Source organism: Gleimia coleocanis DSM 15436 (genome assembly GCF_000159015.1).
Lineage (GTDB): Bacteria > Actinomycetota > Actinomycetes > Actinomycetales > Actinomycetaceae > Gleimia > Gleimia coleocanis.
This window is the reverse complement of the sequence record NZ_DS999543.1, coordinates 460,567-543,988: the sequence shown is the minus strand read 5'-3', so window position 1 is coordinate 543,988 and position 83,422 is coordinate 460,567. Positions and strand designations below refer to the sequence as shown.

Here is an 83,422-nt window from a genome sequence, read left to right as displayed (position 1 = left end):
CGTATGATGATAAAGCACTACCTGCTGAAGTTAAGGATCTAACCCCAGCTGCAAAGAATGACAACCTACACGGTACTGACGTTCCAGCAGTTGAGGATACTTTTGAAGAATTTGAAAACGAAGACGGTGTTTGGTTCTTCACAGCTTGGAATGCTGATACTACTGCAGTAAACGGCATTACTAAGGATCACCACTTCGTAGGTACTTGGAAACTCCGCCTAAATGCTACTCACGAGTTCTATTCCAAGGTAGCTGATAAAGAGTTGCCAAAGGAACTTTCTGAGCGTCTACCAGAAGCATTCACCTTCCTCTACGGTGAAGACGTAAAGGTTGGCGATCTTCCGGAAGCTCAGCGTTCCCTAGTGACTGCGGAAGGCACCTGGTACTTCGTTGCTTGGGATCAGGACATGGTTCCTGCAGCCAAGCAGGACGTAGTATTCCCAGGTGCATGGGAGTACAAGGCTAAGCCTGTACCACCTGTACTGCAGAAACCAAAGCGTGAACTACCAAAGACTGGTACTGACGCAACCTCCCTCCTTACCTTCGCAGGTATTATGGGAGCAGCTGGTGTTCTGGCACTATCGCTGAAACGCCGTAAGGCATAGTCCTTAAACATTAGTTTGGGGCGGTTAAGCACTTGCTTAACCGCCCCAAACATTTAATAAATAAAACCTGCGTTACGCCTATCAGGCCTCTCGAATAACTTTAACGATTTGTGCAACGCGCTCTGGGTCAGTGCCCGGCCTGCCGTCCTCGTAAGGCGCACGGAAATGAATTTCAGGTGCCCCTGATTCACGTAAGATACCAGCAGCATTATGCGCACGTACCCCACCAGAAGCAATAATTTGTAAAGTTGAACCATGCTGCAAAATGTCATCAGCTAACTGGACAACATCAGCGACGCTCTCATCACCACCGGTAGTAAGCACGCCAGTAAAACCATGTGCAACTAGCTTCGCTAAGCCATCATTACGCGCCGAACTAGCATCGATACCACGATGGAATACTACTGACCAACCATCTACTGCAGTAACCATTTCGTCTAAGAACTTTTCAGGAACCGTTCCGTCAGCATCTAAAGCTCCCACCACGAAACCAATTGGGAAGGTTGTTTTCTTCTCTAAAAGTTTACGCAAGCGAGCTACTGAAATTACTAAATCCCGCTGTTGTTCACTATTATGAATGAAGCTTTCATAGTATTCACGAATTAATAAACGCAACGAAAACTCACGCTCAAACCCCGAAATCATTTCAATCGCATCAAAAATTAACTGATCTGGAGCAGTTAGCCCACCGACCTCAAGATTCACACATAGCTCTACGCGGTCCGCTCCCCCCTCGTAAGCTGCTTGAATTCCAGCTAGGTCCTCAACGCATACTTCAATTACTGTCATCATGAGCCTTTCATAAATTAAGGTGGATGCACCAATCTGATGCATCCACCTTAACTAATTATTATTTTTCGATTAGCGGGAAGTGGCACGCAACTTTATGCGCGTGACCGTTGCTTCCAACTGTGCCTTTCTCTTCCAAAACTGGAACTTGTTCCGCACAAATTTGCTGTGCAAAAGGACATCTGGTGCGGAAACGGCACCCGCTTGGCGGGTTGATTGCCGAAGGTAATTCGCCTTCGATTTTGAATCGTTCGCGTCCCAGCTCTCGCTCATCAATACGAGGAACCGCATCGATTAAACCACGAGTATATGGGTGTAAAGAACGTTCAGTGACGTCATCGGCATCGCCTGTCTCAACCAATGTCCCCAAATACATAACGCCAATACGATCCGACATGTACCGCACAACTGCAAGGTCGTGACTGATAAATAAGTAGGATAAACCGTACTGATTCTGCAGGTCTCGCATCTGGTTAAGTACCTGTGCCTGAACGGAAACGTCCAGTGCGGAAACTGGTTCATCACAGACGATTACGTCTGGACTCAACGCTAAGGAACGTGCCAGGCCAATCCGCTGGAGCTGTCCACCTGAGAATTCATGCGGATATCGTTCCAGTGCGTTTTCTGGAAGCCCAATTTTCTCAACTAGTTCTTCGGTGCGTTCTGCACGTTCACGACGGTTGCCCATCTTTTGAATCGCTAGCGGTTCTGAGATGATTTCATCAACGCGCATACGTGGATCCATAGCAGCAGCTGAGTCCTGGAACATCATTTGCACTGTGCGGTGGAACTTAATGCGGTCATTGCCGGTGAGGCTAGCAAGGTTCGTTCCGTTAATAACGATTTCGCCACCTGAAGCATCGTCTAGACCGGCGATGATTCGTCCGAGTGTAGATTTACCACAGCCAGATTCGCCTACCAGACCAAAGGTTTCACCTCGTTTAACTTCAAAGCTGACTTCTTTCACCGCGGATACGGTTCCAACGGTGCGACGGAAAATCCCGCCACCTTTAGCTTCAAAGTTCTTGGAAACGTTTTCTACTTCCAAGATAACTGGCTGGTCAGCCGTAGAAACCACATCTTGAGTGAAGTTTTCTACTTGTAGCATTTCTCCACCGGGGTGGAAGCACGCTACCTTGTGGCTTTCACCGACCAAGGTTGGTGTTTGGGTACGACATTGGTCTGTAGCGAACGCACAGCGTGGTGCGAATGGACAGCCAACTATTGGTTCTGTTAAGGATGGTGGGTTACCGGGGATGGAGTACAAACGCACGTTTGAATGGGTTGCGCGTTCTGGTAGCGCTGCTAGTAGTGCACGCGTGTACTGGTGGTCTGGAGAGGCGAAGAATTCTTTCGAGGGCGCCTGTTCCATGACTTGACCGGCGTACATAACTGCCACGGTGTCTGCACGTCCAGAAACTACCGCCAGGTCGTGGGTTACTAGGATGACAGCAGAACCGAATTCTTCCTTTAGTTCATCTAGCAAATCCAGAATCTGCATCTGAGTAGTAACGTCTAGCGCGGTGGTTGGTTCATCCGCGATTAGTAACTTTGGATGACAGACCAGTGCCATTGCGATCATGGCGCGTTGACGCATACCGCCTGATAATTGGTGTGGGTAGTCGTCAGCGATTTTTTCTGCACGTGGCATGCCGACGCGACGCATGATGTCAATGGCGGCCATTTTGGCGTCTTTTTTGGAGTAGCCTTTGTGTACGAGCAGGGATTCTCCGATTTGAGCACCAATGGTCATCGTTGGGTTTAACGAGGTCATTGGGTCTTGGAAGATCATCCCCATTTCGGTACCGCGCAGGCGACGTACATCAGCTGGCTTGGCTTTAACTAGGTTAGTCCCGTCGAAGTAGATATCGCCGGATTCTACAAAGCCATTGCCTGGTAGCAGCCCCATAACCGCAAGTGCAGTCATGGTTTTGCCTGAGCCGGATTCGCCAACGATACCCAGGGTTTGCCCTGCGTAGACGTCTAGGTTTACACCGTTGAGTGGAGTTACTTTGCCTTTACGGCGTGGGATTGAGACGTGCAGGTCTCGAATCGATAGTAGAGGTTCTGAAGTCATTATCATCACCGCTTCCGCAGACGGACTTCAAAGGCGTCGCGTAGTCCGTCGCCAACGAAGTTGAATGCCAGTACCAACAGAATAATTGCAATACCTGGAGGGAAGATTAACCACCAGTGGCCGGAGTAGATTTCACCGATACCGGTAGAGAGCATTCCGCCCCAGTTTGCTGCTGGTGGTGGTACGCCAAGCCCCAGGAATGATAGGTATGCAACGTATAGGACTGCGTCAGCTACCTGGAAGGTAGCGTTCACGATAACGGTGCCGATTGCGTTGCGTACGATGTGGGTACGTACGGCGCGGAGTGGGCGTCCGCCCATGCCTCGCATTGCAGTTACGAATTCGCGTGAGCGCAGTGCGATTGAGTCACCGCGAACCATACGCGCTGGGTTGAGCCATGCGAATGCTGAAATAACGAATACGAGGATTGGAATCGTTGGGGTTACGATAGTTGCAATCAGCATGAATAGGAAGAGTGCTGGAATGGACATGAGCGCATCAACAATACGCATCATTACGGCGTCTACCCATCCTCCTACGAAGCCTGCGGTTGCGCCCCAGATGGTTCCGAATGCAGTTGCTAGTAGACCTGCAGAGAGACCAACAATGAGGGAGGTTTGACCGCCTAACATGAGGCGTCCTAATTGGTCGTAGCCGACGCCGTCTGTTCCAAGAACATAGCCATCAACACCAGGTGCGATGTGTGCTTGGGAAAGATCGGTGTGTACCTGGTCGGTTTGGTAAATTAGCGGTCCTACGAATGAGAAGAGCACCAGGAAGATTACCAGGGCGAGCCCAAAGACAGCAAGTTTGTTTTCAAAGAATACTGCAATCCCCTGGCGTCCCATACCGGCGCGGCGAGTAGTCTTAACTGCGTTAGACATTACTTACCTCCTGAAAGACGAACGCGTGGATCGACCATTGCATAGGCGATGTCTGCTAGTAACGCACCTATTACCGTTGCGAATGAAACGATTAGTGTGGAGGCTAGCAGAACTGGATAGTCTCGGGTTTGGGTTGCTTGCCAGAACATTAAGCCCATTCCTGGGTAGTTGAAGAGGGATTCAACCACCAGTGCACCTGAGAAGAGATGTGGTACATACATACCTAACAGGGTGATTACTGGGAAGAGGGAGTTCCGGAGGGCGTGTTTTACAGAGACTCGGTAGTTAGAGAGGCCTTTCGCTTGTGCGGTTCGAATGTAGTTTTCGTTGAGGTTATCCACCATGGTGGAACGCACGTAGCGAGTAAAGGCAGCCAGAGCCACGATGGAGAGAGTGATTACTGGCAGGATTAGGCCCTGCCATTGGCTTAAGATTTCCGTTACTGTGAAACCCTGTGGCGCTTGTGGCGGCAGAATTGGCCAGATTTGTGAGAAAAGTACGATGAGTAGCATGCCTAGGAAGAACAGCGGTGTTGCGTAGGCAAGCAGTGCGATACCGGTGATGATGTAGTCTGCTGCTTTGTTACGGCGGACTGCTTGTAAAGCACCCAGAGGAACTGCGACTAAAACTGCCACGGTGGTGGACAGTAAGCTGAGGACTACTGTCTTTGGCATACGTTGTGCGATCAGATCTGAGATGTACTGATTTTGCTGGAATGAGAAGCCTAAGTCACCAGTGAAGAGGCGTCCCAGGTAGTAGCCGTATTGGACGATAAATGGTTTGTCGTATCCCATTTGGATGTTGTATGCCATGATCTGCGCTTCAGTAGCTTCTTTGCCAAGTGCAGATCGTGCTGCACCACCGGGCAGGAGGTGCAAGACTAAGAAAGTAATAAAGGTGACGAGGAACATGACGATGATCGCCTGTCCAAGTCGTTTGAGGATATAACGCCACATGAGGTATTTAGCCCTTTCATAGGTGGGGTTGCCTCGCTTTCAGGGCGAGGCAACCCCACTTAAGTTACGCGACGAACGGTTTACTTACGAGACCAATCCTGTGGGTACATACCCAGGGTTGGTTCCTGTGGATCGATGCCGTCAATATCAGCCTTGTAAGCTGATACCTGAGCAACAGGGTTTGGCATCCACAGTACTGGCAGGTCTTCTGCCAAGTAATCGTTGTATTCCTGCATTGCTGATTCGTCGGAAGATACCAGGGTCTTCTGAATCAGTTCGTCTGCCTTTGCGTCAGAGTACAGACCCAGGTTTACTGGTGCATCGGTTGCGAACAGACGCTGACCGGATGCGTAGACTGGGTAGTACCAGGATGCCTGAGAACCGAAGAAGGACAGGTCCCAGTTACATTCTGCTTCTGGCTTGCACTTCTGAGATACAGCAACTGAGTCTGGGACTTCCTGGATATCGAGGACGATACCCAGTTTGCCGAACTGGGACTTCAATTCTGCCATCATCTTAGTGGTTGCAGAGAAGCCGGACTGAGAAATCAAGGTGAAGCGCAGTTCCTTGCCTGCTTCAATGCCTTCACCACAGTTGCCTTCACCAGCACCTGGCTTTTCACAGGTGGTTACGCCGTCTGGGTTGATCTTCCAGCCGTGAGATTCCAAGAGTTCCTTAGCCTTTTCTGGTGCGAAGGTGTATGCACAGCCGTCCAAAGAACCTGCCTTACCTGGCTTCTGTGGTACTGGACCACAGGTTGGTGCCGCCATTTCCTGCCAGATGACATTGGAGATGCTTTCCTGGTCAATCAGCTGCTGCAATGCCTGGCGAATGTACTTTTGCTTGAAGATTGGACCAGTCTTTGGGTTAGCGAAGTTCATTGGCATGTAGGTGATGGACCAGCCGTACCATGGGGATACCTTGTAACCTTGGCCTTCAATGTAGCTACGCTGAGCGATGGAGCCAGCTGGGATGTAGCCGTAATCGATGCCACCGGAGCGCAGGGTGTTGAATTCGGAGTCATCTGAGGTGAATGGCTTGAAGACGATTTCGCCTACCTTAGCTTTATCTTCACCTGCGTATGCTTCGTTTGCGACCAGCTTTACTTCACCGGATGGGGTGTAGGAAGCTAGCTTCCATGGACCGGATACGGTCTGCCACAGTGGGTTTTTACCGTATGATGCTGGGTCTTCTGCTGCCTTCAGCAGGTATTCGAAGATTGCGCGTGCGCCTTCTTCAGTACGGTCATCATCGGATGCTTTGCCCTCATCAGAAGTCTTTGCCCAGGCGTGGTGTGGCAGCGGGGTCAGCGCTGCAATCTGGTTCCCCATGTAGAAACCAGGTGCATAGACTTCAGTGGTGGTGAGTTTGATGGTCTTTTCATCAACTACTTCGAAAGAAGCTACGTTGTCTGGGAAGTTACCTTCACGATAGGATGCCCACTTATCCTTGTTGGCCTTTACCAAGTTGAACCAGAATTCAACGTCACGGGTGGTAATGGCCTCACCATCGGACCACTTCAGGTCTTTCAGTTTGATGGTGTAAGTTTTGCCGTCTTCGCTTAGTTCTGGAATTTCAGCCAATGAACGAGATTCGTCGATATTGTACTTGGCGTTACCTTCCAGAGTGAAGTCAAACAAAGTTGGCCACTGCATGCTACGGAAAATACCATTTTCACCCTGGGTTTTCCCAGGAATGGAGATTGGCAGAATCCAAGTCGGCGTCTTCAGTGCAACGCTAATGGAAGCGTTTGCTGATTCACCAGCTGCTGTTGTGCCACCCTGTGGGCCGGAAGTTCCGCCACAAGCTGCCAGTCCAGTAGCTGATAGCGCGCAAGCTGCTGCTATTGCATAAAACTTACGCATACCATTTGTGTGTTTCATCTTTGAAACTCCCTTTCGTGTTCGACACATTTTAGATCGGATGCCGAATACCCGATAAAAGTAGACTAGCAGTGTTTCTTCAAATATGTGTCGAATTAAAGAAACTTTTGCCGATTTGATATAAACTTAATCCAAGATGTTGCAAAAACTATATCTTTCAGCAACAAAAAGGATACGAAGGTGAATCCAAATTCTGCTCTACCACTACCCTCTTCTAAGGACATTTCTCTTCCTTCAGAAGACCTGGAGGAAACTGTAGAATCCCGCGTTCCTCCGGTAAAACAAGAACTTTTGCACGCCGCCCTCCAGCTTTTCCAAAGTGGCTTGGCAACCTCCCGCAACGATTTACGCAACCAGTTGCAGATCTCTGCGTCCACTGCTTCCAACTTAAGCCGTCTCCTATTGCAAAAAGGGCTCATAAGTGAAGAAGGAACATACGCTTCCACAGGTGGCAGACCCGCGTCACGTTTCAAAGCCACAACATACACTTCAATAATTGCAGTCGGCGAATTAGGCACAAATCATGCACTCTTAGGCATCACAGATGAAGTCGGCAATCTGGTAATCACTTCTGAAATTAAAATTGCCATCACTGAAGGACCACAGAGCGTCATAAAAAAACTTTGCAAAGAATGGCGAACCCTACTTAATAAAACACATTTGCAGAACGAAAAATTTGCTGCCTGTGCTTTGGCTCTACCCGGCCCAGTAAGCTCAACCACCCAAAGGGTTACCAATCCAGCACGTATGCCTAACTGGCACAACGTCCCGATAACCGACTTCCTTACCGAAGAACTCGGTTGTCCTGCATATATCGATAATGACGCACGCGCAGCCGCCTACGGCGAAGTTGGTTCCTCAGAACGCAACTACCAAAATTTCATCTACGTTAAAACCGGTTCAGGTATCGGCGCATGCTGCGTGATTGACGGGCAACCGTACAGCGGAGGCGCCGGAGTCGGTGGCGACATCACCCATACGTTCTCATATCCTCCAACTGACACCCCATGTGCCTGTGGTCGCATTGGCTGCTTAGAAACCATCGCCTCCGGATACTCCATCCGACAGATTCTTGCCGGTCAAGGTCTGGTACTAGAAAATATGCGCGCTCTGGTCGAAACAGCAGACCAAGCCGATCCGCGGGTTACTTCAGCTCTGCGTATAGCAGGTCAGCGTCTAGGCGAAGCCCTAGCTCCCCTAGTAAATTTCCTCAACCCAGAAGCAGTAGTCCTCGGTGGTTCACTCTCAGAGGTAGGAATCTTTAAAGCTGCAGTTAGAGCCGCCCTTTACAATGCTTGCTTATCAATGACTTCTGAGGAGCTTGACGTAGTTCTATCTACTCATCGTCGGTTCTCCGCCCTCATCGGACTTGATAAGAAAACCCGCGTTAACTTCGCAACCGAGACCTCCCGGCTGCTAGATGATTTTTATACAAAGTGAAAGGACAAGGATGTTCACTTTTGAAAACCGCGTTGGCCCTGTTGAACTAGCTGCCAAAGCTAACTACCCTAAACGCGAAATTCCTGAATGGTTTAAAGACGCTAAACTTGGGTTCTTCATACACTACGGACTGTACTCAGTACCTGCGTGGGCCTATCAGCCAGATGGTTCTAAGTACGGGTTAGAAGAAGCCTACACATACCATCAGTATGCTGAATGGTATGGCAATACTTGGCGCATAAATGGCTCTCCTTGCCGTAAATTTCATGAAGATAGCTATGGGGTTGGCACCACCTACGAAGATTTCACTAAACTTTTCGCACCAAGCGTAGAAAACCTCCAAGCCACCGTGCAACTACTTATCGATGCTGGGGCTAAATACATTGTCCCCACTACAAAACACCACGATGGCTTCTGCCTCTGGGAGACTGATTCAACTGATTTTAACTGTGTGAAACGTGCTAACGGAGTTGATGTGGTCCAGGTGATTACTGAAACTGCTCGCGCAGGTGGTGCAGAGGTTGGCATTTACTTTTCTGGAGCATTAGACTGGCACGTTTCTGATTTCCCACCGATTGAATCGGACCGTGACATCTTCATATACCGACGCAATGACCCTGCCTACGCTAAGTATGCAGCGAACCAACTTGAAGAACTCATTGAAAAGTTCGCGCCGAAGCTACTGTGGAATGATATTGATTGGCCAGATGCTGGTAAAGGCGACGATGAGTTCAGCTTGTCTAAGCTCTTCGAACGCTACTTTGCCAGCCAACCAGAGGGAATCATCAACGACCGTTGGGGTATTCCATACCATGAGTATTTAACCCGCGAATACACAGATGTCAGTGAGACAATGTTTAAACCTTGGGAATCTACCCGCGGCATTGCTAAGTCTTTTGGTGTTAACAACAATGAATCCGGTGCAGACTTTTTAACCATAAAAGGTTTAATAAACTACTTTGTGGATGTAGTTTCTAAAGGCGGAAACCTGCTTTTAAATGTGGGTCCAAATGCTGACGGCAGCTTAGAAGAACGTCAGGCAATCATCGTTCGTGGCTTAGGAGCGTGGATGGCTCACTACGGCAAGTTTATCTATGGTTCTCGACCATGGCAGCGCTTTACAGATGAGCAGGAAGCCAACCCACGCTACTTAACATTGCCAGCTTCTCACCCGTCTCCCGGATTAGCTGTAATCATTTGTAATCCAAATGCTACCTCTTATACAGTTCCCGCTGACTTCCCCGCTACCACGGCAACATGGTATGTAGAGGGTAATCGTTTTGAGGTTGAAGTTCACCCAGGGGCACAGCTCCCACTGCCTCAGGTTGAATCTGATTTACCTTATGTCCTATATATTCCAACAATCTGATTTTCAAAGGAGTTAATCATGGTTTTACCTAAAATCTGGCGCCCTCGTGTCGCTGTGTGTGGCATTCACATCGAGTCCTCAACTTTTTCTCCACAGCTTGCATACGAACATGATTTCACTGTGACCCGTGGCGAAGCATTATTAAACCGTTTTTCTTGGCGTGAAGAAACCTGGAGCCAAGCAATTGACTGGTTGCCTGTCTTGCATGCACGCGCGCTACCTGGTGGCGTTATTCACCGTCCGGTTTTCGATGCTTGGGTAGCGGAAATTCTCGAGGGCGTTAAGGCTCTGCACGCAGAGAAACCTTTGGACGGCTTATTCTTTGATGTTCACGGCGCTATGAGTGTTGAAGGCCTGTTGGATGCTGAAGGTGATTTAATTACCGCTATTCGTGAGATTATCGGTCCTGACGTGTTGGTATCTCTTTCTACTGACTTGCATGGCAATATGTCCGAGGCTCTTTTCAACGGTTGTGATTTGCTGACAACCTACCGCATGGCTCCACATGAGGATGCTTTAGAATCTCGGCGTCGCGCCATGTATAACCTGGCTATGCGGTTGCTTTCTGGTCAAGGCAAGCCAGCTAAATCATTAGTGCATATTCCAATTTTGCTTCCAGGTGAAAAGACTTCTACTCGTATTGAACCCGCTAAACGACTGTATTCTCGGATTCCTTACTTGGAAGCACTTCCCGGCGTAGTAGATGCCGCTTTCTGGATTGGTTTCGCTTGGGCAGACCAACCTCGTTGTAAGGCTGCTGTAGTAGTTACCGCTGATTTACCTCAAGAAGAACTTGAAGCATTGACTCTTGACTGGGCACAGGAAATTTGGGATGCACGCGATGAATTCGAGTTCGTCGCCCCGGTTGATTCCATGGAGAATTGTTTACAGTGGGCAGAAACCGCACAGCGTCCGACTTTTATTTCTGATTCCGGTGATAATCCTGGTGCAGGTGGCGCTAATGACGTTACTTACGCGTTGCATCACTTGCTGAATTGGGAGCCGACTATGTCGGGCAAGTTGCACACTATCTGCGTTTCTTTACATGATGCTGAGTCTGTGGCTGTGGCGGTGGCTACCGGAGTTGGTAATATCGCTGATTTCGTAGTCGGTGGCAAAATCGATTCGCGTTGGCCAGGACCTCAGTCTTTGCGTGCGAAGGTAAGTTTCATTGGGGATGATCCATTGGGATCTACTTCTGCGGTGTTACGCGTGGTACGCACTGTTGATGGTGTTGAGGTAGAAACTGGTTTGGATGTCGTTGTTACTAAGGGGCGTAACCAGTTTGGTGCTTTGGCAACGTTCCAACGTTTAGGCTTGGATCCTCGTGAAGCCGATGTTGTGGTCGTTAAGATTGGTTACCTTGAGCCTGATCTTTATGCAATGCATAAAGATTGGAAGATGGCTTTAACTCCGGGTGGTGTGGATCAGGATTTGATTCGTTTAGATCATAAGCTGATTAACCGTCCGATGGTTCCATTTGACTGTGATCCTGAAGTTTTGGATGCTGTTGAATTGCATGCCATAACTGTTGGACGCTAGCTGTTAAGGCGGTTAGATCCGAACTGTTATCGATAATATAGTCGGCGTGTTGCGCGCGTTGCTGATCAGTTATTTGGTTGGCAATGCGCGCTTTCGCGTCTTTGAGCTCCATGCCACGCGTTTCAACAAGTCGTTTTATGCGCACTTCTGTGGGGGCGGTTACGACCACGATGATGTCAAGACATGTTGGTCGCCCGTAATCTAGTAAGATTGCTGCGTCATATACACCCACTTTTCCGGGTTCTACAGTTTTGAGGATTTCAAGGGCGGTCTGTGCAATCCTCGGGTGTGTAAGGGCGTTAAGTTTTGCTAACTGTTGTGGGTCGTTAAAGACAATGCTGGCAAGTTTTGCCCGGTTCAGGGTAGGTTTCCCAGTTGCAGTTTTAATAACAACATCTGTGCCAAATATTTGCGCTATGTCAGTTAACACTGTGGGGCGGGAAACTATTGCGCGGGCAATGAGATCTGCATCTGCGATGGTTGCTCCGTACTGCGCAAGTAGCTTTGTGACTGTGCTTTTCCCAGATCCGATTCCACCGGTAAGTCCCACCCAGAGTCCTCGGCTAAGGGTTTTACTAGGGTTGTGGTTTTCTTCGCAGTTAAGATGCATCGTTGGCTGCTTTCTGTTTACCAGTTTTGATTGTTTCCAGTCTATAGAAATGGGCGAGTGGTTTCCCACTCGCCCATTTCTTAACTAATCAGGGTTGATTAGTTGTTGGTCAGCTTTTCGCGAAGTGCTGCCAAAGCTTCGTCAGAAGCCAGGGTGCCTTCGGATTCAACTGCAGATTCGTAAGATGCTTCTTCTTCAACTGGAGCTGGAGCTTCTTCAACGTCTTCTACCAGTGCACGAGCAACCTGTGCTTTATGTGCTTCCCAGCGTTCCTGAGCTGCTGCATATTCAGCTTCCCAGGCTTCACGCTGTGCTTCATAGCCTTCCATCCATTCCTGGGTTTCTGGGTCGAAGCCTTCTGGGTATTTGTAGTTTCCGTTTTCGTCGTATTCAGCTGCCATACCGTACAGGGATGGATCGAAGTCTTCAGAAGTTGGATCTACACCTTCGTTTGCCTGCTTCAGGGACAGGGAAATGCGACGACGTTCCAGGTCGATATCGATGATCTTCACGAACGCACCATCGCCTACCTTAACAACCTGTTCAGGTGCTTCGATGTGACGCTGTGCCAGTTCAGAAATGTGAACCAGACCTTCGATGCCGTCTTCAACACGTACGAATGCGCCGAATGGAACCAGCTTAGTGACCTTACCTGGTACAACCTGACCGATAGCGTGGGTACGTGCGAATGCCTGCCATGGATCTTCCATGGTTGCCTTGAGAGACAGGGAAACGCGTTCGCGGCTCATGTCTACTTCAAGAACTTCAACGGTTACTTCGTCGCCAACCTCAACAACTTCTGCTGGGTGGTCGATGTGCTTCCAGGATAGTTCGGAAACGTGTACCAGGCCGTCTACGCCGCCCAGGTCAACGAATGCACCGAAGTTAACGATAGAGGATACAACACCGGAACGTACCTGGCCCTTCTGTAGGGTGTGCAGGAAGTTGGTGCGTACTTCGGACTGAGTCTGTTCCAGGTAGGAACGGCGAGACAGAACAACATTGTTGCGGTTCTTGTCCAGTTCGATGATCTTTGCTTCCAGTTCACGACCAATGTATGGTGCCAGGTCGCGTACTCGACGCATTTCAACGAGGGAAGCTGGAAGGAAGCCACGCAGACCGATGTCAAGGATCAGACCACCCTTAACAACTTCGATTACGGTACCGGTTACAACACCGTCTTCTTCCTTGACCTTTTCGATGGTGCCCCATGCGCGTTCGTACTGTGCGCGCTTCTTGGACAGCAACAGACGGCCTTCCTTGTCTTCCATCTGAAGAACAAGTGCTTCTACCTTGTCGCCAATCTTCACGATGTCTTCTGGAGCAATATCGTGCTTGATTGACAGTTCACGTGAAAGGATCACGCCTTCGGTCTTGTAACCGATGTCGAGCAGAACTTCGTCGTGGTCTACCTTAACTACAGTACCTTCAACGATGTCACCTTCTTTGAAGTACTTGATGGTAGCGTCGATGGCTGCGATGAGATCTTCGCGGGAGCCGATGTCGTTAACGGCAATCTGCTCTGGCTGGGTATTGGTGGTCATAAAAATATGTTCCCCAACTGTTTTAACTAGTAAATGGACAATTACAGACGGCACATATTCCACTCAAGCACATTACTACAAGCAGTACTGCACTACCTGGAATACACACCAAACATAATCGTACCAGCATTTCTGTGAAGAAATACCCTTATGTATCGCTACACCGCCACGCGATTCAGAGATTTAGCTCTCATTTTCAACCGCTAGTGTGCGGCATCCTGCCAAGAAGCTCCCACTCCAAAAGAAACATCCAACGGCAAACTCAACTCCGCTGCCCCACTCATCACATCTGTAACAATCTGAATAACTTCATTAAGTTCAGAAGCAACGACCTCGAGAACTAATTCATCATGCACCTGCAACAGAACCCGAGATGCCAAGCCACGCTCCCGCAAAACTCGCATAACCAAATGCATTGCCAACTTGATGATATCCGCAGCAGTTCCCTGAATCGGCGCATTCAAAGCTGCCCGCTCAGCCATCGCACGCAAATTAGTATTACCCGAATTCAAATCCGGCAAATAACGGCGGCGCCCCATCATCGTTGCTGTGAAACCACGCTCACGTGCCTCCTCAACAACCTCACCAAGAAAACGACCAACACCACCGAAACGCTCAAAGTACTTTTCCTTCAACTTACGCGCTTCAGGAACAGAAATACCTAATTGCTGAGACAAACCATACGACGACAACCCGTAAGCTAAACCATAAGAAGTCGCTTTAATTTGTGACCGCAAAGCTGGCGTAACTTCCTCCACCGGCACTGCAAAAACCATCGCAGCCATAGTACGGTGTAAATCCTCGCCAGATTTAAAAGCCTCAATCAGAGCCTCATCCTTAGACATATGCGCCATTAAACGCATTTCAATCTGCGAATAATCCGCAGTCAGCAAATAATCAAAACCCGTCCCCGGAACAAACGCCCCACGAATCCGCATTCCCTCAGCTGTGCGCGCCGGAATATTCTGCAAATTCGGTTCAGTCGACGACAAGCGACCAGTTGCTGCAACAGTCTGCTGAAAAGTCGTATGAATACGCCCGTCCGCACCAACCGCCGATATCAAACCTTCAACAATCTGACGCATCTTAATCTTGTCACGGTGCGCCAACAAATGCTGTAAGAAAGGATGCTGAGTCTTCTCATAAAGTTCAACCAGCGCCTCCGCATTCGTAGTGTAGCCACGCTTAGTTTTCTTAGTCTTAGGCATCTGCAACTCTTCAAACAAAACCGTCTGCAACTGCATTGGAGACGCCAAATTAACCTTGTGGCCAATCGCGTTATACGCTGCTTCTTCCGCAACTTCAACCTGTTCAGTAAGTTCTTCAAGCAGCTGATTTAACACATCCATAGACATGGCAACGCCATGCTTTTCCAACTCATACAAGTCAGCTTGAACCGGCAGTTCCAAACCGCGGTAAAGCTCAGCAAGTTGCGTTGTCTCTAACTGTTTAAACAACACCTCATGTAAGTCATAAACCACCTGCGCTTGCCCAGCTAATTCACTGAAATCACGTAACAAACTTAACTGCGCTGATTCAGCTACAGGAAGGCTACGTTGCAAATACTTTTCACTTAATGTTGGCAAACTGTACTCCCGCTGGTCAGGACCAAGCAGGTAGGCTTCAAGTTCAACGTCCTCAGCCAGTTCACCGATTTCAAACCCGCATTCACGAAATGCGTGTCGAAGTCTCTTAGCCTCATGCGTAATCACCGCATGAGATGTTAAGAGGTCTTCCAACTCTTTTTGCTCAGTATCACTTAGGAAGCGTGGCTCCAACGCATAGCAATGCCCGGTTCCTTCTGTTGCATAGTAGATTGCTAACGCGTTCAGTTCAGTCTTAACGTACTCTGATGCAACTGCTAATACTGCTTGATCGGGAACTTGGGAAATCCAATTTTGGAAGCCGTCAGACACCAGTTTAAGTTCCAGGGTTTCTATAGTCCGCGTATCATCGATTTCTTCATTAGAATCGGCGTTCGCGTCAAGGTCGAATACGCGTTTACGCAAACGATTGAACTCTAAAACGTCAAATAGTTCATTTACTGCTTGCCGGTTCACTGGCTCGCGAGTCAAATCAGCAACGTTATATGGTAATTCCAAGTTTGTGAGTAGCTCATTTAAGCGTCGGTTTCGTAACACGTCAGCTTCGTGTTCTCGCAAGGCTTCTCCGCGTTTGCCCCCAATTTTATCGGCGTTAGCTAAAACTCCTGCCAAACCTGCATATTTCATCACCCACTGAGCAGCGGTTTTCTCACCAACCCCGGGCACACCTGGTAGGTTATCTGCTTTTTCGCCGGTGAGTGCAGCAATGTGTGGGTACCACTGCGGTGGCACTCCGTAACGTTCTTCTACTGCGGCAGCATCCATGATTTTAAGATCAGCTGGGGTACGTCCTGGGTAGATTACGTTTACGTTATCGGTAATCAGCTGGAACGAGTCTCGGTCTCCTGATGCGACTAAGACTTTCATGCCTGCTTCGTCACCTTGTTTTGCAAGCGTCGCTAAAATATCGTCTGCTTCGAAACCGTCTTTCGTAATCCAGGTGATCCCCACGGTTTCGAGGACTTGTTTAATGAGTCCGATTTGGCCTTTGAATTCTTGTGGAGTTTCCGCACGGCCCGCTTTGTATTCAGGGTATTCGTCGGAGCGGAAGGACTTTACTTTCGTGTCAAAAGCCACGGCAATGTGGGTTGGCTGGTGTTCTTCTATCAGCCGTAATGCCATGGTGGTGAACCCGTAGACTGCGTTAGTTGCTTGCCCGGTGGTGGTAGTAAAGTTTTCGGGTGGCAGAGCGAAGAATGCGCGGAACGCCATAGAGTGACCGTCGATGATAAGTAGTTTTTGTTGGATCATAGTGTGTCCTTGGCTGTTCCGTTTTTTCATGTAAGCATAGTGACATGACTATTTCTTACGATTTTACTTTCCCTGCTGATTCTCTCATGTCACGGATGGGAATGCAGATTGTGGAGTTGTCGCCGCAACGCACGGTCGTTGAGATGCCGTTGGCTGGTAATCTGCAGTCTGCAGGTTTTCTGCATGGTGGGGCTTCTGCGGCGTTGGCTGAGACGGCAGCTTCGTTGGCAGCGAATGCGTATGGTGTAGATTTAAGTCTTGCTGACGGGGTTTTGCGGCGTGCAGTCGGTACAGATTTGTCTGTTTCACATTTGCGTCCGGGTTCGGGCGAGTGGGTTCGCGCGGTTGCTTCAGCAGTGCAATTAGGGCGAACGCGTTGCGTTCATTCGGTGGAAATTTTTTCCGAGGGCGGAAAATTAATCTCTACGGCGTTAGCTGGTAACCAGCTGATTACCGGGAAGTAAATAAAGTTTTCCTACTGAAAGTTTCTGTTTTCGAATTCTCTGAGTTTGTCGCTGCCTTTTTAACATTTAAAGGGAGCGTTTAGTTTTCTTTGTTTAACTAAACGCTCCCTTAAAGAAGTTTAAAAGAGTTTATTTTTCAGCTACTTGGTCGATTACTGCTTCTGCGACCTCACGCATGGATAGACGACGATCCATTGAGGTTTTCTGGATCCAACGGAATGCTTCAGATTCAGGCATCCCCATACGTTCCATTAGTAGCCCTTTAGCGCGGTCAACTATTTTACGAGTCTCGAAGCGTTCAGTGAGGTCTGCAATTTCGTTTTCCATTGCTAGAATCTCATGCTGACGGTGTAAAGCAATTTCAACAGCTGGTAGTAATTCAGCCGGAGTAAATGGCTTCACCACATAAGCCATTGCACCTGCGTCTCGCGCTCGCTCGACCAGTTCAGTTTGGGAGAAAGCGGTTAGCATCACTACTGCACAGGAAAGTTCTTTCAAAATTTTCTCAGCAGCGGTAATACCATCCATTTTCGGCATTTTAACGTCGAAAACACATAGATCTGGTTCTAGTTCTAACGCTTTTTCAACAGCTGCTTCACCGTTGTCACATTCTGCGATTACGTCAAATCCAGCGCTTTTGAGTGTCTCTACGATATCGAGGCGAATCAGGCCTTCGTCTTCGGCGACAATGACGCGACGCGACTTGATTTCGGTTTTGCCCATTAGTATTCCTACTCTAATTTTGATTTCCGATGAACTTAACTATATTCTATTACTTAGTGATTCGATTTTGGAACTTAATGAACCTAAATCATCACGTGCCCTGGTAGCCCAATTGGCAGAGGCAGTCGGCTCAAACCCGGCTCGTTGTGGGTTCGAGTCCCACCCAGGGTACTTTTTTTATGCCGGGAAACACACGGAAAAGTCGGGGTAAGAGATTCAGAAACCACCCTGCGTGCCCGATACGTGCCCGATAGAAAATTAAAAACCATACCAAAACCACTGCCATATTTAGCTTTGAAAACCACAGCCACCGCGAGCGCGTCATAAACCAAAAACACGCCTAACACGGGTACTACTAGCGTGGATGTAACGTTATTCCCCTACTAGCCACACAAAAACCACTAGACTAAAGATTTCTTACGTGCCCCATATCCCCACTACCCGAACTGCCGTCCACCCGGTAACTTAACGCTAACCCCCCTTATCAACAGGCCAGTACCAGCACCCGTATTCTAATCCCCCAGACCCGTACAAACTTTTTTCAACAGGCCACTTCGATAGCCAAACCACCCAAGGGAGGGGGTCTCCCCCGTGCAGTGTCGTAGCTTCCTAACTCTGCTAGCAGGCAACCGCAACTATGAGTGTCGATAAGTATGAACACACACCCTTTATTCCCTGCACTGCAATGGGTACGGCGTTTCACCGCCCCGTCATTTTTGCTGTTATCAGTCTTGACGGCTAGAATCTTGGTTTATCTTTTAGCAATCCAGCTAACTAAGTGAGGGCTAGTTTAATTCAACTTAACATACGCCCCGGGAGATAATGCCCCCCTGGTCGCTAATACCGCTACGCGTGATAGGTTCTCTGTCAGTGTACGGGTTTCAGAGTTTTCAGCGTGTCTCAAGTCACATATTACGGTTGGGGTCTCTGACAGAACGCCGTTAAATACTTTGGTTTCTTGATACTAGAAAACCCGCAAGTAGCTGGTTAGTTCTACTTGCGGGTTTTCCTATCATGGCTCTTCTTGTTGCTTGGCTACTTTAATTATCCGGTATGCACGCGCTCACGGGCAATACGTTTGGGAATTAATTAGCTCACATTTAGACTGTCTTTCACCCAATCTAGATAATCCCGCTTGGTAATCTCAATACTGGTGGTTGCGCGTGGCTGGCTTATCCACTGCTCCATCACCTCCCTGGCCAGACTGTTCATGTGTTCAGGCGCTTGGTAGTCAAACGGGTTCACGCTGTAATCTTGTTCTCCGTCTGCGTGGGTGAGTATGCAAGCATGGTATTTCCATTGCCTACCTGTTTCTTCATCTATTAACGGGAATGTGGTTTCGTGACTGACCATGTAACTGTTTGGCGTACCGTTGTAATCGGTAGTGAGTTCACAATCCGTGCACCACTGGTAGTGTGGTAGCGCGTCTGCGAAAACATCTTCCAGCTGATTCTTCCACTCTATATAGTTGTTGTAGGCTAGGCCAGTTAAAGTTAGCTTAGACATCGGTTTATTCTCCAATAATGTAAGTGTAGACATCAGGACACGTGCAAGAAAATTGTGTCCTGACTTTACTTTTTGCTTGATATTCCGCCTAAAAGTGTAGACAACGCTTGTAGTAGCCGTTGCCTGTTGTCCACACTTTATTCAATCCAGTAGCTGTAAGTGTTGCCGTCGCGTTCACTCTTTGCGCCAATGTCTTTTAACGCGCGCGACCAGGTTCGTTTGTTTTCGTCTATCCCTGCTTCACGTGCCCGTTTCTCAAGCTCACTGCGAGTAACCTTCTGGCCAGATACTAACTGATCACGTAGGAAACCAGATAAAGTACCTACCTTAGTAGCGTGTTCAACACTATCTGGCATACGGTTATTCAAGGCTTCTACACTTACCTGGCTTTCACCTTGTTCTTTCACACACCCCGCTGTACTAACTTCACCTTCACAATCCACATATTCAACTGAAACAAGTTGGAACGCATACGGCTTCGTATCAGCTAACCCACCATTGAGCTTATTCACCTGAAAAACCTTATTACCCGTGTCAGGATCTTCAGCAAAAACAATCACCCCGCGAGCGCTATCGCGCCATTGATGTGAGCCGGACATGATCTCATCCGATACGCCACCACCTTTCTTATTGTGGTGCACCCCGAGAATAGTGCATTCAGTTCGGGTTGCTAAGCGCACCAGTTCTGAGATCAGTTCTTGTACGTCTTGGGCTTTGTCTTGTTTACCTATCTGAGTTCGTGCGATAGGGTCGAATACAAGGGCTTTAAGGTTATGTGTCCTGATTACTTCTTCTAGCTGGTTAATGTGCGTTGGGACTTTCAGCGTTGGGAAAATATCAGGGTCTCTATCTAGCGTAAACGTACGGACGCGGGTTAGGTCTGCTCCGTTCACTTTGTAGCGTGGCACTGTCACCATCGCCATATTATCTTCGACACTGTAGATGCCAATGTTAATAGGCGTACCTTTATACGCGCCGTCTAATTCCCCCTTACTGGCTTTGCCCATTAAGTACGCTAGGTATGTGCTTTTACCGCAACCACCTTTACCAGAAAAAAGTGTGACAGTATTTAATGCGATGAAGTCTTGCCAAAAATATTCGACACGTTTCATTGGAATCTCACTTAACGGGATCATGTGAATAACGTTTTTAGCTCCAGCGTTTTCTTCTACCGTCCCACCTTCAGCACTTACACAAGCGGGCTCTGCCACCGAATATGCTAACCTTTCTTGTTCTGTTTGCTGTTTAGGCGTTCCATACCCTTTCTCTGCAAGCGCTTTGGCGCTGGCTTTACCATCCCCATTGTGGTTAAGAATGGCATACGCCCAAAACTTGCTGATACTCTGACCTATTGGGAAACACGTACTGCTAGAGAAAACCCATAGACAACCGTTACCCGCATAGTTAATAGTTGCGCTAGCACCTTCCCTAACATCCTTACCTGGCCGTGTCCAAAACTCCTGGCCATTAGCCTGGTAATTAAACTGCCACCCATAAGGTTCTATAATCTCTGACCAACTAGCCTTGTTATTGAAGTCATCACCGGGTCGAACAATCCAACGATCATCTTCAATCAACGCCTGCTGACCAACCATAAGCACGCTCGCGGGTGCTACTGTTTTTTCTGGTTCGGGCATCTGGTTGAATGACTGCATGATTTTGTGGATCATCTGGTATTCTTCCGCGTTCACAGTGGGGATATGCGCCCATGGTGTGGGTGAGGTACTGGTGAGTTCCCACCCGCTTGTAATCAGTTCAGGTTGGTTGTGGCACTCTTTTGGTGTGGGTGCGACAATACTATAGCCACCTTCCCCGCGGGTTTCGATAACTACTTCCCCTTCAGCGTTGCAAGCTAGTTTCGTGTTTTTGAGGACTGGTGTACCCTGCACGCGATAATAAAAGTGCCGTCCCCCGCTAGGTGTGTATTCGCTCCACACTTCATTACCTATGAAAACTTTGGTGAATAGTTCTCCTGCACCGCGAGCATTGAATGCAGTATAGATATCGTTTAAAGGGATAGCGGGCTTCGGTTCTGCATTAGGGTTATGCTTGCCTGCACCTTCGATTTCTAGCATTTCAAGGTTGCCACTTACCGCGCCAGTAATTACCGCTACGCCAAGGTTATTCGGGCTATTAAACCATGCTTTCACCTGGTCTGTTGTTGCGGGGATCTGCTGATATTCTTTCCAACGTACAGTGGTTTTCTTACTTGCTCCAATGGGTAAAATACTAAGTCCATTGGCTTGCATCAATTGCGCGGTTTCCCTGAGATCTAACGGGTTTTGTGCTAAAATAATAGGTGTTCTTGTCCCCGTAGCTATGGTGGTTACGGGGATGTTTTTTTCATTCACGCTTAGTTCCCCATTCCCTTTGTGACGGCAGAGGAAATATAAGCGTCTAGGTCAGTAGATAGGATTCTGACTGCACGTCCAAAACGAACGCTTTTAAGGTTGTTTGAATAGATTAGTTTCCACACCATCTGTTGCGATAGGTTAAGTAATAATGCGACCTGCTTAACGTCATAGGCCATCGGTGCAATCTCATTTTTTACCACGGGCATGGTTTTACCGGTACTATAAGTCATAGATCCCTCCTAAGGGGGTCTTGTTTTAACCAACAATAAAAATAGAGGCTAAGCTCTTTTTGGTTGGTGGTCGGAATTGCCGTTCCGGCCACCAACATTTTTTATTCCATGACTTCAGGGTTTCCTCCCCTAGTCATTTACCATTATCCACAGCGTATTACCGTTTGTCTTGCCTGATGTGGCATCAAGATTTATACACTTCAATCAAATTTCACCTGTTGTCCACTCAATTCCCATCGAAACAAGCACCACAAAACCCCTGATTTGCAACGATTAAAACACAAGCAATTGACTATACGTGTTTTCCACAGAACAATTACCCACCTAGAAAAATGATGTTTGTATTAGCAATACCGATAGTTGCGGTTCAATGTACTCCTGCAAACTTACATATTCATCTAGCATGCTTCAACTCAACAACATTCCCAGTATCCTGCACGCCCGCGAGCGCGTCATAAACCAATTGCGCTATCAGGCGTTTACGGTCTAAGTCTGAGTGGGTGTACCGTAGGGTGATGTCCCCACCTTTAGAGTGTCCGATGTAGCTTTTCACGTCTGCGCGGTTGTATCCTTGGCCGTCAAACGTTTCTACTAGAGTTACTACTGTGTGCCTTAGTTCGTGGGGTTTAATAGGGGGGATACCCAGGCGCTTGCAGGTATATAGTAGGGCTTCATATGGGCGTGTACCTGGCATGGGTTCAAGCGGATTAGTTTTCTTCGGGAAGATATAAGCGTCTGCGCTCAATGCTCCTACTGTTTCGCAATGGGCTTTAACTATGCGCATAATCTCCGGTGCTATTGGGACAATGCGAGTACCGGCTTCACTCTTAGTCGTATTACGGTAATCAGTGTTCTTACCCGTACCCGTCACGGCCTGAGTGATACTTAGGGTATTTTCGGTAAAGTCGAGACTGCCACGCTTCAACGCCCGCAACTCACTACTACGCAAACCTGTAACAGCTAACAACCACAACATAGCCTGGTGTTTAGGATACGCTTCGCCTAGTACAGTTCGGACAATATGAACAGGGTAGGCTTTGCGCGGTTGGCGCTCGCGGTCTGCTTTTACTTCTTTTGTGGCTAGTCGTTGTAGGTATTTTTTGCCGGTGATTGGGTTGAATGGGATTATGTCACGGTCTACAGCTTCGTTTAGGACGCGCCTTAAATGGTTGTAGCAGGGTTTGCGCACGCCTTTGCTTTTCCCGGCTTCAAACAGACTTTCAAGCCACTTCCCTACCATCTGGTGAGTTAGTTGCTTGATTGGGGTTGCACCTAAGTGTGGTGTGATGTGGTTGCGCCATTGGCTTTCCATAGCCCTTAAACTACTTTTCGCTAGGGGCTCTTCACTAAACCACTGGTAAGCAAACTCATCTAAGGTAAGTGCGTCTGCTAGTGCTTGCTGTGCTTCTGCTTCGGCTTCGGCCTTAATCTGGTCGGGGTGTTTCCATTCCCCGCGCTCTAAGTCTGCTTGTTGTTGTGCAAGCCATGCTTTAGCGCTTGTTTTGGTAGCGAATGTTGTTGGTGCGTTTATGCGTTCTAGCGTTCCTGGAATGAAGTAGCGGGCTTGAAAACGCCCGGATGCTAGTTTTCTAATGCTTCCGAAACTGTTGCGCGCCATTTTTCCACCTCTTTTTTTACGGTTGTTTTTTAGTTTTCGTTGCTATTACGCTATAAAGTGGCTTTTTTTCGTGCCCGATACGTGCCCGATACGTGCCCGAAACCCATCTAAAACCATACTAAACCATGCTAAATAATAAAATCTAGAGACACACACTTTCCCCCGGAATACCGCCAAAAAGTCCACTTTCCCCCGGAATGTCAACACACCCTAAAAATACCCTAAGCCTGTTCGAGTCCCACCCAGGGTACTTTTTTATGCCTAGAAACACGCGGAAAAGTCGGGGTCAGGGGTTCAGAAACCACCCTACGAGGGTCGTACGAGGGGGATAAACTCGCAGCTTCGTGCGTCATACGTGCGACAAGCGTGTATCGCACGTGTATCAGCGTGCCCGATATGTGCCCAATAAAAATCAAATTCAATAACCCTGATATCGGTCTTATCCAGCTACTCACCGGCATGCATTTCAATTTCTACGCAAAAGTTCCTCAGTCTTGGTAGATGACTGACTCCTGTGCCCATAAACAGGCATTGGAATTATTAAATTCCTCTCGGAATCAATAAACTCCCGAACAATGAGAATCGGTTTTTGGACAATTTTTAGAAAATTCTTAAAAACCGGTTGGTTTCAGGGTAAAACTGAAGCATTCACGGACAATTTTTAGAAAATTCCCCGAAAACGCGAAAGTTTTCATAGCCTGAGAATTCATTACAGCCGTGCCAAGCATAGTAACCACGTCTTTGATAATCTCAAGGGCGGGGCTTCCGCTTTCTGCCAGCTTCTACATGCCTCAGGAAATGCCCAGATTCGCATAATAGACACCTATTCGCAAAAACTGTCTTCTTTCAGCTGTTTCGTCATAATTTTCGTTAGTTTTTAGACTGTTTCTATAAGAAACTGTCTAAAAACACCCGATCACTTCTAAAATCACTAGCTGCAGACAGATTCCGCAAACAACATTTACTCAGTTCCTCGCTTCACCAGCTTCAATCTCAGCTAGGAAACGCTTTAGGTGCCCGCGCATAGTCATCGTGCCTGTCTGTACACCGCACAGTGAGATTGCCTCATTCAGAATACGCTTAGCTTCCGTTACCCTGCCCTCACGGTTGTGAACGCCAGCTAAATACATCATGGTTAGCACGCGGTCATCTAAATTCCCTGCATCTGTAAAGACCCTAACCTGTTCAGAAAGCTTTTCAACAGCCTCATCTGCTGTCCACAAATCCAAATAAGTGCGGATATTACGTAAAACATGCTGAGCTGGTACCAACACGCGATCACGCTCATGCAAAACCGCAAACGCGACTTCAAGCTCTGTAACTTCAGACAGCAAAACCCGTGCCCGTACTTTATCTACTTCACTGATATTACCCGGACGCGAAACCAGCTTCTCAGCCATTAGCGTCTTTTGTAACGCTAAAGCTTTAAAACTCTGCTCAGTTTCCAAGGTAAGCTCAGCAGGCATTTCAGCTTCAACTGCAGCTAACAACCATGATTGATAGTCAATCGCCAGTTGGAACTCACCTTCTGCAGTAGCAGTAGCCGCAATCTGCTGGGCAAACTGAATCTTCTGGGCCTCGTCCTTACACAGATGGTAGGCCAGCTGATATTCCCGCAAAGCACTTTGCAAAAACTCGGCTTCCTCATAAAGCCCACCCAAAGTCCACCTAGCCGTAACTGCTAAAGAACTCTTTGCAAACTCTGGCGCTAAATCTAAGGAAGTCTGCAGGACCTCTAAGGCCTCATCACGACGACGCAAACGATGAAGTACCACGGCAAGCTTGTAACCAACATAAGCCTGGTAGGTTGTTGCTCCTAAGGCTGCATAAAGGTTTAGCAACTGTCGGAAAGCTCCCGCTGCTTCATCGAAATAACCGGCTGCTGAACTGCAATCGCCAATCAAATCCAGGGCGAACAGGCGAATGCCCAGGGGATCTTTCAATCCTTCAAGTCGCATTGCGGCATCAGCTGCTAAGCAAGCGTCTGAATACTGCTTCGACCTCATATTCAACGATGCGTCTACCAATAAACCAGCGAGTTCTTCCTCAACTGATCCGGGTTCCGGTTCGCTAAAGAACGCAGCGGAAAAATCCCACGGCTTGTTCCGGTATTTCAACACTAAATTCCAAAACTCGGTGATTTCATTAACCTCCGCCTGATCAGCAGCGAAAATTGTGAGTTCATCAACCGAAGGTAGTTCGCCCTCAGTTTTAAAGAGCTTCTGGAATAGGAAAACATAGCCGGAACTAAAACTACCGTAGCCACTAAGGATACCTTGGAAAAGCTGGCTTACGGACTTCTGTTGCCAACTGGTATCTAAACTGATTGGAGCAAGTGGTTTCTCATCCCCTGCCAATTCCCCTGCAGATCCTTCAGTCGAACGGGTAGATTCACCTGCCACCGCGTAATCAATAGTATCTTCAGTAAACAGACCAGCAATATCAGGCACTGCTGCTGGTTCCACCGTGTGTGCTAGTGGAGTTGGTTGCAAACGACGTTCAACAGAGGCTACGTGCCGTTTCACTTGCAGTCCTGGACGAGTATCAAACATAGAGGCAATTTTTACCGCCAGGTTACGCATCCAATCGTAGGCTTCCTGCACAGTTGGGTTCACCAAAGTCGCACAGGGTGCCCAAGGCAAATCCTCACCCGGTAAAATCAGCTGCAGCTGCTGAGTTGGCTGGTCAAGTTGCGTACTTAGCAACAGAGCGCCTTCTACCGCCAGATCTTGCAAAATACGCGGAGTTTCTGCTTCCGCCCACCATGGCAGGTGGCGCAACAGGATACGCAAACCACGTTCAATTCGATGAGGGCGCCCAGCCATACCGCTCAGATACAAAAAATGTAAATGTGAGGGAATGTCCTCAAGGTAACGTGAAGAATCCTGGTAACGACGGTACGCGCGCGTATGCGCACTCCAAGCAGAAGCATCATCCCCAACACGTGACCAAGGCTCCATCATTTCGGTAAGTAAAGCCTCTGGCTGTGAGTCGCACATATCGCCCTCGAAAGCTAAAGCGGTCTCCCCAACCTGCACGGCCTTATCCCACTGCCCAGCACGCGTATAGTAGGCTACCTCGTAACCCGGGTCACAGCGAGGGCAGTCAGACAATTCAGATTCAGGCGCCGCATACCAAGCCTGGTAAGCGTCCTCCGCAGCCTCATCAGAACCATAGTCCTTCTCAAATAGGAACTTACGGATATGGTAAGCCCGCATGCCATCACCCTGCTGCAGGTAAAACTTACGCATTTCCTCAAGCAAAGACTCACACTGTTGCACGGGCACAGTCGGGACACTTCTAACCGCCCCAATCACATACTTATAATGCCAAGCATGTGAAAAAGTAAGCTCCCCGCCGAACAAATCAGGGCGTTCCTTAAACTTCTTATCACACCAAATAAACGGTGCAATCACGCGAGTTCCCTGGCCACCCACCGCATAGGTGGAAGTCAACTGCACGTAGCAAATCACGGCTTCTTGTTCATAGCCTTGTGCTTCAGCAATCTCAGCCGCTTTTGCCCACAGATCAGCAGCCGTTTTACCCGGAGGCGTATTAGCTGCCTCAGACATCAAATTATGCAATTCATCTAAAGTAGTCATAAATCCTCAAACCTCACTTAAAGCTGTTAATCGAACGATTGATTAGCTCAGAAAATACCTGGGTAGACCAATGTTTAACTTCCGGTGTCAGCGGATGGTGCCCACTTAACAATGCCTGCACGTAGAAACCGCGCACTGCCAGTTCAATCGTGCTCGTGTCCGCAAGGTTAGCCAACTGATTAACCACCGTAGACTGGGCGTTAAACACCACCTGGTCCCGAGCCACTGCAGTCACAGAACCTGACATATTTTCAAGTAGCCCAGCGAAAGCTCCGTCGGCTTGTTTAGCTGCTTTATTCTCTATTTCTTTACCTGCCCCACCCGGCTGCGGTAGATACAGCATCGGCATTGAGGCAGGCTGGAAGCTACGAATCACCACGTCAACTTTCTGTGACTCTAAAGCCTGTGAAGCGTGTTCTAGGAAAGTCAGGTAGTTGATTTCCTCCATGAAATCCAATGCCTGCAGGGAAGCAAGAATCTCAGAGACTTTAACTTCGCGCACATTTAACGCCGGATTATCCAACTTAACTTGTGCAAAAAGCTGCTCATCGAAAGCATACCCACCATTAACAATCAGTAGATCTTGAGCTTCAGCAACAGCAGCAATAGAGCGGAAATCATCCGTAGTCCGTGAATAGATAATCCCCTGTTCCAGGCTCATAATCTCATTCAAAGTACGGAAACCAAGCGTAGTTTCAAAAGGAATAGTTTCTACCACCAGTTGGCGAGTCTGCGCATCATGTACAGCCAGTGCTTTCATCCCCACCATGTGCGTGCGCATAAACTTCACAAAAAGTTCAAAATCTTCTGCCGCGAGCTTAGCCAGCCAGGCCCGCACTCCACTGCCAATCTGTTCCCGCAGATTTTCTAACAATTCGTCATCGAAAAGGCTTTCCCTCGAAGCTGTCGGTTTCAAATGCTGAGAGTCCACAATCACGCGCACGAAATACGCCCATTCGGGCACTAGATTCGTAACAGTCTTAGAAACCAGCATGTTATGCACGTAGACATGGTGTTTTAAAGTCTGCCCCGGGTGAGCACCCTCGGGAAGAATGAAAGCCATACCCCGCGTACCAGATTCCGGAAAATCCAAAGGAATCCGATCAAACGGGTGGAATCCAAAGTTCGCAGAACACCACTTATCCTGCTCCAGTTTAGAAAGCTCCCAAGGGAAAGCCTGCGCTCCTAAAGAACTGGTAGTTTCGGCATCCTTAACTGTGATAGAAACCGGCAGATGCGCACCATACTCAACAATCAAGTTCTCAATAGTTTTACGCGCAAACAGAGGTTCTTCCCCACGAGATTTCAAGACAATCATCGTACCCGGCCCCACAAAATCAGCAGGAATTTCAGAGGGCGCTAAAGTCTGAACTTCCCAAGTTCCATCTCCACTACCCCGCCAACAAACTACCTCTGCCGCAGGTGACGTAGCTGATTGAGAATAAACCACAATCGTCTGCGTAACCATAAAGCACGAAAGTAAGCCGATACCAAACTGACCAATGAACTCAGCTCGAGCCATTCCCAATTCATCACGTTTAGAAGTTGAACCAATCGAGGCAAGTAAATCTTTAGTCTGCTGAAGCGTCAAACCAATCCCGGAATCAGTCACTACCAGGCGACGCACGCCATCAGTCGCGAAACAAACCTCTGCAGGGCAGGTCGGATCAAGCTTCTGCCGGGCAGTGATAGCGTCAAAACCGTTTTGTAAAAGCTCTCTAATGAAAACCTTTGGGCCTGAATACAGGTTACGCGACAGGACTTCAACCAAGCCGGAAAGATTTACTTGAAAATGATTGGCCATGGACCTAGGAACCTCCAAAATGAATGGCAGACCAGTAAAATCGAAAAACGCAACTAGGCAGAAAGAGCAGGAATCTCAAAATCTTCCATGTACTTCTGTACTGCCTGCACACCGTGAGCAATACCAATCATCACCGCTTGCTCAAGTTGGTCATCATCCATCCCCTCAGCAGTGAGAAAAGCCGTATCCACCAGCAACTGTGGTTGCCCCTCAGCCTTATCAATCACTGCAGTCCCAAACACAGCATCAAAGTTCCATTGATTAGCCCACTTCAAAAGCGTTACGTACTCAGCTTCGGCTGGTTGCATGCCAACTGTAGAAGCGCGCACCACTAAGTTAGCGTCCTCTACCACCAGCATCGTTGGGATTCCCTCAAAATAAGCAGCAATCGCTACGCTTCCTTCCAAAGTTTGAAAATTAAACTCAAGCTTTTCAAGCAGTGCAACTACCCGATCGAAAGTTACTGCAGCTGGCTGAGATTCCTTAGAATTCTTGTACCAGGACATGATTATTCTCCTGCCTTAACGTACTGAGGGAACACTTCCTTAAGCTTAGAAACCACTTCAAAAATCCCTGAGAAACTCGAATGTAAAAACGCCTCTACCTGAGCGTCAGAAAAACCATGTTCGTTAGGAAGATTAGCTTCAAAACGAACAGTCACGTCTTCTTCAGAAACCACACAGTAGCTCTTTGGACGCATCATGCCCGCATTGATGGTATTCAACAGCTCCATCACTTCAGCCTGCGCAGCAGTCGGAATAGTCTCACAACGCCAAATTGCCAACATACGCACCAGATTGTCAGAAATTAGAGTCCACGACACCACATCGTCGAAAACAACTACGAATTCACCATCTTCATCGATTTGGTACTTCAAACCTACTGATTTCAGTGCAGCTTCGAACCGCTCAGCAGTTAGTTTTGGCAGGGACATTAGGGTTCCTTTCCACCTTTTAAAATGCTTAAAACCATTATAAGTTAGCCCCTCTGACAAAATGAATCGCAATAATATTTCAGCTCTGCGTCCCCTCAAAACCCCATGAAACTGATATAGGCAACTTACACGTAACTAAAAACAAGGTTCCAACAAAGCAGAAACACTCAATTAACCGCCCTCGAAAATATGAAAAACTCCCTAAAAGCCCGTGAAAAAACGCCATCTAGGACTTTAGCGAACCCCACTTAAAAAACCGCGCGATAACCTGGTATCAAACGAAAAATCTCAATATCTAAGGAGTAATCGTGGCAGAGTTTCTCTACGAAGATATGTTGCCAATCAAATCCGACCCAACCGAATACCGCCTCATCACCAAAGAAGGTGTCGAAGTAGTAGAAGGCCCAGACGGTCGCAAATTCCTCAAAGTCGCTCCTGAAGCACTGCGACTGCTCACCGAAACCGCAATCCACGATATCTCCCACTACCTGCGCACCCCACACTTGCAGCAACTACGCAATATCTTGGACGATGAAGAAGCATCCGCAAACGACAAGTTCGTTGCCCTGGACCTGCTAAAGAACGCTGTAATTGCTTCCGGAGGCGTACTGCCAATGTGTCAGGACACCGGTACCGCAATCGTTTCCGCAAAACGTGGCCAGCATGTTCTGTCAGAAAGCCAAGACGAAAAAGCTATCGCACGTGGCGTTTACGACGCCTACACCAGCTTGAACCTGCGTTACTCCCAGAACGCTCCAATCACCATGTGGGATGAGCGCAACACCGGTAACAACCTACCAGCTCAGATTGAAATTGCTGCAGACACTAAGCCAGGCCACGAACTGGAATACTCCTTCCTATTCATGGCAAAGGGTGGCGGTTCCGCAAACAAGTCCTACCTATACCAGGAGACTAAAGCCCTGTTGAACCCAGAACGCATGATGCAGTTCGTTGAGGAAAAGATTCGTTCCCTGGGCACTGCAGCATGTCCTCCATACCACTTGGCATTCGTTGTGGGCGGTACTTCCGCAGAATTCTGTTTGAAGGCTGCCAAGTACGCTTCCGCAAAGTACCTGGATGAGCTGCCAACCGAAGGCACCATTGCCGGCCATGGCTTCCGCGATCTGGAAATGGAAGAACAGATTCTGGAACTCACCCGTCAGATTGGCATTGGCGCGCAGTTCGGTGGCAAGTATTTCTGCCACGACGTTCGCGTTATTCGCTTGCCTCGTCACGGTGCTTCCCTGCCAGTAGCGCTTTCCGTTTCTTGCTCCGCTGACCGTCAGGCACGCGCTAAGATTACTCCCGAGGGCGTTTTCCTGGAAGCTTTGGACACCGATCCAGGTCGTTTCCTGCCAGATGTAACTGACGAAGATCTAAACCAGGATGCTTGTGGCGTTTCCTCTACCGGTAAGGGAGCTGCCATCAAGATTGACTTGAACCGTCCAATGCCTGAAGTTTTGGCTGAACTGTCCAAGCACCCAATCAAGACTCGCGTTTCCCTCTCTGGTTCCATCATCGTGGCTCGCGATATTGCCCACGCAAAGATTAAGGAACGTCTGGACGCTGGTGAAGAAATGCCACAGTACTTGAAGGACCACCCAGTTTACTATGCTGGTCCTGCTAAGACGCCTGAGGGCATGCCTTCCGGTTCCTTCGGTCCAACTACTGCTGGCCGTATGGACTCCTACGTTGACCAGTTCCAAGCTGCTGGTGGTTCCATGATTATGTTGGCGAAGGGTAACCGTTCTAAGGCTGTTACCGATGCTTGCCAGAAGCATGGTGGTTTCTACCTCGGCTCTATTGGTGGCCCAGCTGCTCGTTTGGCGCAGGACTGCATCAAGAAGGTTGAGCTGGTTGAATACCCTGAGCTGGGTATGGAAGCTATTTGGAAAATTGAAGTTGAGGACTTCCCAGCTTTCATCGTGGTAGACGATAAGGGTAATGACTTCTTCGCTGGCACTCAGCAAGTAACTTTGACCATCGGCAAGCGCCCAGGTCTATAAGCCATAGCTAAATAGTTTTGCGGGGCTACGTGGTTTTCCACGTAGCCCCGCAAACTTTTGTTTTAACTCAGGCGCAAGGAACCAGGGTTAGTCCCAGGAACTGTGCTGCTGCACAACGCTGTTCTGGAATAGATAGTGCGTTGATTGCTGCTTCTACCGCTTCATCGTTTAGGCTCATGAACCATGGTCGTACTGCTTCTGCAAGGTTTTCTTCCAGTAGGTTCAGGGCCTGTCGGCTGGTCTGAGTATCGTAAATAGAGTATTTCTTCATTTTCTTCTCTTTCTTCTTCGTCCTGACAGGTAAGCTGTGCGCGTCGATCGCGCAGGTAAACTTACGTGTCGTCATTTTGTTGAGCTGGCACCATGCTTCACTGACTGATGCTTGTCAGGGAGAGGCATTTCCTGAGGGCGCTACCTCAACTGGTTCTATCGAAACTAATCTCATGTTCTCTACACGGATTATATTTGCCGCGGTTGTTTCGATACTGCAAGTTAGTGGCAGGCACGTCCCTGCTTTTCCCTTACAGGCGAACACTCAATACTTTCATGTTTACCTTTTCTTTGCAAAAGATAAACCCTTAAAGTGGGCTAGTTAACAAAATGGGGGGTTGCTCAGTCACTGAGCAACCCCCCCATTAGAATCTTAGGATTAGCCTAAGCCAGCTTCTGGAGATCCACCGATGGAGTAATCAACTTCATCACCAATAGTGTGGATACGCAGAGAGTTGGTGGAGCCAACAGTGCCTGGTGGCATACCTGCCACGATAACCAGGTCATCGCCAAGGTCAGCAATCTGAGACAAACGACAAACCTGATCAACCTGCCAGACCATGTCGTCAGTGTGCTTCACCTCTGGAACACGGTAGGTCTGTACACCCCAGGAAAGCGCCAGCTGGTTACGGGTAGTTTCCAAAGGAGTGAATGCCAACAGTGGAATTGGGCTACGCAGTCGAGACATCTGACGAGCAGTTGAGCCGGACTGGGTAAAAGTAACCAGATACTTAGCATCCAAACGTTCACCGATAGTTGCTGCTGCCATGGTGATAACGGAGCTGCGTTCAACGTTGAAAGCACCAAGTGGTGCAATACGTTCGCCACCGTTTTCTTCAACATTTTCGATGATGCGTGCCATGGTGTGTACGGCTTCGATTGGGTACGCACCCACGGAAGTTTCACCGGAAAGCATTACTGCGTCAGCACCATCGAGGATTGCGTTTGCACAGTCGGATGCTTCTGCACGGGTAGGACGTGGGTTCTTAATCATGGAATCCATTACCTGGGTTGCCACGATTACAGGCTTGGACTGGCGACGAGCCAATTCGATAGCACGCTTCTGTACCAATGGCACGGTTTCCAGAGGCATTTCCACACCCAGGTCACCACGAGCCACCATGATGCCGTCAAAGTTTTCGACGATTTCCAGCAGGTTATCGACTGCCTGAGGCTTTTCAATCTTTGCGATAACTGGGCGTCGGATACCGACTTCGTCCATAATTTCGTGGACGTCTTCGATATCTGCAGCGTTTCGCACGAATGAAAGTGCAATGAAGTCTGCGCCAACTTTCAGACCCCAACGTAGGTCTTCCTTATCCTTTTCGGACAGTGCTGGAACGGACACTGCGACACCTGGTAGGTTGATGCCCTTGTTGTTAGAAACCATACCTGGTACTTCAACGCGGGTTACTACGTCAGTGTCGTTAACTTCAACGACACGAACCTGCACGTTACCGTCGTCAATCAGCAGACGGTCACCTGGGCGGCAGTCACCTGGCAGTCCCTTGAAGGTGGTACCTACGAGTTCCTTGGTGCCTGGGACATCGCGGGTAGTGATGGTGAAGGTATCACCAACTTCCAGCATGTGTGGACCGTTTTCAAAACGTTCCAGGCGAATCTTTGGCCCCTGCAGGTCAACGAGAATAGCAATCGCACGACCAGAGGTACGAGCTGCTGCACGCACACGTCGGATTACTTCCTCATGTGCTTCCATGGAACCGTGGGAACGGTTAATTCGGGCAACGTCCATGCCAGCGTCAACAAGAGCTTGAATCTGCTCTGGGCTTTCAGTTGCTGGACCGATAGTACATACAATCTTTGCTCTGCGCATATTTCTATTCTACGTTCTTTTCTTCTTTTTCCGAGGATTCAACGAAAGTTGAAGCTCCTCGTTTTCCTGCTAAATAAAATCCTACCGCACCAACCGCAAAGAATACTGCTGCTGCCCAAACGTTCACTCTAACGCCGAGGATATAGTTCGCTGGTTCAATTCTAATCATTTCGATCCAGAATCGTCCAAAACAATAGCCCATAATGTACAAGAACATTACCTGGCCGCCCTTGAAAGTTAGCTTCTTATCAAGGTAAAGAATCAGTGCGACGACGCTTAAATTCCACAGTACTTCATAGAGGAAAGTAGGGTGAAACAAGGTACCTGAAGCGTATCCCGCAGGTAAGTGTGCGTCGTCAATTTCCAAGCCCCAAGGCAGTGTTGTAGGTTGTCCGAAAAGCTCCTGATTAAACCAGTTTCCGAAACGTCCCATTGCCTGCGCCAGTAGAATCGTTGGCGCAACTGCGTCAGCAAACGGACCAAATTTCAGACCTTTACGGCGTAATACCAGCAGCGCGGCAGCTGAACCAGCCAATACGCCACCCATAATAGCCAAACCACCGTGCCAAATGTAAAGAATCTCAATCAGGCTACCGTCCTTACCGAAATACGGTTGCCAGTTAGTGGTCACGTGGTAAAGGCGGGCCCCCAGCACGCCAAAAATAATCGCGAATAAGGCTACGTCATAAACTACTTCCGGGTCTCCCCCGCGACGTGCGTAGCGTAAACGAGTTAGGTAAACGGCAACCAGCATGCCGGTTGCGATAATCATGCCGTAAGCGCGGAATGGAATTGGCCCTAAATACCACACGCCCTGTGAGGGAGACGGAATGGAAAGGTCAACTAGTTGTGTCCAAATAGTACTTGCGATTAAGGCATTCATATTCTAAGTTTAGCCTCTATTTTGGTATAACTCGTGCTGAGTCCTGAGAATATGCATTTTCACGCGTTCTTTGCGGTCAGTCAATAGTGCTGGATGCTGGCCAGTTACCACCAGTTCCTGCATTCGTGCAGTGATATTAGGGCTGCGAAGTAAAGCTTCTCCAACCATGATGGCGTCCGCGCCCATTTTCGCATACTCAATGATTTCTTTTGGCCCCTGTACGCCAGCAGCAGCCACTGCGGTGACTTCCGCAGGAACGATGTCAAAAATTTCTGCCATTTTGTAGCAGTCTAGTTCCTGCGTTTGGAGATTGCGTGCATTCACACCGATAACTTTAGCTCCCGCATCTAATGCGGTTAGTAGTTCTAGCCGGCTTTCAACTTCGACTAAGGCTGTCATTCCCAGGGATTCAGTTCGTTCAATAAAGCTTTCTAACTGGGCTTGATTTAAAAGACCGACGGTTAATAGAACCATGTCTGCGCCATTAACGCGGGCTTCGAGGATTTGGTATGGGGAGATTATGAAGTCGGTTTGCAGCACGGGGATATCTACGCATTTGCGTACCCGACATAAATCGGCGTTGCTGCCTCCAAAAAAGTTTTTCTCCGTTACGCAAGAGATAATGCTGGCTCCCCCATTTTCGTATTCCACGGCGACTCTGCCGGGGTCAGTGAGGGGGTGAAGATTTTTTATGGAAGGGGTGGATCGTTTGATTTCTCCGATGATTGAGACAGCTCCGGGGGTGGAACGTAAGGCTAAACAGGCATCTTTGGGCGTGGGTGCTTTATGTGCCCATTCGCGGATTTGTTCTAAGGGAACTTGGGATTCGCGAGCTGCTAAGTCAGCTTGGACGCCGGCAATAATTTGGTCAAGAATGCTCATGGTAACCTCCTTCCGTTGATAAGACTACCGCGTCTGTCTACCACATCACAAAAATGCCCAGCTTTTGGTCACCACTAAATTTATTTCTTCGTTTCCTGTTCCGGCTCAGCATTGTTGCCCGCGGGCTTGTCAGATTTTTCGTTCATTTCTTTTCCGAGGGCGGATTTTGACTCTTCTCCGTTGGAATCAGAGCTTTGTCTTTCTTTTTCCCTGGTTCGGTACCAATGATGTCGATTACCATCATCAGGTCAGTTTCACCAGTTGCTTGTTCAGCCGGAATAGTTACGGCTAGTCGACTGCCTACTCGCTGATCTAATAGTGCTACCTGTAGCCCCGGGAAGGCAGTTTCTAAATCGATTGCCTGTGGAATACCTGTTGTCCAGGTAGAGGAACGAACTACTGCGTCATCCCAGCCAACGGCAATAAACTGAGCAACGACGTTATCATTTTCAAGGACCTGTGCCCCATCACCAATAATGAGCTGTTGGATTACAACGTCCTCGGGAGCTGTAACTTTCGCGTGGGTAACTAACGGCCCCGCATCATTAAACGTGACGGAAAGCGGACCGCCGGGATTCTCATTAGTTTTGCCATGTGCAGCTGAGTAGAGAATATCCACTACGTTAATTTCCGTAGTAAGTTTTTCTCTCTGCTTCACAGGGCGCACAAAAAGTACTCGCGCCCCCTCATTTTTCCCCAATAAACCAGCTAAAAGAGTCTTATCAAAAAACTGTTCAGTAGCTGGCCCAATATGTAGGACTGAACGCCCTGTTTCGGAAAGCAGCTCTCCTGTTTCACCAGAGAACGACGTAACTGAAATCAACAAAGGGGCTTCTGGCTGAATCTCACGCCCAGTACCGGCAGCTAGTTCCACAGATTTAGGTGAAGTAACTGAGACTGGTCGTTCCAAAGCTAGCGTTGGGATACGCCCTACCTGCCCCGATACCTGCACAATGTCAGTCCATTGAATCAGCTGCTTTTCAGCATTTTCTTCCCGTTGGTTAATAACCAAAATCGCTGTGGAAACCACGGTGAAAATAACCACTAGCGCCAGGGCCTCACGCCACCAGGACAGGGCTTTACGCCACCAGACATTACGCCGTTCAACGCGGGATTGGACTCCCAGCTTCGTTGTCACTGCGGGTGGTTCGTTATTTTCATTCTCGTGGTTTTCTGCAGCGTTCATTTTCAGCTCATTCGTTGTCTGCGTCAATAGTTGCGTCAGCAGGCATAGTTTCCAACCAATGGTTAGCCTTAGTGGTTACTTCCCTTACAGAACGACGAATCTTCTTTTCAGAAATGACTGGATTTAGCTTTTCGTTAGCTTCCCAGCCTTCTTCATCATTCCACTGCCCGCTTAGCCCCTCAGCAGCTTTTGCAGGACGCCCAGTGCGTGACTGCGGCAGTGATTCCTTAGCGACTTTACGGCTAGTCAACAAAAAGCCGGTATGCGCAACCATGCGGTGATCTGGGCGAACTGCTAAACCGTCTAAGTGCCAGCCACGGATCAAGGATTCCCACGCCTGTGGCTTTGAGAACCGTTCCGACGCCACCAGATCTTCATTCAAACGGGAAAGCTGAGTTACCGTCGCCACGTAGCAAAGCAATACGCCACCCGGTACCAGTACTCGTTCAGCTGTTTCAATACACTCCCAAGGTGCCAGCATATCTAAGACAATACGGTCAATGGACTCTGGTTCAAGAGTATTGGCAACATCATTGAAATCGCCTACGGATACCTGCCATGCAGGGTGGCGTCCCCCAAACCAAAGGTCTACGTTACCTTGGGCAATAGTGGCGAATTCTTCACGTCGTTCAATCGAGTGTAGTGAACCGTGTGTCCCTACTGCGTTTAGCAGCGACATTGAGAGTGCGCCAGAGCCTACGCCAGCTTCCAATACGCGCGCTCCCGGGAAAATATCGCCGTAGGTAACAATCTGCGAAGCGTCCTTTGGGTACACGATTGCTGCGCCACGTGGCATTGACATCACGTAGTCGTGTAGCAGTGGGCGCACAATGTGGAATTGTTTGTCACCATCAACAAAAGTAATCGCTTCGGGCTTACCGATAATGTCATCGTGGGCAATCTTGCCACGAGAACATTGGAAATGTCCGCCGGGAACCAAAGTAACGGTGTGTAAGCGTCCCTTTGGGTCGGTGATTTGTACGCGGTCGCCTACCTGCAGTGGGCCGCGTCGAGTTGCCTGACCGAATTCGGCGGCAACAGCTTGTACCTGTGGATATTTAACTTCAGCATTCATCACCATGTAGTCTATCAATTATGAGTGAATCACAGGCTACTCGACGCAAAGCTCTTTCTGCGACTTCTACCTCAACTTGGAAACAATGCCAGTTGAAGTTTCGACTTATCTACCTGGATGGCTTTCGCGAACCACCGAATCCTGTGACTACTCGAGGTACTTTAGTACATGCCGTTTTAGAACATATTTATGACTATCAAGCGGGAATGCGGAATCTAGAAACTGCAAAGTCTTTAACCGCTGCGCAGTATCAAGAAATGTTCGCGAAAGACCCTGAATTTCAAGCGATGTTTACTGAAGAATCCGCTTTAAATCAATGGTTAGCTGAAGTAAATTCATTAGTTGAATCGTACTTCCAGATGGAGAATCCACAGCGTTTAGAACCTTACGCACGAGAACTTTTAGTTGATGCTGAAACTTCCTCAGGAATAGCGATTCGTGGTTTTATTGATCGCATTGACAAGGCGCCTAACGGGGCTATTCGGATTGTTGACTATAAGACTGGTAAGTCCCCACGCCCGCAGTACATGGAAGACAAACTCCATCAAATGCGGTTTTACTCACTTTTGATGCGTCAAGCCGGGCGCGGAGTCCCAGCGCGGACTCAGCTAGTGTTTTTAGGCGACGGGAAAACCCTCACTTTTGACCCGCAGCCTGAGCAAGTCGATGCTTTCGAACACTACCTGACACAAATCTGGCAACAGATTGAACACGCTTGCAATACGGGGAATTTCTACCCACGCAAGCAACCACTTTGTAACTGGTGTGGAGTTAAAGAAATGTGCCCCGTTTTTGGAAATACGGTTCCGGATATTCCCGAGGGCGCTGTGGAACAGCTTCTCACTATCCACAACGCCCCCGCATAAAATCTCTAACCGCTACTTCCGGTGATTACTCCAAGTATTTTCCAACCACTCTGCAGTAATCACTTTTAGTCCCTCAATATAGAGTGCATCTAAACCAGACGGCACTGGATTCACACCGGGCACAATGCAAGTTAAGGCGCCAGACGCTATCGCCGCACGGCTACCCGACGGAGAATCCTCAAAAGCCATGCACTCAGTAATCTCTACGTTCAGCAGCTCAGCGGCTTTTAAGAACGGTTCCGGATGTGGCTTCGCATACTTCACCTCATCGCCACAAACCACAGCGTCAAAAGCCCCAGGGAATGCCTGATCCACAACAGACTGCGTGAACTGGCGATATGAGGAAGTCACTAACGCAGTTTTAACCCCCAGAGTTTTTGCCAACTGTAAGGTTTCTAAAGCTCCTGGAAGCCAGGGAGCACCGCCCTCGGAAACCTGCTGGTGAACTGAATTAATCAAAAACTCAATCGCCGAAGCCGGATCTAAATCCACTCCCGTTGCCGCACTCATAATGCCAATCGCATCAACCAGGGAACGACCCGCCAACTGATCGCTAATCTCAGGCTTCCAAACCTCCCCAAGGGACTCAAAAAGGCGAGTTTCAGCTGTTTGCCAATAAATTTCAGAATCAATAAGGGTGCCATCCATATCGAATAGCAACGCTTTAGGTAAACTCACGTAACTCCTCTAATCAGTGCGCGCCAGCCACAGCCGGCACCGCGTCAAGCACACCGAATGCCAACAATACCGCGATAAAAGCAGCCAAACCCAATCGGTACCAGACAAAAACGCTATAAGACTTAGTAGAAACCAACTTCAAGAACCACACGATCACCACATATCCAACGGCGAAAGCAATCACCGTAGCAAATAAGGTAGGAACCATATCCAACTGTTCCGAACCCGCCAGCACTTTCGCCAGCTTATAGAAACCAGAAGCAAACACCGCCGGCATAGCTAGTAGGAATGAATAGCGAGCAGCTTCTTCACGCGTATAGTTCAGAAAACGCCCCATAGTGATAGTGCCACCGCTCCGAGACACCCCAGGAATCAGAGCCATAGCTTGTGCGAAGCCATACAGCACAGCGTCTTTCCAACTCATCTTACCGAGGGTTTTTTCTTGCGGTGCTGCCCTATCGATGTAACCAAGCAACAGGGCAAAAAAAGCCAGCATCGTAACCGTAATCCACAGGTTGCGGAACTGCACGTCAATCCAGTCTTCTAACAGAAGCCCCAGCACCGCAATGGGAATAGAACCTACGATAATCATCCAACCTAAACGGACATCCGCATCGGTTTGAGGTACGCGTTTGCCGGCGGGCGCAAATGGTAAAGCCAAACACCACTGCTTAATGATGCGAACAATGTCTTTCCAGAAGTAGATGAGCACCGCCGTTTCGGTACCAATCTGAGTGATTGCCGTAAAAGCAGCACCTGGGTCTTTCATTCCCAGTAGTTCCCCGGTGATGCGCAGGTGCGCGGAGGATGAGATCGGGAGGAACTCGGTAAGTCCCTGCACCAGGCCCAGGATTAAGGCTTCAAACCAATTCATAAGAAAATACCCTACTTTCGATGATATTCCAGATACGATTATAAGCGTGCAACAACGTTTTCTTGGATCTACTGGCCTGCCTGTCTCTTCCCTTGGCTTGGGAACTCTTACTTGGGGTCGAGACACGTCCTTAGATGAGGCACGCCAGATTTGGCGGGTTTTCAATGAGTTTGGCGGCAACCTGCTGGATACTTCCCCCACCTATGGAGAGGGCCAAGCAGAGTCTGTAATAGGTTCTCTGCTGGCATCTGATTTTTCGCGGGAGGAAACAATTTTAGTTTCCAAGGGCGGTTTTTATTCTGCCGAGGGCGCTCTGCGAGCAGGTAACCACCGTAATGCGGTGTTGAATTCTTTAGATCGGACTCTTAAGGCTTTAGGCACTGACTATTTAGACGTGTATTTGCTTTCCCGTCCTGATGTGGATACGCCTTTAGAAGAATCTTTAGCTGCTGTTGACGTCGCCTTACGTAGTGGGCGGATTCGTTACTTCGGTATTTCTAACTTCTCTACTTGGGATACTGCTACTGCCCTGGCTTACAGTCGCTCAGCTATGTCTGCCCCACTTGCGGTTGTGGAGGGTGAGTATTCGTTGTTGAATCGGCAAGCTGAGCTTGAGCTGTTACCTGCGTTGGAAGCAAATAATGTGGGTTTCATTGCTTGGTCTGGTTTAGCTAGAGGCGTCTTGACTGGTAAGTATCGGCATTCTACTCCGTCTGATTCTCGTGGGGCTTCACCAACTTTAGCTGGTTTTGTACAGCCATATTTGGGGGCAGACTCTGTGCCTGTAGTGGAGGCTTTAATGACGGCAGCTAAGGGTTTAGAACTGGCTCCGTGGGATGTGGCTCTTGCTTGGTTGCAGGCACAGCCGGGAGTTACTTCGGCATTGGTTGGGCCACGTACTGAGATTCAAGCACAACAGCTGTTTTCTGGGGCTGATTTAACTGTTCCTGGTTTAATTTTGCAGGCTTTAGATGAGGTTTCAGAGTTCTAACTACCTCCTGTGCGCGAACTGAGATTCCCACGCAAGCAAAACGCGCGAACCGGGATTCCCACGCAAAATGTGCCCCGCGTCTAGACGCGGGGCACATTTATTAATCTCTAACTAACGCAGTTTTTCATCCTCTAAATCAATGTAGACGTAAACGCCGTCCTCGTCGAATTCAAATTCTTCATCATCCTCGTCAAAGTCATCGTCTTCGTCATCAAAATCGTCGAAATCTTCATCGTCGAAGTCATCATCTTCGTCATCAAAATCATCGAAATCGTCGTCGCGTTCACCCAGCATTTCAAATGGTAAATCAATGCCATAGTGGTTGAAGAGGATATCATCGTAAGTGAAGAACGCGTCACGCAAGCGTTCCTCTGCCGTTTCCAGAACAGCAGTATCGTCTGAGCCAGACAGGTGTGCTGAACGGGCAGCTTGAGAGTGCGCTTCCAGCGCAGCGATTAAACGGTTCAGTGAATCTTGCGGATTAGTTCCCATACCCTCAACTTTAACCTAAAAGCTGTTAAAAACGTACCCGTTCGCATAATAATGGGGGCTTATCCCCTATCCGGATTAGGAATAAGCCCCCATTTAATTACGTTTTACGCTGAAATCATATGCGTTTCAAAACTCACAGACCACGACGAGTCAGAATAGTTTCTGCACGAGCATCATGACCAATCAAAGCCACGAAAGAGTCATTCGGCTTACGTGACGCACCACGGGATAGAATTTCAGCTTCAATCTTACGTCCAGCTTCGCGATTCAAACCGCCATCACCATCAACGGCAACAACGTTACGGAACCACTGTTCACACTCTGCTACCAGAGCTTCAGCCCACATGTAAGAGTAATAGCCAGCATCATACCCAACAGTAAAAGCATGTGGGAAGTAAGTAGTACGGTAGCGTGGTGGAACCAGCTCAGAGTAAACGCCACTACGACGCAAAGCGTCAGCTTCAAATTCTTCAACAGAACCAATTTCAGCAGGGTTTGCGGTGTACCACAGCTGATCCAACAATGCAGAAGCCGTAAACTCTACGGTGGTGTATGCCTGACCAAAAGTCTTAGACTTCTGCAGCTGTGCCAACATTTCAGCTGGAATCACTTCCCCGGTTTCCGCGTGACGTGCGAAGTTCGCAATCACTTCCGGATGATACGCCCACATTTCGTTCAGCTGAGATGGAAGCTCTACGAAGTCACGTGGCACGTTCGTACCAGCAGTCAAAGCATACTTAGTCTTAGACAACAGACCATGCAGTGCGTGACCGAACTCGTGGAACAGAGTTTCAACATCATCCCAAATCAGGTATTTCTTCTCACCCTCTGCAACGGGAGTGAAATTACAGCAGTTAATGATGATGGATTCATGGTCAGTACCAGCGTACCCCTGAATCAAAGAGTTCATCCAAGCACCACCGGACTTACCTGGGCGGGTAAACATATCTGCAATAAACAGCCCCAGGCTCTTACCGTTTTCGTCATGGATTTCGTAAACGCGACAGCTTGGGTCCCAGCCCTTAAGCTCTGGACGGTAGGTTGCGGTAATCCCGTAAAGACGGTTAGCAGCAAAGAATACGCCCTGTTCCAGAACCGTCCACAATTCCAAATATGGTTTCAATGCCTCGTTAGACAGACCCAGAGCAGCTTCCTTTGCTTTGCCTTCATAGAATGCCCAGTCGGAAGTCTTAAACTCTGTTACCCCGTCTTCTGCAGCTAGGGTTGCGTATTCTTTAGCCTCTTCATTCAGCTTCTTTAGAGCTGCTTTGCCGACCTCGGACAGAATCTGCTGAGCAGCGGAAACGGAAGGCGCGGTTTCTTCCGCAATCACCAGGTCCGCGTGTGTTGGGTATCCCAACAGCTGAGCACGCTTGAAACGAGCCTCCACAATCGCCTTAACCAAGTGACGAGTATCAGTTTCTGGATCATTACCGAAACCACGTTCCAGGGACTTTTCCAACAGCTTCGCACGCAATGCCGGATCAGTTAAGTCTGCTAATACAGCCTGCAGAGTGTAGTTATTCGGAGTGAACTTCTGTCCGTCAATCTCCCATTCAGTTGCCAGTTGCTTAGACACACGCTGAGAATACTGAGTAGCAATCTGTGCAATTTCCTTATTCAACGACGCCAGCTCGGCCTGGTCTTTAGCAGACAATGCGATACCGCCCAAACGGAACTTCAGGAGTTCAGTTTCAACTAGGGTCGCAGATTCTTCATCCAACTCCTGGGATTCTAAAGCTACGAACTTTTCATAGATTGCCTTATTGGTGCGGTATTGCGCATCAACTTCCGTCATCTTTGAGAACATGTAGCCTTCGACAGCCTCGTAGTCTGCTCCGCCTACTGCAGAAGTCATGTGGAACAACACGCTGATTGCTTCAGAGAAAGCTGCTGAAATTTCATCCAGCGGTTCCAGGAAGCCAACTACGGTTGCTTCAGCGGTTTCCAGTTCAGTAACGGCTTTTAAGTAGGTTTCTGTAGCTGCGTCGAAACGCTTCTGACATTCTTCTGGGGTGAGTTCAGAAAAGTCTACTAAGCGCTTTTCAATCTGGCTCATTTTTTCTCCTTGGTGTCTGATTTTAAACTTGCGGGGTGGCTTATTCTGCCAGCCCAAGTACTTTCGCTACGTTTGGTGGGAAGAAACCGGGGCCTTTCAGAACCTTACCGTCTGCACGGTAGATTGGTTTGCCGTCTTCTCCTAGTTTTGACAGGTTAGAGGCTTGGACTTCTGCCAGCACAGCGTCTAAGTCAATGCCACATTCCAGTGCCATCCCGTAGATTACGTAAACCAGGTCTGCCAGGGCGTCAGCTACTTCAACGGTATCGCGAGTGTGATCATCAGCGTCTTTTGCTGCTTGGTTTGCTGTTTCAACGATTTCGCGGGCTTTTTTGCCATAGAGTGCGCCGGTGAGTTCAGCAAATTCTTCACTGATGAGGCTCATTCGCATGTGGATGCGGTCTCGGTCGCAAGTTGGGGTTTCCCCCATCATTACTGGCAGGTTGTATACTTCATGGAACTGCTTGACGAGTTCATTTGGGCGAGTTGGGTCGTAGGGACGCAGAGCTGGGTTTTCGCTCATGTTTTTCCTTTTGTTTAGATTTGGTGGTCTGGATTCGCGTGGTTCCAGGCGGTTTTGAGTACGTTTTCAAAGGCTACGACCGGTTGGGCGCCTTCAACTAGGAAAGCATTGTCGAAAATGAAAACGGGCACCGCATTCACACCCATTTGCACGCCAATTTGGAAATCAGAAAATACTTCGTTGGCATATTCTTGATTTTCGAGGGCGGAGAATACTCGTTCTCCGTCGATCTGGAAGTCGTTTGCCAGGGCTACTAAGGATTCCGGGTTAGCGAGGTTCATGCCGTATTCAAAACGGGAGCGTGCCAGTGCTTCATGCACTTTCAGTTCCAGTGTGTCGGGTCCTTTAGTGGTGTCTTTTTCTACGTCGATTTCTCGGGCTAAGCAAATCAGTCGGTGGGCGTTAGAAGTTGAAGCAACTTTAATGTTTTCCCAGTCAAAATTAATACCTTCTTGGGCCCCTAAGTTTGAGACAGCTTCCAGCGCTTGGTTTACTTCGGCAACACTCATCCCTTTAGTTTCTGCCAGGTACTGGGCTTCACTGCGTTCATCAACACCAGTGAGTTCTGGTTGCAGGAAGTAGGCGTGCAGGCGAACGGTTACTTCATTCTTGTGTGGGAAGTTCGTTAATGCTTTGCGCAGGTGGCGCACTGCCAGGTAACACCATGGGCAAGCTACGTCGGACCAAATATCAATATGCATAACCGTTATTTTACTGGGTTTTAGAGGTGGTGGCGACCCTAGTTCAGGCTTACAAATCTGGTGGTGCAGTTAAAAGGGTTGGTATGGTTGAACTATGACCAGCTCTAATGACGCTCCTAATCTGCGTGAGATCAATGTTGCGCAGATTCAACACTTGACGGATTCTCTCAGCGATTATGCTAATTTCCGCGCTCAAGTAATCATTCGTAATGATTTATTACGTTCTGCACTACTGCTAATTGCAGTGGGAGTCGTTGCTGGGTTCATGAATGTGTTGGTTTTAAATGCCCAGGGAGTTGCTTCTTGGACTGGTTTACTACCAGCGTGGTTTAGCGCCACGGGGAAAACCAGCCTACTGACTTTCCTACTTCAGTTTTTAGCTTATGCTTCAGTTTTTGCTCTGCTTCTGGGGTTAGTTTTAGCTGGTTTTGCGCCGTTACATCAAGGTAAGGTGCATCAGCGGACGTTTACTAATTTCATGCAACGTGGGTGGGTTGCTCAGGGCATGGAGCTTGGTTTGACAGTTGACGACGATAACCTGTGGATCCGTAAACCCGTTCAGCTAATGGCTTTCTCAGGTAAGCCTAATAAGGCATCGAAAGTTTGGGCGAAAGATTTAGAACGGTTGCGTGTTGACGCGGCAGATACTCGCCTGAGTCTCATGATTAAGTTGCTTTTAAATGACCGCCAGTTCCACGGGGCTATGTCTGTACAGTCACTGCGTTCCAAGTATGAGGACCCGCAGCCTGGGGGAACTACTTTAGTTGGTTTCGGCCCCCTGCTGAGAATGCCGGCTGAAGGCGAATTTGTAGTGGTTGCTCCTCCAGGTGATTCTGCGGTCACTAATCCTGAAGCGTGGGAGCCGGTAATCTTTTGGATTAGAGGCTACTGACTCAACCCGTTCGTCTTATTAAGCGTGTATTTTTACTTAGTGTTAGGCGCCTTTTAGAACGATTTTCACTAAGTCCGCTGGGGTAGGTGCAATATAGGTTGCTTTTGAAAATTCGGTTTCATCAGTGCCAGCCCAGCCAACACCAATGGTATTCACAGAGTTTTCATTGCCGCCCTCGATATCGTAAATGCGGTCCCCCACCATATACGCTTCAGCGGTTGAATATCCTCGCGATGCAAAGTAGTCCAGGACTTCTTTAATAAGGTCAGTTTTAGTGTGGTGTGCGCCGTCATCTTTCGCGCCACAAACGTAGCTGAAATAGTCGCCTAAACCAACTTCCGTGACAATAGGTCGTGCCAGGCGTTCAACCTTTGAAGTAGCAATCGCCATAGGGACGCCCGCAGCTTTCAGCGCGTCAAGCATTGGAATAACGCCCTCGAAAAGTGGGACGTCGAACATGTATTTACCGTAATTTTCACGGTAGGCAGCAATCGCGTCTGCAATGCCGGTTTCAGGGACGAAAGCGAAATCGCGGAAGGAAACTGCTAAAGGTGGACCCACCCAGCGTGGTAAATCAGCGGGAGTTTCACGTGGCTTACCGATTTTTTCCAAAGCGTAGTTGATAGATTCCATGATGAGGGGAGCTGAATCAGTTAAAGTTCCGTCTAAATCAAAGATTACAATCGGTGTTTCCATTTATTTTTCTTCTCCCCTGGGAAATATTTGCTATGGTAAATAGTAATATCCTAGTACAGTTTTTAGCTCAAATAAGTGGAGTTTCGAATAATGGCAGCAGATTTAGAACACATTGAATTCGTACGCGACCGCGCGTGGCAGGTGTTTTCTGAAGTATCCATGCGACTGTCGTTCATGCGAAATACCAAGATTAAAAATGAGCTACACCTGGCACCCGCAGAATATGAAGCACTGACTACTCTTTACTTAGCCGAGGACGGGTCAATGCGCATGGGTGTTCTGGCAGACAATATGTGTTTCTCACCTTCTCGACTTTCCTACGTTATCTCTGGCCTGATTGAACGTAATCTGGTTGAAAAGAGTATTTCCGCTAAGGATGGTCGTGGCTATATCGCACAGATTACTGACGATGGTCGTCGCATTTGGGAGCAGGCGAATGCGATGGAACGTGACTTGTTCCGCCAGCATTTCCTCAGCCTTTTGAGCATTGCTGATCAAGAGGAACTCTCCCGCATTTTCGCGCCTTTGGAAGAGCATCTTCCTGCATTGCGTGACATAAACCACCGGTTCTGAGAATAGCCGATTATGAGTCTGCGTTAGATTCATGGTAAAGTTTATGTGTTGTCTTGATGAATATTCATCCAGATAGCACTCCTGCGCGGGTGGCGGAATAGGTAGACGCGCCAGCTTGAGGTGCTGGTTCCTAACTTAACGGGAGTAGGGGTTCAAGTCCCCTTTCGCGCACAACAAAAAGTTTCCCTTGAGAAATCAAGGGAAACTTTTTTGTTGTGCGCCTGGCTTTCATCGGTCGGTTGCCGCAAGCAACTTAGGCTAAACTGCCAGTTAGTCAATCAAACCGATATAGTCCCATGAGATATATCCTCGTAAACGCGGAATAAAATAACCATGATGAATTTTTTCACGCCTAAACGAGTTAATTGCTCACTAAGAAATGAATCTTCAAGAACTTCATTCTCATCTACAGTAAGTGTTATATCACGCAATTCTTCTAACGTTTCAATCTTAGTTAAATCTCGTACGTTCATAGTTCTCTTAATCCCCACTCCCAATCCACATCTTTCTAGTAGACACATATTAGACGGGTTCTGAGAAAAACTGTCTATTATCAGCTACAACCCCATGATTTCTAGTGGATATTAGACTGTTTTTCTGAAAACCGTTCTAATATCCGTCAGGGAAGAAAAATATTAATCAACCACTAAATCGTCAGCCAAATTCGAGCATAAGATAAAGTCTAGTCGTAGAAGTATTCTTCATCCCAGCCAATATTTCCAAATAAACGATCGGCGCAGTAATACACTCCACTCAATGAACGATTTAAACGGAGAAAAAGTTCTTCAATGTCTTCTATAGTTACCTGCGCTTTTTCTTCCTCCGTAAGCACCATTCCACGGAGCTGACTTAACTTGGTAATATTTTCAAAACGCTCAATACTCATGCTCATTTACTTCTTCGCTAAGTTTGCATTCGCATAAGCAGGATCGTTGCTGACCTCTGCCCCAACCCAATCTGGTAGCTTCGCAGCGTCTAAAGATTCCACTCCGGAGCCCTCGATTTCTAATAAAACCAGTCCCGCGTAACGCCCCGAAAAAACATCTACCGTCCAGTCATATTCTGGCATATCTAAGAAAAACCTCGTCTTTTCTAAAGACGCGTAGGTTAACTGTTCTAAAAGCTGCTGGCCGTCAGCCACTGGAATCTCATATTCGAACTCGAAACGCTTTAATAAACCGCCCTCGGAAATAGAACCGGAAACAGAACCGGACTCTGAACCCGCCTGCATATCGCGGCCCTTCAACGTCAACCAAGCCGTATCCGCACCCACACGCACCCGCACCAAACAATTCTCAGACGCTGCCAAATAACCCTGCCCAAAATGCTGAGAATCCCGCACCAACTGCTGCCAACCATCCCCAGCAACTAAAAACTTACGCTCAACCTCAACAGCCACACTAACCACCTAAACTCACCGAAAATCCCGCGACTGCGCCGACGCCGCCACCTGACACTCTTCAATCTTATCCGCCACCACTACAAAAGCACCATCAGCAGCATCCACTTTTCCCCGCACCAACAAGCCAGAAGCATTCACCGCAACACTTCGAAAACGCTTCCACAACCCCACAGAGCACATCACATTCACTAAACCCGTCTCATCCTCTAACGCCAAAACGTCATCCCTGCAGCCGTCGCAGGGCGTTGCCGGTGCGTAACAATCCCCGCAACCCACACACGTTCACCATCAGCCGCAGACTTCACTTCCGCGCACGCTAAAACCCCAAGCTCACGCAAATCTGGGCGCAAAACTCAAACGGATGCCGGCTACTCACCCGCGTAAACTCATAATCCGCCGCAAGCTCATCAACCTTCCCCAAAGCCGGCAACGACACCGCAGCAAACTCTAAGCCCGGCAAAGTCGGCTGCAACTTAGACTGTGCTAAAACCGCGCCTGCCACGCGGCTTCCCGCCGGCTCACTCCTAAACTCTCAAATGCTCCTGCCAACCCCAGTAAACGCAACTCAGCTTCCGACAAATAAGCACGCGACGCCACATTACTTAAAGAAATAAACGGTTGCTCCAACCGCGCTTGCACCAGCCGTTTAGCGCTCTCTCGGCTCAGCCCTTTCACTTGTTGAAACCCCAAACGCACAGCTTTACCCGAAAGCGTCTCTTCAACCACCGTCAGCCACTGCGAATATCCTACATCCGGGGCAGAACCCGCACTCCTCGTCGGTGAGCATCCGCCACCAGCGAATACACTGAATAAAACCCCATCGGCTGGGAAGCAATAATCGATGCATAAAACTCATGCGGAAAATGCACTTTCATCCATGCGGAAGCGTAAACAATATAGGCGAAAGAAAACGCGTGAGATTCAGGGAAACTAAACTCCGCAAAACCTGAAAAATATTCGAAAATTTCCTCAGCCCGCTCCCCTACGATTCCGTTTTGCGCCAGCCCCGCGTACAACTGTGGCTTCAGTTTCCGCATGCGTTCTTCACTCCGTTTAGACCCCATGGCTTTACGCAGCTGGTCAGCTTCAGCTGCAGAGAACCCAGCGGCTTCTACCGCGATTTGCATAAGCTGCTCTTGGAAAAATGGTACACCCAAAGTGCGTTCCAAAATCGGTTTCAACAGCTCATCTACGTAACGTACTGGTTCTTTCCCCAGGCACCTACGCAAATACGGATTAACCGCGTTGCCTTGAATCGGTCCAGGACGAATTAACACAACTTCTACCACTAGGTCGTAAAAACAGCGTGGACGCAGGCGGGGTAGCGTATTCATCTGGGCGCGCGATTCCACTTGGAATACTCCCACGGTGTCATCTGCACATAATAGGTCACATACTTGGGGGTCTTCTGCGGGGAGGGAATATAAGTCAAGTTTGCGTCCGTCAGCCTGCACATATCCTTGTTTTTCGAGGGCGGAAAACATGCGTCGCAGTGCCGTGAGCATCCCTAAACCCAGTAAAACAAACTTCACTAAACCAGCTTCAGCACAATATTCTTTATCCCACTGCAATGCGATTTCTTCACTAAATCCAAAGGCCTTAGCTGCGTCTCTGATAGCTGAACGATGCCGGTAGGTAATCACATTCGCTACCTGCGCAGCATTATGGCGACCGTATTTTTCAAAAACGTGTTGAATAACTTCTTCACGGCGTTTAGCTTCAATATCGATATCAATATCAGGCGGTCCTGATCGGTCTGGGGAAAGAAACCTTTCAAACATGAGGCGATGATAAACCGCGTCCACCGCAGTGATTCCTAAGGCGTAGCAAACCGCAGAGTTAGCGGCAGAACCTCTGCCTTGGCAAAGAATATCGTTTGCTTTGCAGAAGTCTACGATTTCTTTAACTATCAGAAAGTACCCGCAAAACCCCAGATTAGCAATGATTTTAAGCTCATGGTCAATAGTTTCCCAGGCTTTACGGTTTTCAGCTCTGCTGTCGTAGCGCAGTTTGGCGCCCTCGTAAGCACACTTACGCAACCAAGCAGTTTCCGTTTCCCCTGCAGAAACTTGCCCAACTGGTAACTGGGGGGCTAAAAGGCGAAAATCGAACGCTATTTCGCCAGCTAACTGCGCTGCATTCGTAACTGCTTCTGGATGATACTTATGAATTTGGACCATATCCGCAGCAGAACGCAAGATAGGGAGAAACGCTTCTAAAAATGGTTCAACTTGGCTGAGGCTCCCCTGCATTTGTATGGCTCTGAGAACGTGAGATTTGCGCAGTGAACGCAGATCTGCCGCCCGGGCAGCTGTGGTTGCTACCAGTGGTAGATCCGCTTGTTTGGCTAAAAGCCCCAGTTGTTGACTCACGTATTCGCGGTCACGTTCAGTTACTAAAGTGGACTCTACCGCTAATTTTCGGCTAAAAACCTCGCTTAAAAAATCCAACTGACGTTTTCCAGCTTCCAACCCACCTGCTTCTAAAGCCTGTCGCAAGGGGCCTTTAGATGTCCCCGTTAAAATCGTGCAGTCCGCGAGCGTGCCGGTAGCTAAGTCCTCCCAGGTGAAGAGGTGGCGGGTTTTTCAGTGTGGTGGAGTTGTTTAGTGGAGATAAGTTTACAGATTTGGTGGTAGCCGTTGAGGTTGTTTGCCAGTACGGGTAAGTGTGTTAGCCCGTAAGTGGGGTCGTTGAGGGTGAGTTCTGTTCCGAATACGGTTTTTAGTGGGGTGTTTTTAGCTGCTTGGGCGGTTTGGACGGCTCCGTAGACTCCGTCGTAGTCGATGAGGGCGATGCCGGTTAGCCCGAGTTTCAAAGCGGTGTCGATGAGATGAGGGGGTTGGTCTGCGCCGTGTAGGAAGCTGTAGCAGCTGTGGGCGTGTAGTTCTGCGTATTCTGGACTCACCCACCCATTACATCGAACACTTGTTCGATATTCACTGGAGGATTTCTTTAAGTTCCGCTATGCTCAGGGCTTTTACTTCTTCACCAATGATGGCGTCGGCAACTTGACGTTTGTGTACCTGCAAGGCCATAACTTTTTCTTCAATTGTGTCAGCTGAGCAGAGTCGGTAGACGTTAACGGTGTTTTCTTGTCCGATACGGTGGGCGCGGTCAATTGCTTGGTTCTCAGTGGCGGGATTCCACCAGGGGTCAAGGATAAAGACGTTTTCGGCTTCGGTGAGGGTGAGGCCGGTTCCTCCAGCTTTGAGGGAGATGAGGAAAACGTTGGTGTCACTGTGTTTGAAGTTTTCGATTACTTCCCCACGTTTTTGGGTTCCTCCGTCTAAATAGCTGGTGGTGATGCCAGCTTCGTTTAGAGCAGTGCGGATTCGCTGCAGGTAGCTGGTGTATTGAGAAAATACCAGGGATTTCTTTCCTTCTGCCTGTAGGGGTAGCAAAAGGTCAATCAGGGCTTGTGTTTTAGCTGATTCTGGCCAGTCTTTGTCTTTTTCGACTAATTGTGGGTCTAGGGCTAATTGGCGTAGCTGGTTGAGACCGGTAATGATTTTGAATCCTTGGCTGTGCGTGTCTTCAGCCAGTGCGAGGAGTTCTTTACGATGTTGGTTTAGGTAGCGGTCGTAGGTCTTACGGTGTTTAGCAGATAGCTCCACGTAGATGGTTTGTTCAATTTTTGGGGGTAGCTGTGGGGCAACGAGTTTCTTGGTGCGTCGCTTCATGAATGGCTGGGTAAGGGCTTGTAGGCGTTTTGCAGCTGCGCTTTCCCCGTTCATTTCAATGCGTTTACCGTATTCGGAGTTAAAGGCAGTGTATCCGGGCAGCAGAGCAGGATTTACGATCCGCATAATTGCCCACAGGTCTGCCAAACTGTTTTCTACGGGTGTGCCGGTAGAGGCGATTTTCCAGTGTGCTTGCAGGTTTTTCGCTGCTTTGTGCTGCGCGGTGCGCGGGTTTTTGATGGCTTGGGCTTCATCAAAGATAGCGCCGTCGAGGGTGAGTTTCCGGTATTCTTCCTGGTCCATTTGTAGAAGTGTCCAGGAGGTTATCAGCACATCGTGTATTTCAATAAGTTTTTCTAGGCTTTGGCTGCGTTTTTTAGCGCTTTCTCTGATGGTGGCTACTTTTAGACTTGGGTAGAAGCGGTTGGCTTCTTTTTGCCAGACGTCGATTACTGAGGTGGGGGCGGCGACTACTACCCCGTGTTTCAGTTCTTTGTGGAGTCGTTTGGTTTCAATAACGCTGAGAATCTGCAGGGTTTTACCTAAGCCCATGTCGTCTGCCAGGATTGCTCCGTATCCGCGTGAGGTTACTCGGTCCATCCAAGCTACCCCGGTTTCTTGGTAGGGACGCAGCGTAACTTCTTTAGGAGTGGCTAAACCACGTTCTGGGGTATCTGCGATTAGTTCGTTTAGTTCGCTGATCCAGTTTCCCAGGGCGGATGTGTTTACCGCGTAGTGTTCGAGGCTTGAGAGGGCGCCTAAGCGAATGCGGGGAACGCTGATGTGCGCGTGTTCCCATGGGTTTTCGCTTACACTTTCAAGGATTGCCCGTAAATGGTCGATTTGGGCGGGGTTAATTTCTGCCCACGTACCGTTTTCAGTGGTAACCCAGTAGCGATTTTCATGCAGGGCGCGGAGGACTTCTTCAACTCGAATGGCCTGTCCATTTACTTCGATTGCGACTTCTAGATTGAACCAGTCTGGCTTATTTACGTCTAGTTTGACTGCTGGTTTCAGACTGATTTTTATGGGGTTTGTAGCGACTTGGAGTTGTTTTATGGCGTCACTTAGTTCCCATTGCAGGTATTCGCATTCGGTAGCGGTTTTATTTTTTAAATCGATTAGGTGGGTGAAGTTTTCTAGTCCGATTTCTGTTTCGGGCACGTGGGGGTCTAATCCCCATTCTAGCGGCGTGTGGGTGGTTACGTAGTCGCGGACTTGGGTGAATATGTCTTTATCTTCTGGGCGGGCGCTGAGGGCGTTCATCCAGCTAAGTTTCAGGGTGTGTTCTGAGTTCCCGTATGCGACTTCCCAGCTGAGTTTAATGAGATGGCCGTTTAGATCGGCAATGATTTTTATGAACGGCCCGTGGAGGGTTTGGTTAGCTACCAGCAAGTGGTTTAGATAGGGCAGATAATGGGTTTGATATTCGGCAACGTCTGTGGCGGGAATCAGGATGCGACGGCGTTGTTTGGCGGGGTCCAGCAGTTGGTGGCTTTCCTCGCTCACGGGGATTAACATTCGGTCTGCGTATTTCACGAGGGCGGGTTGTGAATCTACGATTTGCGGGTAGGTGATGATTTCTGAATCATATTGCCCAACTGTTTTTAGTTCAATGTCGCCGTTTTCGCTGGTGTAGCTGTCGAATTTAAGGTGGATTTCATCTGTGGCGAGTTCCAGGGGGTGTTCTGTGTCGTCTAGGAAAAGGTAGATTCCTAGTTTTTCAGCTTGTTTAAGGAGTTTCCAGGCGTTTGCTTCTAGGTTGAGGAGGGTGACAGAGCGTGAGTTTACCCAAGTTACTGAGCGTTGGGCTTGATTCCAGAGTTTGCGGATAAAACTTAAATGGTCACTACGTAGCCCGTCGGTTACGGAAACCCATTTGGTGGAAGTCATGTCTACCCAGCTGGCGCGAGCCGATACCCAGTTTCCGTTTTGTCCTTGGCGGCGAATAGTGATTTCAGCGGGGGTGGCTTTAGTGTCTACTACCAACGCTAGGGGTTCTCCCCCAGTGGTTTTTGAGAGGAAGTTTTCTAAGCTGTCGCGCCAAGTTTCTGCGTGATGCTGGGTTTGCCCCTGTACTTTCCACAGGGCTGCCATTACGTGTTTACAGTAGGTGCCGGTTGAGCAGGCGCAACGTAAGTCAAGTTCACGTACTGTTTTGCCGGGCTGGCTAATCCAGCAGGTGTAGGATAATCCCCCACCTTTTACTTTCGCCGTAATTTCGGTATTTTCGGCGTTGAATTGGTAGAAAGTAACGTCACCTCTTTCGGCAGCTACTTTACCCAGCCCAAAAGTAGCTGGACCGACAAGGCGAATACAAGCTTCTTCTGTAATATTCGCCAGGGTTTTTTGCAGTGCTGTTTTGGGCTGGACTGTATTTTGTGGTGCGTTTAGTAATTCCACAACAAAGTCTTTTCGAGTGTATTCCCAGTATTTACGTGTTTAACGGTCTTGGAGTTTCCCAGCTGACTCTTCAAGGTAGCATGCGCCACAGAGGGATTCGTAGCCTACGGCGACACCATCGATAGCTACTTGGTCGCCGTCGAAAATAAATTTCCCGTCTACAGTTCGCCCGTTGAATACAGCTTTGCGCCCACAGCGACAAATGGTTTTTAGTTCTTCTAAAGTATGAGCGATTTCCAGAAGTCGCCTTGCTCCGGGAAAGGCGACAGTTTGAAAATCTGTGCGAATACCGTATGCCAGCACCGGCACATTATCTAACACCGCGATGCGGAACATATCATCGATTTGCTGTGGGGTGAAAAACTGAGCTTCATCTACTAGTAGAGCTGCTACTGGTTTTAAAGCTACATCTTTAACCAGGGCATTTTCGTCATGTCCGGAAGCGATTTCTAAGAAACAATCACGGAAATTTTCTTCTGCACCCACCAGCATGTGTACGGTGCGAGTTACTCCCAGGCGTGAAACAATTTGCGCGTCGCCTTTAACGTCGATAGCGGGTTTTGCTAAAATTACTCTTTGCCCGCGTTCCTCATAGTTGTAGGCTGCTTGTAAAAGAGCTGTGGACTTACCTGAGTTCATAGCGCCGTAGCGGAAATACAGTTTAGCCACTTTGTCTCCTTAATAGTCTTATCCTCTGTTAGTTTAACTTATTAGCATCCGTTTTTGGCAGTCACCAACTTCCCATTAGCCACCATTTTCTCTGGTACTTCACTACCAGTAGCCATTGGTTTCCGACCCTAATCTTTAACCAGATTTTCCCGGTTTTCTGCGGAGTTTCCCACCATTTTCCCAGTTGCATCCAGGAACCTTGATAATCTTCAACCAGATTTTCAGTTTCTAAAACTATCCCCTCATCCTGTAGCTGCTGACAGGTTTTTTGAAGAAAACGTAGGTAGTGGGGAGCTCCTTGTAACATTCCACTTTCAGTTAAGTTAATGGGGGCAAGGTCCATTGTTTGCAGGTTACATTCCCAAGGTTTTTCAAAAACTACTGCAGGTGCTGGCCCTTCTATTGCTCCTACCCAGCGTTGTGCCTGCTGATAGTTAGGTTCGTCTGCAAGTTTGCTTTTAAATTGCCAGTTTTCCCAGGGTAGGGATATTATTTTTTCTCCCCATTCGCGGTGCTCTTGGTGCGGTAAATATCCTAGCTGCAGGGTAGGGATATTATTTTTTCTCCCCATTCGCGGTATTCCACCCGGCTGTGGGAGTCCCACCCAGGAACTACTCTTAGCTGCTGTACTTGCCCGTTTCCTAACCTAGTTTGGATTTTGAGGGCGGCGTTTATTGCTCTTAATTCACTGGCTGTTTTATTTCCCCATAGTTTCTGCGCATTCACAGCCACTGGCACTAAATCTGTGGCTACTAATTCCACTTCTACTATTCCAAAATGTAAGAGGGATAAGTCTACTGCTATTACTTCCCTACCTGCAGGTCGCATAAATGCTTGCGTAGGCATTGTGCTGCTCAAAGTTTGTAGCCAAACCTATAGTTACCACTGCACTCGACTGATTAAATATTGCGGTGTAGGAAACTGAAATAAAGCCCAGTTACGAACTAGCTCTTTAAGCACGTATTCACTTAAGCCTTCTTCCCAGGCAGTTTCTGAAGGAACCCGTATTTTCGCTTTAATTAGCAGATTCTGGGCACTTATTTGCCGGCCTTGTAATTTTTGTAATAGTTCTTGAATCCCTTATAAAAGTTGTCCCACGATTAAAAGCGGATCCTGCACAGGTTATTCCAACGCTAGCCGAATAAGAATTTCGGTAGCTTCTGGAATCTCTAAAGTATGGTTAGTTTTACCGTTAAGTAGCTGTTCTAAAGTTTGCGCTGCTAAACCGAACCTAGTTTTAAGAGTCACCCACCCCAGTATTTCCAAATCAGCTATTTTTAAGATTCCGAGGTTTTGTAGTTCCTTAAGCATTTGGGCAAAGTACTGATCTGTTTCAGGTAGCAGTTGCCTTAAACTTAAAAGTTCTAACTCACCCGTTGTTTTTATCTCACGTATTTGCGTTTTCGCGTGCGGTAAGTAGTTATAGATTATGCCAAGCATCTAACAGGCTTTCCCCAGCTGCCACATAAGATTCTGCTCCCGTATAAGTAGCTACAGTGTCCACTGTTGCTTCCAAAATTTAGAAATAGTAGCATTTAAAGAGTTTCCCAAAAACTCTGCTTCCAAGTTCTTTGGAAGTGGAAAATTGCTAGCCCTGGGCGCACAGCCTGCACAAAAGCAGAAACTTCATCTAAAGCCTCTAAAACTGGCAGAAATGCCCGTTGCGCGCGTAACTTATCTTCAGCTAAAACTACTAAATCCGCACAAAGTTGCTGGGCTAACCCCAGTTTCATCCCTACTTCTACCCCAAAGTGTGTAGCGGCTTTCGTAACTGCGCTAACTTTTCCTTTATTAACCGTCACAGCGGATGCTCCCGGAGGCACCTCAACTACTAGTGAATTCGTTTCCCAATCTGGGATTAACACTAAAACTACCGGCATTTATCCCACCTGCTTCCAAGCAGTTTCAAAACTCCAGTTTCGAGATATGCCCACCCAGGGCTGCAAAGTTAAAAGTAAGTTTTTACGTTTACGAACTTTCGCAGCAATCCTAGTTTGTTCACGGTTATTTAAGAAAATATTTCCACAGACAGTTACGTCAAAACCATCGATTAGATCCGCTAAAACCTGTAAAAGTTGTTGGTTACTTCCATCCACATGCCAAACTTTCCCATTTCGGCTCTGCTGCGAAGCTAAACCCAAGTTATTTTCAGCAACAATAAGTTGCAAGCGAGCTTTTTCTAAACGCTGCGCTTGCAGAGACTGAGGCATTTCGAGAGCTAATGCAGACATTTCCGTATCTCATTTCCCCCCCCAAGAAACCTATCGAACACTTGTTCTAAATCTACCACCACTGCACTGACAAAATTATTTTCATTAAGAGTTTCCCATCCGCCCTCGGAAAATAAAATCCCACCCAAACCCCTAAGCTAAACTAAAAATAAACGACAGAAAGAAAACCATGGACCTATACGCCCGCCCACTAGCGCCCCACCCAGACCAGACACTTCCCCCAGTCCCCTCTTTCACCCTCATCTCAGAAACTGCAGAAGCAGACAGCACCCTCCCCGCTACCCAAACCGCAGCCGGAGGCTCCATCTCCCCACACTTAAAATGGAGCGACTTCCCAGCAGAAACCGAATCATTCTTCATCACCTGCTTCGACCCCGACGCCCCCACTCCCGCCGGCTACTGGCACTGGGGTATCCTCGACCTGCCCGCCTCTCAAACTGAACTCGCAGAAAACGCCGGATTCTCAGATTTAGAATTAGACGGCCCCGCCTACCATCTACCAAATGACACAGGCGAACCAAACTACTTCGGTGCCGCCCCACCAGCAGGAGACCGCCCCCACCGTTACGTTTTCACGGTTCATGCACTGGATGTAGACAGCTTAGAACTAGCCGACGACACCACCATCACCACCGCTTCTTTCCACGCATTATTCCACACCATTGCGCGCGCGTCCATCACTTTCACCTACCAAGAACCTGCAGAAAACTAAAAACAGGTATGAAACTAGCCCGCAGATAACCTAAACTAAACATCGTGTTGCACATTATTTACTTTGAACCAGAAATCGCTGGAAACTCAGGCGCTGCGATTCGCCTCTCAGCCTGCACCGGAAGCATGCTCCACCTGGTAGAACCATTCGGTTTCGACATGGAGGATTCCAAACTGCGTCGTGCTGGACTGGACTACCACGACTTAGCACACGTCCAAACCCACCCAGATTTAGAAGACGCCTTTGCCGGAATCGAAGGTAACATCTACGCTTTCACCGGGCATGCCACCACTTTCTACGGTGATATCAGCTACCAAGATGGAGACGCACTGCTATTCGGTAAGGAAAGCACCGGACTGCCTCAGTGGGTTTTAGATCATCCACAAGTGAAGCTGGCGGCACGTATCCCCATGCTCCCTGAACGTCGTTCTTTGAATTTAACTAACTCTGCTTCTATCGTGCTTTATGAAGCATGGCGCCAGCTGGGTTATCCAGGCGGGGTTTAATCAGAATTTTTCAGCTAGTTCTACGATGCGGCGCGGGTTGGACCACCAGAGCCAGACAAAGCCAACGCAGCTGAGAATTAGCGGCAGATAATAGAAGCTGCTTCCCAGGTTCAACCACACCAGGGAGGCAGTTTTTTCATCCCTAATCAAGGTCGATAGTAAACCTAAAACGGTTAATAGAAGCGAAATTCCGCCTACTTTACGCATCCGTCGCCCATTGTGAGTTAAAGAAACCGCAATCACAAAAAACAACAAAACCGGCAGTAGTTTCCCCAGGGCCACAGACCAGCTGGTAACCGTCTCAGAGGTACTAAAACTAGCGTCTTGACCGGCAATCATTTTTACTAAGCTGGTGGCTTCTGCCCACAGATACCACAGTGAGCTAATCCAAAAACTGGCGATTACAACGCGCCCCAACCCCCAGGCCGGACCACGTTGGTCTTTCGCAGAGCGCACCGGAGAAAGGCGGCTGGCAGGCCACTGTCCGGAGGGCGCTTTGCAATAACTAACCAGTTTCTGAAAAATACTCATACGTTGAGTATATCTACTCAAAGAGTATTTTCTTTACCGCAAGCACATAGGTAAGACTATGCCCTTAGAAATAAACTTAGTTAGACTAGAAGCTATGACAAATATTTCTTTTATTTACGAAAACCCAGCAGCAGTTTCTGCTGACCTGCTGGTTGCATACCTGAACGAAAACGGCGTTATTAATGTAGACGCCCCCGAACTAGCTACCGCTGCTCAGCAGCTGCAGGCTTCTCACGAAGCTGGTTCCCTCACTACTTTGCCTTCCTGCGGCACTGCTGCAACTAAGGTTGCTTTGATTGGTACCGAAGTAAGTGAAATGGCTAAGCGTCGTGGTACTAGCTTCGATGATGGCATTGAAATGGCTGGTACCGGTCGCCACCGCCACTATGCGGCTATTGGTGTCCGTGGCTCTAAAGCTAGCAAAGTAGTTCTGGCGGGAGCCTATGTTTCTTTCGATGAGGTAGTTTCTGCTGGCGTAGGCGCGCTGCTGGGTAACTATGAATTCAAAAAGTACGGTAACCACGAGGTTAATGTGCTAGATGAAATCGTTATTTTGGCACCTGAAGATTTGGATGAAGAACTGGCTATCACCCGCATTCAGGTTCTAGCGGCTTCCATGATTGAAGTTATGGACTTGGTTAACCGAGCTCCTAATGACCTTTACCCAGAAACTTTCGCAGCTTACGCTGAGGAAGTTGCTACTCCACTGGGAATCGAAGTTGAAGTTTGGGACTTCGAACGTCTGGTTGCTGAAAACTGTGGTGGCATCGTGGCGGTTGGCCAGGGTTCCACTCATAAGCCACGTCTAGTGAAGCTGTCTTACACTCCAGCAGGCGCAGAACGTAAGGTTTCATTCATTGGTAAGGGCATTACCTTTGACTCTGGTGGCTTGTCTTTGAAGCCATCTGAATCTATGGAAACTATGAAGTGCGATATGGCGGGTGCTGCTACCGTTTTAGCTTCCACTCTGGCTGCCGCCAAGTTGGAACTGCCAGTAGCTGTAACCACCTATTTGGCTTTGGCTGAAAACCTGCCTTCTTCCACTGCTCAGCGCCCATCTGACGTACTGATTATGCGCAACGGTTTGAGTGTGGAAACCACTAACACCGATGCTGAAGGTCGTTTAGTGATGGCTGATGCTTTGGCATTGGCAGCTGAAACTGATACTGATGCAATTGTCGATGTAGCAACTTTGACTGGCGCACAGATGGTTGGTTTAGGGGTTCGCACCGCTGGTGTAATGGGAACTCCGGAAGTTCGCGACGTAATTGTTTCCGCTGCGAATGAAGTGGGTGAAGCGATGTGGGCTGCTCCGCTACCTTCCTACCTGCGCGCAACTTTGAACACTACGGTTGCCGACATTAAGAACTCTGGCATTCGTTGGGGTGGCATGCTCACCGCAGGTATTTTCCTACAGGAGTTTGTTGGCGCTAAGCCTTGGGCTCACATTGATATTGCTGGTCCGGCATTCAATGATGAAGCACCTTGGGGTGCGAATGCTAAGGGTGCTACCGGCATGGGCGTTTTGACCCTGGTCGAGTGGTTGGAAACCCTTGCCTGAGATGTTTTTATAACTCATTAGAGGTAACGCTCATTCAGAAAGTTAACAATCTTTCTGAATGAGCGTTACCATTTATATAGGAACTATTGTCGGCTAGTTTTGGCTGATATATCACGTTCGAAACGGACGTTTTTTCAAGACAAAGCCCCCACAAAAGTGGGACAATAGACCCAAGTGTGACCATTGCCGGTCCATCTACATTGCACAGAGGAGTATCACGTGAGTGAAGAACTGTACGACATTGTCATTCTTGGTGCTGGATCAGGTGGCTACGCCGCTGCACTGCGCGGCGCACAGCTGGGCCTGAAAGTAGCTCTCATCGAAGGCGATAAGCTGGGTGGCACCTGCCTCCACCGTGGCTGCATTCCAACCAAGGCATACCTGCACGCTGCTGAAGTTGCTGAAAACGTAAAGCACTCTGAATTCTTCGGCGTTAACTCCCAGTTCATGGGAATCGATATGCAGCGCGTAGGCGAATACCGTGACGGCGTCATCGGCAAGCTCTACAAGGGTCTGCAGGGCCTGGTAAAGAGCCGCAACATTGAATACGTAAACGGTTGGGGTCGTCTGACTGCTCCTGACACCGTTACTGTAGACGGCAAGGCATACCGCGGCAAGAACATCATCTTAGCTTCCGGCTCCTACTCTAAGACCATCCCAGGTCTGAACATTGAAGGTCGAGTAATCACCTCCGAACAGGCACTGCAGATGGATTGGATTCCATCCTCCGCAGTAGTCCTGGGCGGTGGCGTAATCGGTGTTGAATTCGCATCCGTATGGAACTCTTTCGGCACTGACGTAACCATCATTGAAGGCCTGCCACACCTGGTTCCTAACGAAGATGAAGCTATCTCTAAGAACCTGGAACGTGCTTTCCGTAAGCGCAAGATTAACTTCAAGACTAAGACCATGTTCCAGTCCGTCACCCAAGACGATCACGGCGTACACGTAACTACCTCTGATGGTAAGACCTACGATGCTGACGTACTGCTGGTGGCAATTGGTCGTGGCCCACAGACTGCAAACATGGGTTACGAAGAAAACGGTATCCCTATGGACCGTGGCTTCGTGCTGGTAAACGATCGTCTGCACACCGGTGTTGGTAACATCTACGCAGTTGGCGATATCGTTCCAGGTCTGCAGCTGGCACACCGTGGCTTCGCACAGGGTCTGTTCGTCGCAGAAGAGATCGCTGGCCTAAACCCACAGCCAATCGTAGAATCCGGCATCCCACGCGTAACCTTCTGTGAACCAGAAATCGCTTCCGTAGGTCTGACTGAAAAGCAGGCTAAGGAACAGTACGGTGAAGACAAGGTTAAGGCTGTTGAATTCAACCTAGCTGGCAATGGTAAGTCCCAGATTCTGGACACCGCTGGTTTCGTTAAGCTGGTTTCCGTGGTTGATGGCCCAATCGTTGGTTTCCACGCAATCGGCGCTCGTATGGGCGAACAGGTTGGCGAAGGCCAGCTGATTGTTAACTGGGAAGCCTATGAAGCAGACTTGGCTGCGCTCATTCACGCACACCCAACCCAGAACGAATCCATCGGTGAAGCAGCGCTGGCACTTGCTGGCAAGGCACTGCACGCACACGACTGATAAACACCCCCTCTCATAAATAAGGAGACATAAGAATGGCACACGTAGTTGAAATGCCTGCGCTCGGTGAGTCCGTCACCGAAGGCGTTGTCACCACTTGGTTAAAGCAGGTGGGTGACACCGTAGAAATCGACGAAGCAATCGTAGAAGTTTCCACCGATAAGGTTGACTCTGAAGTTCCTTCCCCAGTTGCAGGCGTAGTTTTGGAAATCTTCGCTGCTGAAGATGAAACCGTTGCAGTTGGTGGACGTCTTTGTCTGATTGGTGAAGCAGGCGAAGCTGCTCCAGCAGCTCCAGCTCCAGTAGCTGAACCAGCACCTGCACCAGTTGCAGAACCAACCCCAGCTCCAGTCGCAGCAGCTCCAGCAGCTGCAGCAGAAGGCGTCGAAGTAGTTCTACCAGCACTGGGCGAATCCGTAACTGAAGGTGTAGTTACCTCTTGGCTCAAGGCAATCGGCGACGAAGTAGCTGAAGACGAACCACTGCTGGAAGTATCCACTGACAAGGTTGACTCTGAAGTTCCTTCCCCAGCAGCTGGTTTCTTAGCTGAAATCCGCGTACAGGAAGACGAAACCGCTTCCGTAGGTCAGGTTCTGGCTATTATCTCTACCTCTGCTCCATCTGCAGCTCCAGCAGCTGCACCTGTAGCCCCAGCACCAGTAGCTGCTCCAGCTCCTGCTCCAGTGGCAGCACCTGCCGCACCAGCAGCCCCAGCGCCAGTAGCTCCTGCACCTGCTGCACCAGCTGAAGTTCCAGCTCCAGCAGCTGGTATCTACGTAACTCCACTGGTACGCAAGCTTGCTAAAGAAAAGGGCGTTGACCTTAACAAGCTGACTGGCACAGGCATTGGTGGACGTATCCGTAAGGAAGACGTTCTGGAAGCAGCAGCAAAGGCTGCTACCCCAGCTCCAGCAACGCCTGCAAAGCCTGCCTCCCCAGCTATCGAAGTTGACACCACCTTGCGTGGTAAGACTGAAAAGATGTCTCGCCTGCGTCAGACCATTGCTAAGCGCATGATGACTTCCCTGCAGACTTCTGCTCAGCTGACCACCGTCATCGAAGTGGACGTTACCCGTATCGCAGCTCTGCGTGCACGCGCTAAGAAGAGCTTCGCAGAACGTGAAGGCACCAACCTCACCTTCCTGCCATTCTTCGTAAAGGCAGCTACCGAAGCACTGAAGATGCATCCAAAGATCAACGCAACCATCAATGGCAACGAAGTAACCTACTTCGACTATGAAAACATTGGTATTGCAGTTGACACTCCAAAGGGTCTGTTCGTCCCAGTTGTAAAGAACGCTGGCGACCTAACCCTGGGTGGTCTGGCTAAGTCCATTAACGACCTGGCAAAGCGTACTCGTGAAGGCAAGGCAGATGTTTCCGAACTCACTGGTTCTACCTTCACCATTACCAACACCGGCTCCGGTGGCGCTCTGTTCGACACCCCAGTGCTCAACACCCCAGAAGTAGCAATCCTCGGCCTGGGTGCAATCGTTAAGCGCCCAATGGTGGTTAAGGATGCTGAAGGCAACGAAACCATCGGTGTTCGCTCCATGGTTTACCTGGCTCTGTCCTACGATCACCAGCTGATTGACGGCGCAGACGCTGCACGTTACCTCATGACCGTTAAGAAGCGTCTGGAAGCAGGCGAATTCGAAGGCGAACTGGGTCTGTGATTTAACCCCGGTTCAAACCGGTTAAACACTTCCTAAAGTAGTGGTGGTTGGGAATATTCCCAACCACCACTACTTTTGTTTAATATCTTTAATCCGCCACAATGGAGCTTGCAGAGTAATCTCTTCCACCCGTTCTTTAGAAGCTGGATGCTTCACACACCCCGCAGGACTACACTGTTCATATTCAGAAAGTGCATAGCGCAAAGTTACCGTCACATCTGCAGAACACTTCTCAACTTTAACGCTATTCAGATTAGCCTGTAGACCGTTTACTACCGTGCCATTAGCTGAAAACTTACTAATTAATGCCACGTCATGCGCATACGCTTTTGAATCCTTCACATAAATACGCTCAAGTATTCCCAAATCTAACTGTGTTAAAGCCTGATTACGTAGCTTCATAAGTCCACGCAAAATTGCTTCCGCATCAGCATCTGCAGGGCACACCTGCGCGATAGTTTCAGACGTTGCAGACGCGCTGTTTGTCATAGGTTCTTCAACCGCCCCTGCCCGAACAAACTCAGGTAAAGAAGTTACCCAAAAACCCAGACTCATAACTCCAATTCCCAGCATTACTAAACTCAAAATCCTACGACTAGTTGAAACCATAGGTACTTTTTCTTTACGCAAATGACGCCCAGTTTTCCGCCCTCGTAAAAAATCCCCATTGGATCCACGCCCAACCGCCGAAACCACCGTTTCTTCCCTCCGGTATTCCGCCCGTAATAAAGCTGCCGGAGTAAGCTCTGCCAAAACGCGTTCTTCCTGTGGCTTATCCACTGCCAAAGCACCAGTTTGCTGCCCAACTTTTTCCAACGCAAACAAATCACGCGAAAAATCATCCATCTGCGAATCCGGTATAAAACCTGGTGTCCCCGCGGTAACACACGCAAAGTCAATAAGTTTTACACCCCCAGCTTCATCAGCTGCCAGGATAATATTCGCTGGCGAAATATCCATATGAGCAATCCCTAACGCATGTAACTCAGCTACCGCTAGTTCTAACTGTGCTTGGATTTCCAACGCTCGTTTCGGGGTAATCTCTCCGGGTTTACGCAACAAATCAGCCAATGATTCGCCGGGCACATATTCCGAAATCAGCCCTACCCGCTTTGCCTGCGGGATAGCTTTCAGCAGATTCGCACTATATTTAAGCTGTGCTGATAAAAGCGTCTCAATCCGGCGTAAATGAGTTTGATACTCACTTAAGCTAATGAATCGTAACGTGTATTCAAGCTGATTTTCATCGGCGACCAGCATGATGGGACCGCGCGCGGTGTGTGCGAGGGGACGTACCAGGGAGTATTCTGCGAAGTTCATAGCTATAGGGTGGCAGAATCTGAGCCCGGAAAATAGCCTCCCCATTTTCCTGTGGATAACTATCCGGTTTCGTTAAACCCAGTTTTCGGGTAGAATTGATACGCTTCTTGCGGTGCTTGAAGCAGCCTGTTTGCTCCGCCCGAGTGCGGACCCTGATGGGCAGTCGTCTGGGAGTCTTTGATTATGACTCAATTACGCGCTTTAGCGCATTATAAATGTTTACCGCAGATTGCGGGTTGGAAAGCACTTATCGTAGCTTTCGGAGCACGCGCTCCATATGCAATGATTCCGCTAGGAGTTCTAACCGCGGTTTCAGCTTCCTCTGGTTCAGTGGCGACCGGTGGCCTGGCAACTGGAGTTACTGCACTTTCCACGGCTATTGCCGGTCCTCTGATTGGTAAATGGACTGACCGCCGTGGGCAAGCTCTTCCCCTGCACGTTTTAACGCCGTTTAATGCAGTTTTATTGCTGGGTCTTTTCCTTTCGGTTTATTTCGTTACCCCTCTGCCGGTTGTGTTACTTTTCGGCATGCTGGCTGGTTTAACTTCCCTGCCGATTGGTTCTTTTACTCGTTCACGGTGGATTGCGAATACTCGTTACCCGCATGAGCTTTCAGTTGCGCTCTCCTATGAGTCCATGGCTGATGAGCTGGTTTTCGTATTGGGGCCAGCTTTGGTGGGTGTATTAGCTTCGCTGGTTTTCCCTTCGGCACCGTTGTTGGTAGCGTTTTTGCTGGTCGCTTCGGTGGGAATGGTTTTTGCATTCAGTGCTGAGTCGACGGCCGCTTCGGCTTCTATTCCCGAGGGCGGTGCCGCACAGGTTAGGGTGTTTCCTGTTTTGTTAACGATTCTGCCGACGATTATTGCGATGACTACGATTGGTATGTTGTTTGGTGGGATTCAAGCTGCTATTACTGCTCGCGCGGGGACGTATGATATGCCCAGCGCCAGTGGGTTGATTTACTCTGTGGTTGGTTTAGGTTCTGCCATTATGGCGATTTTAACGGTTTTGATTCCTGAGTGGATTTCTCTACCTAAACGCTTATCCATCGCAGGGTTCGGTATCCTCGTAACGGTTGGTTTAACGGCTTTCGCTCCTTCGGTTTTGTGGAACTTGCCGATTCTTTTTTCAATCGGTTTGTTCATTGGACCGGCTATGGTTACGGCGTTTACGATTACTGAGTCTTTAGCACCAGCTAATGGCGTTGCTATTGCTATGACGGCCATGCAGTCTTCAATTACTGTGGGTGTTTCTGTTGGTGCTGCAGTGGGTGGGGCGATTGCTCAATCTCATGGAGACTTCGCTGCGTTTATTACTACGGCGCTAACAGGTATTATTATTGCGTTAGTAGGTTTTTACCTATCGACCAAAAAGTCCGACGAAAAACAGGTAGTCTTATAACATCATGGCTAATACTGAAAAAACTCAAGCTCCGGCTGCTCAGCCGAAGAAGCGTCGCTGGTACCATAACCTGGCAGATGCTTACCGTGTAACCAAGCGTAGTTTCCCGCTGCTTCCACTTTGGCTGATTCTGCCAACTGTTGCAGTTGTGCTCGTAATTATTGGTTTGAACTACCTGCTGAATGCTCACTGGATTCTGACTGTTCTCTTCAGCATCACTTTTGCGATTTTGGTACCTCTGTACATCATGGGTTACCTGATGAAGAAGGCAATGTACCGTCAGATTGATGGTCACGCTGGCGCTGTTTACGGTGTGATTGAGCAGATTAAGACTGGTTGGACTGTTGAAAAGCAGCCTGTGGCTGCTAATCGTAATCAGGATCTGGTTTGGCGTATTTATGGCCGTCCAGGTGTAGTTTTGCTGGCTGAAGGTCCTAAGGCTCGTGTTAGTGAACTAGCTGAGCGTGAGCGTAAGCAGATTCAGCGCGTAATTCATAACGTTCCTGTTCACATTATTTATGTTGGTAACGATGAGGATCAGGTGAAGTTGGAAATGGTTGAAAAGACCATTGGTAAACTTCCTAAGGCTCTGCGTCGCGATGAGGTTCCTTTGGTGGCTAACCGTCTGCAGGCTCTTTCTGCGCAGCGCAGTGGCGCAGGTATTCCTCGTTCTGTTGATCCAGCTAAAGCACGCGCTAAGATGAATCGTCGTGCTCTGCGTGGTCGCTGACAATACTTGGGTTTAAAACCTGCAAGATCCTTAGATTAGTAATCTTTTAGTTTCTTAGTGCCGGTCTTCTTCGGAAGGCCGGCACTAGTTTTTCGCCCTCCCCTGCGTGCGAACGCAAACTCGGACGCAGGTAAAACGCGCGAACGCAAACTCGCGCGCAGGTAAAACGCGGGAACGCGAGTTCCCGCGTTTGGTTGAGGTGAACAAGCACACACCCGAATATCCATTCATTAACTTGCATATTCATTCACTAAGTTGCATGATTATTAAGACACAAGTTTTAAGAGAAAGAATAATCATGAAGAAAGTAACTGCTCTCATCACCCTCACAGCTCTATCCGTAACCGGTTTAGCCGCTTGCTCTGACCCAGAAACTCCAAAGGCAGCTGAAACTGCAAACACCTTCGACGTAAACACCATCGAAGAAGTACCAGAAATCGCCGCCCTCGTACCAGCAGCCCTTAAAGAAAAAGGTGTCCTCCTAAACGGCGCTTCCACCGACTATGCGCCAGCAGAATTCCGTGCAGAAGACGGCCAAACCCCCGTCGGATACGACATTCAAATCACCGAAGCCCTTGCAAAGGTAATGGGACTTAAAAAGGGTGAAACCCAGCACGCAGAATTTGCTTCCATCATCCCTTCCCTGGGCACCAAGTTTGATATCGGCGCATCCTCATTCACTATCACCCCAGAACGTCTCGACCAGGTAAATATGATTTCCTACGTTCAGGTCGGCTCCTCTTACGCCGTGCAGAAAGGCAACCCAAATAACTTCAACCCACAGGATGTCTGTGGAAAGACCGTTGGAATCCTTTCTGGCACCTATCAGCAGGAATTCATTGCAGCAGAATCTAAGAAGTGCGAAGACGCTGGCAAAGAAGCTGTAAAGGTAATGGCACACGACCTAAACACCGACGCCATCACCAAGCTAGTAGGCGGTCAGTATGATGCAGTGCTTTCCGATTCCAGCGTAACCGGCTATGCTATTTCTCAGACTAACGGTGCCATTGAACAAGTTGGCGACGTTATTGAAGCTGAACCACAGGGCATTGCAGTAGCTAAAGATGACATTGAACTAGCTAAAGCAATTCAGCAAGCCATGCAATACCTGATGGATAAAGGTTACCTAAAGCAGATGCTCGACAACTTCGGTGCAGGTGACGCAGCCCTGAACCAGGCAGAGCTCAACCCAGGTAAGTAAACACTAAACACAGCGCCCTCGGAAAGAAAATGGAACCAATCCTCCTGAACCAGCCGAAATCCCTGCCAAAGCCAGGTCAGTGGATCTCTGCAGCAGTAGTTGCCGTACTGGTAGCCATGCTGGCGAACTCCCTGATTACCAACCCAAATTTCAACTGGCCACTGGTATGGCAATGGCTGTTTTCACGCACCATCATGTTAGGCGTCGCCTACACCATCATGCTAACCATCGGCTCAATGGTAATCGGCACCATCCTGGCAGTCACCATGGCAATCATGCGCCAGTCCCCTAACCCGATTCTGCGTGGTGTCTCTTGGTTCTTCATCTGGTTCTTCCGAGGCACCCCAATCTACACCCAGCTGATTTTCTGGTCCCTGCTACCAGTCCTCTACCCGCAACTCTCCCTAGGCATCCCATTCGGACCAGAGTTCGTACAGTTCGAAACTAAAACCTACTTCACCCCCATGCTAATGGCACTCGTAGGTCTGGGACTTAACGAAGGCGCTTACCTGGCTGAAATTATTCGTGCTGGCTTAAACTCCGTAGATAAAGGACAGTGGGAGGCCGCCACCGCCCTGGGAATGAATCGTTCTATCATTCTGCGTCGCATCATTTTGCCACAGACTATGCGCGTGATTATCCCACCCCTGGGCAATGAAACCATCTCCATGCTGAAAACCACTTCCCTGGTGTCAGCGATCCCAATCACCCTGGAACTGACTTGGGCAGCGAAGGATAAAGGGCAGTTCCTGTTTGCTCCAGTACCGCTTTTGATTGATGCAGCTATCTGGTACCTGGTTATCACCTCTATTCTGATGGTGGGTCAGATGTACTTGGAACGCTATTTCGGGCGCGGTTTCGGCGCGGAATCTAACGCTAAGACTGTTAGTCGCTGGGGTGTGTCTAAGCGCCAGCAGGCGATTTTAGACGCGCATACCACTAATGATGATCCGTTTATTGATGTCACTCCTTAAGGCAGGTTTGAAATGACTGAGTTAGTTTCGATTCAGGGCGTGCACAAAATTTTTGATGACCTGCATGTTCTTAAAGGCGTTGACGTAAGTGTTAAACGCGGCGAGGTTTGTGTCCTGCTGGGGCCATCTGGTTCTGGTAAGTCCACTTTGTTGCGTTGTGTGAATGGTTTGGAAACTATTTCTGCAGGGCGCATCTATTTTGATGGGCAGCTGTTAGGGATGCAAGAGAAGACTAAGCATGGCAAGCCCGTGCTTTATGAGCTGTCGAATAAGGATTTATCAGCTCAGCGGGCGCGCATTGGCATGGTTTTCCAACGGTTTAATCTGTTCCCGCATATGACGGCTTTAGAAAACGTCATGGAAGCTCCGATTCAGGTGAAGGGGTTGTCAAAGCAAACTGCGAAGGAACGCGCTTTAGACCTGTTGGCTCGGGTGGGTTTAAGTGATCGAGCTGATCATTTCCCTTCTCAGCTTTCCGGTGGCCAGCAGCAGCGCGTAGCGATTGCGCGTGCGCTGGCGATGGAACCAGAGTTGATGCTTTTTGATGAGCCGACTTCCGCGTTGGACCCTGAGCTGGTGGGTGAAGTTCTTTCCGTGATGCAGGATTTGGCTGAGTCTGGGATGACGATGATTGTCGTAACCCATGAGATTGCCTTTGCACGCGAGGTCGCTAACCACGTGGTTTTCATGGATGAGGGCGTGATTGTAGAGGCTGGTACGGCAGCTGAAGTGATTGATAATCCGCAGCATCCACGTGCGCAGGAGTTTTTCGGCAAGGTCATGTGACCGCTAGTTCTCTAGACCGTCCTCGGTATCTTCATCAGTTCCGCGAAAATCTGATTTTAGTTCCCGAGGGCGGTTTTTTATCGCCTCTTGTTTAGCTTTTGCTTTTTGCAAGTACTTCTCCCACTGGTTGGGAATCGGAATTTCTCTGAGTTCTTTATTAAAAGCTAACAGCGCGATCAACGCCATGCTGGCAATGATGATTTTCGCAGTGCGTTTCATCCCCAGATAGTCCAGTCCAAAGCCCACAGTAAGGGATACGAGTGGGGTGGTTATGAGGGTTAGTAGTTGTGTTACTGCGAATACTCACCCGGCGTATTCATCAGGAATATAACTCATAAGGAATCCACCAAAGCTAGCGTTTCCTGCTGGTAGAAGTACCAAGATTAGCAGCAGGAGGCTGAGTTTGAGGTAAAAGTTGTCTACCCAAACGGCAGTGGGAGCTAATATTACGGGTAGCAGCAGCGTGTAGATAATGAGCCCACCGGTAGGTACTTTATCGACTAATTTTGTAGCGACTAAGGAACCGAAGATTACTCCCAGGGCAACGACTGAGTTGAAGGTGGCTGCAGAAATTAGGCTTTTACCGTTACTTACGCTGTCTAAGACGAGTAGGAAAATAAATCCATTCAATAGCGGGAAGTACAGCGCGGAAATTGCCGTTGAGATTATCAGCAGGGTACTTTTGAAAATCACCGGGATACCGGCTAGTGCGTCTTTTACTACTTCGATTGCTCCCGCTGTGAATCCGGTTTTTGATTCAGCGTCGCTAGTTTTTACTAAGTGCGCGTTTTGCTGTGGTAGGACTAAGCTAACGATGAGGCTAACAATGCTGAGAATAAGATTCGCTAAGATTGGGAATACCGCACCTAAGCCAAGTAGCAGACCAACTAACGGCCCACCAGAAAGCTCCACTGCCCCATCACGCAGTTGGTTTACGCTAAATGCTTTAGGAAGTTCTTCTTTCGTGACTAAATTTCGTAAGTAAATGTTGGAGACTTGGCTAAACAGCCCAAACCAGACGGCAGACGCACTGGCAATGATGACGATAAAAGTCCAGCTAAGTTGGTTGAATCCAAGCCAGATAAGAGCCACCGCGTAAATTAATGTCGATAGACTCGCTGAGACTATCAGCAGGCGACGGCGTTCAAAGTGATCAATTAAGTAGCCTCCAAAAGTGTCAGCAGCCCTGCGATAAAAGCTGCGATAGCACTTAGAACACCCGCTTGCGAGTTTGATCCCAGGACGATTACTACCAGCAGCGGAAATGCGAAGGAACGAATCGCAGCTACAAATTGCCTTCCCGTATCCTGCACCAACCAAGGCAAGTAGGTTTTAGCAAGATTACTGTGGACTTCTTTTGCTTCCATCTTGTTCCTTCAAAAAGTAAGGCTTCCCGCGTCCTATCGAAGCGCTTTACTCGTTTGCTTAGCGGAGAGGATCCTTAGCTGGTCGAAGTTTAGATACCACTGGATCTGTTTTCATTTCTTCCAGTGAGTATTCATTTAATGGCTTATCGGACCAGGTGAGTGCCTGCCAGTTTTGATTAAGCAGTTCCGCTAGATCATTAGGGCATTCACCAGAGCACACAAACGTCGTTGTTGAAGCATTGTGCATTGGGAAAGTGGCTACCAATTCTGGTGTTATATCCTTTGAAAGCGTATGCGCAATGAAACGGCAGAGTGCGCCGTGGGCTACGAAAACAACGGTTTCTTGCCCCTGCGCATAAGCGGTTTCAACACCAGCTACAATTGCTTGACTGAAGCGTTGCATCACCTGGTACCCGGTCTCACCACCCGGCATTTGCTGGGCTAAATCCCCTTGAATCCAGTTGAGGATAGTTCCCAGGTAAGTGAAAATATGCTCGTCAGTTTCAGACATTTCCATGTCGCCAGCACTAATTTCTGCAATGCCAGGCAGTACCGTGGCAGTCAATCCGTATTTTTCTTCCAAAGCTGCTGCGGTTTGACGGGCACGGATTAATGGAGAAACGAAGATAGCATCAGGAGCGCTGCCAACCAGTTCCTCAAAGTTTTGGGCCATGAGTTGTGCTTGCGTGTGCCCGGTTTCATCTAGTGGCGCACCTGGCATTGCGGTGTCTAAAGCGCGGGTGGTGTTAGAGGTAGTTTGACCGTGGCGTACTAATACTAATTTCATTTCTTTCACTCACTTCATTTATGCGTAAAATCTCTCTGCAAATACTTTACGAGCAAGCCGGGCTTGCCTCAAAAGCCGCTCATTCATTTGCTGCCATTCATCTGGGGAATTCCCTAAGATGAGAGCCACCATACGGGCAGTATTTAACTGGCGTGGGATTACGTCTCGATTACGAGTCCGATCCGTGGCCAGCACATTCGCTGCGCGTAAATGGGATGCTTGCAACCAGGCTTCTTCTAAAATCCGCGTCTCTGCCCCACTCAATGCTCCCAGTTCTGTAAGCATATGCAGAGCCCGTAAGGTGTTAGTTGTCTGCAACTGCGGGTGTAGTTGGGCAAGTTCCAACTGTTTTACTTGTACTAGCCATTCAACGTCTGTTAATCCGCCTGGGCCTAGCTTTAAATGTTGGGACGGTGTAACCCCACGCGGAATGCGTTCAGTTTCCATGCGTGCTTTTAGTAGGCGGATTTGTTTTAAATCTTCTGGTTTTAAACCGCTTTCCCAACGGAGTTTCGCAGCTTCTTCTAAAAACTCCGCACCCCAGGAAGTAAACCTTAATTGGTTAAGAACTCGGGCTCGCACCAAAGCATGTTTCTCCCAGGACGCCGCCCACTTCGACCAGTAATCTACGTATCCAGAAACTGTGCGAGAAAGTACTCCGTTTTTACCCTCAGGACGCAGATCCATATCCAGGTTTAATGCAGAATATTCACTACCCAAGTTAAGCAGAGAAACTGTTTTCTTAATTAGTGCTTCGGCTTCTGCCAGTTCCCCACGATGCACGAAGATAACGTCAGCGTCAGAACCGTAAGTTAGTTCCTCACCCCCGTACCGTCCCATAGCCACACCGAGGACCTGCGTCTGTGCAAACCCTAGACTGCGCTTAGATACTTCTAAAGCTGCTTCAATACAAACATCTGTTGCCCAGGTGAGCATCTGTGCACAACGGTCTTGGTTAATACCTAAAACTAAATCAGCAATCGCCGCGCGGGTTAATTCCCGGTCACGTAAGGCTCGTAAGCGTTCAATAGCTTTTTCAGAATACTCGTAGCGTTCTAATATAGCTTGCGCTTCAGCCGCAATCGCCACCGGATCAAGCGGGTTCAGTTGAGCATCATCATCTAGCCATTTCACCGCTTCTGGAAGCTTCATCAGCGCGTGAGTTGCGTATGTTGAAGTAGGCAAAATCCGACAGAGGCGTTTAGCTGCCACATTCGAGTCCCGGAGTAATCCTAAATACCAGTGGGAACTACCGATTTCTTCGCTAAGCTTGCGGAAGTTAAGCATCCCTTGATCAGGGTCTGCACCATCAGCTAACCAAGCTAGTACCGCTGGCAAAATCTGGCGTTGAATCATGGCGGTACGACTGGCGCCTTTAGAAAGTGTTTGCACGTGACGCAGCGTTCCTTGTGGATCATGATAACCAAAAGCTTGTAGTCGCGCGTGAGCTTGCTCCTGACTCATAGTTTCTAAAGAATCACCCAGCTGTGCTAGCGCTTCGACTAGTGGCCGATAAAAAATCGCCTGGTGTAGTTCACGTACCCGCAGTTTGATGCGCTGCCAATGGGATTCTAAATCTTGCGCGTTTAGAAGTTCCGGGTAATGACTACGCATTGCCCGTGCCAGGCGCGTGAGCACTGCAGGTTGGGTCGGCACTAAATGAGTGCGACGCATTTTCAGAAGCTGTGCGCGGTGTTCTAGAATCCTTAAAAACCGGTAGCACTGTGCCAGTTCTTTCCCGGCTTCACGGCCAATATATCCGCCCTCGGAAAGAGCCTCAATGGCTGGGAGGGTAGCTCGCAAGCGCAGTTTTTCATCTGTCCGTCCGTGGACTAACTGCAGTAACTGTACGCTAAACTCAATGTCACGCAGTCCCCCACGCCCGAGTTTCAGCTGGCGTTCCATATCTTTGCGAGGAATGTTAGCTTCCACAGTTTGGCGCATGCGACGCACTTCGGTAACGAACTCGGGGTTAGAGCTGACGTTCCATACCAGTGGTTCGACAAGTTCCAAAAACGCTGTTCCCAGCTGCGCATCCCCTGCTGCGTAGCGAGCTTTCAACAGGGCTTGGAACTCCCAGTTTTGCGCCCACTTTTGATAGTAGGTGCGGTAGCTTTCCAGCGTACGAGCTACAGCCCCATCCTTGCCTTCTGGGCGCAATCCTAAGTCAATTGGCCAAAGCGGAGGTTGTGTGCCCGGTCCGCTAGTAAGCAGCCCCAGATGCGCGGCGATTTGGCTCGCTACCTGCAGTCCCTGGGTTTCACTTACCTGCGGGCGGGGTTCAAAAACGTAGATTAAATCAACGTCGGAAATATAGTTCAGTTCCTGCGCACCGGTTTTCCCCATGGCGATCACGGAAAAATCGACTTGGGAGGCTCCCCCGATTTTCTCGAGGGCGTCGCGGTAGCCTAACTGCAAAACTGTATCGACTAGTTTGCTTAATAGTACCGAAGTTTGTGCAAGTTCAACTACTTCACTACTAAAAGCCCCTAAATCTGCAGCTGCTACCAGTAGCAGAGCTTGCCAGTAACCAGCTCTAATCCCATCTGAGGTTTCTAAGGTCAATCCCAGCTTCTGCGCGTATGTAGCGAAAATGGCTGTTAGGTTAGATTGTTGCGCTGCTGTCAACAAATCCATCCAGTTTTTCTGTTGCAGACTCTGACAAAGCTGCGGATAACGCACCAGGTAATCAGCCAGCATATCTGAAGCACCGCAGATACGCATGAACGCACGCATCTGTAAGTTATCAGCAAATATGGTTTTAACTACCTGAGGGTCAGTTTCTGCAATGCGCAGGGCAGTAAGCAAAACGTTTTCAACTACGGCACTGGCGCTCAGCTCGTTAATAAATACAGTAAGTTCTGTGGGTAAAACTCTCAGGGTTCCTAAATCGTTTAAGAACTTTAAGGCAGTATTAGCCTCATTAGCTCCGGCAGCGCGCAGTTGCATACGCAGTTGCACTTCATTTCCGATAGTTAACATTCGTTACTATCCTTATTAACTCAGCGACCGCGTAGGAAACGTTCTAATTCCCAGGTAGTGACCTGTTCACGGTACTCATGCCATTCTTGGAGTTTTTCCCGAATCACAAAGTCAAAGGTTTCTTCCCCAAGAGTCTGCGCAACTAAATCAGACTCGCTGAGTGCACTTACTGCTTCTGAAAGTGAGTGTGGTAGCTGCGCTACCCCTAAGGCTTTGCGTTCAAGGTCCGATAGGCGCCACATATCGTCTTCGGCTTCCTCAGGCAGATCGTATTTTCCTTCAATCCCAGCTAAACCCGCGGCAATAATCACTGCTAAAGCTAGATATGGGTTCGCAGCAGAGTCAATCGCACGAAACTCAATACGCGTAGATTTACCTTTACCTGGCTTATGTAATGGTACGCGAATCAGCGCAGACCGGTTACTACGACCCCAGCAAATGAATGATGGTGCTTCACCGCCACCCCAGAGACGTTTATAGGAGTTGACGTGCTGGGCAAAAATCGCAGAAATTTCTCGAGAGTGTGCCAGCAACCCTGCCATGAAACGACGTCCGGTAACAGAAAGCTCATACTGGTTTCCCGCATCATAGAAAGCGTTTTTGTCACCCTCAAATAAAGAAATATGCGTATGCATGCCAGAACCTGGATGGTCTTTAAACGGCTTTGGCATGAACGTGGCAACTTGATTTTCAGAAAGAGCGATTTCTTCCACCACGGTACGTAAAGTCATGATGTTATCAGCGGAAGTTAGTGCATCAGTGGCACGTAAATCGATTTCGTTTTGTCCTGGCCCGCCCTCATGATGAGAAAACTCAACGTTAATTCCCATTTCCTCTAAGGCACGCACAGCCTTGCGGCGGAAATCATTCGATGAACCACGGGCCACATGGTCAAAGTAACCAGCCTGATCTACTGGCTCTAATTTATTTAAATCGTGGGCATTTTTGAACAGGTAGAACTCAACTTCTGGATGCACCATCACTGTAAAGCCAAGCTGCTTAGCTTTCTCTAAAGTACGTAGAAGTACTCCACGTGGGTCAGACTGCGCTGGCTGACCGTCTGGAGTATGTACGTTACAGAAAAGGCGGGCAACCGGCTCATCGTCTTTAGACCGCGCCGGCAGAATCGCAAAAGTAGAAGGGTCTGGGAAAAGCAACATATCGGATTCAAAAACGCGAGTCAGACCCTGGATTGCTGAACCGTCGAAACCAATTCCCTCATTAAAAGCGGATTCTAATTCGCCCGGATCAATGGCAACTGCTTTGAGGGTGCCAGAGACATCAGTAAACCAAAGGCGTATAAAACGAATCCCTTTTTGAGCTACCTGGTTAAGTACGTGTTCTTTCAGCGCGTCCATTAAAAATCCTTAGAGAATATGTTTAGGTCGGCTCCGAGAAAGTCTCGGAGCCGACCTAGAAAGTTAATTACTGCTGTGGATTGAAACCATCAGAGATGGACTTCAAAGCTGCAGTAAGTTCGGTTGGGACTACCCAAACCTTTGAACCTTCGCCCTTGGAAAGCTCTGGAAGCATTTCAAGGTACTTGTATGCCAACAGTTTAGGATCAGCGTCACCTCGGTGGATAGCTTCAAAGACCTGGGCAATAGCTTGAGCTTCACCTTCTGCCTGCAGAATACGAGCCTGAGCTTCACCTTCTGCACGCAAAATCTTAGACTGCTTTTCACCTTCTGCACGCAGAATCTCAGACTGGCGGATACCTTCAGCATTCAGAACTGCAGCACGCTTATCGCGTTCTGCACGGAGCTGCTGCTCCATAGCCTGCTGAATCGATGGTGGTGGATCGATAGCCTTGATTTCCACACGATTCACGCGGATACCCCACTGCCCAGTAGCTTCATCCAGAACGCCACGCAGCTGGTCTTTAATCTGGTCACGAGAGGTCAGGGTCTGTTCCAGATCCATAGAACCAATCACGTTACGCAGAGTGGAAACAGTCAGCTGTTCGATTGCCTGAATGTAGTTAGCAATCTGGTAGGTAGCGGCCTTTGGGTCCATTACCTGATGATAGATAACAGAGTCGATGGAAACGACTACGTTATCAGCGGTAATCACTGGCTGTGGTGGGAAAGAAGTAACCTGTTCACGTAAGTCAACCTGGGAAGCTACGCGGTCAACGAACGGAATCAGCAAGTGAATGCCCGCGAACATTTCCGAATGGAACTTACCCAAGCGTTCAATTACCAGGGCTCGTGACTGCGGAACGACGCGGATTGCGCGAATAACAACGACGACAACCAAAAGCAGGAATACCAGTAGCACTAGGCTACCCCCGCCGATAAGTGGAAGTTCGAACATAACACGCCTCCTATCTTTACTAAAATAATGTCGTTAGTACAAACATTAAGCCTTAACGCGGGAAACGACAACAGAAGCGCCCGCAATTTCATTTACGTAAACGACTTCTCCAACTTCCAGGTCAACCTCGTCCTTAGTTAGAGCCGTCCAAGTATCTCCGGCAAGGCGTACGCGACCTCCCTCGCCCGTAACGGTTTCTTCAACCAGCGCCTCCTGCCCCAGTAAAGCATGGAAATTCAAACGCGTATTAGGAACAGAACGTTCTAAAACACGACGTGCCCAAGGACGCAAAGTCAAAAGCAGCACAATCGCTACCACTGCGAAAACAATAATCTGCGCAGTCAGGTCAAATCCCAGCAAACTGGTAATACCAGCTGCCCCCGCTGAAATCGCGAGCATCAAGAAGAAGAAATCAACCGAAATAACTTCAACTACAGCCAAGCCTAAAGCGATTAAAAACCACCAAAAATAGGCCATACTAATCACTTTCCTTTCTTAAGCGCGTGCAGACCAACGCCCATTACGCAATTCAACCTGCAGAGGTAAACCAAAGGTTTCGGAAACCTTATCATTAGTTAGCACCCCAGCGATAGGGCCAGCGTGCAGAACTTTACCATCTTTCATCAACGCTGCATGGGTGAAGCCCGGAGGAATCTCTTCCACATGGTGGGTCACCATAACGAGTGCAGGAGCTCGGCGATCATTAGCGATTTCTTCCAATGCCATTAGCAAAAGCTCACGCGCTCCCATATCTAAACCAGCCGTAGGCTCATCAAGAACCAAAATCTGCGGGTCAGTCACCAACGCACGCGCAATCAAAACCCGCTGTGCTTCCCCCTGAGAAAGAGAAGAGAAAATCCGATCACGCAGGTGTTCGATAGCTAAAATGCTCAACAAGTCAGTGGCACGTTGTAAATCAATCGCATCGTATTCTTCACGACCGCGAATCGTTTTGCCATAAAGAGCTGAAACTACCGTATTCAGCACCGTGTCATGGACATCAAAAAGATGATGTTCATGCGATGAAGCCATGCCCACAACCGTACGTAGGTCAGTAACATCAACCCGACCTAACTGATAGTCCAAAACTTTAGCAGTTGATAGAGAAGCAGGCTCATAGCAAGGGAATACGCGCCCGGTTAGGAGGTTTACTAAAGTAGTTTTACCAGCCCCATTAGCGCCTAATACAACCCAGTTTTGACCTGGTTCAATCGCCCAATCGACACTGTGCAGAATGTAGTTACCATTTCGGCGAACACTTACATTACTGAAATTTACAACGTTGTTCATAGGCTTATTTTAACGCAAAACGTGGCGGTACACCTCTAGAGTACGCTGGGCGATAGCGCTCCAAGCAAAATGATCCTCAACGCGCTTACGACCAGCCTTACCCATCTGTTCAGCCAACTGCGGGTTAGTTAATAAAACCGTTAAACGCTCTGCTAAATCAGCCTCAAACTTAGCGGGGTGAAGTGGAGTGCCAGTGCCATCATTAAGCTGCTCGATTGGCACCAGATATCCAGTTTCTCCGTCTACGATAACGTCTGGGATACCGCCTGTAGCAGTACCAACAACTGGTAGATTAACGGCCATTGCCTCTAGGTTTACAATGCCCAGCGGCTCGTAAACAGACGGGGTGACAAACACTGTCGCCGCGTCCAAAACCGCAACTAATTCTGGGCGTGGCAGCATTTCAGTAATGAAGTGCACCAATGGCCGCTCAGCGCGCAATTGTGCTACTAGACCTTCAACTTCAGCCATAATTTCAGGAGTATCCGGAGCCCCCGCACACAAAATAATCTGCGTATCCTTTTGAATCATGCGCAGAGCGCGAAGTAAGTGAGGCAGCCCCTTCTGGCGCGTAATACGACCAACAAAAACAACAGTCGGAATATCTGGAATAATCCCCAATCGCGCTAGCGTCGCTGCAGCTGCAGCCTTAGCTTCCTCAGTTTCTGGACGCGCCCAGTCAGACAAATCAATACCGTTATGAACAACGTGAACTTTCTCTGGGGCAACCGCTGGGAAACAACGCAAAATATCATCACGCATTCCATTTGAAACAGCAATGATACCGGCAGCTCCCTCATAAGCAGTCTTCTCCGCGAAAGATGACAGGCGGTATCCCCCTCCGAGCTGCTCAGCTTTCCAAGGACGTAAAGGTTCCAATGAATGCGCAGAGATTACGTGCGGAATATCGTATAGCAAATGCGCTAAATGACCAGCAAAATTCGCGTACCAAGTATGGGAGTGAACCAGGTCTGCTCCAGCTACACCTTCAGCCATCTGCAGGTCTACCCCCAGAGTGCGCAACGCAGCATTCGCAGCAGCTAACTCAGAGAGTTCACTGTACCCCTGAACTCCCTCATCCGCACCTTCAGTTCCCGGTAAACGTGGTCCATCGAAAGCATGAACCCGAACATCAATATGGGGACGCAACACTCGTGCCAACTCATTAACATGAACACCTGCTCCACCGTAAATGAAAGGAGGATATTCCCTGGTCAACAAATCAACGCGCATGACTGCCCCTTTTTATTAGTGAAACTGTGGGTGTGTAAACCACCTACAACTAAAGTTACCTTGTTCAATCCTCGTACGCGGGTACTTCGAACACGATATTCTAATGTTATGAGACAACCAAGAGTACTAGCCATTGTTCTTGCAGGCGGCGAGGGCAAGCGCTTAATGCCACTCACCAAGGACCGGGCGAAGCCGGCCGTTCCTTTCGGTGGACACTTCCGCCTAATCGATTTCGCCCTGTCGAATATCGTGAACTCCGGGTACCTCAAGGTCGTGGTACTCACCCAATACATGTCCCACTCCCTGGACCGCCACATCACCAAAGCCTGGCGCATGTCCACAATGCTGGGAAACTACGTAGCTCCTGTACCAGCCCAGCAGCGTCGCGGTCCACACTGGTACCTAGGTTCTGCCGATGCCATCTACCAGTCGTTGAATATCGTTGATGATGAACGCCCCGACTACATTCTGATTATTGGCGCGGATAACATCTACCGCATGGACTTCTCTCAGATGGTAGAACACCACATTGAATCCGGTCTGCCATGTACGGTAGCCGGTATTCGCCAGCCGCTTTACCTGTCGTCATCCTTTGGCGTAATTAAAGCCGAGGACGGACAGATTAAAGAATTCCAAGAAAAACCAGACCATACCGAAGGTCTACCAGACGACCCCGGTTCTTTCCTGGCTTCCATGGGCAACTACGTTTTCACTACTGACGCTCTGCTTGAAGCTTTGGAACTAGACGCCCAGCGTGCAGACTCCCGCCATGATATGGGTGGCGATATCGTCCCATGGTTCGTAGAAAACGGTGGTTGCGGTGTCTATGACTTCATTGACAACCAGGTACCTGGTTCTACTGAGCGCGACCGCGATTACTGGCGTGACGTAGGTACCCTGGACGCATTCTATGAAGCAAACATGGACCTCATTTCCATTCACCCAGTCTTTAACCTTTACAACCAAGACTGGCCAACCCTGACAGCTATCCCAGGCTACCTGCCACCAGCAAAGTTCGTTTACGGTGACCCCGGTACCCGTATGGGCCACGCCACCGACTCCCTGGTATCCCCAGGTGTCATCATCTCTGGCGGTCAGGTATCTAGCTCCGTAATTTCCCCATTCGTACACGTCCACTCCTGGTCCCGTGTCGAAGGCTCAGTAATTATGGATAACTGTCGTATCGGTCGCTCTGCAGTGGTAAAGCGCGCAATCCTCGATAAGAACGTAATCGTTGAAGAAGGCGCCACCGTCGGTATCGACCACGATTTAGATCGCGCTCGCGGTTTCACCGTGACAGAATCCGGAATCACGGTTGTTCCAAAGGGCGTTACCGTTCACCGTAACGTCTGAGAATAACACAGCAAATGTTTGGGGGGGGATTAGCAAAAGCTAATCCCCCCCCCAAACATTTAAAACCACTATTTAGCTACCGGCTTTTTAACGGGCTTAAAAACGTAAAGAATACCGAAAAACATAAGTGCAAAACCAACTAAGCCAAACCCCACGGTAGCCACGGTTCCGCCAATAGAAATACCAATAATAGGCAGCACCAAACCAACGCTCAGCAAAATCAAACCAATCGCGATATTAGCAGCAGAGAACTTACGTAACTGTGGCTTACCCGCGAGCGGCTTAGTGTTAAGACCTAAAGTAGACGCTAATTCAGGATCGTCTTGACGAAACTCTTGTTCCATCTGTTCCAGGATTTTGCGTTCCTGTTCAGATAGTCCCATCGTTGGCCTCCTGCATCTTTTACATTGATACCACGTCTAAGTGAAATACCTATTTAGGCTAGTTTAGACAAAATCCATAGAAAAGTCTTATTCTGTCCGCCCTCCAGAAATTAAAAACCCGGAAAACAGCGAACGCAATCCGAAACTGCCAGCTACTCTTTCAGTAAGCTAGCGGGCTTAACTGCATCTGCTCCAAACTTTGCTGACACTTGGTCCATAACCCGCTCAGCCTTAGAACGTGAATCGGACTCATCCAAGAAAGAAACGATTCCGTCCTCCCGCGATTGCAAAGAATCCACTTTCACACCCAACAACCGCACTCCCCCAACCGGAATCCCATACGCGTCTAAAAGAGACTGCGCTACCTGAGCAATCTCAGCTCCCAAATCCGTAGGGCGACGCAGAGTTTTCCCCCGCGTAACAGTTGTAAAATCAGCTGCGCGAACCTTAATCGAAACATTCCACGCCAGCCAACCACCCGCCCGCAGACGCCGCGCACAATCATACGAATATTCCACCACCATCCGGTGGAGCTCCGTAGCATCTTTAATATCGGTAGCGAAAGTATTCTCAGTTGAAATCGACTTTTCTGGCTCCCCTGCTCCCACCCGACGCTTATCAATCCCATTTGCAAGAGCATGCAACGAATACGCGTGGGCTTTGCCTACTAGCTTAACCAGGCGCTGGATAGGCAAATCTGCAAGCTGCGCTACAGTTTCAATCCCGTATTTCGCTAAACTAGCTTGAGTTTGTCGGCCCACACCCCAGATTGCTCCCACTGGTAGGAGACGCAAGAAAGTCTGCGTCTGTGCTTGCGGAATCAAAAGGATCCCGTCTGGTTTTGCATGCGCGGAAGCTATCTTAGCGACAGATTTATTCTCGGCAATCCCAATAGAAGCAGGTAAGCCAACTTCCTCACGGATCCGCGAGCGAATCAAAGCCGCAATCTGCAGCGAGTTACCTAAACGACGCCGCGCACCACTAATGTCAAGGAACGCTTCGTCAATGCTGATTTGTTCAACTTGCGGGGTGATTTCACACAGTATCCGCATAACTTTTTCA

General features: G+C 48.8%; 79 protein-coding genes and 2 tRNA genes (1 of these 81 cut by a window edge). 23 read left to right on the top strand and 58 right to left on the bottom strand.

Annotated elements, in window-relative coordinates:
- A partial coding sequence (locus HMPREF0044_RS04300) for an SHIRT domain-containing protein (RefSeq protein ID WP_006546892.1) occupies nucleotides 1-605 on the top strand: 605 nt, incomplete at its 5' end.
- Between the two features lie 81 nt (nucleotides 606-686).
- Here HMPREF0044_RS04300 and HMPREF0044_RS04295 read toward each other — a convergent pair.
- From HMPREF0044_RS04295 to HMPREF0044_RS04275, 5 genes are all read right to left on the bottom strand, one after another.
- Nucleotides 687-1,397 (bottom strand): copper homeostasis protein CutC, encoded by a 711-nt coding sequence (locus tag HMPREF0044_RS04295; protein WP_211205078.1) that lies wholly within the window; start codon nucleotides 1,395-1,397, stop codon nucleotides 687-689.
- A 58-nt stretch (nucleotides 1,398-1,455) separates the two neighbouring features.
- Entirely contained in the window at nucleotides 1,456-3,477 is a 2,022-nt protein-coding gene (locus tag HMPREF0044_RS04290) for an ABC transporter ATP-binding protein (protein ID WP_006546890.1), read from the bottom strand.
- The gene (locus HMPREF0044_RS04285) at nucleotides 3,477-4,355 is read right to left on the bottom strand and encodes an ABC transporter permease (protein WP_006546889.1); all 879 of its coding nucleotides are present in this window, start codon (nucleotides 4,353-4,355) and stop codon (nucleotides 3,477-3,479) included. The genes HMPREF0044_RS04290 and HMPREF0044_RS04285 overlap by 1 nt, the downstream gene beginning before the upstream one ends.
- Entirely contained in the window at nucleotides 4,355-5,311 is a 957-nt protein-coding gene (locus HMPREF0044_RS04280; RefSeq protein ID WP_006546888.1) for an ABC transporter permease, read from the bottom strand. The genes HMPREF0044_RS04285 and HMPREF0044_RS04280 overlap by 1 nt, the downstream gene beginning before the upstream one ends.
- An 80-nt stretch (nucleotides 5,312-5,391) precedes the next feature.
- On the bottom strand, nucleotides 5,392-7,194 hold the full coding sequence (locus HMPREF0044_RS04275) for a peptide ABC transporter substrate-binding protein (RefSeq protein ID WP_006546887.1): 1,803 nt from the start codon (nucleotides 7,192-7,194) through the stop codon (nucleotides 5,392-5,394).
- A gap of 180 nt (nucleotides 7,195-7,374) precedes the next feature.
- Between HMPREF0044_RS04275 and HMPREF0044_RS04270 the strand changes: the two genes are divergently transcribed.
- Genes HMPREF0044_RS04270 through HMPREF0044_RS04260 form a run of 3 tightly spaced genes read left to right on the top strand, consistent with a single transcriptional unit; the run spans nucleotide 7,375 to nucleotide 11,545 of the window.
- Nucleotides 7,375-8,634: an ROK family protein gene (locus tag HMPREF0044_RS04270; protein WP_006546886.1), complete on the top strand. Its 1,260-nt coding sequence runs from the start codon at nucleotides 7,375-7,377 to the stop codon at nucleotides 8,632-8,634.
- Nucleotides 8,635-8,644: 10 nt separating this feature from the next.
- A complete protein-coding gene (locus HMPREF0044_RS04265; RefSeq protein ID WP_158027167.1) occupies nucleotides 8,645-10,003 on the top strand; it encodes an alpha-L-fucosidase in 1,359 nt (452 codons plus the stop codon).
- Nucleotides 10,004-10,021: 18 nt separating this feature from the next.
- Entirely contained in the window at nucleotides 10,022-11,545 is a 1,524-nt protein-coding gene (locus HMPREF0044_RS04260) for a M81 family metallopeptidase (protein WP_006546884.1), read from the top strand.
- Here HMPREF0044_RS04260 and coaE read toward each other — a convergent pair.
- The 3 genes from coaE to polA form a co-directional block, all read right to left on the bottom strand.
- On the bottom strand, nucleotides 11,463-12,155 hold the full coding sequence (gene coaE, locus HMPREF0044_RS04255) for a dephospho-CoA kinase (protein ID WP_040312801.1): 693 nt from the start codon (nucleotides 12,153-12,155) through the stop codon (nucleotides 11,463-11,465). The two genes, HMPREF0044_RS04260 and coaE, sit on opposite strands and share 83 nt — an antisense overlap.
- Nucleotides 12,156-12,253: 98 nt before the next feature.
- Nucleotides 12,254-13,699, bottom strand: coding sequence for a 30S ribosomal protein S1 (gene rpsA / locus HMPREF0044_RS04250; RefSeq protein ID WP_006546882.1), 1,446 nt, complete (start codon nucleotides 13,697-13,699; stop codon nucleotides 12,254-12,256).
- Between the two features lie 203 nt (nucleotides 13,700-13,902).
- Nucleotides 13,903-16,584, bottom strand: coding sequence for a DNA polymerase I (gene polA / locus HMPREF0044_RS04245; protein ID WP_006546881.1), 2,682 nt, complete (start codon nucleotides 16,582-16,584; stop codon nucleotides 13,903-13,905).
- A gap of 14 nt (nucleotides 16,585-16,598) precedes the next feature.
- On the opposite strand from polA, the gene HMPREF0044_RS04240 reads away from it, so the two are divergent.
- Nucleotides 16,599-17,018 (top strand): PaaI family thioesterase, encoded by a 420-nt coding sequence (locus tag HMPREF0044_RS04240; protein ID WP_006546880.1) that lies wholly within the window; start codon nucleotides 16,599-16,601, stop codon nucleotides 17,016-17,018.
- Nucleotides 17,019-17,147: 129 nt separating this feature from the next.
- Here the strand turns inward: HMPREF0044_RS04240 and HMPREF0044_RS04235 are convergent, their stop codons facing one another.
- A complete protein-coding gene (locus tag HMPREF0044_RS04235) occupies nucleotides 17,148-17,741 on the bottom strand; it encodes an ANTAR domain-containing response regulator (RefSeq protein ID WP_006546879.1) in 594 nt (197 codons plus the stop codon).
- A gap of 97 nt (nucleotides 17,742-17,838) precedes the next feature.
- Between HMPREF0044_RS04235 and HMPREF0044_RS04230 the strand changes: the two genes are divergently transcribed.
- Nucleotides 17,839-17,912 (top strand) — tRNA-Leu (locus HMPREF0044_RS04230).
- Nucleotides 17,913-18,830: 918 nt separating this feature from the next.
- Here HMPREF0044_RS04230 and HMPREF0044_RS04225 read toward each other — a convergent pair.
- From HMPREF0044_RS04225 to HMPREF0044_RS04190, 8 genes are all read right to left on the bottom strand, one after another.
- Entirely contained in the window at nucleotides 18,831-19,247 is a 417-nt protein-coding gene (locus tag HMPREF0044_RS04225) for a hypothetical protein (protein WP_040312800.1), read from the bottom strand.
- A 137-nt stretch (nucleotides 19,248-19,384) separates the two neighbouring features.
- Nucleotides 19,385-21,598, bottom strand: coding sequence for an AAA family ATPase (locus HMPREF0044_RS04220; protein ID WP_006546877.1), 2,214 nt, complete (start codon nucleotides 21,596-21,598; stop codon nucleotides 19,385-19,387).
- 2 nt (nucleotides 21,599-21,600) lie between these two features.
- Nucleotides 21,601-21,831: a helix-turn-helix domain-containing protein gene (locus tag HMPREF0044_RS04215; protein ID WP_006546876.1), complete on the bottom strand. Its 231-nt coding sequence runs from the start codon at nucleotides 21,829-21,831 to the stop codon at nucleotides 21,601-21,603.
- A 394-nt stretch (nucleotides 21,832-22,225) separates the two neighbouring features.
- Nucleotides 22,226-23,449: a tyrosine-type recombinase/integrase gene (locus HMPREF0044_RS04210; protein WP_006546875.1), complete on the bottom strand. Its 1,224-nt coding sequence runs from the start codon at nucleotides 23,447-23,449 to the stop codon at nucleotides 22,226-22,228.
- A 965-nt stretch (nucleotides 23,450-24,414) separates the two neighbouring features.
- Nucleotides 24,415-27,051, bottom strand: coding sequence for a tetratricopeptide repeat protein (locus tag HMPREF0044_RS04205; protein ID WP_006546874.1), 2,637 nt, complete (start codon nucleotides 27,049-27,051; stop codon nucleotides 24,415-24,417).
- A 13-nt stretch (nucleotides 27,052-27,064) separates the two neighbouring features.
- Nucleotides 27,065-28,855, bottom strand: coding sequence for an HSP90 family protein (locus HMPREF0044_RS04200; protein WP_006546873.1), 1,791 nt, complete (start codon nucleotides 28,853-28,855; stop codon nucleotides 27,065-27,067).
- 53 nt (nucleotides 28,856-28,908) lie between these two features.
- Nucleotides 28,909-29,361, bottom strand: a complete 453-nt coding sequence (locus HMPREF0044_RS04195) for a YbjN domain-containing protein (protein WP_006546872.1) — start codon at nucleotides 29,359-29,361, stop codon at nucleotides 28,909-28,911.
- A 2-nt stretch (nucleotides 29,362-29,363) separates the two neighbouring features.
- Entirely contained in the window at nucleotides 29,364-29,789 is a 426-nt protein-coding gene (locus HMPREF0044_RS04190; protein ID WP_006546871.1) for a YbjN domain-containing protein, read from the bottom strand.
- Between the two features lie 308 nt (nucleotides 29,790-30,097).
- Here HMPREF0044_RS04190 and HMPREF0044_RS04185 point away from each other — a divergent pair, with 308 nt between their 5' ends.
- Nucleotides 30,098-31,795 carry a fumarate hydratase gene (locus HMPREF0044_RS04185; RefSeq protein ID WP_006546870.1) on the top strand — a complete coding sequence of 566 codons (1,698 nt, stop codon included), beginning with the start codon at nucleotides 30,098-30,100 and terminating at the stop codon, nucleotides 31,793-31,795.
- A 67-nt stretch (nucleotides 31,796-31,862) separates the two neighbouring features.
- Here HMPREF0044_RS04185 and HMPREF0044_RS04180 read toward each other — a convergent pair whose 3' ends face one another.
- The 6 genes from HMPREF0044_RS04180 to HMPREF0044_RS04155 form a co-directional block, all read right to left on the bottom strand.
- Complete coding sequence (locus HMPREF0044_RS04180) at nucleotides 31,863-32,066, bottom strand: hypothetical protein (protein WP_040312798.1); 204 nt, start codon at nucleotides 32,064-32,066, stop codon at nucleotides 31,863-31,865.
- Nucleotides 32,067-32,444: 378 nt separating this feature from the next.
- Nucleotides 32,445-33,899: a pyruvate kinase gene (pyk, locus tag HMPREF0044_RS04175; protein WP_006546868.1), complete on the bottom strand. Its 1,455-nt coding sequence runs from the start codon at nucleotides 33,897-33,899 to the stop codon at nucleotides 32,445-32,447.
- Nucleotides 33,900-33,903: 4 nt separating this feature from the next.
- Nucleotides 33,904-34,782: a prolipoprotein diacylglyceryl transferase gene (gene lgt, locus HMPREF0044_RS04170; RefSeq protein WP_006546867.1), complete on the bottom strand. Its 879-nt coding sequence runs from the start codon at nucleotides 34,780-34,782 to the stop codon at nucleotides 33,904-33,906.
- 9 nt (nucleotides 34,783-34,791) lie between these two features.
- Nucleotides 34,792-35,664 carry an indole-3-glycerol phosphate synthase TrpC gene (locus HMPREF0044_RS04165; protein ID WP_006546866.1) on the bottom strand — a complete coding sequence of 291 codons (873 nt, stop codon included), beginning with the start codon at nucleotides 35,662-35,664 and terminating at the stop codon, nucleotides 34,792-34,794.
- Nucleotides 35,665-35,806: 142 nt separating this feature from the next.
- Nucleotides 35,807-36,850, bottom strand: coding sequence for an FKBP-type peptidyl-prolyl cis-trans isomerase (locus tag HMPREF0044_RS04160; protein WP_006546865.1), 1,044 nt, complete (start codon nucleotides 36,848-36,850; stop codon nucleotides 35,807-35,809).
- A 7-nt stretch (nucleotides 36,851-36,857) separates the two neighbouring features.
- Nucleotides 36,858-37,931: a tRNA (adenine-N1)-methyltransferase gene (locus HMPREF0044_RS04155; protein ID WP_006546864.1), complete on the bottom strand. Its 1,074-nt coding sequence runs from the start codon at nucleotides 37,929-37,931 to the stop codon at nucleotides 36,858-36,860.
- A 14-nt stretch (nucleotides 37,932-37,945) separates the two neighbouring features.
- Here HMPREF0044_RS04155 and HMPREF0044_RS04150 point away from each other — a divergent pair, with 14 nt between their 5' ends.
- The gene (locus HMPREF0044_RS04150) at nucleotides 37,946-38,791 is read left to right on the top strand and encodes a RecB family exonuclease (protein ID WP_006546863.1); all 846 of its coding nucleotides are present in this window, start codon (nucleotides 37,946-37,948) and stop codon (nucleotides 38,789-38,791) included.
- Nucleotides 38,792-38,803: 12 nt separating this feature from the next.
- On the opposite strand, the gene HMPREF0044_RS04145 is transcribed toward HMPREF0044_RS04150, so the two are convergent.
- Both HMPREF0044_RS04145 and HMPREF0044_RS04140 read right to left on the bottom strand, forming a co-directional pair.
- Nucleotides 38,804-39,469, bottom strand: coding sequence for an HAD family hydrolase (locus HMPREF0044_RS04145; RefSeq protein WP_141553830.1), 666 nt, complete (start codon nucleotides 39,467-39,469; stop codon nucleotides 38,804-38,806).
- A gap of 13 nt (nucleotides 39,470-39,482) precedes the next feature.
- Nucleotides 39,483-40,343 carry an undecaprenyl-diphosphate phosphatase gene (locus tag HMPREF0044_RS04140; protein WP_006546861.1) on the bottom strand — a complete coding sequence of 287 codons (861 nt, stop codon included), beginning with the start codon at nucleotides 40,341-40,343 and terminating at the stop codon, nucleotides 39,483-39,485.
- A 46-nt stretch (nucleotides 40,344-40,389) separates the two neighbouring features.
- Between HMPREF0044_RS04140 and HMPREF0044_RS04135 the strand changes: the two genes are divergently transcribed.
- Nucleotides 40,390-41,334: an aldo/keto reductase gene (locus HMPREF0044_RS04135; RefSeq protein WP_006546860.1), complete on the top strand. Its 945-nt coding sequence runs from the start codon at nucleotides 40,390-40,392 to the stop codon at nucleotides 41,332-41,334.
- Nucleotides 41,335-41,445: 111 nt separating this feature from the next.
- On the opposite strand, the gene HMPREF0044_RS04130 is transcribed toward HMPREF0044_RS04135, so the two are convergent.
- The 4 genes from HMPREF0044_RS04130 to HMPREF0044_RS04115 form a co-directional block, all read right to left on the bottom strand.
- Complete coding sequence (locus tag HMPREF0044_RS04130) at nucleotides 41,446-41,826, bottom strand: hypothetical protein (RefSeq protein ID WP_006546859.1); 381 nt, start codon at nucleotides 41,824-41,826, stop codon at nucleotides 41,446-41,448.
- A 133-nt stretch (nucleotides 41,827-41,959) separates the two neighbouring features.
- Nucleotides 41,960-43,885, bottom strand: coding sequence for a M3 family metallopeptidase (locus HMPREF0044_RS04125; protein WP_141553829.1), 1,926 nt, complete (start codon nucleotides 43,883-43,885; stop codon nucleotides 41,960-41,962).
- Between the two features lie 40 nt (nucleotides 43,886-43,925).
- Nucleotides 43,926-44,408 (bottom strand): pyrophosphohydrolase domain-containing protein, encoded by a 483-nt coding sequence (locus HMPREF0044_RS04120; RefSeq protein ID WP_006546857.1) that lies wholly within the window; start codon nucleotides 44,406-44,408, stop codon nucleotides 43,926-43,928.
- Nucleotides 44,409-44,422: 14 nt separating this feature from the next.
- Nucleotides 44,423-45,109, bottom strand: a complete 687-nt coding sequence (locus tag HMPREF0044_RS04115; RefSeq protein ID WP_006546856.1) for a DsbA family oxidoreductase — start codon at nucleotides 45,107-45,109, stop codon at nucleotides 44,423-44,425.
- Nucleotides 45,110-45,203: 94 nt separating this feature from the next.
- On the opposite strand from HMPREF0044_RS04115, the gene HMPREF0044_RS04110 reads away from it, so the two are divergent.
- Nucleotides 45,204-46,001, top strand: coding sequence for a hypothetical protein (locus HMPREF0044_RS04110; RefSeq protein WP_006546855.1), 798 nt, complete (start codon nucleotides 45,204-45,206; stop codon nucleotides 45,999-46,001).
- 42 nt (nucleotides 46,002-46,043) lie between these two features.
- Here HMPREF0044_RS04110 and HMPREF0044_RS04105 read toward each other — a convergent pair whose 3' ends face one another.
- A complete protein-coding gene (locus HMPREF0044_RS04105) occupies nucleotides 46,044-46,697 on the bottom strand; it encodes an HAD hydrolase-like protein (protein WP_006546854.1) in 654 nt (217 codons plus the stop codon).
- A 90-nt stretch (nucleotides 46,698-46,787) separates the two neighbouring features.
- On the opposite strand from HMPREF0044_RS04105, the gene HMPREF0044_RS04100 reads away from it, so the two are divergent.
- Together HMPREF0044_RS04100 and HMPREF0044_RS04095 are read left to right on the top strand one after the other, a co-directional pair.
- Nucleotides 46,788-47,270 carry a MarR family winged helix-turn-helix transcriptional regulator gene (locus HMPREF0044_RS04100; protein ID WP_006546853.1) on the top strand — a complete coding sequence of 161 codons (483 nt, stop codon included), beginning with the start codon at nucleotides 46,788-46,790 and terminating at the stop codon, nucleotides 47,268-47,270.
- A gap of 83 nt (nucleotides 47,271-47,353) precedes the next feature.
- A tRNA-Leu gene (locus tag HMPREF0044_RS04095) sits at nucleotides 47,354-47,441 on the top strand.
- Nucleotides 47,442-47,548: 107 nt separating this feature from the next.
- On the opposite strand, the gene HMPREF0044_RS04090 is transcribed toward HMPREF0044_RS04095, so the two are convergent.
- From HMPREF0044_RS04090 to HMPREF0044_RS04035, 14 genes are all read right to left on the bottom strand, one after another.
- Nucleotides 47,549-47,743, bottom strand: a complete 195-nt coding sequence (locus HMPREF0044_RS04090; protein WP_006546852.1) for a hypothetical protein — start codon at nucleotides 47,741-47,743, stop codon at nucleotides 47,549-47,551.
- Nucleotides 47,744-47,952: 209 nt separating this feature from the next.
- Complete coding sequence (locus tag HMPREF0044_RS04085; RefSeq protein WP_040312797.1) at nucleotides 47,953-48,156, bottom strand: hypothetical protein; 204 nt, start codon at nucleotides 48,154-48,156, stop codon at nucleotides 47,953-47,955.
- A 6-nt stretch (nucleotides 48,157-48,162) separates the two neighbouring features.
- Nucleotides 48,163-48,669 (bottom strand): CYTH domain-containing protein, encoded by a 507-nt coding sequence (locus tag HMPREF0044_RS04080; RefSeq protein WP_040312795.1) that lies wholly within the window; start codon nucleotides 48,667-48,669, stop codon nucleotides 48,163-48,165.
- A 15-nt stretch (nucleotides 48,670-48,684) separates the two neighbouring features.
- A complete protein-coding gene (locus HMPREF0044_RS04075; RefSeq protein ID WP_006546849.1) occupies nucleotides 48,685-48,888 on the bottom strand; it encodes a hypothetical protein in 204 nt (67 codons plus the stop codon).
- A gap of 100 nt (nucleotides 48,889-48,988) precedes the next feature.
- On the bottom strand, nucleotides 48,989-49,174 hold the full coding sequence (locus HMPREF0044_RS08300) for a hypothetical protein (protein ID WP_006546848.1): 186 nt from the start codon (nucleotides 49,172-49,174) through the stop codon (nucleotides 48,989-48,991).
- On the bottom strand, nucleotides 49,156-49,398 hold the full coding sequence (locus tag HMPREF0044_RS08295; protein WP_006546847.1) for a helix-hairpin-helix domain-containing protein: 243 nt from the start codon (nucleotides 49,396-49,398) through the stop codon (nucleotides 49,156-49,158). Before HMPREF0044_RS08295 ends, HMPREF0044_RS08300 begins: the two co-directional genes overlap by 19 nt.
- Nucleotides 49,399-49,418: 20 nt before the next feature.
- Nucleotides 49,419-51,170: a DNA polymerase III subunit alpha gene (locus HMPREF0044_RS04065; protein ID WP_006546846.1), complete on the bottom strand. Its 1,752-nt coding sequence runs from the start codon at nucleotides 51,168-51,170 to the stop codon at nucleotides 49,419-49,421.
- 53 nt (nucleotides 51,171-51,223) lie between these two features.
- Nucleotides 51,224-51,577, bottom strand: coding sequence for a PHP domain-containing protein (locus HMPREF0044_RS07865; protein WP_006546845.1), 354 nt, complete (start codon nucleotides 51,575-51,577; stop codon nucleotides 51,224-51,226).
- A gap of 31 nt (nucleotides 51,578-51,608) precedes the next feature.
- Complete coding sequence (locus HMPREF0044_RS04060) at nucleotides 51,609-54,755, bottom strand: DEAD/DEAH box helicase (protein ID WP_006546844.1); 3,147 nt, start codon at nucleotides 54,753-54,755, stop codon at nucleotides 51,609-51,611.
- Between the two features lie 39 nt (nucleotides 54,756-54,794).
- A complete protein-coding gene (locus tag HMPREF0044_RS04055; protein ID WP_040312794.1) occupies nucleotides 54,795-55,424 on the bottom strand; it encodes a thymidine kinase in 630 nt (209 codons plus the stop codon).
- A gap of 61 nt (nucleotides 55,425-55,485) precedes the next feature.
- Nucleotides 55,486-55,995 carry a hypothetical protein gene (locus HMPREF0044_RS04050; protein ID WP_006546842.1) on the bottom strand — a complete coding sequence of 170 codons (510 nt, stop codon included), beginning with the start codon at nucleotides 55,993-55,995 and terminating at the stop codon, nucleotides 55,486-55,488.
- Between the two features lie 551 nt (nucleotides 55,996-56,546).
- Nucleotides 56,547-56,672 carry a hypothetical protein gene (locus HMPREF0044_RS08360; RefSeq protein ID WP_280985069.1) on the bottom strand — a complete coding sequence of 42 codons (126 nt, stop codon included), beginning with the start codon at nucleotides 56,670-56,672 and terminating at the stop codon, nucleotides 56,547-56,549.
- Between the two features lie 287 nt (nucleotides 56,673-56,959).
- A complete protein-coding gene (locus HMPREF0044_RS04040; protein WP_006546839.1) occupies nucleotides 56,960-57,304 on the bottom strand; it encodes a Y-family DNA polymerase in 345 nt (114 codons plus the stop codon).
- Nucleotides 57,305-57,655 (bottom strand): hypothetical protein, encoded by a 351-nt coding sequence (locus tag HMPREF0044_RS04035; RefSeq protein WP_006546838.1) that lies wholly within the window; start codon nucleotides 57,653-57,655, stop codon nucleotides 57,305-57,307.
- Between the two features lie 169 nt (nucleotides 57,656-57,824).
- Between HMPREF0044_RS04035 and HMPREF0044_RS04030 the strand changes: the two genes are divergently transcribed.
- Entirely contained in the window at nucleotides 57,825-58,367 is a 543-nt protein-coding gene (locus tag HMPREF0044_RS04030; RefSeq protein ID WP_006546837.1) for a YbhB/YbcL family Raf kinase inhibitor-like protein, read from the top strand.
- A gap of 44 nt (nucleotides 58,368-58,411) precedes the next feature.
- Nucleotides 58,412-58,873 (top strand): tRNA (cytidine(34)-2'-O)-methyltransferase, encoded by a 462-nt coding sequence (locus HMPREF0044_RS04025; RefSeq protein ID WP_006546836.1) that lies wholly within the window; start codon nucleotides 58,412-58,414, stop codon nucleotides 58,871-58,873.
- Here HMPREF0044_RS04025 and HMPREF0044_RS04020 read toward each other — a convergent pair whose 3' ends face one another.
- Nucleotides 58,874-59,404, bottom strand: a complete 531-nt coding sequence (locus HMPREF0044_RS04020) for a hypothetical protein (RefSeq protein WP_006546835.1) — start codon at nucleotides 59,402-59,404, stop codon at nucleotides 58,874-58,876.
- Between the two features lie 94 nt (nucleotides 59,405-59,498).
- Between HMPREF0044_RS04020 and HMPREF0044_RS04015 the strand changes: the two genes are divergently transcribed.
- The 3 genes from HMPREF0044_RS04015 to sucB all read left to right on the top strand — a co-directional run bounded on the left by HMPREF0044_RS04015 (nucleotide 59,499) and on the right by sucB (nucleotide 64,237).
- Entirely contained in the window at nucleotides 59,499-60,965 is a 1,467-nt protein-coding gene (locus tag HMPREF0044_RS04015) for a leucyl aminopeptidase (RefSeq protein ID WP_040312929.1), read from the top strand.
- Between the two features lie 219 nt (nucleotides 60,966-61,184).
- Nucleotides 61,185-62,561, top strand: coding sequence for a dihydrolipoyl dehydrogenase (gene lpdA / locus HMPREF0044_RS04010; protein WP_006546833.1), 1,377 nt, complete (start codon nucleotides 61,185-61,187; stop codon nucleotides 62,559-62,561).
- A gap of 35 nt (nucleotides 62,562-62,596) precedes the next feature.
- The gene (gene sucB / locus HMPREF0044_RS04005) at nucleotides 62,597-64,237 is read left to right on the top strand and encodes a 2-oxoglutarate dehydrogenase, E2 component, dihydrolipoamide succinyltransferase (RefSeq protein ID WP_006546832.1); all 1,641 of its coding nucleotides are present in this window, start codon (nucleotides 62,597-62,599) and stop codon (nucleotides 64,235-64,237) included.
- 69 nt (nucleotides 64,238-64,306) lie between these two features.
- Here sucB and HMPREF0044_RS04000 read toward each other — a convergent pair whose 3' ends face one another.
- A complete protein-coding gene (locus HMPREF0044_RS04000) occupies nucleotides 64,307-65,557 on the bottom strand; it encodes a protein kinase domain-containing protein (protein ID WP_006546831.1) in 1,251 nt (416 codons plus the stop codon).
- Between the two features lie 183 nt (nucleotides 65,558-65,740).
- On the opposite strand from HMPREF0044_RS04000, the gene HMPREF0044_RS03995 reads away from it, so the two are divergent.
- From HMPREF0044_RS03995 to HMPREF0044_RS03975, 5 genes are all read left to right on the top strand, one after another.
- Nucleotides 65,741-66,958, top strand: coding sequence for an MFS transporter (locus tag HMPREF0044_RS03995; protein WP_006546830.1), 1,218 nt, complete (start codon nucleotides 65,741-65,743; stop codon nucleotides 66,956-66,958).
- 4 nt (nucleotides 66,959-66,962) lie between these two features.
- Nucleotides 66,963-67,688 carry a DUF4191 domain-containing protein gene (locus HMPREF0044_RS03990; RefSeq protein ID WP_006546829.1) on the top strand — a complete coding sequence of 242 codons (726 nt, stop codon included), beginning with the start codon at nucleotides 66,963-66,965 and terminating at the stop codon, nucleotides 67,686-67,688.
- Nucleotides 67,689-67,980: 292 nt separating this feature from the next.
- Nucleotides 67,981-68,889: an ABC transporter substrate-binding protein gene (locus HMPREF0044_RS03985; protein ID WP_425357251.1), complete on the top strand. Its 909-nt coding sequence runs from the start codon at nucleotides 67,981-67,983 to the stop codon at nucleotides 68,887-68,889.
- Between the two features lie 29 nt (nucleotides 68,890-68,918).
- On the top strand, nucleotides 68,919-69,863 hold the full coding sequence (locus HMPREF0044_RS03980; RefSeq protein ID WP_006546827.1) for an amino acid ABC transporter permease: 945 nt from the start codon (nucleotides 68,919-68,921) through the stop codon (nucleotides 69,861-69,863).
- A gap of 12 nt (nucleotides 69,864-69,875) precedes the next feature.
- The gene (locus tag HMPREF0044_RS03975; protein ID WP_006546826.1) at nucleotides 69,876-70,649 is read left to right on the top strand and encodes an amino acid ABC transporter ATP-binding protein; all 774 of its coding nucleotides are present in this window, start codon (nucleotides 69,876-69,878) and stop codon (nucleotides 70,647-70,649) included.
- 3 nt (nucleotides 70,650-70,652) lie between these two features.
- On the opposite strand, the gene HMPREF0044_RS03970 is transcribed toward HMPREF0044_RS03975, so the two are convergent.
- From HMPREF0044_RS03970 to glgA, 10 genes are all read right to left on the bottom strand, one after another.
- On the bottom strand, nucleotides 70,653-70,868 hold the full coding sequence (locus tag HMPREF0044_RS03970) for a hypothetical protein (protein WP_040312790.1): 216 nt from the start codon (nucleotides 70,866-70,868) through the stop codon (nucleotides 70,653-70,655).
- An 84-nt stretch (nucleotides 70,869-70,952) separates the two neighbouring features.
- Nucleotides 70,953-71,777 carry an MFS transporter gene (locus HMPREF0044_RS03965; protein WP_245528816.1) on the bottom strand — a complete coding sequence of 275 codons (825 nt, stop codon included), beginning with the start codon at nucleotides 71,775-71,777 and terminating at the stop codon, nucleotides 70,953-70,955.
- A gap of 29 nt (nucleotides 71,778-71,806) precedes the next feature.
- Nucleotides 71,807-72,016, bottom strand: a complete 210-nt coding sequence (locus HMPREF0044_RS08290) for a hypothetical protein (protein WP_006546823.1) — start codon at nucleotides 72,014-72,016, stop codon at nucleotides 71,807-71,809.
- Between the two features lie 58 nt (nucleotides 72,017-72,074).
- Entirely contained in the window at nucleotides 72,075-72,803 is a 729-nt protein-coding gene (locus HMPREF0044_RS03955; RefSeq protein ID WP_050754348.1) for a histidine phosphatase family protein, read from the bottom strand.
- Between the two features lie 18 nt (nucleotides 72,804-72,821).
- Nucleotides 72,822-75,785: a bifunctional [glutamine synthetase] adenylyltransferase/[glutamine synthetase]-adenylyl-L-tyrosine phosphorylase gene (locus HMPREF0044_RS03950; protein WP_006546821.1), complete on the bottom strand. Its 2,964-nt coding sequence runs from the start codon at nucleotides 75,783-75,785 to the stop codon at nucleotides 72,822-72,824.
- Between the two features lie 20 nt (nucleotides 75,786-75,805).
- Complete coding sequence (locus HMPREF0044_RS03945; RefSeq protein WP_006546820.1) at nucleotides 75,806-77,143, bottom strand: glutamine synthetase family protein; 1,338 nt, start codon at nucleotides 77,141-77,143, stop codon at nucleotides 75,806-75,808.
- Nucleotides 77,144-77,210: 67 nt separating this feature from the next.
- Nucleotides 77,211-78,101, bottom strand: coding sequence for an SPFH domain-containing protein (locus tag HMPREF0044_RS03940; RefSeq protein ID WP_006546819.1), 891 nt, complete (start codon nucleotides 78,099-78,101; stop codon nucleotides 77,211-77,213).
- Between the two features lie 45 nt (nucleotides 78,102-78,146).
- Nucleotides 78,147-78,578: an NfeD family protein gene (locus HMPREF0044_RS03935; protein ID WP_006546818.1), complete on the bottom strand. Its 432-nt coding sequence runs from the start codon at nucleotides 78,576-78,578 to the stop codon at nucleotides 78,147-78,149.
- Between the two features lie 18 nt (nucleotides 78,579-78,596).
- On the bottom strand, nucleotides 78,597-79,391 hold the full coding sequence (locus HMPREF0044_RS03930; protein WP_006546817.1) for an ABC transporter ATP-binding protein: 795 nt from the start codon (nucleotides 79,389-79,391) through the stop codon (nucleotides 78,597-78,599).
- A gap of 9 nt (nucleotides 79,392-79,400) precedes the next feature.
- Nucleotides 79,401-80,624: a glycogen synthase gene (gene glgA / locus HMPREF0044_RS03925; protein ID WP_006546816.1), complete on the bottom strand. Its 1,224-nt coding sequence runs from the start codon at nucleotides 80,622-80,624 to the stop codon at nucleotides 79,401-79,403.
- A 108-nt stretch (nucleotides 80,625-80,732) separates the two neighbouring features.
- Here glgA and HMPREF0044_RS03920 point away from each other — a divergent pair, with 108 nt between their 5' ends.
- Complete coding sequence (locus HMPREF0044_RS03920; protein ID WP_006546815.1) at nucleotides 80,733-81,977, top strand: glucose-1-phosphate adenylyltransferase; 1,245 nt, start codon at nucleotides 80,733-80,735, stop codon at nucleotides 81,975-81,977.
- 68 nt (nucleotides 81,978-82,045) lie between these two features.
- Here HMPREF0044_RS03920 and HMPREF0044_RS03915 read toward each other — a convergent pair whose 3' ends face one another.
- Together HMPREF0044_RS03915 and dinB are read right to left on the bottom strand one after the other, a co-directional pair.
- On the bottom strand, nucleotides 82,046-82,360 hold the full coding sequence (locus HMPREF0044_RS03915; RefSeq protein WP_006546814.1) for a DUF3040 domain-containing protein: 315 nt from the start codon (nucleotides 82,358-82,360) through the stop codon (nucleotides 82,046-82,048).
- Nucleotides 82,361-82,512: 152 nt separating this feature from the next.
- Nucleotides 82,513-83,422: the 3' portion of a DNA polymerase IV gene (dinB, locus tag HMPREF0044_RS03910; RefSeq protein WP_006546813.1), read on the bottom strand. It continues 302 nt past the right edge of the window; the window shows 910 of its 1,212 coding nt (coding positions 303-1,212); the start codon falls outside the window, past its right edge; its stop codon occupies nucleotides 82,513-82,515.

Excerpts from the sequence above, each read along its gene's own strand:
- coaE (WP_040312801.1), bottom strand. The coding sequence starts at position 12,155 with ATGCATCTTAACTGCGAAGAAAACCACAACCCTAGTAAAACCCTTAGC.
- HMPREF0044_RS04020 (WP_006546835.1), bottom strand. The coding sequence starts at position 59,404 with ATGAGTATTTTTCAGAAACTGGTTAGTTATTGCAAAGCGCCCTCCGGA.
- HMPREF0044_RS04190 (WP_006546871.1), bottom strand. The coding sequence starts at position 29,789 with ATGTCCCTGCCAAAACTAACTGCTGAGCGGTTCGAAGCTGCACTGAAA.
- HMPREF0044_RS04265 (WP_158027167.1), top strand. The coding sequence starts at position 8,645 with ATGTTCACTTTTGAAAACCGCGTTGGCCCTGTTGAACTAGCTGCCAAA.
- HMPREF0044_RS04030 (WP_006546837.1), top strand. The coding sequence starts at position 57,825 with ATGGACCTATACGCCCGCCCACTAGCGCCCCACCCAGACCAGACACTT.
- HMPREF0044_RS03990 (WP_006546829.1), top strand. The coding sequence starts at position 66,963 with ATGGCTAATACTGAAAAAACTCAAGCTCCGGCTGCTCAGCCGAAGAAG.
- rpsA (WP_006546882.1), bottom strand. The coding sequence starts at position 13,699 with ATGACCACCAATACCCAGCCAGAGCAGATTGCCGTTAACGACATCGGC.
- HMPREF0044_RS04235 (WP_006546879.1), bottom strand. The coding sequence starts at position 17,741 with ATGGGCAAAACCGAAATCAAGTCGCGTCGCGTCATTGTCGCCGAAGAC.
- HMPREF0044_RS04125 (WP_141553829.1), bottom strand. The coding sequence starts at position 43,885 with ATGAGCCAGATTGAAAAGCGCTTAGTAGACTTTTCTGAACTCACCCCA.
- HMPREF0044_RS04120 (WP_006546857.1), bottom strand. The coding sequence starts at position 44,408 with ATGAGCGAAAACCCAGCTCTGCGTCCCTACGACCCAACTCGCCCAAAT.
- HMPREF0044_RS04205 (WP_006546874.1), bottom strand. The coding sequence starts at position 27,051 with ATGACTACTTTAGATGAATTGCATAATTTGATGTCTGAGGCAGCTAAT.
- sucB (WP_006546832.1), top strand. The coding sequence starts at position 62,597 with ATGGCACACGTAGTTGAAATGCCTGCGCTCGGTGAGTCCGTCACCGAA.
- HMPREF0044_RS04140 (WP_006546861.1), bottom strand. The coding sequence starts at position 40,343 with ATGAATTGGTTTGAAGCCTTAATCCTGGGCCTGGTGCAGGGACTTACC.
- HMPREF0044_RS04115 (WP_006546856.1), bottom strand. The coding sequence starts at position 45,109 with ATGCATATTGATATTTGGTCCGACGTAGCTTGCCCATGGTGTTACCTG.
- HMPREF0044_RS04035 (WP_006546838.1), bottom strand. The coding sequence starts at position 57,655 with ATGTCTGCATTAGCTCTCGAAATGCCTCAGTCTCTGCAAGCGCAGCGT.
- HMPREF0044_RS04210 (WP_006546875.1), bottom strand. The coding sequence starts at position 23,449 with ATGGCGCGCAACAGTTTCGGAAGCATTAGAAAACTAGCATCCGGGCGT.
- HMPREF0044_RS04290 (WP_006546890.1), bottom strand. The coding sequence starts at position 3,477 with ATGATAATGACTTCAGAACCTCTACTATCGATTCGAGACCTGCACGTC.
- glgA (WP_006546816.1), bottom strand. The coding sequence starts at position 80,624 with ATGCGCGTTGATTTGTTGACCAGGGAATATCCTCCTTTCATTTACGGT.
- HMPREF0044_RS04085 (WP_040312797.1), bottom strand. The coding sequence starts at position 48,156 with ATGAGTATTGAGCGTTTTGAAAATATTACCAAGTTAAGTCAGCTCCGT.
- HMPREF0044_RS04050 (WP_006546842.1), bottom strand. The coding sequence starts at position 55,995 with ATGGGGAGAAAAAATAATATCCCTACCCTGCAGCTAGGATATTTACCG.
- HMPREF0044_RS04195 (WP_006546872.1), bottom strand. The coding sequence starts at position 29,361 with ATGTCCTGGTACAAGAATTCTAAGGAATCTCAGCCAGCTGCAGTAACT.
- HMPREF0044_RS04040 (WP_006546839.1), bottom strand. The coding sequence starts at position 57,304 with ATGCCGGTAGTTTTAGTGTTAATCCCAGATTGGGAAACGAATTCACTA.
- HMPREF0044_RS04180 (WP_040312798.1), bottom strand. The coding sequence starts at position 32,066 with ATGAAGAAATACTCTATTTACGATACTCAGACCAGCCGACAGGCCCTG.
- HMPREF0044_RS04130 (WP_006546859.1), bottom strand. The coding sequence starts at position 41,826 with ATGGGAACTAATCCGCAAGATTCACTGAACCGTTTAATCGCTGCGCTG.
- HMPREF0044_RS04000 (WP_006546831.1), bottom strand. The coding sequence starts at position 65,557 with ATGAACTTCGCAGAATACTCCCTGGTACGTCCCCTCGCACACACCGCG.
- HMPREF0044_RS03955 (WP_050754348.1), bottom strand. The coding sequence starts at position 72,803 with ATGAAATTAGTATTAGTACGCCACGGTCAAACTACCTCTAACACCACC.
- HMPREF0044_RS04285 (WP_006546889.1), bottom strand. The coding sequence starts at position 4,355 with ATGTCTAACGCAGTTAAGACTACTCGCCGCGCCGGTATGGGACGCCAG.
- HMPREF0044_RS03980 (WP_006546827.1), top strand. The coding sequence starts at position 68,919 with ATGGAACCAATCCTCCTGAACCAGCCGAAATCCCTGCCAAAGCCAGGT.
- lgt (WP_006546867.1), bottom strand. The coding sequence starts at position 34,782 with ATGAATGCCTTAATCGCAAGTACTATTTGGACACAACTAGTTGACCTT.
- HMPREF0044_RS03945 (WP_006546820.1), bottom strand. The coding sequence starts at position 77,143 with ATGGACGCGCTGAAAGAACACGTACTTAACCAGGTAGCTCAAAAAGGG.
- HMPREF0044_RS03975 (WP_006546826.1), top strand. The coding sequence starts at position 69,876 with ATGACTGAGTTAGTTTCGATTCAGGGCGTGCACAAAATTTTTGATGAC.
- HMPREF0044_RS04155 (WP_006546864.1), bottom strand. The coding sequence starts at position 37,931 with ATGGTGATGAATGCTGAAGTTAAATATCCACAGGTACAAGCTGTTGCC.
- HMPREF0044_RS04280 (WP_006546888.1), bottom strand. The coding sequence starts at position 5,311 with ATGTGGCGTTATATCCTCAAACGACTTGGACAGGCGATCATCGTCATG.
- HMPREF0044_RS03970 (WP_040312790.1), bottom strand. The coding sequence starts at position 70,868 with ATGAAACGCACTGCGAAAATCATCATTGCCAGCATGGCGTTGATCGCG.
- HMPREF0044_RS04165 (WP_006546866.1), bottom strand. The coding sequence starts at position 35,664 with ATGAGCATTCTTGACCAAATTATTGCCGGCGTCCAAGCTGACTTAGCA.
- HMPREF0044_RS03930 (WP_006546817.1), bottom strand. The coding sequence starts at position 79,391 with ATGAACAACGTTGTAAATTTCAGTAATGTAAGTGTTCGCCGAAATGGT.
- HMPREF0044_RS08290 (WP_006546823.1), bottom strand. The coding sequence starts at position 72,016 with ATGGAAGCAAAAGAAGTCCACAGTAATCTTGCTAAAACCTACTTGCCT.
- HMPREF0044_RS04295 (WP_211205078.1), bottom strand. The coding sequence starts at position 1,397 with ATGATGACAGTAATTGAAGTATGCGTTGAGGACCTAGCTGGAATTCAA.
- HMPREF0044_RS04225 (WP_040312800.1), bottom strand. The coding sequence starts at position 19,247 with ATGTCTAAGCTAACTTTAACTGGCCTAGCCTACAACAACTATATAGAG.
- HMPREF0044_RS04275 (WP_006546887.1), bottom strand. The coding sequence starts at position 7,194 with ATGAAACACACAAATGGTATGCGTAAGTTTTATGCAATAGCAGCAGCT.
- HMPREF0044_RS04215 (WP_006546876.1), bottom strand. The coding sequence starts at position 21,831 with ATGACTTATAGTACCGGTAAAACCATGCCCGTGGTAAAAAATGAGATT.
- HMPREF0044_RS03920 (WP_006546815.1), top strand. The coding sequence starts at position 80,733 with ATGAGACAACCAAGAGTACTAGCCATTGTTCTTGCAGGCGGCGAGGGC.
- HMPREF0044_RS04100 (WP_006546853.1), top strand. The coding sequence starts at position 46,788 with ATGGCAGCAGATTTAGAACACATTGAATTCGTACGCGACCGCGCGTGG.
- HMPREF0044_RS03915 (WP_006546814.1), bottom strand. The coding sequence starts at position 82,360 with ATGGGACTATCTGAACAGGAACGCAAAATCCTGGAACAGATGGAACAA.
- HMPREF0044_RS03995 (WP_006546830.1), top strand. The coding sequence starts at position 65,741 with ATGACTCAATTACGCGCTTTAGCGCATTATAAATGTTTACCGCAGATT.
- HMPREF0044_RS04240 (WP_006546880.1), top strand. The coding sequence starts at position 16,599 with ATGACTATTTCTTACGATTTTACTTTCCCTGCTGATTCTCTCATGTCA.
- polA (WP_006546881.1), bottom strand. The coding sequence starts at position 16,584 with ATGAAAAAACGGAACAGCCAAGGACACACTATGATCCAACAAAAACTA.
- HMPREF0044_RS04160 (WP_006546865.1), bottom strand. The coding sequence starts at position 36,850 with ATGAACGCTGCAGAAAACCACGAGAATGAAAATAACGAACCACCCGCA.
- HMPREF0044_RS04260 (WP_006546884.1), top strand. The coding sequence starts at position 10,022 with ATGGTTTTACCTAAAATCTGGCGCCCTCGTGTCGCTGTGTGTGGCATT.
- HMPREF0044_RS03935 (WP_006546818.1), bottom strand. The coding sequence starts at position 78,578 with ATGGCCTATTTTTGGTGGTTTTTAATCGCTTTAGGCTTGGCTGTAGTT.
- pyk (WP_006546868.1), bottom strand. The coding sequence starts at position 33,899 with ATGCGCAGAGCAAAGATTGTATGTACTATCGGTCCAGCAACTGAAAGC.
- HMPREF0044_RS04150 (WP_006546863.1), top strand. The coding sequence starts at position 37,946 with ATGAGTGAATCACAGGCTACTCGACGCAAAGCTCTTTCTGCGACTTCT.
- HMPREF0044_RS03940 (WP_006546819.1), bottom strand. The coding sequence starts at position 78,101 with ATGTTCGAACTTCCACTTATCGGCGGGGGTAGCCTAGTGCTACTGGTA.
- HMPREF0044_RS04200 (WP_006546873.1), bottom strand. The coding sequence starts at position 28,855 with ATGGCCAATCATTTTCAAGTAAATCTTTCCGGCTTGGTTGAAGTCCTG.
- HMPREF0044_RS04015 (WP_040312929.1), top strand. The coding sequence starts at position 59,499 with ATGACAAATATTTCTTTTATTTACGAAAACCCAGCAGCAGTTTCTGCT.
- HMPREF0044_RS03950 (WP_006546821.1), bottom strand. The coding sequence starts at position 75,785 with ATGTTAACTATCGGAAATGAAGTGCAACTGCGTATGCAACTGCGCGCT.
- HMPREF0044_RS04110 (WP_006546855.1), top strand. The coding sequence starts at position 45,204 with ATGACCAGCTCTAATGACGCTCCTAATCTGCGTGAGATCAATGTTGCG.
- HMPREF0044_RS04090 (WP_006546852.1), bottom strand. The coding sequence starts at position 47,743 with ATGAACGTACGAGATTTAACTAAGATTGAAACGTTAGAAGAATTGCGT.
- HMPREF0044_RS04105 (WP_006546854.1), bottom strand. The coding sequence starts at position 46,697 with ATGGAAACACCGATTGTAATCTTTGATTTAGACGGAACTTTAACTGAT.